This is a genomic window from Hymenobacter telluris (assembly GCF_017313265.1).
GTDB classification, from domain to species: domain Bacteria; phylum Bacteroidota; class Bacteroidia; order Cytophagales; family Hymenobacteraceae; genus Hymenobacter; species Hymenobacter telluris.
Window position 1 is genome coordinate 1 of the sequence record NZ_JAFLQZ010000019.1, and the last position, 112858, is coordinate 112858.

The 112858-nt window shown below is 62.1% G+C and carries 112 protein-coding genes and 1 pseudogene (1 of these 113 cut by a window edge); 68 read left to right on the top strand and 45 right to left on the bottom strand.

The features are described from left to right. Positions 1-310 precede the first annotated feature (310 nt). The 6 genes from J0X19_RS20715 to J0X19_RS20740 all read left to right on the top strand — a co-directional run bounded on the left by J0X19_RS20715 (position 311) and on the right by J0X19_RS20740 (position 7202). Positions 311-1426, top strand: a complete 1116-nt coding sequence (locus J0X19_RS20715; protein WP_022821627.1) for a sensor histidine kinase — start codon at positions 311-313, stop codon at positions 1424-1426. After that, positions 1423-2205 (top strand): LytR/AlgR family response regulator transcription factor, encoded by a 783-nt coding sequence (locus J0X19_RS20720; RefSeq protein ID WP_022821626.1) that lies wholly within the window; start codon positions 1423-1425, stop codon positions 2203-2205. The genes J0X19_RS20715 and J0X19_RS20720 overlap by 4 nt, the downstream gene beginning before the upstream one ends. A 129-nt stretch (positions 2206-2334) precedes the next feature. After that, positions 2335-2778 carry a DUF305 domain-containing protein gene (locus J0X19_RS20725; protein ID WP_051166806.1) on the top strand — a complete coding sequence of 148 codons (444 nt, stop codon included), beginning with the start codon at positions 2335-2337 and terminating at the stop codon, positions 2776-2778. A 96-nt stretch (positions 2779-2874) separates the two neighbouring features. Next, positions 2875-4281 carry a YncE family protein gene (locus J0X19_RS20730; protein WP_073112401.1) on the top strand — a complete coding sequence of 469 codons (1407 nt, stop codon included), beginning with the start codon at positions 2875-2877 and terminating at the stop codon, positions 4279-4281. Positions 4282-4392: 111 nt separating this feature from the next. Further along, positions 4393-5622 (top strand): hypothetical protein, encoded by a 1230-nt coding sequence (locus J0X19_RS20735; RefSeq protein WP_206986348.1) that lies wholly within the window; start codon positions 4393-4395, stop codon positions 5620-5622. Positions 5623-5729: 107 nt separating this feature from the next. After that, positions 5730-7202, top strand: a complete 1473-nt coding sequence (locus tag J0X19_RS20740) for a YVTN family beta-propeller repeat protein (protein WP_022821622.1) — start codon at positions 5730-5732, stop codon at positions 7200-7202. 102 nt (positions 7203-7304) lie between these two features. On the opposite strand, the gene J0X19_RS20745 is transcribed toward J0X19_RS20740, so the two are convergent. From J0X19_RS20745 to J0X19_RS20805, 13 genes are all read right to left on the bottom strand, one after another. After that, a complete protein-coding gene (locus J0X19_RS20745; RefSeq protein WP_022821621.1) occupies positions 7305-7586 on the bottom strand; it encodes a YidH family protein in 282 nt (93 codons plus the stop codon). 9 nt (positions 7587-7595) lie between these two features. After that, entirely contained in the window at positions 7596-8258 is a 663-nt protein-coding gene (locus J0X19_RS20750; protein WP_022821620.1) for an MBL fold metallo-hydrolase, read from the bottom strand. Positions 8259-8346: 88 nt separating this feature from the next. Next, complete coding sequence (locus tag J0X19_RS20755; protein WP_022821619.1) at positions 8347-8820, bottom strand: hypothetical protein; 474 nt, start codon at positions 8818-8820, stop codon at positions 8347-8349. An 83-nt stretch (positions 8821-8903) separates the two neighbouring features. Next, a complete protein-coding gene (locus J0X19_RS20760; protein ID WP_019949216.1) occupies positions 8904-9554 on the bottom strand; it encodes a TMEM175 family protein in 651 nt (216 codons plus the stop codon). Between the two features lie 3 nt (positions 9555-9557). Continuing rightward, positions 9558-9845 (bottom strand): hypothetical protein, encoded by a 288-nt coding sequence (locus J0X19_RS20765; protein WP_019949217.1) that lies wholly within the window; start codon positions 9843-9845, stop codon positions 9558-9560. Between the two features lie 65 nt (positions 9846-9910). Next, positions 9911-10117 (bottom strand): hypothetical protein, encoded by a 207-nt coding sequence (locus J0X19_RS20770; RefSeq protein WP_073112413.1) that lies wholly within the window; start codon positions 10115-10117, stop codon positions 9911-9913. Between the two features lie 116 nt (positions 10118-10233). Beyond that, on the bottom strand, positions 10234-10950 hold the full coding sequence (locus J0X19_RS20775) for a substrate-binding domain-containing protein (protein ID WP_019949219.1): 717 nt from the start codon (positions 10948-10950) through the stop codon (positions 10234-10236). A gap of 61 nt (positions 10951-11011) precedes the next feature. Then, on the bottom strand, positions 11012-11968 hold the full coding sequence (locus J0X19_RS20780) for a molybdate ABC transporter substrate-binding protein (RefSeq protein ID WP_019949220.1): 957 nt from the start codon (positions 11966-11968) through the stop codon (positions 11012-11014). A gap of 53 nt (positions 11969-12021) precedes the next feature. Next, on the bottom strand, positions 12022-12516 hold the full coding sequence (locus tag J0X19_RS20785) for a DsrE family protein (protein ID WP_019949221.1): 495 nt from the start codon (positions 12514-12516) through the stop codon (positions 12022-12024). A gap of 74 nt (positions 12517-12590) precedes the next feature. After that, complete coding sequence (locus J0X19_RS20790; RefSeq protein ID WP_206986349.1) at positions 12591-13721, bottom strand: c-type cytochrome; 1131 nt, start codon at positions 13719-13721, stop codon at positions 12591-12593. 140 nt (positions 13722-13861) lie between these two features. After that, positions 13862-14932: a YeiH family protein gene (locus tag J0X19_RS20795; protein WP_019949223.1), complete on the bottom strand. Its 1071-nt coding sequence runs from the start codon at positions 14930-14932 to the stop codon at positions 13862-13864. A gap of 227 nt (positions 14933-15159) precedes the next feature. Beyond that, positions 15160-15561, bottom strand: coding sequence for a hypothetical protein (locus tag J0X19_RS20800; protein WP_019949224.1), 402 nt, complete (start codon positions 15559-15561; stop codon positions 15160-15162). 126 nt (positions 15562-15687) lie between these two features. Continuing rightward, entirely contained in the window at positions 15688-16599 is a 912-nt protein-coding gene (locus J0X19_RS20805) for a LysR substrate-binding domain-containing protein (protein WP_022821614.1), read from the bottom strand. A gap of 104 nt (positions 16600-16703) precedes the next feature. Between J0X19_RS20805 and J0X19_RS25255 the strand changes: the two are divergent. Beyond that, positions 16704-17039: pseudogene (locus J0X19_RS25255) on the top strand (recombinase family protein). A gap of 211 nt (positions 17040-17250) precedes the next feature. On the opposite strand, the gene J0X19_RS20820 reads toward J0X19_RS25255, so the two are convergent. Further along, positions 17251-17439, bottom strand: a complete 189-nt coding sequence (locus J0X19_RS20820; RefSeq protein ID WP_206986350.1) for a recombinase family protein — start codon at positions 17437-17439, stop codon at positions 17251-17253. Between the two features lie 138 nt (positions 17440-17577). Between J0X19_RS20820 and J0X19_RS20825 the strand changes: the two genes are divergently transcribed. After that, complete coding sequence (locus J0X19_RS20825) at positions 17578-20667, top strand: Tn3 family transposase (protein ID WP_206986351.1); 3090 nt, start codon at positions 17578-17580, stop codon at positions 20665-20667. A 25-nt stretch (positions 20668-20692) separates the two neighbouring features. After that, on the top strand, positions 20693-21331 hold the full coding sequence (locus J0X19_RS20830) for a DUF305 domain-containing protein (RefSeq protein ID WP_206986352.1): 639 nt from the start codon (positions 20693-20695) through the stop codon (positions 21329-21331). 28 nt (positions 21332-21359) lie between these two features. On the opposite strand, the gene J0X19_RS20835 is transcribed toward J0X19_RS20830, so the two are convergent. Then, positions 21360-21620: a hypothetical protein gene (locus tag J0X19_RS20835; protein WP_206986353.1), complete on the bottom strand. Its 261-nt coding sequence runs from the start codon at positions 21618-21620 to the stop codon at positions 21360-21362. A 196-nt stretch (positions 21621-21816) separates the two neighbouring features. After that, entirely contained in the window at positions 21817-22074 is a 258-nt protein-coding gene (locus J0X19_RS20840) for a hypothetical protein (protein ID WP_206986354.1), read from the bottom strand. Between the two features lie 988 nt (positions 22075-23062). Here J0X19_RS20840 and J0X19_RS20845 point away from each other — a divergent pair. Beyond that, a complete protein-coding gene (locus J0X19_RS20845; RefSeq protein WP_206986355.1) occupies positions 23063-23428 on the top strand; it encodes a hypothetical protein in 366 nt (121 codons plus the stop codon). On the opposite strand, the gene J0X19_RS20850 is transcribed toward J0X19_RS20845, so the two are convergent. After that, entirely contained in the window at positions 23425-24180 is a 756-nt protein-coding gene (locus tag J0X19_RS20850) for a DUF3626 domain-containing protein (RefSeq protein WP_206986356.1), read from the bottom strand. The two genes, J0X19_RS20845 and J0X19_RS20850, sit on opposite strands and share 4 nt — an antisense overlap. A 772-nt stretch (positions 24181-24952) precedes the next feature. Here J0X19_RS20850 and J0X19_RS20855 point away from each other — a divergent pair. The 6 genes from J0X19_RS20855 to J0X19_RS20880 all read left to right on the top strand — a co-directional run bounded on the left by J0X19_RS20855 (position 24953) and on the right by J0X19_RS20880 (position 28888). Then, the gene (locus J0X19_RS20855; RefSeq protein ID WP_206986357.1) at positions 24953-25303 is read left to right on the top strand and encodes an ArsR/SmtB family transcription factor; all 351 of its coding nucleotides are present in this window, start codon (positions 24953-24955) and stop codon (positions 25301-25303) included. A 40-nt stretch (positions 25304-25343) separates the two neighbouring features. Next, positions 25344-25802: a DUF6428 family protein gene (locus J0X19_RS20860; RefSeq protein ID WP_206986358.1), complete on the top strand. Its 459-nt coding sequence runs from the start codon at positions 25344-25346 to the stop codon at positions 25800-25802. A gap of 78 nt (positions 25803-25880) precedes the next feature. Beyond that, entirely contained in the window at positions 25881-26654 is a 774-nt protein-coding gene (locus J0X19_RS20865) for a metallophosphoesterase family protein (protein ID WP_206986359.1), read from the top strand. A gap of 12 nt (positions 26655-26666) precedes the next feature. Further along, the gene (locus tag J0X19_RS20870) at positions 26667-27161 is read left to right on the top strand and encodes a GNAT family N-acetyltransferase (protein ID WP_206986360.1); all 495 of its coding nucleotides are present in this window, start codon (positions 26667-26669) and stop codon (positions 27159-27161) included. Positions 27162-27173: 12 nt separating this feature from the next. Then, positions 27174-28283 (top strand): ACR3 family arsenite efflux transporter, encoded by a 1110-nt coding sequence (arsB, locus tag J0X19_RS20875; RefSeq protein ID WP_206986361.1) that lies wholly within the window; start codon positions 27174-27176, stop codon positions 28281-28283. Positions 28284-28405: 122 nt separating this feature from the next. Further along, positions 28406-28888 carry a DUF5990 family protein gene (locus tag J0X19_RS20880; RefSeq protein ID WP_206986362.1) on the top strand — a complete coding sequence of 161 codons (483 nt, stop codon included), beginning with the start codon at positions 28406-28408 and terminating at the stop codon, positions 28886-28888. Between the two features lie 81 nt (positions 28889-28969). Here J0X19_RS20880 and J0X19_RS20885 read toward each other — a convergent pair whose 3' ends face one another. The 11 genes from J0X19_RS20885 to J0X19_RS20935 form a co-directional block, all read right to left on the bottom strand. Further along, positions 28970-29182, bottom strand: coding sequence for a hypothetical protein (locus tag J0X19_RS20885; protein WP_206986363.1), 213 nt, complete (start codon positions 29180-29182; stop codon positions 28970-28972). 40 nt (positions 29183-29222) lie between these two features. Continuing rightward, positions 29223-29471, bottom strand: coding sequence for a GDCCVxC domain-containing (seleno)protein (locus tag J0X19_RS20890; RefSeq protein ID WP_206986364.1), 249 nt, complete (start codon positions 29469-29471; stop codon positions 29223-29225). An 11-nt stretch (positions 29472-29482) separates the two neighbouring features. Further along, positions 29483-30112, bottom strand: a complete 630-nt coding sequence (gene merTP / locus J0X19_RS20895; RefSeq protein ID WP_206986365.1) for a mercuric transport protein MerTP — start codon at positions 30110-30112, stop codon at positions 29483-29485. After that, positions 30109-30480: an ArsR/SmtB family transcription factor gene (locus J0X19_RS20900; RefSeq protein WP_206986366.1), complete on the bottom strand. Its 372-nt coding sequence runs from the start codon at positions 30478-30480 to the stop codon at positions 30109-30111. Before J0X19_RS20900 ends, merTP begins: the two co-directional genes overlap by 4 nt. Before the next feature lie 259 nt (positions 30481-30739). Continuing rightward, positions 30740-31318, bottom strand: a complete 579-nt coding sequence (locus tag J0X19_RS20905; protein ID WP_206986367.1) for a sigma-70 family RNA polymerase sigma factor — start codon at positions 31316-31318, stop codon at positions 30740-30742. Positions 31319-31384: 66 nt separating this feature from the next. After that, entirely contained in the window at positions 31385-31582 is a 198-nt protein-coding gene (locus J0X19_RS20910) for a hypothetical protein (protein ID WP_206986368.1), read from the bottom strand. Positions 31583-31703: 121 nt separating this feature from the next. Next, a complete protein-coding gene (locus J0X19_RS20915) occupies positions 31704-33047 on the bottom strand; it encodes a Fic/DOC family protein (RefSeq protein WP_219167848.1) in 1344 nt (447 codons plus the stop codon). A 103-nt stretch (positions 33048-33150) separates the two neighbouring features. Then, positions 33151-33408 carry a hypothetical protein gene (locus J0X19_RS20920; protein ID WP_073288696.1) on the bottom strand — a complete coding sequence of 86 codons (258 nt, stop codon included), beginning with the start codon at positions 33406-33408 and terminating at the stop codon, positions 33151-33153. 76 nt (positions 33409-33484) lie between these two features. Next, entirely contained in the window at positions 33485-35623 is a 2139-nt protein-coding gene (locus J0X19_RS20925) for a type IV secretory system conjugative DNA transfer family protein (protein WP_206986370.1), read from the bottom strand. A 40-nt stretch (positions 35624-35663) separates the two neighbouring features. After that, a complete protein-coding gene (locus J0X19_RS20930; RefSeq protein WP_206986371.1) occupies positions 35664-36689 on the bottom strand; it encodes a DUF5712 family protein in 1026 nt (341 codons plus the stop codon). Positions 36690-36704: 15 nt separating this feature from the next. After that, positions 36705-37181, bottom strand: coding sequence for a hypothetical protein (locus J0X19_RS20935; protein WP_206986372.1), 477 nt, complete (start codon positions 37179-37181; stop codon positions 36705-36707). A gap of 715 nt (positions 37182-37896) precedes the next feature. Between J0X19_RS20935 and J0X19_RS20940 the strand changes: the two genes are divergently transcribed. The 3 genes from J0X19_RS20940 to J0X19_RS20950 are packed head-to-tail and all read left to right on the top strand — an operon-like array spanning position 37897 to position 40145. Further along, entirely contained in the window at positions 37897-38625 is a 729-nt protein-coding gene (locus tag J0X19_RS20940) for a ParA family protein (protein WP_125440562.1), read from the top strand. Further along, positions 38625-39104: a hypothetical protein gene (locus tag J0X19_RS20945; protein WP_206986373.1), complete on the top strand. Its 480-nt coding sequence runs from the start codon at positions 38625-38627 to the stop codon at positions 39102-39104. Before J0X19_RS20940 ends, J0X19_RS20945 begins: the two co-directional genes overlap by 1 nt. Positions 39105-39134: 30 nt before the next feature. Further along, positions 39135-40145, top strand: coding sequence for a hypothetical protein (locus J0X19_RS20950; protein ID WP_206986374.1), 1011 nt, complete (start codon positions 39135-39137; stop codon positions 40143-40145). On the opposite strand, the gene J0X19_RS20955 is transcribed toward J0X19_RS20950, so the two are convergent. From J0X19_RS20955 to J0X19_RS20980, 6 genes are all read right to left on the bottom strand, one after another. Then, positions 40135-40395 (bottom strand): hypothetical protein, encoded by a 261-nt coding sequence (locus J0X19_RS20955; protein WP_206986375.1) that lies wholly within the window; start codon positions 40393-40395, stop codon positions 40135-40137. The two genes, J0X19_RS20950 and J0X19_RS20955, sit on opposite strands and share 11 nt — an antisense overlap. 137 nt (positions 40396-40532) lie before the next feature. After that, positions 40533-41840: an ArdC family protein gene (locus tag J0X19_RS20960; protein WP_206986376.1), complete on the bottom strand. Its 1308-nt coding sequence runs from the start codon at positions 41838-41840 to the stop codon at positions 40533-40535. Between the two features lie 251 nt (positions 41841-42091). After that, a complete protein-coding gene (locus J0X19_RS20965) occupies positions 42092-42352 on the bottom strand; it encodes a hypothetical protein (RefSeq protein WP_206986377.1) in 261 nt (86 codons plus the stop codon). A 369-nt stretch (positions 42353-42721) separates the two neighbouring features. After that, complete coding sequence (locus tag J0X19_RS20970) at positions 42722-44986, bottom strand: toprim domain-containing protein (RefSeq protein ID WP_206986378.1); 2265 nt, start codon at positions 44984-44986, stop codon at positions 42722-42724. An 84-nt stretch (positions 44987-45070) separates the two neighbouring features. After that, positions 45071-45466, bottom strand: a complete 396-nt coding sequence (locus tag J0X19_RS20975) for a hypothetical protein (protein ID WP_206986379.1) — start codon at positions 45464-45466, stop codon at positions 45071-45073. Positions 45467-45511: 45 nt separating this feature from the next. Next, positions 45512-45928: a hypothetical protein gene (locus J0X19_RS20980; protein ID WP_206986380.1), complete on the bottom strand. Its 417-nt coding sequence runs from the start codon at positions 45926-45928 to the stop codon at positions 45512-45514. 219 nt (positions 45929-46147) lie between these two features. Between J0X19_RS20980 and J0X19_RS20985 the strand changes: the two genes are divergently transcribed. From J0X19_RS20985 to J0X19_RS21030, 10 genes are all read left to right on the top strand, one after another. Beyond that, positions 46148-46615 carry a hypothetical protein gene (locus J0X19_RS20985; protein WP_206986381.1) on the top strand — a complete coding sequence of 156 codons (468 nt, stop codon included), beginning with the start codon at positions 46148-46150 and terminating at the stop codon, positions 46613-46615. Positions 46616-46669: 54 nt separating this feature from the next. Further along, positions 46670-47089 (top strand): hypothetical protein, encoded by a 420-nt coding sequence (locus J0X19_RS20990; RefSeq protein ID WP_125440581.1) that lies wholly within the window; start codon positions 46670-46672, stop codon positions 47087-47089. A 12-nt stretch (positions 47090-47101) separates the two neighbouring features. Further along, positions 47102-47449, top strand: coding sequence for a hypothetical protein (locus J0X19_RS20995; protein ID WP_206986382.1), 348 nt, complete (start codon positions 47102-47104; stop codon positions 47447-47449). Continuing rightward, positions 47430-50081 carry a VirB4 family type IV secretion system protein gene (locus J0X19_RS21000; RefSeq protein ID WP_206986383.1) on the top strand — a complete coding sequence of 884 codons (2652 nt, stop codon included), beginning with the start codon at positions 47430-47432 and terminating at the stop codon, positions 50079-50081. The genes J0X19_RS20995 and J0X19_RS21000 overlap by 20 nt, the downstream gene beginning before the upstream one ends. Then, positions 50078-51178 (top strand): conjugal transfer protein TraG N-terminal domain-containing protein, encoded by a 1101-nt coding sequence (locus J0X19_RS21005; RefSeq protein WP_206986384.1) that lies wholly within the window; start codon positions 50078-50080, stop codon positions 51176-51178. Before J0X19_RS21000 ends, J0X19_RS21005 begins: the two co-directional genes overlap by 4 nt. A 12-nt stretch (positions 51179-51190) precedes the next feature. Next, the gene (locus tag J0X19_RS21010; RefSeq protein ID WP_206986385.1) at positions 51191-51868 is read left to right on the top strand and encodes a hypothetical protein; all 678 of its coding nucleotides are present in this window, start codon (positions 51191-51193) and stop codon (positions 51866-51868) included. Positions 51869-51938: 70 nt separating this feature from the next. Continuing rightward, positions 51939-52679 (top strand): conjugal transfer protein TraK, encoded by a 741-nt coding sequence (locus tag J0X19_RS21015; protein ID WP_206986386.1) that lies wholly within the window; start codon positions 51939-51941, stop codon positions 52677-52679. Between the two features lie 19 nt (positions 52680-52698). Continuing rightward, complete coding sequence (locus J0X19_RS21020; RefSeq protein ID WP_206986387.1) at positions 52699-53622, top strand: DUF4138 domain-containing protein; 924 nt, start codon at positions 52699-52701, stop codon at positions 53620-53622. A gap of 13 nt (positions 53623-53635) precedes the next feature. Next, a complete protein-coding gene (traM, locus tag J0X19_RS21025) occupies positions 53636-55045 on the top strand; it encodes a conjugative transposon protein TraM (RefSeq protein WP_206986388.1) in 1410 nt (469 codons plus the stop codon). 22 nt (positions 55046-55067) lie between these two features. Then, positions 55068-55946, top strand: a complete 879-nt coding sequence (locus tag J0X19_RS21030) for a hypothetical protein (RefSeq protein WP_206986389.1) — start codon at positions 55068-55070, stop codon at positions 55944-55946. A 30-nt stretch (positions 55947-55976) separates the two neighbouring features. On the opposite strand, the gene J0X19_RS21035 is transcribed toward J0X19_RS21030, so the two are convergent. The 8 genes from J0X19_RS21035 to J0X19_RS21070 form a co-directional block, all read right to left on the bottom strand. Further along, positions 55977-57749 (bottom strand): hypothetical protein, encoded by a 1773-nt coding sequence (locus tag J0X19_RS21035; protein WP_206986390.1) that lies wholly within the window; start codon positions 57747-57749, stop codon positions 55977-55979. An 89-nt stretch (positions 57750-57838) separates the two neighbouring features. Beyond that, positions 57839-59089, bottom strand: a complete 1251-nt coding sequence (locus J0X19_RS21040; RefSeq protein ID WP_206986391.1) for a hypothetical protein — start codon at positions 59087-59089, stop codon at positions 57839-57841. Between the two features lie 95 nt (positions 59090-59184). Beyond that, a complete protein-coding gene (locus J0X19_RS21045; RefSeq protein ID WP_242583120.1) occupies positions 59185-60201 on the bottom strand; it encodes a DUF4396 domain-containing protein in 1017 nt (338 codons plus the stop codon). 52 nt (positions 60202-60253) lie between these two features. Further along, positions 60254-60568 carry a DUF6122 family protein gene (locus J0X19_RS21050; RefSeq protein ID WP_206986393.1) on the bottom strand — a complete coding sequence of 105 codons (315 nt, stop codon included), beginning with the start codon at positions 60566-60568 and terminating at the stop codon, positions 60254-60256. Positions 60569-60646: 78 nt separating this feature from the next. Further along, positions 60647-61276: a DUF305 domain-containing protein gene (locus J0X19_RS21055; protein ID WP_206986394.1), complete on the bottom strand. Its 630-nt coding sequence runs from the start codon at positions 61274-61276 to the stop codon at positions 60647-60649. Positions 61277-61389: 113 nt separating this feature from the next. Beyond that, positions 61390-62016 carry a helix-turn-helix domain-containing protein gene (locus tag J0X19_RS21060; protein WP_206986395.1) on the bottom strand — a complete coding sequence of 209 codons (627 nt, stop codon included), beginning with the start codon at positions 62014-62016 and terminating at the stop codon, positions 61390-61392. 5 nt (positions 62017-62021) lie between these two features. After that, on the bottom strand, positions 62022-62399 hold the full coding sequence (locus J0X19_RS21065; RefSeq protein ID WP_125440592.1) for a cupredoxin domain-containing protein: 378 nt from the start codon (positions 62397-62399) through the stop codon (positions 62022-62024). 36 nt (positions 62400-62435) lie between these two features. Continuing rightward, complete coding sequence (locus tag J0X19_RS21070; protein ID WP_206986396.1) at positions 62436-64781, bottom strand: heavy metal translocating P-type ATPase; 2346 nt, start codon at positions 64779-64781, stop codon at positions 62436-62438. Positions 64782-65149: 368 nt separating this feature from the next. Here J0X19_RS21070 and J0X19_RS21075 point away from each other — a divergent pair, with 368 nt between their 5' ends. The 26 genes from J0X19_RS21075 (at position 65150) to J0X19_RS21195 (ending at position 91149) form a co-directional block, all read left to right on the top strand. After that, positions 65150-65683: a hypothetical protein gene (locus tag J0X19_RS21075; protein WP_206986397.1), complete on the top strand. Its 534-nt coding sequence runs from the start codon at positions 65150-65152 to the stop codon at positions 65681-65683. A gap of 130 nt (positions 65684-65813) precedes the next feature. Next, the gene (locus J0X19_RS25035; protein WP_257573402.1) at positions 65814-65945 is read left to right on the top strand and encodes a hypothetical protein; all 132 of its coding nucleotides are present in this window, start codon (positions 65814-65816) and stop codon (positions 65943-65945) included. Positions 65946-66001: 56 nt separating this feature from the next. Then, the gene (locus tag J0X19_RS21080; protein ID WP_206986398.1) at positions 66002-66961 is read left to right on the top strand and encodes a heavy metal-binding domain-containing protein; all 960 of its coding nucleotides are present in this window, start codon (positions 66002-66004) and stop codon (positions 66959-66961) included. 56 nt (positions 66962-67017) lie between these two features. Then, positions 67018-67740 (top strand): DUF305 domain-containing protein, encoded by a 723-nt coding sequence (locus J0X19_RS21085; RefSeq protein ID WP_206986399.1) that lies wholly within the window; start codon positions 67018-67020, stop codon positions 67738-67740. Positions 67741-67825: 85 nt separating this feature from the next. Then, positions 67826-68383 (top strand): heavy metal-binding domain-containing protein, encoded by a 558-nt coding sequence (locus J0X19_RS21090; RefSeq protein WP_206986400.1) that lies wholly within the window; start codon positions 67826-67828, stop codon positions 68381-68383. A gap of 106 nt (positions 68384-68489) precedes the next feature. Continuing rightward, positions 68490-69734, top strand: a complete 1245-nt coding sequence (locus J0X19_RS21095; RefSeq protein ID WP_206986401.1) for a TolC family protein — start codon at positions 68490-68492, stop codon at positions 69732-69734. A 1-nt stretch (position 69735) separates the two neighbouring features. Further along, positions 69736-70359, top strand: a complete 624-nt coding sequence (locus tag J0X19_RS21100; RefSeq protein WP_206986402.1) for a hypothetical protein — start codon at positions 69736-69738, stop codon at positions 70357-70359. Positions 70360-70371: 12 nt separating this feature from the next. After that, positions 70372-71517 carry an efflux RND transporter periplasmic adaptor subunit gene (locus tag J0X19_RS21105; protein ID WP_206986403.1) on the top strand — a complete coding sequence of 382 codons (1146 nt, stop codon included), beginning with the start codon at positions 70372-70374 and terminating at the stop codon, positions 71515-71517. Between the two features lie 19 nt (positions 71518-71536). Then, the gene (locus tag J0X19_RS21110) at positions 71537-72040 is read left to right on the top strand and encodes a YybH family protein (RefSeq protein ID WP_206986404.1); all 504 of its coding nucleotides are present in this window, start codon (positions 71537-71539) and stop codon (positions 72038-72040) included. A gap of 85 nt (positions 72041-72125) precedes the next feature. Continuing rightward, the gene (locus J0X19_RS21115; RefSeq protein WP_206986405.1) at positions 72126-75347 is read left to right on the top strand and encodes an efflux RND transporter permease subunit; all 3222 of its coding nucleotides are present in this window, start codon (positions 72126-72128) and stop codon (positions 75345-75347) included. Positions 75348-75357: 10 nt separating this feature from the next. Then, a complete protein-coding gene (locus tag J0X19_RS21120; RefSeq protein ID WP_206986406.1) occupies positions 75358-75933 on the top strand; it encodes a helix-turn-helix transcriptional regulator in 576 nt (191 codons plus the stop codon). A gap of 89 nt (positions 75934-76022) precedes the next feature. Further along, positions 76023-76418, top strand: a complete 396-nt coding sequence (locus tag J0X19_RS21125; RefSeq protein WP_206986407.1) for an HYC_CC_PP family protein — start codon at positions 76023-76025, stop codon at positions 76416-76418. Between the two features lie 162 nt (positions 76419-76580). Continuing rightward, entirely contained in the window at positions 76581-77936 is a 1356-nt protein-coding gene (locus J0X19_RS25040; protein ID WP_257573403.1) for an efflux RND transporter permease subunit, read from the top strand. Then, positions 77929-79821, top strand: coding sequence for an efflux RND transporter permease subunit (locus J0X19_RS25045; RefSeq protein WP_206986408.1), 1893 nt, complete (start codon positions 77929-77931; stop codon positions 79819-79821). Before J0X19_RS25040 ends, J0X19_RS25045 begins: the two co-directional genes overlap by 8 nt. Before the next feature lie 13 nt (positions 79822-79834). Further along, positions 79835-81091 (top strand): TolC family protein, encoded by a 1257-nt coding sequence (locus J0X19_RS21140; protein ID WP_206986409.1) that lies wholly within the window; start codon positions 79835-79837, stop codon positions 81089-81091. After that, the gene (locus tag J0X19_RS21145) at positions 81069-82472 is read left to right on the top strand and encodes an efflux RND transporter periplasmic adaptor subunit (RefSeq protein ID WP_206986410.1); all 1404 of its coding nucleotides are present in this window, start codon (positions 81069-81071) and stop codon (positions 82470-82472) included. Before J0X19_RS21140 ends, J0X19_RS21145 begins: the two co-directional genes overlap by 23 nt. Next, entirely contained in the window at positions 82465-83859 is a 1395-nt protein-coding gene (locus J0X19_RS21150; protein ID WP_206986411.1) for an efflux RND transporter periplasmic adaptor subunit, read from the top strand. Before J0X19_RS21145 ends, J0X19_RS21150 begins: the two co-directional genes overlap by 8 nt. A gap of 72 nt (positions 83860-83931) precedes the next feature. After that, positions 83932-84189 (top strand): heavy metal-binding domain-containing protein, encoded by a 258-nt coding sequence (locus tag J0X19_RS21155; RefSeq protein ID WP_206986443.1) that lies wholly within the window; start codon positions 83932-83934, stop codon positions 84187-84189. A gap of 222 nt (positions 84190-84411) precedes the next feature. Further along, complete coding sequence (locus tag J0X19_RS21160) at positions 84412-84753, top strand: four-helix bundle copper-binding protein (RefSeq protein WP_206986412.1); 342 nt, start codon at positions 84412-84414, stop codon at positions 84751-84753. Between the two features lie 160 nt (positions 84754-84913). Then, positions 84914-85540, top strand: a complete 627-nt coding sequence (locus tag J0X19_RS21165) for a hypothetical protein (protein ID WP_206986413.1) — start codon at positions 84914-84916, stop codon at positions 85538-85540. Between the two features lie 127 nt (positions 85541-85667). Beyond that, positions 85668-85877, top strand: a complete 210-nt coding sequence (locus J0X19_RS21170) for a heavy-metal-associated domain-containing protein (protein WP_206986414.1) — start codon at positions 85668-85670, stop codon at positions 85875-85877. Positions 85878-86164: 287 nt separating this feature from the next. Further along, the gene (locus J0X19_RS21175) at positions 86165-87313 is read left to right on the top strand and encodes a DUF2231 domain-containing protein (RefSeq protein ID WP_206986415.1); all 1149 of its coding nucleotides are present in this window, start codon (positions 86165-86167) and stop codon (positions 87311-87313) included. After that, positions 87300-89813, top strand: coding sequence for a multicopper oxidase domain-containing protein (locus J0X19_RS21180; protein ID WP_206986416.1), 2514 nt, complete (start codon positions 87300-87302; stop codon positions 89811-89813). Before J0X19_RS21175 ends, J0X19_RS21180 begins: the two co-directional genes overlap by 14 nt. Before the next feature lie 42 nt (positions 89814-89855). Further along, entirely contained in the window at positions 89856-90095 is a 240-nt protein-coding gene (locus J0X19_RS21185) for a copper chaperone (RefSeq protein ID WP_206986417.1), read from the top strand. A 152-nt stretch (positions 90096-90247) separates the two neighbouring features. Then, positions 90248-90718 (top strand): DUF305 domain-containing protein, encoded by a 471-nt coding sequence (locus J0X19_RS21190; RefSeq protein WP_206986418.1) that lies wholly within the window; start codon positions 90248-90250, stop codon positions 90716-90718. 209 nt (positions 90719-90927) lie between these two features. Further along, on the top strand, positions 90928-91149 hold the full coding sequence (locus tag J0X19_RS21195) for a hypothetical protein (RefSeq protein WP_206986419.1): 222 nt from the start codon (positions 90928-90930) through the stop codon (positions 91147-91149). Positions 91150-91178: 29 nt separating this feature from the next. On the opposite strand, the gene J0X19_RS21200 is transcribed toward J0X19_RS21195, so the two are convergent. From J0X19_RS21200 to J0X19_RS21210, 3 genes are all read right to left on the bottom strand, one after another. Next, positions 91179-92105 carry a toxin-antitoxin system YwqK family antitoxin gene (locus J0X19_RS21200; RefSeq protein ID WP_206986420.1) on the bottom strand — a complete coding sequence of 309 codons (927 nt, stop codon included), beginning with the start codon at positions 92103-92105 and terminating at the stop codon, positions 91179-91181. Between the two features lie 139 nt (positions 92106-92244). Next, positions 92245-94521: a TonB-dependent receptor family protein gene (locus J0X19_RS21205; RefSeq protein WP_206986421.1), complete on the bottom strand. Its 2277-nt coding sequence runs from the start codon at positions 94519-94521 to the stop codon at positions 92245-92247. Between the two features lie 129 nt (positions 94522-94650). Then, entirely contained in the window at positions 94651-95370 is a 720-nt protein-coding gene (locus J0X19_RS21210) for a DUF6122 family protein (protein WP_206986422.1), read from the bottom strand. A 279-nt stretch (positions 95371-95649) separates the two neighbouring features. Between J0X19_RS21210 and J0X19_RS21215 the strand changes: the two genes are divergently transcribed. The 13 genes from J0X19_RS21215 to J0X19_RS21275 form a co-directional block, all read left to right on the top strand. Beyond that, positions 95650-96030: a hypothetical protein gene (locus tag J0X19_RS21215; RefSeq protein WP_206986423.1), complete on the top strand. Its 381-nt coding sequence runs from the start codon at positions 95650-95652 to the stop codon at positions 96028-96030. Positions 96031-96234: 204 nt separating this feature from the next. Beyond that, entirely contained in the window at positions 96235-97194 is a 960-nt protein-coding gene (locus tag J0X19_RS21220; protein WP_206986424.1) for a site-specific integrase, read from the top strand. 93 nt (positions 97195-97287) lie between these two features. Beyond that, a complete protein-coding gene (locus tag J0X19_RS21225; RefSeq protein ID WP_206986425.1) occupies positions 97288-98208 on the top strand; it encodes an ABC-three component system protein in 921 nt (306 codons plus the stop codon). Continuing rightward, positions 98205-98444 carry an ABC-three component system middle component 6 gene (locus tag J0X19_RS21230; RefSeq protein ID WP_206986426.1) on the top strand — a complete coding sequence of 80 codons (240 nt, stop codon included), beginning with the start codon at positions 98205-98207 and terminating at the stop codon, positions 98442-98444. Before J0X19_RS21225 ends, J0X19_RS21230 begins: the two co-directional genes overlap by 4 nt. Next, positions 98441-100195 (top strand): ABC-three component system protein, encoded by a 1755-nt coding sequence (locus J0X19_RS21235; protein WP_206986427.1) that lies wholly within the window; start codon positions 98441-98443, stop codon positions 100193-100195. The genes J0X19_RS21230 and J0X19_RS21235 overlap by 4 nt, the downstream gene beginning before the upstream one ends. A gap of 38 nt (positions 100196-100233) precedes the next feature. Then, positions 100234-101151: a hypothetical protein gene (locus J0X19_RS21240; RefSeq protein ID WP_206986428.1), complete on the top strand. Its 918-nt coding sequence runs from the start codon at positions 100234-100236 to the stop codon at positions 101149-101151. 23 nt (positions 101152-101174) lie between these two features. Continuing rightward, positions 101175-104228 (top strand): DEAD/DEAH box helicase, encoded by a 3054-nt coding sequence (locus J0X19_RS21245; protein WP_206986429.1) that lies wholly within the window; start codon positions 101175-101177, stop codon positions 104226-104228. A 118-nt stretch (positions 104229-104346) separates the two neighbouring features. Continuing rightward, entirely contained in the window at positions 104347-105261 is a 915-nt protein-coding gene (locus tag J0X19_RS21250) for an exonuclease domain-containing protein (RefSeq protein ID WP_206986430.1), read from the top strand. A gap of 35 nt (positions 105262-105296) precedes the next feature. Continuing rightward, entirely contained in the window at positions 105297-105869 is a 573-nt protein-coding gene (locus tag J0X19_RS21255; RefSeq protein WP_206986431.1) for a hypothetical protein, read from the top strand. Between the two features lie 918 nt (positions 105870-106787). Continuing rightward, positions 106788-107717 carry a replication initiation protein gene (locus J0X19_RS21260; RefSeq protein WP_125440528.1) on the top strand — a complete coding sequence of 310 codons (930 nt, stop codon included), beginning with the start codon at positions 106788-106790 and terminating at the stop codon, positions 107715-107717. A 116-nt stretch (positions 107718-107833) separates the two neighbouring features. Then, a complete protein-coding gene (locus tag J0X19_RS21265) occupies positions 107834-108136 on the top strand; it encodes a 4-fold beta flower protein (RefSeq protein WP_206986432.1) in 303 nt (100 codons plus the stop codon). Between the two features lie 128 nt (positions 108137-108264). Then, positions 108265-108594, top strand: coding sequence for a DUF6660 family protein (locus tag J0X19_RS21270; RefSeq protein ID WP_206986433.1), 330 nt, complete (start codon positions 108265-108267; stop codon positions 108592-108594). A gap of 191 nt (positions 108595-108785) precedes the next feature. Beyond that, positions 108786-112858 carry the 5' portion of a CusA/CzcA family heavy metal efflux RND transporter gene (locus J0X19_RS21275; protein WP_206986434.1) on the top strand. Its footprint extends 346 nt past the window's final position, so the window shows 4073 of its 4419 coding nt (coding positions 1-4073); it begins with the start codon at positions 108786-108788; its stop codon lies off the right edge, out of view.

Genomic DNA, 112858 nt, shown 5'->3' on the forward strand with positions numbered 1-112858 from the left:
CCAGCACTTCGCGCAGCGAGCGGCCCAGCCGGGAGAGCTCGGAGACGATGACCGTATCGCCGGCAGCAACCTTGGCCTTGGTTAAAAGTTTGGTACAAAGGTTAAACAGGCTAGTGAGAATTGTCTGACTCTCGGTGGGAGGCCCGCGCCTGCTACGGCTAACCTTTTTCACAAACTTCCCGTGCGCTTAGCCCCGGCGGGGTAATCGAGCTCGCCCAATACCGGCCCGAAGGCCCATTGGCCCGCCAAAAAGGCCATTCTGAATGCCAGGACGGCGCGGTGGCGGTGGGTTTCGCTACCTTTAAAGCGCATGAGCACGACCGCAGGGCCCTTGAAAACGCCGCAGAAGACCCCGCCCCTGGTGAGCGGCGCCACCATTGCCCTGGCGTGGCTGCTGTTCAGCGGGTTCATGGTGCTGCTGATTTTCGTGCAGAACCTCTCGGCCGGTACGCCCACCGACTGGCGCGAGGCCCTGGGCGGGCGCCTGCTGCACGGCCTGATTTGGGGGCTGCTCACGCCGGTGGTGTTTGCCCTGGCGGCCCGCTTCAACCTCCTCGAGAGCCGCCACCGGCTGCGGCACCTGCTGGCCCACGCGGCGGCCAGCTACGTCCTCACGCTTGCTTACCGCCTCGTGTACGCCGCCGTGATGCACGGCAGCGGGGCCGTGCCGGGCCGGGTTTCCCTCGCCGAGGTCGTGGCCAACGCCAACAGCTGGGTGCCCATTTACTGGATGCTGCTCTGCATCGCCTACGCCGTGCAGTACCGCGAGCGGTACCGCGAAGGCCGGGTGCGGGCCGCCCAGCTCGAAACCCAGCTGGTGCAGGCCCAGCTGCAGGCTCTGAAAATGCAGCTCCAGCCGCACTTTCTCTTCAATTCCATGAACGCCGTCTCGGCCCTGATGAGCCAGGACGTGAAGGCCGCCCGGCGCATGCTGGCCCAGCTCAGCCAGTTTCTGCGGCTGGTGCTGGAAGGTACCGACGAGCAGGAAGTGACCCTGGAACAGGAGCTGCGCCTCACCCGGCTCTACTTGGAAATCGAGCAAACCCGCTTCCCTGACCGGCTGGCCGTGCGCTACAATATTGCCCCCGATACCGAAGGGGCGCTGCTGCCCGCCCTGCTACTGCAGCCAGTGGTGGAAAACGCCGTGCGCCACGGCCTGGCGCCCCGCGCCGGGGCCGGCGAGCTGGCCGTGCGGGCCGAAAAACAGGGCGACCGGCTGCTGCTGCAAGTGCAGGACAACGGCCGGGGCGCGGCCGACACCGCCGCGCGGGGCATCGGCCTGCGCAACCTGGAAAGCCGGCTGGCCACGCTCTACGGCCCGGACTATGCCCTGGCGGTGGAGTCGGCCCCGGCGTGCGGCTACTGCCTGCGCTTGTCCATCCCGTTCCGGCGGGCGGTGGCCGGCGTTACCCCAGAGCCCGCATGAGCCCCATCCGCACGCTGCTGGTCGACGACGAGCCCCTGGCGCGCAGCCTGCTGCGCGAACTGTTGGCCGATTTTCCGGCGCTGGCCGTAACGGGCGAAGCCGCCAACGGCACCGAGGCCCTCACCGCCCTGCACACCGGCGCATACGACGTCGTTTTCCTTGATGTGCAGCTGCCTGACCTTGATGGCGTGCAGGTGCTGCGGCGGCTGCAGGCGGCCGGCCAGCCGCTCCCGCTGGTGGTGTTCGTGACGGCCTACGACCAGTACGCGGTGCAGGCCTTCGCCCTGCACGCCGTCGATTACCTGCTCAAACCGCTGGACCCCGACCGGTTTGCCGACTGCGTGGGCCGGCTGCCGCCGCAGTTGCTGCTGCGCCAAAGCCCGGCCCCCGGCCCCGCGCTGGCGGCCCTGCTGCACAGCTGGACCGCCCCGCCTGTGCCCGACTATCAGGACCAGTTTCTGGTGAAGCTGCCCGAGCGCAGCTTCTTCGTGCCGGCCGCCGAGGTGTGCTACTTCGAAGCCACCGGCAACGGCGTGCTGCTGCACGCGGCCGGCAGGCACTACCCGCTGCGCACGGCCCTGGGCCAGCTGGCCGAGCGGCTCGACCCGGCCGTGTTCCTGCGCATTCACCGCTCGTGCATCGTCAACCCGGCCCACATCGTGGATTTTAAGCATTGGTCGCACGGCGAGTACCTGTTTCGCATGGCCAACGGGCAGCACGTCACCTCCTCGCGCAGCTACAGCGCCGGGGTGCAGCAGCTGCTCAAGCGCTTCGCCTGAGCCGGGCCGGGCCGCAAAAGGCCGGTTCACCCCGGAATAGGTCCAGTTGGCCCGTGTCGGGCGTTCATCTTCTGGAGTTGCCCGTTAGCGCACCAGCCCCCCGCTCATGAGGTGGCAACGGCGCACGACATGACCAAACCCTTCCTCTTTTTACTAGCACTCACCTTCATCGGAGCCCTGACAGCCCACGCCCAACATAACCCGGCGGGCACGAAACCGATGCCGGGCATGGCCGGGATGGCCGGCATGCACATGAACCACGGCATGGCCGCCCCGGGCACCCCGGTCGCCGCCTTCCAGCACGGCATGGATTCGGTGATGGTGGTGATGGACGAGGGCATGCGCCGCATGACCGGCGCCAACCCCAACGACATCGACGCCAGCTTCGCGGCCATGATGCTGCCCCACCACCAGGGTGCCGTGGACATGGCCCGCCTGCAACTGCTCTACGGCAAAGACCCGGCCCTGCGCCGCCTCGCCCAAAGCATCATCGCCGAGCAGCAGGTCGAGATTCAGCAGATGGCCGCCTGGCTGAAGCAGCATCCGGTGGCGAGCCAGAGTTCTGGCAAATAGCGCCCAATCAATCAGAACCGTCATGCTTCGACTACGGCTGCGCTCCTGGCTTGATGCGCCACATGCTCAGCATGACGTTCTTTTTCCCAATCCCAAATGAAATTTTCCCTTCTCCCCGGTCTGTTGCTCATTACCAGCGCCGCCGCGGCCCAGGCCGTGAGCCACCGCGACCGGGTGTACACCGCCGACCAGATTTCCAACACCGTTTCGGTCATCGACCCCGTCGACAACAAGCTGCTGGGCCAGATTGTGCTGGGCAAGCCGCAGCCCGATTTGCTCTCGGCGCTCTACAAAGGGCAGGCGCTGGTGCACGGCCTGGGCGCTTCGCCCGACCACAAATTGCTGGCCGTGGTGTCGGTGGGCTCCAATAACGTCACTTTCATCGAAACGGCTACGAATGCCATCCGGGGCAGCGTGTACGTGGGCCGCGCCCCGCACGAGGCTACGTTCCGGCCCGACGGCAAGGAGGCCTGGATAACGGTGCGCGGCGAGGACTACCTCTCCGTCATCGACGTGGCCACGCTGCGCGAAACCCGCCGCGTGCCCGTGCCCAACGGCCCCGGCCAGATTGCCTTCAGCCCCGACGGCAAGCGCGCCTTCGTGTGCTCCAGCTTTTCGCCCGAGCTGGCGGTGGTGGACGTGGCCACCTACAAAGTCATCAAAAAAGTCCCCGTGGTGAGCCCCTTCTCGCCCAATATCTTCCCTACCCGGGACGGCCAGCAAATCTGGTTCACGCACAAGGACGTGGGCAAGGTGTCGGTGCTGGATACCAAGACGCTCACCATCAGCGGCGTGCTGACGACCGGCCCCATCTCCAACCACGTGGCCACGGTGGACGTGGCCGCCGGCAAGCTGGCCTACGTGACGGTGGGCGGCGAGGACGTGGTGAAGGTGTACAGCCGCGCCCCGGGTTTTAAGCAGCTGGCCACCATTCCGGTGGGGGCGCTGCCGCACGGCATCTGGCCCTCGGGCGATGGCAGCCGGGTGTACGTGGGTCTGGAAAACGGCGACTCGGCCGTGGCCATCAGCACCGCGAGCAATAAAGTGCTGGCCAAAATAAAAGTCGGCCAGGCCCCGATGGCCCTGATGTACGTGCCCAACGCCGTGCCGGCCGGCGCGGCCGGCGCCACCGGCTTGGGCCGGCAACTGGTGGACCAGCCCGCCATCGTCCGCACCTTGAAGCCACCTACGCCCGGCCCCGCCACCGGCACCATGACCCTGCGCTCGGAAGGGCTGGTGGATTTGGCCACTTTCGCCCTGCGCGGCCTGACGCCCAACACCGACTACGACATCTTCCTGACCAGCGGCACCAAGGCACCCTACCCCCGTGACTACGCCCTGACCACCGTGCGCACCGACGCCAAAGGCGGGGCCATGGGCCAGGCGCTAGGGCCGGTGCAGCGCATCGCGGGCGGGGATTTGAATCCATCCGGCAAAACGTTTTCGCGGGTAATCGTGGCGCCCAAAGCCGCTGACAGCGAACCCGTTTTGGTGGCCGAATAGTCCGCCTTTGGACGCCCACCCAAAGGCCATTAATGGCCGCCGGGACAACCATTCCTGCTGCAATGCCGAGCTAATCTAAACTGAATTCACTTGTAACCACAACCCTACAACATGCAATCCATTTTCAATCAACACACTGGCATCAGCTCGCGGGCGCAGTCGCTCAAACGGTTTCTGCTGCCGGTGGCGGCGTGTGCGCTGCTGCTCGGCGGCTGCAAGAAAGACAACGAGGCCATCGCCGACACCAGCGCGCCGCCGGTGCTCAACATCGTCTCGCCGGTGGAGGGCGCGACCATCATGCCCGGCGGGCGGCAGGGCAACGCCACCACGGCCGACTACAACGGCACGGGCTTCGCCATCAACCTGGAAATCGTGACCAAGGACACGGTCACCATCCCCACCAAGGAAAGCCTCAACATCCGCAACACTGCCGCCCTAGGCCAGCCCAACGTGAACCTGCCCGGCTTCGCGGCCAGCCTCGACGTGGACCTGATTAAGCCCGACGGCGGCACCATCCCGAAGGGTACCAACCTGGCCTCGCTCTTCAACATCGCCGGCACCGACGACACGCCCGGCCCCGGCGTGACTACCTGGGTGAGCTGGCACGTGCTGGAGTCGGTGGCGGCCGGTACTACCAGCTGCACGCTGACTACTTCGGTAACGGACCGCGCTGGCCGCAAGGTCACCGCCACCCGCTTGCTGAAAGTAGGCCCCGGACCCAACGGGGCCTTCAGCGGTGAGGCCCTGACGCCCGCCCCCAAACTCATCACCTACGGCACGGTGGACAACCCCGACGGCCCCACGGTGACCATGATTGCCCCGCGCACGCCCAGCAGCGTCAGCCCCGGCATCCAGACGGCGGGCGTGCTGCCGGCCCCGCCCACCAGCGGCGCGCTGTTTTTCATCCAGGTGTCGGCGCTCGATAAGTCGCGCAACGGCATCAACGTGGCCGAAAACGGGGACGGTGCCTTTGGCAAGCCCGCCGCTGACCGCGGCACGATTGAAGACAAGACGCAATCCAACGCCGGCGTGAACCGCTACGTGCCGGGCCTGAAAGTCACCTTCGACGTGCCCCTGCTCCAGCCCAACGGCAACGTGATTCCGGCCGGCGGCAACCTAGCCCCGGTCTTCAACACGGCCGGCAGCGAGCTGGACCCGAGCGGCTTCGTGCGCACCACCTTCGGCTGGAGCGTGGGAGGCACCCTGCAGCTGGGCGGCAAAACCAGCGTCACCATCAAAGCCGCCGTAACCGACGCGGCGGGCAAAACCGGCAGCACCACGCAAGTCGTGCAAATCAGCCCCGTGGCCAACGGCCAGCTGCTGACCCCGGCCCCGCGCTAAGGCACTGAATTTTAGGCCGTAGCCCCGCAACGGTCCGAAGGCTGGCTCGTTTCACGACGAGCCAGCCTTCGTTTTTTAGCGTCCCTTCCACTCCATTTTATTCTTCCATGCGCATTACTAACTTCTCCACTTTGGTCCTTGCGGCCACCCTGCTGCTCGGGGCTTGCTCGAAAAATAACGATGAGGACGCCCAGCCCGACATGGTAGTGCCGGCCGACCCCGGCCCTCAAGCGCCCAGCGCCAGCGACCGGGTGTACACGTCCGACCAGTCGTCGAACACGGTGTCGGTGCATGACCCGAACACCAACCGGCTGCTGGGCGTGATTCGCCTGGGTAAAGGGCGGCCCCAGTTCCTGAGCCCGCTCTACGACCGGGAAACCAACGTGCACGGCATGGGCGTCTCGCCCGACGGCAAGACGCTGGGCGTCATTGCTACCCTTACCAACGCGGTGGTGTTCATCGACCTGGCCACCAACGCCATTAAGAACACCGTGTATGTGGACCGTAATCCCCACGAGGGCTTTTTCACGCCCGACGGCAAGCAGTTTTGGGTGACGGTACGCGGGGCCGACTACGTAACGGTGATTGACGTGGAGAAAATGCAGGCCGTGAAAAACATCAAGACTGCGCCGGGCCCCGGCATGGTGGTGTTCCGGCCTGACGGCAAGGTGGCCTTCGTGGACCACTCCTTCACGGCCGAGCTGGATGTGGTGGATGTGAAAACCCGCGAAGTAATAGCGCGCGTACCGGTGGTGAGCAAGTTTTCCCCTAACCTGGCCGTAACGGCCGACGGCCAGCAGGTATGGCTTACGCACAAGGACGTGGGCAAGGTGACGGTGGTGAATGCCCAGACCTACGCCGTGGAGGGCGTGATTGACACCGGCCCTGGCACCAACCACGTGAACCTGGCCGGCCCCGGCGGTGGCACCCGCTTCAGCGGCGCGGCGGCCGGCGACTTCGCCTACGTAACCGTGGGCGGCGAAAACGCGGTGAAGGTATACACCCGCCAACGCCAGTTGGTGGCCACCATTCCGGTGGGCCCCAATCCGCACGGCGTGTGGCCCAATGGCGACGGCAGCAAGGTGTACGTAGGCCTGGAATACGGTGACGCGCTGGTGAGCATCGATACCAAAACCAATACCAAGCTGAGCGAAACTCCCAGTGGCCAAGACCCGAACGCCATCATTTACGTGGTGAAGGCCGGCGGTGGCAGTCCCGGCACCGGCAACCTGGAAGCCTTTGTGCCAGTCGCGCCCGTTAACCTGCGCCTGGTACCCGTCGGTACGCAGCCGGTACCCGGGGTAGGCGGCGTGGCCGTTATCCGGCCGGTAGAAGACGTGGACGAGTTGATTCTGGCTCTCAAGCGGCTGGCCCCGAACACGAACTACACCTTATACTTATCGGACAATAAAACCGCGCTGGTGGCCCCGGAGCCGGTTATCGCCTTCAAAACCGATGCCGAGGGCGCGGTCGAAGTCAACGCCTACTACCAGATTCGGCTGCGGCTGGCGGGGCGCTTTGCCGTGGTGGTGCTCGGCGACAAGAACCCGGCCGGCGCGGTCACGCTCACGCAGCCGTAAGCCGGCTGCTGACCAAAAAGGCCCCTGGTGCATGACGCATTAGGGGCCTTTTTTATGGGTGCAAACGCTTTTGCCTCGGGTAGCACCGGGGGTGTTTGTTGCTCAACTACCGCCGCCAGCCGGGAGCTGGCAGGTCGCCAGCTCCCGGCGGTGCGCCCGAAAGCGCAGCAGCCCTACCGCCAGCACCAATCCCGCCACGGCCAGCGCGGAGTACCCCAACCGGCCGCCCCGCTCGGGGTGAAATTGAAGGAGCGCCAACCCGAAGCCCACCAGTGCCAGGCTGGTGCGCACGTAGGTGAGCAAGGTCCGCTCATTGGCCAGCCGGGTCCGTTGCAGGGCCAGCCGGTCCGACAGGGTGAGGGGGTTGGTGGGGGTAAGCGGCATGGGGGTGGGCTACGTGAGGGTAATGGCCGCGCCCGGTTCGGCCAGCCGGTGAAACGTGATGCCGTGCTTCTCAAAGTACGGCCCGTAGTTCTCGTAGCGCTGCTGCACGAAGAAGGGCTTGATGTAGCCGTCGTGCACTGGCAGAATCTGCTGCGGTCGCATTTTCAGGGCGAAATCGGCCACCACGAGCTCCGTGAGAAAAGGCGCGGTGATGGGCAGAATGAGCAGCTCCACGCCCGCGAAGGGGAGCAGATTATGGGCAAAAGAGTCGGCCGGGTTCAGCACCTTGCCATTCACCAGCCAGGCTGTCATCTGTGGCAAGGGGCTGTCGAGAATGGCCTCGTGCTGCACCGGCAGGGCGTGCAGCTGAAACGCGCCCAACTCCAGGGGGCCTTCCTCGTGGATTTGCACGGCCAGGCCGTGCTTTTTCAATTCGGCCGCCACTTCACGATTGGAAATGATGACGGCCTGGTGCAGGGCCACGATTTTCTTTAGCGCCACCACATCAAGGTGGTCGGGGTGGTCGTGGGTAATGAGGACGACCGAGACGTCCTTAAAAACCTCCGGTTGCACCAGGCCTTCGTTGAAGGAAAACTTGCCGGGGTCGAAGAGAATTTGTTGGCCATCCAGCTCAAACAGCAGGCAGGAATGGATGTACTTGGTGATTTTCATGACCAGACTTAAATAGTGGGGCAGGACGGAAATGCGCGCCGAGAAGAGCGGAAATTTAACTAGCAAACGCTTACGGAAACCAGCGCTGCTAGACCCCTGCCGCCTCCTGCTGCTGGCGCAGGTACGCATACAGCCCGCCCAGCACCAGCCCGAACACCGCGTTGGCAACAAAAAAGTACGCCATGCCGCCGGCCGTCAGCACGTGCCCGCCCGCCAAGCCCTGCCCCAGCAGCGGCAGCACCACGAAGCCGTTGAGGACCCAGGGCAGCAGCGAAAACAGGCCGCCTTTTACCCAGCCATTGTCCGGCAGCCGGGGTTCGAACACCAGCACGTACAGCCCCACCATGCCCAGCCCCGTGAGGTAATGAAACAGCAGCTTGAAGCCCTCGGGCAGCCCCCCGGCCGGCAACACCGGCGTGGTATGCAGCAGTACAAGCTTGAGCAGGCCACCGCTTTCGGCGTTGACGGCCATCAGCGGGGCCGCTTTCAGCCCCAGAGTATTGGCGGTGATGGCGACCACGCCGGCCAGCAGGCCCAGGTACAGGCGGGGGTGTTTTTTCATGGGAGGGAGCAGAAAGGAAATAGGACAGGCAATGGGGGAGTATACGGCCACCCACGCGGCACCATTTGGCCCCGATGGGTTCTTCAGTCGCCCAGCCAGCGGTCGGCCACCAGGCCCAACGCGTAGTTAAGCTGCACCAGCAGCAGCAGCCCCGCCCCGGCCGGCACGCTGAGCAAGCACAGGCCCGCCGCTGCCGCGTACTGCACCTGCATCAGGCCCAGGCGGCGCACCAGGGCCCGGCCCACGGCCGCGTGCTCGGGCCGCAGCAGTCCGTGGCGCTGGGCGTAGCGGTAGCTGCCCAGCAACGCCCCGCCCAGCAGCAGCAGGTTGGCCCAGTACACCAGCACGGCCCCGCGCAGGGGAAAATGGGTGGTGAGAAACGCCGTGGAAAAGGGCAGCAGCCCCACCACCAGCAGAAAGGCAATGTGCCACCAGGCCAGCCGGCGGTCGCTGCGCGCCAGGTAGGTGAACTGCGTGCTCTGGCACACCCAGAAAATGCCCAGCGAGAGAAACCCCAGCACGTAGCCCCCGATGCTGGGCAGCAGCGCCCGCAGGGCCGGTCCCACGTCGGCCTCGGTGCGCACGAGGGCGGCGGCCGGCACCCGCAGGTTGAGCACGAGCAGGGTCATGGCGATGGAAAACACGCCGTCGCTGAGTGACTCGATGCGGCGCAGGCTCTGGCCCGCTACTTCAGTGTAGGCCAGGGGCGGTGCGTGGGACGAAGACTGGGCCATCGGCTAGCGCGGCGAACCGCCCGCCCGCCGGGTTTTGCGCGGGGCGGGGGCCTGGCGATGGTCCAGCCGGTCTTCCTCCCGAACGAGCTTGGGCTCTTTGCTCAGGCTTTGGCCGTGGTTCACGCGGCCGTCGCGCATCATGCGGCGGTTTTCGCGCAGCAACTTGTCGTCGGTTTTGCCTTCTTTTTTGAGCATTTTGCCGCCTTCCTGGCCGTGACCCGGTGGGTTGATGGCGGTGAGCAGCAGGCCGGTCAGGGCGAGCAGGCCGGGGAGTTGAGCGAGACGGGTCATGGGGTTTGGATGATGGAGAAGCGGTTGCCGCAGGTACGGCGGCCCGTATTTTCAAACTTGCTTTGTTAGCCCAGCTGCAAGCGAAACAGCGTGGAAAGCGTGCCCGCCACCAGAGCCCAGGCCATGCCCGTAAGCAGGTACTGTTTGGCAATGGTCTTGGGGTCCTGGCTGAATACGTAGCGAAACAGCCAGTGCGGCGTTTCGTGGTCGGCCGGGGGGGCGGCGGGCAACGGGGTGCTAGGCACCGGCATCGGAAGCGAAGGAATAGCCATGCGAATGCGGGAAAGCAAGGTGGAATAGTGAAAACCAAGAGCCATTTGCCCGTCCTGCTGAGCGCAGCCGAAGCAGGACGTTCTTCGTGTTTGCTTTCCGGCCGCCAACGCCCGGCCTATTCCCAGCCGTTGCGGCGGAAAATGGCGTGCCCGTCGGCCGACTGCAGAAAGGCCACGAACTGCCGGGCCGCGGCGGCCTGCGTGGTGCGCTGGGTGAGGGCAATGGGCGTGCCCCGACTCACGCGCTGGTCGCGGGGCAGGCGCACGAGGGCCGAGCCGGGCAGGCGCGGCTGCCAGGAGGCATAGGTTATCCAGGCGTCGTAGTCCTGGGGCTTTTGCTGCCAGAGGTCCACGGCCTCGGCGCTGGTTTTGACCGACGTTTTGGTGTTGTGCTGCAGGTTGCTGATGAGGGCGCTGCTGCGGGCCATGTCCTCGGTCATGCCCATCTGGCCGGCCCCGTTCACGTCGAGCAGGCGCACGCCGGGCCGGGCCAGGTCTTCGAGCCGCTTGATGTGCAGCGGGTTGCCGGGGCGCACCAGCACCGCCGACTCCCGGGCGTAGAGGCTGGTGCGGCTGGCTTCGTCGATAAAGCCGGGGTGGGCCAGCGCCGTTTGGGTGAGCATGTACTCGGCCCCGCCGTACACCAGGTCGGCGTCCTGCTGCGCCTGGGCCAGCCACTTGGGCTCGGGGCCGGCCGTGACGGCCACGTCCAGGCCGGTTTGTTTGGTGAAGGCGGCGGCGCATTCCTTCATGGCCGTGGCCGGGCCGCCGGGGCCGTACACGTGCAGGGTTTGGGCGGCGGCCGGCGCGGCCGCGAGCAGAGCAGGAGACATGAGCAATAGAGCGAAGCGGCGGAGCCGGGTAAGCGGGGATGTTTTCATGGGTATTAGCGCGTTACTTAACGGGCGGCAAAAAGCCGTATTTCTGGTACACGGCCTGCCCGTCTGGGCTGTTAAGGAAGGCCACAAAGTCTTCGGCGGCCTTGGCGTGGGGCGCGGCTTTCATCACCCCGGCCACGTAGTTGGCCATGATGTTTTCCTTGGCCGGGATGGCCACGCTTTCCACCGGGTGGCCCAGCATTTTCTGATAAAAGGCCTCCGTGTACCACACCGGGGCCGCGTCGGACTGGTCGTAGAGCACCCGCAGGGGCGACTGGCGGTGGTGAATCTGGGTCAGGTAAGTGCTGCCGGCTTTCACTTTGGTCGTCATCACGGCCGTTTTCAAGGCCGCGCCCCCGGCCTTCTCGTACGATTCCTCGATGCGCTTGCCGATGCCTTCCCATTCGGGGTTAGGCATGCTCACGCGCACCTCGGGCCGGCCCAAATCGCGCAGGCTGGTCACCTTCTTGGGGTTGCCCTGGCGCACGAGGATGGCCAGCCGGTTCTGGGCGTAGCTGGTGGTGCGGGCAAACCACTCCGGCGTCATATCCATGCGGTTTTTGCCGGCCGCGTACACGTCGGGCTTCAGCTCGATGCGCAGGTTGCCTACTACCAGGCTGCCCTGCGTAATCTGCTTAGCCAGGATGCCGGGCGGCAGCGTTTCCACGAAAATGCGCACGTACTCGGGGTGGGCCTTGCGGAACTCCTTCAGCAAATCATCGAGCACCATGAACTGGTTGCCCCCGAAAAACACCACCAACTGCGGGTCCACCACGTCGCCGTAGAGGTCGGGCGCGTTGTCGATGCCCGGCACCGTGAAGGGCACTCCAGCCTGAAACGGCGCGTTCCAGGGCGGGTCAAAGCGGTGGGCCGGCTCGGGCGGCGTGGGCTTTTGGATAGGCATGGTCTGGGCGAAAAGGGCGGCCGGGGCGGCCAGTGCCAGCGCCAGCAGCAGGTGCGGAAGGGGTTTCATGGGGTTGGGTAAGGAAAGCGGAGAAAAGCACAAAAGCAGCGGAGAGCCCGGCGCTACGGATGCACCAGCGACCAGCCCTGGGCCTGCCGGATAATAAGCTCGCCGTTGCCGCTGGGCACGTAGGAAATCAGCGGCAGCAGCTCGTCCTTGCTCATTTTCCTTTCCTTCAGCGTGTTCAGGCACTGGGCCAGAATCACGCCTTTCTGCTTGAGGGCCGTGAGCTGGGCCTCGTAGGGCTGGTCCTTGCGGTAGAGCGTGGTGCCCCCGCCGAAGGCAATCAGCTCCACGGTGAGCTTGCCTTTAAGCCGGCTGTCCTCCAGCGCGTTGCCGATGTTACGCAGCGTCTGCTGGATGAGCTTGGGGTCGTCGCTGTCGAGCTGGTAGATGACATGGTACTGGGCCTGGTCGGCCGTGGCCCCTTGGAAGGCACCTTTTTGAAAAGCTTCGCGGTCATGCATGGCGGTGGCGTTGCGGGTGGCGGGCGTCTGGGCGCGGGCCGAGAGGGTGAGGCCGGCGAGCAGCGCGGCGGTCAGCAGCAGGTGTTTCATGGCAACTGGGGAAAGGGCACCACCGAAGCAGCGCGGTGAAAACGAAAGGGGTGAAACTGGAAATCGGTGCGGGGCTACTCGCCGCCCTTTTTGCCCGCTTCCATCGCCGCGTAGGGACCAAACTGGTGCTGGTGCTGCGTAAACCGGTCGGCGTAAGGCGGGTAAGGGCAGTCGGCGGGCTTCTTTTTCAGGTTGGGGTAGTCCTTTTCCAGGTGGGCCATGCGCGGGCGGGGCAGCGAGTTGATGTAGGCCGCCACGTCGTAGGCGGCGTCATCGGTGAGGATGCTGTGCTCGGCCGTGGCGCCGAAAGGCATGTTGGCCTTGATAAAGCGGGCCGCCGTTTGCAGGCGGTGCATGCCGGCCCCGTCGTTGTAGCTGTCGGGCCCCCACAGCGGCGGGTACTGGTAGCCATCGGCGGCCAGCGTGCCGTTGAGGCGGCCCTGGCCATTGGCTCCGTGGCAGCTGGTGCACTGCTGGGCGAAGACGATTTTGCCCTGCCCGAGATTCGCCTCGCGGTTGGGCATGGTGAACTTAACAAAACCCTGGCCCTTCACCTTCTCCCCCACTGGCACCTGGCGGCCCAGCCATTTCATGTAGGTGATGATGGCCTTCATCTCCTTGCCGTCCACCGGCAGGGGCCGGCCGTTGAGGCTGCGCGTCATGCACCCATTGATGCGGTCCTCCAGGGTGCTGATGGCATCCTCGCGCCCTTTGTAGGTGGGGTAAATGCCCCAGATGCCCACGTAGGGGGCCGAAAACGCCTTCTGGCCGGCCTGCAGGTGGCAGTTCTGGCAGGCCAGGTTGCTGCCGGCCAGCCGCAGGGCCGGGTTGGCCACTTGCGGGCCGAGGTAGTGGGCGGTGTGGGCAATCAGCTCGTGGCCGTAGCGGATGAGCTGGCCCTCCGGGTCGGGCTTCACGCTGTCGAGCACGAAGCGGGCGGGCTGGAAGAAGTTGGTTTTGCTCCCCACAGCCCCCCCGGCAACGTCAGGCAAGCCCGCCGCAGGCCCACTCGCAGCGGCGGCCGTCGTGGCCGGGGCATCGGCCAGCAGGTCGGGCGTTTTGGGGTTGAAGACGACGATGTAGGCCGTCACGGCTACTACCAGCACCATCAGGGCAATCACCCTGGTCAGCAGGCCAGCGATTTTGATGAAGGCCTGCTTGTCTTCCGGCTGCAGCCGAGGCGAGGGGTCGGGAGTGGTTTCCATGAGGCCAAGGAGAGAGGTGAAACAGGCGGCAATGGCCAGCCAGCGCGCAAAACAACTTGTTTTGCGGAATGCAGACAGTCAATTAGTTAAATCGGGCAAAGCAAGCGCTACCATTCGGCCGCTCTGCCCCGTTCAGGCGGCTAGACCGTGTGCAGAATCACGTAGAGCGAGCCGGTCGAAATCACTACCCAGAGCAGAATGCCCAGCACGTAGGGCTTTATTCCCACCGAGCGCACCACCTTGGCCGAGAGGCCCGCGCCGATAAAGAACAGCGTCACCGTGAGGCCGATTTTGGCCAGGTTCACCATCACCGGGCCCAGGGGCTTGGCGGCGGGAATAAAGGTGTTGACCAGCATGGCGGCGATGAAACCAAAGATGAAGTAGGGAATTTTCACCTTCACGCCCTTCTGCTTGAATAGCATGGCCGTGCCGATGGAAATTGGGATAATCCAGAGGGCGCGGGCCAGCTTCACGGTGGTGGCCACTTCCAGGGCCTGGTTGCCGTAGGCCGCCGCCGCCCCCACCACCGAAGAGGTGTCGTGGATGGCAATGGCGCACCACAGGCCGAACTGGTTCTGCGTCATGGCCAGGGCGTGGCCGATGGGCGGGAAGGCGAATAGGGCCACGGCATTGAGCACGAACACCGTGCCCAGCGCCACCGACATTTCCTCGTCCTTGGCCCGCAGCACCGGTCCGATGGCCGCGATGGCCGAGCCGCCGCAAATAGCGGTGCCGCACGAAATCAAATGCACCACGTGCTTGCCCAGCCCCAGCCACCGGCCCACCACCAGGCCCAGCAGCAGCGTGCCGAAGATGGACACCACCGTGAAAATGATGCCCTCCTTGCCGGCCTGCACCGCCGCGTGGGCATTCATGCCAAAGCCCAGCCCGATAACCGAGAACTGGAGCAGCTTGGCCGTGGCCTGCTTGGTTTGCGTGGTGAAGGGGTTGCCGATGGTTTGGGCCAGCAGCAGGCCCAGCGCCAGGGCAATGGGCGGCGAGGCCCAGGGCGTGAGGCAGAACACGAAGAACAGCACGAACACCACCTGCTTCAAGGTGAAGTCCTGCCCGAACACCACCCGGGGCGTGTGCAGGTGGCGGAAGAAGCCGGTGGTTTCGTTGAATTCGGGGGCGGCGGTTTCCCCGGCCGGGGCAGGGGCGGGCAGCGGGGTGGAAGCTTGAAGCGGCGTGGGCTGAACTGGGAGGGCCATGAGCGGGAGGGGTTTGTTTCTGAGGCAAATATACGGCGTTGCCCACCGATTGGATTATCCAATAGTATTATCCTGCATAACCAAAGGTTATTGATTGCCCGGGCCGAGCCAGGGTGGCGCGTCCGTTTTGCGTGGCCAAGCCGGCCGCCGCGAGGGCTGGAAACGCCAGCGGCCGGCTCGTGGTGTACGAGCCGGCCGCTGGACGGATGAACTACTGGCCTGAGGGCTTAGAAGCCGGTTTGCTCGTCCTTCAAATCGAATACGTCGCCGCCAGCGTAGCGCGGGTCGTCGAGGGCGTAGGCGGCGCGCTCTTCGGCGTCGCTGCCCCCCTCGGCTGCGGCAATGGCTTCGGGGTGCTGGTTTTGCTCGACGTGCCCGCGCTGCAAATTTGGGTCAGCAATAGCACCGGGTAGGCAGTATTGCTCGGTGGCTGAGGCATTTTTGCCGCGAAATTCGCTGAACTCGTCGGGGTTGTCGTTCGAGCCGTCGTTGGTCGGGGCCTGGTAGTGGCGGGGCGCGGTGGGGTCGGCGGGGTGGCCGAAGTCGCCGTAGTGCGGGGTGCCATCGTGGGCGGCCGGTTCGGCGGCGGGTTGCGCATCGGTTGGGGCGGGCTGCGGAGTGTTTTCCATGAGTATAAGTAAGTCGGGTGAAGATGGGCGAACCACCCGGTCCGCACTACGCTGCAATGGTACGTAAGCTGCTCATAAAGTGGTGCTTTCAGCGGATACCGAATAGTTATCCAGCATCACCATTTTTTATTTGCCCCCCTTCAGCTGCCCCTGCACGAAGCTCAGGAAGCGCTGCGCCGGCCGGGCCAGCACCTGTCCCTGCACCGATACCGCCTCGAACTGCCGGGCCAAGTGCAGCCCGGCAATGGGCACGATTTCGAGCAGCCCGGCCGCCAGCTCGCGGTCCAGGGCCCGGCGCGACACGAAGCCCAGGGCGGTGGGCGCGGCTTCGAGGTAGCGCTTGATGGCCTCCGTATTGTCCAGGTAAATGGCCACGGGCAGGGCGCTGAGCTTGATGTGCTGCGCCCGCAGGGCAAATTCGAGGATTTCCAGCGTGCCCGAGCCCCGCTCGCGCAGCACCAGCGGGTGGGCCAGCGCCTCGGCCAGGGGCAGCGGGGCGGCGGGCGGGCCGCCGGGTGTGGCGCGGCGCACGGCCACCAGCTCGTCGGGCAGCAGCAGCTCGTAGTGCAGGTCGTGGCTCTTGGTGCGGCCCTCCACGAAGCCTAGGTCCAGCTCGCCGCGCAGCAGGGCCTCGGCAATGCGCTCGGAGTTGGCGTTCAGAAACGAGAGCTGCACCTGCGGGTAGCGGGCCTGGAAGGCGGGCAGCAGGCCCGGCAGCACGTACTGGGCCAGCGTGGTGCTGGCCCCCAGGCGCAGGCGGCCGGCGGCCTCGTCGGGGTCGCGCAGGGCCAGCAGCTGGTCCTCCAGCTGCTGCTGAGCGGCGGCGGCGGCATCGGCGTGGGCGTGCAGCAGGCGGCCGGCCTCGGTGAGGGTCACGCGGTTGCCGCGCCGCTCCAGCAGGCGCTGGCCGTACTGTGCTTCCAGCTCCCGGATGTGCTTGGTAACGGCCGGCTGGCTCACAAACAGCTCCTGGCCGGCCTTGGTCAGGCTCAGGTGCCGGGCCACAGCGGCAAATACGCGCAGACGGAAATCGGACATGGCGGCAAAGTACGCAGATGTGACATTTTGATATGGACAACTAAAGGTCGCGGGCGTAGACCGCCTGATTTGGGAAAAAATCAGCGGCACGCTCACAGCGCCCGGTGCTCACCGAGCGGCTGGCCACGTTGCGTGCCGGGGACACGGTGACTTTAGCCCGCCTGAACCGGCTGGGCCGCAACAGCACCCACATCATGTAGGTGGTGGCCGCTCTGCACGCCCGGCAGGTCCGCTTCGTCGCTCTGGACCTAGGCATCGATACGGCCACCCCGGCCGGGCGGGCGGTCTTGGGCCTCTTCGCCGCGCTGGCTGGGTATGGCCGCGAGAGTATCCATGAGCGGGCGACGGCGGGCATGCGACCACCCACGCAAGCAGGCCCTTGCAAACGGCTGGTGCAGAACGTAATCGTCTGTTGGAATTGCCTTTGTCCCAACCAGTAGCTGCTTCATGCCCCGGCGGCCGAGCGCTAGTCCGTGGCAGATTGATGTACTGCCAGCTCACGGGCGAGCTGGCAGCACATCAATCTGAACGGCGAGTTCGATTTCTCGGACGACGCCCTAAAAGATTCACTCCCCTTCGATTTGGAGGCCCTTTTTGCCTTCGACTGGGAGTCTCCTGCGGCCCCGCCCGTTTAACCTTTGTACCAAACTTTTAACCAAGGCCAACCTTGGCCAGCAGCTCGGGCAGGCGGCGCTGCCCGGCGGTGCGGCGGGAAGACATTTCTACTTCAATCCACTCGTCGAGGGTCCAGCGGTGCTCGACCAGATAGCGGGCGATGAGGCTCTTCTGGCTCTCGGCCGATTGGGCGCTCGTGGAGACGCGGACGTAGCCAAATAGCATGGGCAAAACGGGCAGGTTAGCGATAAGGTAAATGCGCTTCGTAAAGGTACCGGTTTTCGATGCCTTTACATGGACGTTAACGCTATCATTGGTGGGTAGAAATAACGGTCGTTTACACCATCGCCTTTTGGGTAGCTTATGGCCACGCACCTGCGGATTCACCTGGGCAAGGAACGTGAGCTCTACGAGCAGCCCCCGCTGGTACCAGCGGCCGAGCAGGCCCGGGTCTTTGCCGTCCCGGATTGGGCGGATGTTCACTTGGCCCGGATGCTGGCGCCGGGCAACCGCGTCGGGTTTGTCTTGCAGCTGGGCTACTTCCAGATTAGCCAGCGCTTCTACGTGGCCACCCGCTACCACGCGGCCGATGTGGCGTACGTGGCCCAGCAGCTGGGCCTGGGGCCCGCCGACTTTGACCCGCTTCGCTACGCCGATGCCCGCTATTATGCCCACCAGCAGCTCTTGTGCGAGCAACTGGGTATTGCGCGGTTCGAGGCGGCCGCGGCGGACCGGCTGTACCAGGAGGCGGTCCGCCTAAGCAGCCAGCACCTGAAGCCGGCGTCGGTCTTCGATTACCTGGTGCTGTTTCTGCACGAGCACCGGCTGGAGCTGCCCACCTACAACACGCTGGCCGACCTCATCACGCGGGCCCTGCTCGCGTTCGAGAAACGGCTGCTCCACCGCTTGCAGCAGCACCTGCAGCCCGGCGAGCAGCGCTTGCTGGACCGGCTGCTGGCCGCCGACGACCCCGACGCCCGCGAAGCGGAGGCGGACCGGCGCTACCCGCTCACCTTTCTCAAGCGCATTCGCCAGGGCCTGCGCCCCGGGGAAATCCGCGAACGGGTGACGCACTTCGCGTCCCTGCGGCGGCTCTTCGAGCAGCTGCAGCCGCTCTGGCAGCGCCTGCGCCTCTCGGACCAAGCCATCACCTACTACGCCGAGTACGTGCTGCGGGCCCAGGCCGCGCAACTCTACCGCCGCGACGAGCGGCGCTACCTCTACCTGCTCAGCTTCGTGGTGCACCAGTACTACGAACTGGGCGACGCCCTGGTCGACACGCTGCTGCACACCACGACCAGCGCCGCGAATCAATGCCGCGAGCAGGTGAAGGAGACGCTTTATCAGCAGCGCGCCGCCACGCAGCAGCTGACCAGCCAGGTCACGGGCCGGGGTTACCGACACCTGCAGGCGCTGACCCAGATTCGTGCCCTGGTCGATGCCCCCGACGTGCCGGCCGAACAGAAGCTGGCCCGTATCGACGCGCTGCTGCAGCGCCACCAGGTCACGGCCGCGCAGCTGAGCGAAGACCACCAGCAGCTGGAGCAATTACGCCAAGCCACCGAGCAGCAGGCGGGCGAGGCGCTGTTTCACGAGGCGTTGGCCGGGGCGTCGCTGCGCCTGCAAACCAAGCTCGGGGCCCTGGTCAAAGCGCTGGTCGTCGACGAAGCGACCACCCGCGCCGACCTGTGGCGGGCCGTGCACTACTACCAGCAGCACGACGGGCACCTGGGCGCGCAGGTGCCGCTGGACTTTCTCTCGCTCACGCAACGGGCCTACATCCTCGATGCGCAAGGTCGGTTACGCACCTCCCTTTATAAAGCCCTCCTTTTTTTGGAGATGGCCACGGCCATCAAGTCCGGCCAACTCAACTTTACGTGCTGTTACCAGTACCGGGCGTTTGAGCACTACCTGCTGCCGGCCGCGCAGTGGGCCAAGCAGCACGAGGCCTTGCTGGAGCAGGCGGGCCTGAGTGCCTGGCGCGACTTTGCCACGGTCCAAACGACCCTACAGGCGCAGCTGCAGGCCCAGTTTGCCGCCACGAACGCCCACCTGAGCGGAGCTGACAACCCGCACGCGCACCGCACCCCGGCCGGGCGTTACCGCCTGACCACGCCCCGGCTGCCGGCCGAGCAGCCGCGCCTGCCGGCTCATCTATTTCCCCGCCACCGGGTGGTGCCCCTGCGCGAGGTGCTCACCAGCGTAGCCCGCCTGACGCAGTTTGACACGGCCTTCGGCTCGCTGCCCAGCAAACACGCCCGCACGCCTCCGCCCTTGTCGCAGCTGCTGGCCGCCCTGGTGGGGCTGGGCTGCAACCTGGGCCTGCGCCGCCTGGCACAAGTCGCGCCCCAAGTGGACGAGGCGGCCCTGCAGCGCCTGGCCAGCACCCATTTCTCGCTCGACAACCTGCGCCAGGCCAACGAATTGATTCTGGCCTTTACCCGCCAGCTGCGCCTGCGCGAGGCCTTTCGGCGCTCCCCCGACGTGCTGCACAGCAGCAGCGACGGGCAGAAGTACGACCTGGCTGTGGACTCGCTCGCCGGCAGCGCCTCGTTCAAGTACTTCGGCAACCGCCGCGGCCTGACGGCCTACTCCTACGTGGACGAAACGCTGCTCGTCTTCGACTCGACCGTGTTCAGCGCCGCCGACCGCGAGGCCACGCACCTGCTGGAGGGGCTGCTGCGCCACGCCGTGCGGCCCACCGACGTGCACAGCACCGACACGCACGGCTACACCGAAGTCATCTTCGCCGTGACTCGCATGCTGGGCATCGCCTACGAGCCGCGCATCCGCCAGCTCACCAACCAGCAGCTCTACAGCTGGGAGCCGGTGGCCACGCACCGGCAACTGGGGCAGACCCTGCTGCCCGACGCGCGCCTCGACCCCGAGCGCATCGCCCGGCACTGGGACGAGGTCCTGCGCCTGGTCGTCACCCTGAAGCTGCGCCACAGCGAGGCCTCCCGCCTGTTCGGCCGCCTCAACTCCTACGCCCGCCAGCACCCGCTCTACCGGGCCCTGAAAGAGCTGGGCCGGCTGGTTAAAACCGAGTTCCTGCTGCGCTACGTTGACCAGGTGGAACTGCGCCAGCGCATCCAGAAGCAGCTCAACAAGGGCGAGAGCGCCCACCGGCTGGCCCACGCCGTCTGGCACGGCCGCAACCAGGAGTTTCACGCCGCCACCCGCTCCGAGCAGCTGGTGGCCGAGACCTGCAAGCGCTTGTTGATGAACGCCATCATCTGCTGGAATTACCTGCACCTCTCCCAGCACCTGGCCCGGCTGCCGCCCGAGCAGCAAGCGGCTACGCTGGCCACGCTCTCGCCCTTCGCCGTGCTCTCCTACCGCCACCTGAACCTGCACGGCGAGTACGACTTCTCCGACCACCCCCTGCTGGCCGAAGCCCCGTTTGACATGGACCTGATTGCTACCTGGCAGCCGCCAAGCAAACCGGCGTAGGGCCGAGTCGGAGGTTTTACCCTATTTGTTTAACAACACCCAACCAGGCCCGCCGGCCACGATGATGGCGGCCCTGCACACCATGGCCGAGCATTCCAAAGCCCTCCCGCCAGGCACCAATCTGGACCTTTACTTTGCCCAGCTCATGCGCGAAAACCACCGCGCGGCCGTGTCCATGTCCGCCCTGGAGCTCCAGCAGGGCCACGACCCGGAGCTACTTCGCATTGCGCAAGACATTTACCATGCCCACCAGCAGCTCGTTTGGGGGCTGGACTCGGCCATTGAGCGGATTCAGGCGCAGCCACCCACTTACCACGACCACACCACTCAAAGCGAACGGCTCTCTCGATTGTTAGAAGCCGCCACCGCCGGCCTGCATCCGGCCGCCCACCGCAACATCGCCAAGGTAGAAGCCGGCCCCGACTCCCTCAACCACCACCACACCCCCAAGCAGGAGGATGGTGGTACCGGCAGCATCGACCATGACTACGCCGCCCTGCTCGTGCCCCACCACCAGAACTCCATCACCCTGGCCCGCGCCGAGCTGGAGTTGGGCCGCGACGAGCCCCTGCAGCGCGCCGCCTACTTCATCCTGCGGGACCAGCAGCGGGAAATAGAGCAGGTGCAGGTATGGCTCACCCAGCACCCACGTCAGGGCAAGTAGTGGTCTTCCCTGACCATTCGCCCGTTCGCTAGCCCACCTTGGTGACGGACCGGACCAACTGATACCCGCCGGCTTCCAGCGCAGCTTGGATGGCTTTCAGGTCCGGGCCGTTGGCGTGCGCGGTGGCCACTTCGGCCTCGCCCACGGCCACGCGGTCGACCACCAAGCCCAGGCCCACCAGCTGCTCGCGGACCCAAACGATGCAGTCCGGCGCGCACATGTTGTCAATGGTGAGCACGTAGCGCATGAGCTGCGTCATGCCAGCAGTATCGTCTTCGGGAAGGGACATTGCGAAGTAGTTGAAAAGTCAAAGTATACGGGTTACCGTCCAAATGCAACGCAATGGTCGGGGAGCGTGTTCGGCTCGCATGTGCCATCACCACAAGCCCGCCCTCAAACTCCAACGCTTCGGCATTTACCTCGCTGTCGGCTTTTTGGTACTGCTGAGCCAGTATTACATGCCGTAAGCTGGCCTTCGTACCCACCTACTTGCGGCGCCGTGAGGCCTGGTGGGTAGTGGTTGCCGGCGCGGGCGGCACCACCACTTCCTGGACAACTGAAAAGGAGTAGGTGATTACCCGTTTGCCTGGATTCGCAAACGGAGCCGCCGGGGCTGGGGCCACCACCGGCACCAGCGGCCGGGTCACTTCGTGGTAAAGCTGCACGCCTCGGTAGGCGACAATCAACCCAGCGGCCAGCAAGGCTAACAGGGCAGTGTAAAGGGCAATTTTCTTCGTGCTCATGCTACGGGTTTGTTAAAAGCCGGGCACTAGGCCCGGGGATACGAGGTGGGAAACAGGATTGGTGCGGGGCGGAGTTAATCCGCCCCAGCGAGACTAAGTAGCCCGCTTGCTGCATGGCCGGCAGTCCAAACGGGAGTAAAAGGCAAACTTTTTTTTGAAGCAGGGAAAAGGTGCTGCTGGCCAGCTGGACCCTAGCAAAGGTGAGCGCAGGCGGCGAACGATTTATCTGATGCTTTCAGAAAGCCAACTTTATTCAAGTCAGCATCTTACCAAAAATGCGCGCTCATTTACAGCCCACTTATGGGGGTTGGAAGCGTGGCTTAACAGGGGGAGCAGATATATCTCCATCACGGGGCGGCTGGCCGGCAGCCCGCAGGATGGTCAAAGCAAAAATTCGGAGCAGGTTCATCGCTGCAAACCTGCGACCGCCGGGCAACGAATCATAGGACACTAAATGCGTTTTCGTTACTTGCAATTGGTATTAACGCTAAACGCCCTTGTCCCTCCTCGACACCTCCCAGATTGCCTGCGAATACTGCCGGCGAAAGTTTGTTCCCAAGAAGCGGTGGGTGCAGAAATACTGTGGCAGTCCCTGCCGCGTGGCGGCCTGCAACCAGCGGTCCGGGCGGGCGCATCCGCTCGAAAGTCAATCCGCGGTCAAAGCCCGTCGCCGGAAGGAGCGGGGCCGCACGCCGTCAGCCATCGCAGAAAGGCAGCCCGGAGCCGGCCATGAGGCCATTCTGGCGGCCCTGGGGGAGCTCACAGAGCGCGTAGCAGCCATGGAGCAGGGGCAGCAACAACTTCTTGACCTCCTTCGCACCCGGTTTTGAGCAACCTGGCAGCAGATGCAAAAAAGCCGCCCCGATGAGGGACGGCTTAAGCGTTGCGTGGCAAGCAGAGGAATTATCGGGATTATTCTGTTGGGCCGGCGAAGTGCACTGCCCACTGACTAGTGCGTTCAAAACCTCGGATTTACGTTTAACTTCGCTTGACCGGTACCGGTCCTTTCAGGATGAAAGCATTGGGTTTTGACGATAGCCTTATTTCGCCCCTTCGCGTGGACCCCACGCATCCGCAGTACCAACTGGGCCTGGGGGAGGAAGTGGAGTGGTTCAAAGAGCCGGTGCTAATCGGCCATTTCACCACCGAGCCCGCAATTCCATTGCTGGCCCTGGGACTCAGCAATGCCATTCGCCCAGCGGCATTCGACGCCCTGGTTGTGCAGATTGCAGGTGAAGCCGGTTCGCTCATGCTATGGGCCAAACTGTTAAAATTCGGCCAGCCCTTTCCGTTCACAACGAACGAAACAGGACTGACCGAACTTCAACGGCGTTACCGGTTACAGCAGGGTTAAGACCCAAACTCGCGGACATCAATGCCCGCTGCCTGGCAAATTTCGAGAACCTCTGGCGGGACGTCTGGCAGGTGCTTTGTTAAGAGGCAATCAATGTCCGCCAAGCCGACGCCTCCGTGGTACTGAGCCTCTACGTAGTGGAACTCCAGTTCTTGCATGGTAGTGGCCGCCACCATTTTGCCCAAGAAGTACCGTGCGTAGCCCGACAGGTTTGGAATCAGCGCCGTGACCGGCAGGTTGGTGTAGGCTGCTGGAACCACGGCCCTATCGAGCGTGTCGGTGATGGACAGCGTCGTGCGGCTAAAAATGCTCGGCCGGAGACGCAAAGCAAACCGCCCGTAGCGCTCCACTGCAGCGGGTTCATACCCAACCGTCGTGAGGTAGCCGTAAACGGGGCGCAAGCGCGAGTCTAGTGCCACTTCGTAGCCGAACAGCTCCGATTCCAGTTCCGCCCGCACGTGCGGGGCATAGGCTCCACCCGAGGTTTGGGTTTCAAATTGGGTCTGCACGCGTTGAGCGTTAAAGATTTGCCGCAGCACTTGTTGCTGGTAAACCAAGGGGAAGTCTTTGCCGACGCGCAACTGTGGCTGGGCCATTGCCAGAATACGCCGGACGTTAGCCGCCGCCCGTACCAGGTCGTCTTCCAACGCCTGCGGGGTAATCAACGGCTTTAGCTTGCCCCGAACGGCAACGTCCCAGTGCTTGCCTTGCAGCTCCACATGGAGGCTGACATGCGGCAACAACTGCGACACCAACGTCGGTGCCGGGCTTGCATTCACATCCGCGACCGGAGTCGGGAGTATGGCTACGGTATCAGAAGGGCAACGCTGAACAGCTTCTGGATGGATTTCGCCCGTGTGGGCGGCGTTGTGTACTGGTGTTTCATGTTTGTTCTTCAATGAATGATGGTGGATTTTTTTGGTTGCCGCAGCGACGTATGGTTGTGTCGCGTTGGCGGGGTGGAACCGTGCGGTTCCGGTTATTGCCAACCCGGTGCGGTAAGGCAACGGGCCAGCTCGGGTTCGGACCCAGGTCCAAACAGGTTTCTACCTATGTATACGTAAAAACCGGCTCTGCTCGTAATCCAGCCAGAAAACGGCTGGAAGCACAACGGCTCGCAGGGGGCCGAATGAGAGGACATGGGGGCCCCCTTTGCCGCTGGCAGGGAGCCAGCTGGCGCGCGAGGCGGAGAATGTAGAAGCAAGTCTTCATGTAGGTTATATCAGTAAATAGGGCGGAGTTTGCCCATGCGACGGAAAAAAACCGGAATTTGATAATAACTCATTGATTTTCAGATTAATAAAGTTTTTTTCACGCTACTTGCGGCTCCTGGTTGAAAATTGCGTGGTTGTAGAATTTGTATGCTCCAATACCGACTGTGTCACCGAGCATTCGTCGGCTGCCTGAGCGGCCACCGGCTAAAAGCATCTAGCTGGCTTTGAAAAAAAGTTGAAAAAATATTTCATGTCGTAAACATGCGTCATATTATGACGTATATTTGCGACATACTTCATTGCCTTTCCGATGACCTACGCCAAAACCGCCGCATTCACCCAGGAGCAACAGCAGCTGGCCCGCGTGGCCAAAGCCCTGGCGCACCCGGCTCGGGTGGCCATCATCCAGTTTCTAGCATCCAAGCAGACCTGCATCTCCGGCGACATCGCCGCCGAGCTGCCGCTTTCGCGCACCACCGTCTCGCAGCACCTGCAGGAACTCAAGGCGCTGGATTTGATTCGGGGCGAGATTGACGGGCTCACGGTCTGCTACTGCCTCAACACCGAGCTACTCCACCGGGTGCACCAGCAATTCACGGCCTTCTTTCTGGAAGCAACCGCCGGGTCGGCCTGCGGCCCGGACGATGCTTGCGCCTGCTAAGCCCACCAAACAGTTATCACCTCATTTACCCAAGCAAGCCATGAAAATCTCTGAAATCAAGCAGGCCCTGGCCGAAGTAGAAGCAGTCAATTTCCGCCTGCCCACCGGCGAGTACCTGCCCGCGCACTTCCACGTGACCGAAGTGGGCCTGGTGAGCAAACACTTCATCGACTGCGGCGGCGTCGAGCGCCGGGAAACCGTGGCCAACTTCCAGCTTTGGGAAGCCGGCGACTACGACCACCGCCTGGCTCCGCAGAAATTCTTGCACATCCTGGACCTGTCGCAGCGCATTCTGGGCAGCGAAGACCTGGAGATTGAAGTGGAGTACCAGCAGGCCACCATCGGCAAGTTCGGGCTGACGCGCGACGGCAACGACTTCGTGCTGACCCAAAAGCAGACCGCCTGCCTGGCCCAGGATGCCTGCGGCATTCCGGACGCCGCCTTTGCCCTGCCCCAGCTGCAGATAGCGGGCTGCGCTCCCGGCGGCGGGTGCTGCTAAGCACCCAGCACGGCGCTACCCTCCCGGGTGGCGCCGTTTTGCTGGTTTCACCTTTCACTTCCTGACCTTCACTTTCCGATGACGATTGCCTTTTTCTCCGACGTGCACGGCAACCTGCCGGCGCTGGAAGCGGTGCTGGCCGATATGGAGCAGCGCCGGCCCGACATGATTTTCTGCCTGGGTGATTTGGTGGGCTACGCGCCCTGGCCCAACGAAGTCGTCAACGAGGTGCGGCGGCGGGGAATCCCGACGCTGGCCGGCAACTACGACCAAGGCATTGGGCTGGCCAGCGAGAATTGCGGCTGCGCTTACAAAACCGACACGGAAAAAGACCTGGGCGCGCAAAGTATCGCCTTCACCAACCAGGTGGTGGGCGATGAGGAGCGGCGCTACTTGCGTTACCTGCCCAAGCATATGCGCCTGGACTTTCAGGAAGAACCCTGCACGCTGAGCTTGCTGATGGTGCACGGCTCGCCCCGCAAAATCAACGAGTACCTGTTCGAGGACCGGCCGGAGGCCAGCTTTTTGCGCATCCTGCAGGAAGCGCAAGCCGATATTTTGCTGTTTGGCCACACCCACAAGCCGTATCACCGCACATTTGCCTACGAGCACGAGGGCGAAACCCGCTACCGGCACGCGCTCAACATTGGCTCGGTGGGCAAGCCAAAAGATGGGGACCCGCGGGCGGCCTATCAGCTGGTGCACCTCGACGAGAACACGAAGCTGAATGACCCGGCCAGTGTGCGCTCGGAGCTGGTGCGGGTGGCCTACGACGTGGAGAAAGCCGCGCAGGCGGTAGAGACCTCGCCGCTGCCCAACGAATACGCGGACATGCTGCGCAAGGCATATTAATGGGAGATAGCCATGACCATTCAACCACTTCTGAAAGCCCATTGGCCGGCAGTTAAGGCCATTTACGAAGCAGGTATTGCCACGGGCAATGCCACGTTTGAAACGCAGGCGCCCGCTTGGGAAACCTGGGATAAGGCCCACCTGAACCATAGCAGGCTGGTGGCCGTGGACGAGGCCGGCACGGTGCTGGGCTGGGCCGCCTTGTCGCCGGTATCGAGCCGCTGCGTGTACGGTGGCGTGGCCGAAATCAGCATTTACATCGCGGCGGAAGTGCGGGGCCAGGGCGTGGGCCGACAGCTGCTGCAGGCCCTGATTGCGGATTCGGAAGTCCACGGCATCTGGACGCTGCAGGCCGGCACGTTTGAAGAAAACACGGCCAGCATCGGCCTGCACACGCAAGCCGGGTTCCGCGTCATCGGGCACCGCGAGCGAATCGGCCAACACCACGGCATGTGGCGCAACACGGTGCAGATGGAACGGCGCAGCCCGACCGTCGGCGCCGCTTAACCTTACTTTTTTATGTCGACGTTGAATCAAGTGGTACCCGCCGCGCCGGATCCGGCCGCGCTGGCGGAAAAGAAACTCTCCGGCCTGGACCGCGGCCTGACCCTGTGGATATTCCTGGCCATGGCGCTGGGCGTGGGCCTGGGTTTCTTCGTGCCCGGCATCAATGGGGCTATTAACTACTTCTCGGTGGGCACGGTGAACGTGCCGCTGGCCATTGGCCTCATCCTGATGATGTACCCGCCGTTGGCGAAGGTGAAGTACGAGCAGCTGCCGACCGTGTTTAAGAACACGCGCATCATCGGGCTGTCCTTGTTTCTGAACTGGATTCTTGGGCCGCTGCTCATGTTCTTCTTGGCCATCTGGCTGCTGCCCGACAAGCCCGAGTACATGATGGGCCTGATTTTGATTGGCATAGCGCGCTGCATTGCCATGGTGCTGGTGTGGAACGACCTAGCCGACGGCTCGCGCGAATACGCGGCGGGGCTGGTGGCGCTGAATTCCATTTTTCAGGTGCTTTTCTACTCGGTGCTGGCTTGGCTGTTCATCACGGTGCTGCCGCCCTACTTCGGGCTGAAAGGGTACGCGGTAAACATCGGTATCTGGGACATTGCACAGAGCGTGCTCGTGTACCTCGGTATCCCGTTTGCGGCGGGGTTTCTCTCGCGTACCATCTTGCGCCGGCTCAAAGGCAACGACTGGTACGAGCAGGTTTATATCCCTGCCATCAGTCCCATTACGTTGGTGGCGCTGCTGCTTACCATCGTGGTCATGTTCAGCTTGAAGGGCGAAACCATCGTGCAAGTACCGCTGGACGTGCTGCGCATCGCCCTGCCGCTGGCCCTGTACTTCGGCATCATGTTCGTGCTCAGCTTTGCGGCGGGCAAGTACCTGGGGGCGGATTATGCGGAGAATGCCAGCATTGCGTTTACGGCGACGGGCAACAACTTCGAGCTGGCCATTGCGGTGGCCATCGGGGTATTCGGGCTCAACTCGGGGCAAGCGTTTGCGGGCGTGATTGGGCCGCTGATTGAGGTGCCGGCGCTGATTGCGCTGGTCAACCTGGCCTTCTGGTTCCGGCGCCGCTGGTACAGCGGCACCACAAACGCCCTGGCGGCCAAATAACGTCACGTGCTTCCGCGCAGTGCGCGAACAGCTACCTGTGCCCGCCGGCCGTTTCTCGCCCAACACCCGCCCGCCCCGAAGACGTCAGCCGTAAGATTACGCCGACCTCCTATTTTTCCGGTATGAAACAGCTGCTGCGTCTGCAACTGCATGTCTTTGATGCCCCTGCCGGCGTTACGCTGATGCTGCAACGCGGTGCCCACGAGCTGGTTCCGCCGGTCGCCCTCGCCGAGGGAATGTTGCTTTTTGAGGTGCTAGCCGCGGTATCTTATCCCAAGGGTGAGGAGGCGCCCCGGTTGGGTGGGCCCAGTGTCCACGGCCCGGTGCAGGGGCGCTTTCTCTACGTAAACGCCGGCACCTACGCCGGTCAGGCCGATTCCGGCTGGTCCCGCCGGGCCAAAGTGCCCCTGCCGGCGCTGACCCGGGAGCTGGTAGAACAGGCTCTGGCTCAGCCGGACCTGACGCTACAGGCCCGCATCCAGGGCAGGGCCGGGGACGGCGGACCGGCGTGCGCCAGTGTGAAGCTGCTGGGTGCGGGGTGGACGCTGGCTCCAGCCTGGCCGGTACCCGCAGCTTTGGCGGATTCAGACCTGAGAGGCAACTGATTCAAGAAAAAAGCGCCGGACTACGAGAGTCCGGCGCTTTTTCTCTTTTGATTAGCAGCTTGTTAGCCACCCAACGCGGGCTTACTTCTTCACGATTTCGGTAGCTGCCGGCGTCACCACGGCCGCGCTGGTCGGCTTCTTGGCGCAGCAGCTGGCGCCAGGCTTCTCGTCTTTTGCGCATTGCATGGTGGCTTCCTTGGCCGCTTTCTTGGACTTTTTGCCGGGTTTGCCGTCGTTGGCGGTAGCACTACCGATGGTGGCCAGCAGGGTCAGGGCAAGCAGGAGGTTTTTCATGAGTTGGGGAGGTAAAAAGTGAAGTGCAACAAGAGACTAACTAGCAGCAACCGCAGGCGCCTTTGCCCTGTTCCTGGATGGGCGGGCAGGGCACGGTGCCGTACGAGCAGTACACGCAGCAGTCGCCGGCCAGGGGCTTGAGCACGGTGTGGCAGCTGGTGCATTCGTAAAACCACTGGCAGGCATCGGTCGGCATCTGCTCGGCCTGCGCGTGCTGGCACACCGGACAGGTAAGCACGGACGTCAGCGTAACGGCGGACTGGGGGCTGGGAGGCGTTATCGGAATCATAGCAGGGACAATTAACGGGTAGCGGAAGGGTTCAGCACCGAATAGCCAGTGCCGTTGATGGCGGCCTCTACCTGGGCCACAGGCGTGACGGCGGCATTGAAGCGGACCTGAGCCGTGCCCTGCTCGTAGGAGACCTGCACGCGCTGCACGCCCGGCAGCTGCTGCACGTCGTGCTCCACGTGGCGGGCGCAGGCCTCACAGGTCATGCCGCCGATGCGGTAGGAACTGGTTTGCAGCACCGGGGCGGCGCTGGTAGCCACACCTGGCTTGGGAACTGCTGTCGGGTAGAATTGCGCTCCGTAGTAGGGAAAGGCCAGCAGCAGCGCGGCCAGCACGGTGACCGTGGCCAGAAAGCCCCGCGACTGCATCAGCGAGGGCTTGGCCGGCACGGGGCAGCCGCAGTCATCGGCTGCCGTTGGCGCGGGTCGCAGTTGCTGGTACCAGGCGAAGCCCAGGACGCCCACGGTCAGGGCTACCAGATAGGGACGCAAGGGTTCCAACCAGGCGAATGTGGAGGCTACGCCGCCCAGCCCCCCGACAATGGCCAGCAGGGGGGTAATGCAGCACAGTGAAGCGGCCAGCGCAGCCAGCAGGCCCGTACCGGCCAGAGTCTTGGTGGGTGTGGAAGCAGGTTGGTTCATACGGCAGCAGGCGTGAGGGAGATGGAAACGGACCCCAGCAACGGCTCTATCACGGGGCGCAGGGCGGGAGTCAGGGTGTAAAACACGGTCTGGCCCACTTTGCGCGCCTGCACCACGCCGCCGTCCTTGAGCTTGCGCAGGTGCTGCGAGATGGCCGACACGTTCATCTGCAGCACATCGGCCAGGTCACACACGCACAGCTGCTGCTGGTCGAGCAGCAGATACAGCATTTTCAGGCGCACGTCGTTGCCGGCCAGGGCCAGTACCGCCGCCACGGCTTCGAGGCCCGGCGCGGCCGCGGCCAGGCGCTGCTTGCTGTGTTCAATGTGCGCAGCGTCGGCAAAGACGCGAATACAGGAGGTGGCCATACTACTCGTTTTCGTAAAGGTACTGTTTTCTTATTTAAGCAAACGCTTAAATAAGAAACGAAAAAAAGAGCAGGCCCTCGCCTGCTCTTTTTTTGTGGCACTTCGGCTAGCTTAGCAGCAGCCCGAAGTATTGCCGTCGCAGCAGGTGCCGTCGCAGCAATCGGTGGGTTCGTGGTTCATGGCGAACGAGGGTGTAAAGTGAGGTAAGCCGCACCGCCTTGGTACACTTGATAGACGACGGCACTGAAAAAAGACGCAGCTAAGTGGCACAGCTTCTGGCTGCCGTGCAGCCGCACTGGTGGCGCGGCTGCGCTTCCAGAATGTTGCCGTAGCTATCGACTTTCATCCGGCAGCAGGCCGTGAACAGCTGGTGCAGCTGCTGCTTGGCCCGCTGCACCCGCGACTTGGCCCCGGAATAGGAGATGCCTAGCTCGGCTGCGTAGTCCTTCTGCGACAGCGCCCCAAGCTCAGTGCGTAGTAAAGCCTCCCGCGACGCGGCGGGCAGCTTGTCGACAAACGGCGTGATGCAGGGCGCAAAACCCGGGTTCAGCTCAGCGGGGTCGGCTACGTCGGGAATATCCCCATCCAGCTCAACCAGGCCCCGCTGGGCTTTCTGGTAGTCCAGAATGCGGTTGCGGGTAATCTGGTATACCCAGCTGGTGAGCTTGTCGGCGTAGGTGAGCGTAGGTAGCTTGAGATGAATCTTGACAAAGACGTCCTGTAGCAAGTCCTGGGCCGCGTCGGGGTCCGTAACGCGGCGCCGGATAAAAGCCAGCAGCTCGCGGTGGAAGTCGGCCCAGATGGTTTCGGTGGTGGCGGCGGCGGGGTTCATGGACATGGCAGTGGTTCTCTCCCAATAGACGACGCAACACCAAAAAGACGCATAATAGGGTGCCTCTAGGTGCTAATTCGGGATGTCCTGCTGTAGCCACAGGCGACGTGTGCCACAGGCGGTGCATTCCATCAAGAGTTCGGTAGCCTGCGCGTACCGCTCCAGCACCTCCACGTGGGCGTGCAGCGTTTCCTGCCGGCACGTGGCACAGGCCAGCAACTCGGTAGCTTCGAGCTGCTCCTGCAAAAACAGTAGCTCATCATCCCTCATAACAGGCAAGGTACTTACTAGCGTTGCGACTTCTGTATACCGCACAGTGCCTGTAGCTAAATATAATTGTCGACTAGGCAGATTGCTTGACATCAACCCATTGACCGGCCATGCTTATCCCTTACCGCTCGGGGCCTTCCGCAGCCCGGCTGGCTGGTTCGGTGGCTGGCCCCAACGTACGCTGGGCTTCCTGCAAGCTGCGGCCGGCACTTCGCAAGTTGGCAGCATCTTCAGCCAGCGCCGGTATCTTCTCGGCCCGTATCAGGGCCTCGGCTACCGCCTGGAGGTTAGCGCCACCCAGATAAGCAGATTTCTCCACGGCCTTAGCGGCCCGCAACAAGGAGTCGGCCGGCCCCGGGTAGCCCTGCTCTTCCAGCCCCTCGACTACCTGTTTGGCGGCTTGCACAAACGCAGCCGTGCCCGCGGGCTGTGGGCTGGTGGGATGCTGCGCTGTCACGGCCGCTACAACCTTTGCTGGTACCGGTGGCTGCATGGCCGTTAGCGCAGCCCCAAAACGTGCCGCCTCCCGCTGCGAGTCCGGGTCTTGAAAGCGTTTGTCCTGTTTTACTTCCTGCACCAGCTGCTGCAGCGCGGCGCCGTACTGCGCCAGGCCGCCCTGCGGGTCACGGTCAATATCGAGCACCTGGGTCATCAGGGCGTCGGCGCGCTGGTTGCGGCGGTAGTCGACGCCTGCTACTAACTGCTGCATGGCCGGGGCCGCGGCGACTAACTCGCGCAGCTGCTCTATATGCCGCACGGCGGGTGTGGGCCCATCCGTCAGCGGGCGGGCCTGGCCGGGGTGGCGGGCTGCTTCGGCATCGGGTCCGGGCAGCGGCGTGGTGTTGCGGGCAAACAACTCGCGCAGCGCCTGCAAGTCCCGGTCTTTGTGCCCGGCCCCGTGCAGGCCCACGATGCCTTGGTCCCGGGCGGGGTTGAGCTTTTCGTGCTCCTGGTTGAAGTCGACCTGATAACCGGCTTGATAGGCTATTTCGGCAAAGGTAGCCTGCAGGGTGCGGCCGTTGCCCTCGCGGAAGGCGTGCACGTGGTTGTAGTGGTCGAAGTAATAGGCGGCCCGCTCGGCGAAGGCCTCGGGCGTGGGCAAACCCTTGAGGTTGTTTTCCTGCTTAAGCTGCTCGCCCACCGCATTCAGCCGCTCGTCGATGCGCTCGAAGGGCGCAAAGTGCATGGGGCGCTCCATGCCGGGCAGGTCGGCGGCCTTGACGCCCTGAAACCCGGCTTCCCGGCGAGTTTGGCCAGCCCACTCGAACGTATCCTGAAACAGGTGGTGATGCACGGCCCGCAGCCGCTGGGCATCAAAGGTGTCGCCCTGGGGGCCATACCCGGCGGCCAGCTCCTGCAGCCGACGCAGCGACGCATCCTTGGTGGCCTGCTCCAGCTCCTGCGCATCGGTGATGCCAAGCTTGTTGTAGAAGACGCCGGTGTGGGGGTCGGTAAAATTATCCATCAAGGGTAAATACGAGCGCCACGCATCTCGCTGGAATCGGACCAAAAAATTAGCCCGACCTCAGGCCGGGCTAATGCAACTAAATACCTGAAAAGAAGCTGGATTAGGCCACGTGCGCCAAGGCGTGCTCGAAGTTGTGCGCCTGCACCTGGCGCAGGTGCTCGTCGTGGCGGGCGCCCATGGTGGCCAAGTCAATCTGGCCGGCCACGTACTGCGCGTGCAGCTCGGCCAGCCATTCGGGCTCCTGGTAGGCGCCCTGGCTGCGGGTGATGCCCAGCGACTGGTTTACGATAAACTGCCGCTGCTCGCGGGTTTGTTCGCGGGGACCAAACTGCGGGGTGTGAGAAGCTTGCGTGTTCATAAAAGACAGTACGTAAACGGCGAATGAGAGTACAAATTAAACAAAAAACCCGGCATTATGGTGCCCGGGGCAGCTCTTAAAGCATGGGCTCATTGTCGGGCATCTGACCCGGTTTGAGCGTGTTGGCATATTGCCCCACGATGCCGGCCACGTCTTCCCGAATGAGCTCAAAATTGGCTTGTATTACGGCTTGTAGCGCATTAACCGGGCCTGTCATCGGGCTGCTACCAGCTTGGCGAGCTGCGCGCCGCTGACTTAGCCAATCCTGCGGCGGCCCCTCCCCTGCCGGGGCCTCGGCCAGCACCGGCGACGGGCCGCCCTCGAAGGTGGCCAGCGGGTGCAGCGGGTACGAGCCGGGCGCCGCCTGGCGCTCCACCTTGCCCTGGAAAAAGGGCTGTTCGGTTTCCACAGTCTGCCCGATGAACTCGCCGGTTTCGAGCGTGATGGTATCCTGCAGGCGCACCAGGTTGCGCTCCTGCCAGCTCACGCTCTGGCTGGCGTTGCTGCCGGCGCCCCGGTTGCCGCCGCTCTGGCTGCGGCCCAGGCTGGCCGACACCATTTCCCGGTCTTCCTTGCCCACCAACTCCGAAACAAACTTGGCCGTTTCCAGCGAGTTGACCTTGCCGAAAAATTGGTTGTTGAGGTTGCTCACCATCACCTGCATCTTGTCGCGGCCGTAGGCGTCAATCATCTGGCTCAAATCCTGGGTCATGTAAATCATGGCCACCTTGTTACTGCGAGCCGTGGCTGGTATCACCTCCAGGTTGGGCACGTAGATGGTCGCCGCCTCGTCGAGGAACACGTAGCTCGGGTGCTTGTGCTGCTGATTCATGAGCTTCAGCGCCACGGCCACGATGCAGCTGATGACCGGCGAGAAAGTTTCTTTCAGCGTAGGGTCGTTGCCCACCACCAGCACCTTGGGCGCCTGTGGGTCATTCAGCTCCAGGCTGAACCCCTCCCCTCTTGCCTCGTCGGGGGTGAGCACCCAGGCAATTTCCGGGGAGTTGATGCGCGTAAGCACAATCTGCAGCGAAGCAATGACGCCGGCCACCTGCTTTTCGGCTCGCTGCTTCACGGCCGTGGTGATGGAGCGCACCATGTCGCCGCACTCGGGGTCGGTGTCGAGCATGCTCAGCACGTGGGTAAAGTCCGGGTGCAGGGCCGTGTTCACCACGTGGGGCAGCGTGCAGAAGGCGGGGAAGTTCTTCTTGTAAAACCAGATGATGGCCGTCAGAAATGCGTTGGCGCTGGTGTCGAAGAAGTCCATCTTTTTGATACTCTCCGGGTTCAGGTTGGCCATGATGGCGCGGGCGTACTCGTTGGCGTAGGCGACCACCGGCATCTTGTCGGCCCGCAGCGGATTGACCCGCTCGCTACGCTCCAGGTCCTTGAAGTTGATGATGTGCAGCTGCACCGCCGGGCGCCCCTCCCCTACTGCCGCAGCTTTGGCATCGGCCAGCACAAACGCTTTCTGCGCGGCCTCGGCCAGCACCGGAAACTTAAAGTCGTAGATGAGCCCGGCAAAGCCTTTCTCAGTGAACTGCTCAATCAGGGGCTCCCCAATCGAGTAGGATTTGCCGGCCCCGGCCCCGCCGAGCACTAGCGTACCGCGAAAGGGGTTGGGGATATTTATCCAGCCGCCGTCCGTGGTGGCCAGGCTAAAGCCGTGCTCCGAGACCTGCTGCCGGCGCTCGGTGCGCAGCCCAAACCGCTCGGTTTTGTGCAGGGCCCGTGCGATACCTGCCACTAGGCCCGCGCCCAGCACGAGCAGAGCGGCTACGGGGTATAGCCAGGCAATCGCGCCAGCCGAAAACGACGCCAGCGCCAGCAACAACGCTCCGCCCACCAGGCCCACGCCGGCGGCTCCCAACTGGATGCGCCGAAGCTGCAGCTGCGTGGGCTGCCAGCGGCGCTGGCCGGGCCGGGCGGGCGGCGCTTTGAGCAGCAGCGCTAGCATCCCTCCCGCTACCAGCACCGTCGCGCGTACGACCAGGCCAATGCGTTGGTAAAAGCTTACCATCCCTGCCAGCAGGCGGCTCGTAATGGAAGCGCCCAGGCCAGCGCCCGGCAGGCCCGGTGCTACTGCTTCGGCCCTGAATGCTGGATGGGACAGCAGGTAGTACTCGCCGGCGGCCAGCAATACCAACAGTAGGCCGAAGGCCAGATACAGGCCGGTCAGGCGGTGGGTAGCCGGCTGCCGGGGGGCGCTCATCATGCTCATGAGATAATGGAATGAAATGGTTCGCTAATCGGGGTTACAGCTCGGGTTCCCATTGGCGGCGCCCGCGCTGCTCGCCGATGTCCTGGGTGGCCACGCGGTCGGGGCCGCTGGTGGCGCGCAGGGCCTGCTGAAAGCTGTGCAGGGCTTGGCGCACCTGGTGGCCGGTTTGGTCACGGGCGGGCTCCTCGCGTCCGGTGGCCAGCAGGTGATAGGCATTGTCCAACGGCTGCCCCTGCCGCGCGCGTCCCTCCAGCCGGCGGAGCCGGTCATAGAAAATGCGGTCGTAGCCCCGCCCCTGCGCGATGCGCTGCACCCGTGCCACATCCAGCCGCTGGCTTGGGTCCGCCTGCCGGTTTAGCTGCTCAACGCGCTCGGCAATCCGGGCATTTCGTTGGGGGTTGGGTTCCGGGATGGCCGGGGCTGGCCTTCGGCTGGGAGCCGGGCCTTGGTACTGGAACTGGCGCTCGAATAGCACCCGTGCCTCTTCCTGCCAGTCACGCAGGCTGAACCGGCTAACCCGCCCGCCGGGGTTCAGGGTGACGCGCTGCGCTCTATCGCGGGCCGAAACAACCACGTGGATGTGGGCTTGCAGACCGGGCCGCGCCTGCCCCGGCCGGGCTTCCCCTGCTCGCACGGCCGCGTCAGTGCCGCGGTGGGTGCGCTCGTGGTGAATGATGGCTCCCCACACCAGGTCATCTTTCCCCACGGCCCCGCCGCCCTTCAGCCGAAAACCAGCAGCATACGCTGTCATTACATCCCGGGTATAGGCGCGCAGCTTCGCTTCGTCACCCCCGCCGATGTGGGCCAATTCTTCCGGGCTCGGGGAAAGCACCAAGGAGTAAAACTTGGCTTCTCCTGCCCGCAGTCCTTTCACGTTGCCATCCAGGGAAGCCAGCACTGCTTCTCGGTCCAGCAGGTCTTGCTCGCCATCAAAGAAGCGCGCATGTTCACCCTTCTGCTTGGCCTCGTGAGTCAGGTAATTCAATACCTGGGCTGCACTCCCCTGGTTATTGTAGGCCTTTTCACCGTTCGTTTTTGGATTAATAAGCTTGGCATGCATGGCAAAAACTCTGAATTAGCGCGTTTTCTTAAGCGCTTTAATGTCCAAAGCAGCTACCCCAGCAGCTACGGCTTCAGCAATGCGTGCTTGGTTTTTCTGCTGTATTTTGTGCAGAGACTCCCCGCCTTCCGGGGCCAATAAATTCTCTACGACGCGCAGCGTTTGCTCCTGCACTGCCTGCTGCCGCAGCTGAAAGCGCAGCATTTCCAGCAGTAGCCCCCGCTCCTGCTCCTGCAGGTAAGAAAAAACCCGGTCGCCAAGCCGCTTCACCTCGGCCATGATGAGCTGCCCTTCCCGAGCCTGTGACTCCACCGGGTTTAAGCCGCGTTCCGCGAAGTAGCGAATGGCCGCATCCGCGTACTCGGTGCGGGTTACACCTAACCGCGCGGACTCCGCGCCTACCATGCGGTGTGTCGGCCCACTCACCGTAAGGTGCTTCACGGCGGAGCTGTTGCTGGGCTGGGGTGATGTATTCTGTGGCTGGTCCTGCATACCACTGATTTTAATGTTCAACTATTGACAGTCAGCGCTTTAGCTTACCAGGTTAACAAATATCAACTCTGTTGATGCTTAACCACCATTTAGTCAGCGCGTTAGCGATGTTAAATGGTGGTCTTCTTGCTAACTACCCTAAGGCCCCCTGGCTAACTACCCTAAGGCCCCCTGGCTAACTACCCTAAGGCCCCCTGGCTAACTACCCTAAGGCCCCTGGCCCAGCAGCATCCCGCCACGAACGGTCTACCTACAGTGCCCCCCTTTGTCACCGCCTCATGGCACCAAGGCTTGAACGCCTACTGCATTCTACTTAGGGGAGTGTCAGCAGGGAAGGGAATACCTAGAGAGCATCAGGAAAGATTTTTTATTTCTTAGGAAACAAGTATCCTCAAAAAGCGGAACCCTGTATCCTGGCTGCTTTACGCCTCGTAATCCGCTTTGTTTCTTAGGATTTTAGGAAATAAGTTTCTTGAGAACTTTTGCAGAATGTTTACCGAGCAATTTGTTTCTAACTTTACTAAGCACATTTTATACTTATTTTCTAAGAAACAAGAAAAACAGGAAACAACAACTGCAATTTCCTAGTAATATACTTGCTTTATTTTCCAGGAAATAAAAAAATAAGTTTACAAGTAACTTTGAAAATCGAGAAACAAGTTGCTTATTTTGCAAGCTGCTTCTCCTGTGGCTTTCCCATTAGTTCCCCTGCCCTATGAAAATCATTTGCGTTGCCAACCAAAAGGGTGGCATTGGTAAGAGTACTCTTATCACTGTGCTAGCGGGTGCGCTGGCCGCCGACTACGGCTACCGCGTGCTGGTGGTCGACGCGGACTCGCAGCAGACGCTGGCGGGTGTGCGCCTCACCAACGACCAGCCGAGCGTTGAGTTGGAGCGTGAAGCCGGTACGTTGGCCGAGCCGGCCTTTCCCTATGCCCTGGAATCGGTCGGCATGGGCCAGGTGTATGACCGGCTCGACGAAATCAGCGATGACTACGACGTGGTGTTCATCGACGTGCCGGGCCGCTCGGACGACACGGCCATGATTGACGTGCTCAGCGGCGCCAACGTGGTGCTCGTGCCGGTAGGGGCATCAGATGCCGAACGGCTGGCTACGATTTCCTTTATGCAGCTGCTGCAGGAGATTTCCCGGCTCTCGCGGGAGCAGGGGCTGGACTTCCAGTTCTTCGGCGTGCATTCGCACCGTACCAATCTGAAGGAGGAAAAGGACATGGACGAATTCACCGATGCTCTGGGGCTGCCGCGCCTGCAGGCCTCCCTGCGCCAGCTGGGCTGCTACAAGCGTCTGTCCACCCGCTACAGCTACCTCAATCCGGCCTACCGCCGGGCGGTGGGGGCGGATGCTTCGGTGGAAGCCGAGGTAAGGGCCCTTTGTGATGAACTGATTGCCCGCGCTGGGCTCACCGCTGAACTCGTATCGTAATGGCCAAAATTCAACGCCTGAAAATCTCGACTGACGAGAAAATGTCCATGCTGCGCGGGCAGCCCGGGCACATGCCGGCCGCGCCCGTAGCAGCCGAGCCCGCCACGGGAACTGCACCAGCTCCTGAGCCCACGCCTGTACCATCACCTGAACCAGCCCCAGTAGCGCCGCCGGTGGTAGAGGCCGCGGCTCAAGCGCCGGTTGCTGCGGTAGCAACTCCTAAGCCAACTGCTCCAGCAACGCAGGCAGTAAAGCGGGGTAGGGGTAGACCGCCAAAAGTAGAATCACCTGCTACCGAAGCGGCTCCATCCGGGCTGCAGCCGTCGCTGATTCGCCTGGAAGGGGAGACGCAACGAGCCGCCTTGGCCTACATCCACGAGGAATTGATGCTACACAGCCGCCGCGTCTATCTAAAAGAACTGGTGGATGAAGCGGTAAACTATTACTTGCAGCACGGACCTCCGGCCAAGGGTAAATAGGGGAATCCATATTAAGCAATTCCATTTGCTATGCTAACAGCAATTCCCAACCCCGATGACTACAAAAATGTGGGCATTGAATGCTTAGTGCAAGCATACAAAAGCATCTTTTCCGTCGATAACGGTGAGATGCGCCATGGTGTAGAAAGAGGACAAATCTGGAAGTATAATGAAATCGTTCTAAGAACTTCAATTGTCCTAATACACCAGGGGATAGAATTGCTCCTTAAGTCAGAAGTAGCTAAAAAGTCACCACTACTTCTGATAGACCAGAGGAGGGGTGAGTGGAAAACGCTGCCTAACAGCGGAGATGAAAGCTTCACAGACCTCTATACAATCGGAGGAAACGACTTGCTTAGAACCTTCTATGCCTGTATTCCGGCCAATTCAATAAGTGAGGATTTCATAACCCATTTCGAAGACGTCAGGGTCAAAAGAAACAAAATCGTCCACAGCATTGGCGGAGAAGAAATCTCCCCGGAAGATGTGCTAAAGCTGATTTTATGGACCTTCACCTTTCTACTGGGCCCCGACAGCTTTTGGGAGTCTGTGCTTGATAAGTTCTATAATCATCCCGGTCATGAAGTAGGTGATGAAGAACTTGAGTTTGAAGAAATTCAACAATATATCCACTTAGTCTACTTAGAAGGCATACTCGGAAAAGGCGAGCTTAATAACCACTTCAAGGTCGACCTAAAAGCCAGAAGATACTACTGTCCAACTTGTACTGCTGGAGGAGGCGTTTTAGTCAAAGGGGATGATAGTGTAGAAGAATACCCTTCAGGAAAATGGGCATTCCTATCTCCAAATGCACCTGATTCAACTGGTCTGGAGTGTTTGGTGTGTCGGGAGAGTTTTGATATCGAAAGAAAAGACTGCAATCCAACAGAAGGCGAACCATGCAAAGGCAACGTAATCTATTTGGATGAACCAGGAGAGACCGACGAAGATACCGGCGAGGTGTACGAAGAGGACTCTTTCATATGCCTGACGTGTATGCGAGACCAGCACAAGGATAAGCACCAGGTTGCTATTGAATAGGACTCTGACTTACGCTGACCTTAACTGCCTGCACTTCAGCCAAAACCACAGCAAAGACATCTACAACAGGCTCGTCCAATAAATCTGCTACGCGCAGCATCTCAGCCACGGTAAGGGTGGACGGGTCGGCCTCGCGCTGCTTAATGGTTCGGTAAGTCATACGAAGGTGCTCCATCAATTCGCGCTCGGTAAACTGGTAGCGGCCGTTCCGAAGCAGGTCAGTGAATCGCCTTGGCGCGGATGGCTCCATAGGGCTATTGGGCGGTAGGGAAGGGGTATTAGGCATGATGGTGTTCCCTTTATATGAGAAAGTAATGAATGGTGGCGCGCGGGTACCCCACCGCCCCCGGCCCTGCTCGGTACTGAGCGGGGCAACAAGGCCATGGACTATTCGGGCACCTGTTCCAAAGCCGCGAAGTGCGGGTTCTGCCGTGCCTCCTCGGCCAAGGTGTGTTCCTCCCATTCCGCTATCTGTCGCATTATATTGGTCAGCCAGCGGCCTAGCCGGGCGGGGTCTGCCTCGGCCAGAATTCGGGCTGTAGCGGTGCGGCGTTGTTCGTCGGTGAAAGCGGGGTGCTCCATGAGCCGCGTAAGCTCGATGCGCTGCGTGGATACCACGACAGTCGTGAGCGTGGGCAGCGTTTCCTGTCCCAAAGCAACCAGGGGCAAGGAGGGTAGGGACGGACGGGGCAGCACGGCGCCGGTATTAACGGGCTGCGCAGTAGCGGGGGCATCTTCGGGCTCGTTGTTTACCTCCAAGGCCGCGGGGCTTGCGCTGGGCGGGGTTGGCTCCGGGGCGCTGGGCTCGTTATCATCGCCGCCCGCGGTGCCTAGGATAAACTCAGCGGCCCGCTGGGCACGGCTCGCGGCCTGCACCACCAGCTTTTTATCGCCGCGCAGCTGCTCCAGCCAAAACTGCAGGTAGGCCGCGGTATTTTCCAGCGTCGCACTAGGGTCCAGCCCCGCATGGCCACACAGGAAAGCGGCACCCATCTCGGCCGTCAGTTCCTCGCGGGCGTAGCCGGCCCGGCCGCTCGGGCGCAGAGCCTCGGCCAGGTCGGGCCGGTCCAGGCGGCTGGCGTGGCCGGTGGCGTGGGTCAGTTCGTGGAACAGGGTCGAATAATAGGCCTCGCCGCTGATAAAGGTTTCCGGGCGGGGAACATTCACAAAGTCGGGGCCGGGGGCGTAGTAGGCCTGCGCGCCGCCGTGCTCGATGCGGGGGCAGGTAGCCCAAGTCGATACCAGGGCTTCGGCGGCTGCCAAGGGCTCGTGGTTCCGGTCTTGGGGCTGCTCGGGCAGAACAATGTCCACCCCTTCGACGTCATCCACCGAAAAGACGGTGTAGTACTTAATAAAGGGGGTTTTCTCCTCTTCACCGGTTTGCTTGTCCGTACGGGTCGTGACGTTGTAGTAAATCACGGGCATGCCTTTGGCCCCTTTGCGGATGTTGCCGCCCAACTCCTTTGCCTGCCGAAACGTGAGAAAAAACGGCGTACCGCCTACCAGGTGCAGCAAAAAGGCATTGATGCCGGTATAGGCCCGCCCGCTGACGTAGTTGCGGGGCAAACCGTAGGCGGCGTGCCAGGGCTTGCGCCAGGCAATCTGGCCCGCTTCAAGGGCTGCAATCACCCGGTCGGTAACAATCTGGTACACGTCGGGGCGGGTGGTCGTTTGGGCGGCGGTGCTGGTTTGCATTTTCATCGCTAAGTAGAGGCTAAGTGGCTGTTTCTAAAACCGTTTCCTTACTTATTAAACGCAAATACAGGCGCTTTTGTTGCTAAAAAGACAACAAAAATCAGCTATTACGGCCATTATTTTGCTTTGCTAAACCATTTCTCCCCCACTGCCCCTGGCACTTGGTTCGCCTACCCACTCACCCAAAAAGGGGGTAACAAAAGTGCCCGACAGGTTTGCTGTCGGGCACTCTTACCGCATCGAATTGTAGCTTACTCGGACTGGCTGAGTTCCTGCTTCAGACATTTCTGCAGGCTCGCCCGGGAGGCTTCGCCGATTTGAATCAGGGGGGCTCCGTCGTTGAGGTAGAACAAGACCGGATTGGCCTTGGTGACGGCCTCGCTCCAGGATTCGTCCGAGAGGTCCACGGGCAGCTGCAGCAGCGGCTGGTACTCGTCTCGTATGAGTTGTAAAATCAGCCCTTGCATCGCGGGGCAAAAACTAGAAAAAGGCCGGTGACCGGTAGATATCATAACAGGGGTATGGCGTGGAAGAGAATGCAACAAGGGTTCCAGGCCTGGCGCATAGCAAGGCTCGGAAATAGACAGCCCGGCCCGTCGGCAAATAGCAAGCCGATGGCAGCCGCAGCGGTTGCGGCGGGGTGTTTACCAGAAAGTTGGATTAGCTTCGATGCGGACCCACGAACAGAGCCGGGCGCTCGGAAATCGGCAGCGGCCGTTGGGCAGCAGGTGCCAGGGTTCGGCCTGCTCGCGGCAGGACGGACGGCGCGTAAATAGATGTAAACCCTGTTTTCGCTAGCATGGTGAGCAGCTTGCTATGCCCGCAAAACTAAAGAATCAGACCATATTTCCCGGGAATTTCCTCGGCAAGCCGACTACCTGCTACCGCTCGGGCCCGGCCGTGCGCTCGGCTAGGGCATTGGCGCCTATGCCACTAGGCGCCAGACGGTGCCGCTCGGCGCGGTCGCCGGAATGTTCGTGCAACTGCGCGCCGGGCTGGCGGGCCACGTCGTCGAGTGCAGCATTCACCCGCGCCAGGTTCGGCTGGTCGAGGCGGTAGCTGACTTCTATCTCGCTGTGACGCTGGTGCGTGGCCGGGTCGGTAGAGCTACGCAACGAGCCGGTGTTCAGGCCGGACTCGCGCAGCTGCTCGGCTACGGCTTCGGCCTGGCCGGTGCTGCCCGGCCGGGGTTCGGGCTCGTCGATGCGAATAATGGCATTCTTCGTCACTCCCTGGGGCGGGGCGGCAGCGGCCAGCTCGCGGCGCTCGGCCTGCTCGCCGGCATCTTCGCGCAGGGTTACCAGGGGAGACTTATCCAGCGCGTCGAGCGTCTGGCTGAGTTGGCGCAGCCCGCCGGGCGTGGCGTTGGGATGGTAGCGTACGTCCAGCTCGCTGCGCAGCTGTCCACTGGTCGGGTCCGTTTCGGCTCGGAGCGCCACGTCGGCGCCGGCTTTGCGAAGCAGCTCGCGCATCTGCTGGGCCTGGCTGGGCGTTGCCTCGTCAGCGGGGCTCGGTTCGGTTACGGTCAGCTGCACGGCGCACTGCAGGGCCGGGTCCCCAGTGGCGACGGCCACCGACAGCGTCGCGGCCTGACGCTGCTGTTCCACCTCCCGGCGCTGGGCATCCGGGCTTTGTGTGGCGGCGCGCTGCTCGGCCTGCTGCCGCTCGGCTTGCTCCTGGCGGGCGCGCTCCTGGCGATGCTGCTCCTTGGCCTGCTCGTCGGCGCGGGCCTGCTGAGCCACTTGCTCCCGGGTGAGGCCCTGGCTCAACAGCTCCAGGTCCCGGTTGAAATCCTTGCTGATGGCGTACTCCGTGCGAATGAAGTTCTCGGGTTGCCGACCGGGCTCGGCGGGTTGTCGCTCCAGCTGCTCGCGCTGCATCTCCCGCTGGGCGTGCAGGCTACGCGCCAACGCTTCCAGCGCCTGGCTGTCGGCATTGGGCGCGACCAGGCGCACCACGGTTTCCTGCCGGCTGGCCCGCTGCACTTCCACGCTCAGGGCCTCGTCGGCGAAAGGACGCAGCTGCTGCACCTGCGTCGTGAGCTGGGTCAGGTGCTCGGTGCCCTCGGCGCGGGTAGCGTGGTGAAACTCCACGCGCAGGGCCGTATGGTACTTGCCGGCAGCCGTGGCGTGCCATTCCACCGGGCGGGGTGCCTCGTCGTAGGCCACTTGGCCGTCGGCCACTTCGCGGGCGCGGCGCGGGGCTTGGAGCTCGTTGAGGTAATTGATGTTGAAGCGCCGGCCGGCCGCGTCGTTGTCGTTGGCCAGCACTACTTCTTTAGGCTCTTGCTTGTCGATAAGCTTTTGAATCAACTCCACCTGCCGCTCGGTGACGGTGCCGCTGGTAGCCACGTACAGCGTATTAGGCTGCCCCTCGGCGCCACGGTGGTGCAGCTGATGGTAGCTCATGGCGTCCACCGGGCTTTCCGACACGACCAGGCGCTGCACGGGCGTATCCTTGCCCTCGGTGGGATGTGACACCCACACGCCCGTTTTGGGCAGCTGCAGCAGGTGCTTGTAATCGTCGTTGCGCTGCTCCACGGTGGCAATGCCGTGCTCGTTGTAGAGCGGAAAAGCCGTGTTGCGAAAATTTCCCTGCTGGCTGGTGAATACCCGTCCCTGAAAAGCCGGGCTGTCAATGGTATCATCCGACAGGTGCCGGTGGTGTAAATAGCTGCGGTCGGTCAGGGCGGCATGGGTACCCATGACCGCTGCCACCAAGCGGGCCCGCCGCTCCGCTTCGGTTTCCACTTCCGCCGGCTCACTGGGCTTGGGTGCGTAGGCAGCAGGGGCGGGCAGTGGGGGAGAAGTGGCCGCCTGCCAGCCTTGCTCAGGTTCACCCAGGTACTGGCGTAGGGTCTGCCGCACCTGGCCCAGGGTCTGGTTCTCGCGGGTTTTCACGAAGTCGATGATAGAGCCGGAGTCCCGGTCATCACCAGGGTTTAGGTACACCTGGTGGTCACCCTTGCGGGAGACGATGAGCATTTCCCCGTCCTTTTCGAGCTGGTGCCACTGCCCGCGGGGGCCGGCCTTTTTTACGTCGTAGCCGTGGCGCTGGGTGGCGTAGTCAACCAGGTCGATGGATTGCTTGAAGCGGTCGAGCTCCTGGGGGTCGTTTTCGCGGGGGGAAGAAGTTGAAGCGGGCATAAGCAGGAGTGGAAAGGGTATGCCGTAGCCGCACCCGCAGGAGTGGGCGTGGGGCGTAAATCAGGAAGTAGGAGGGAGGGAGCGCTAGCTGACCAGCTGCTCGTGGGCCGCCAGCTGCTCGCGCAGGGTGGCCAGCAGGGAGGCGTCGGCAAACAGGTAGTGCTCGCAGAGCTGGCCGTCCACGTATAGGCGCACCAGCTCGGTGTCGAAGCCGAACACGCGCAGGTGCTTTTGCACGAGGCGGTATTCCTCGCGCTGCAGGCTGCCCGTTTTCAGGCCCACGCTGGTCGTGTAGGGAAAGCCAAAGGCGGTACAGGTGGCCCGCAGGCCCCCGTGGGGCAGGCTGCGCAGCCGCAGCTGTACGTAGCGGCGGGCCTCGTCGTAGGTGATGGCCAGCGCGGGGTCAGGCAGCTGGGGGCGCAGGGCGGCCGGGGAGGTAATGGGTTTCGCCGGGCGGCGGGGAGCGACGGAAACAGGCATAGGGAAAAGTACAACGTGGAGCGGGCAGGCTCCAGGGCCTTTCCGCTAGGTAGTAGGGGAGGTGGGCGACGCCGGAGCGTCAAAAGGCGGGTTGTCGAACAGGTTCAGCTCGGCTTTAAAGCGGGCCAGATTTTCCAGCGAGGTGAACATGAAAAAGTGCCGGCGCGACTGGTGCACGATGATGCGCAGCAGCTCGGTGGGAAACTGGAAGTGAGCCATCAGGCGCTGAAGCAGCACGGCCTGGGTTTCTTCCTCCAGCTTCTTGATTTCAATCAGCCGGGCGTAGTTGAACTTGTGCTCCTGGGCCCAGGGCTTGAGCTGCCCGTGCAGTAGGGTGTTGAGGCGGTGGCGGATATAGCGCAGAACTGTGGCATAGGAAACGATAAGGGCGGGGTCTGGAAAGCCCGCATTAACCGGCTCAAGGGGGGTGGAAGCCGGGGGGGTGGGAATGGAGGTGGTCATGCAGCAGCAATTAGAGGGCGCGCAAGGTAACAAACCAGCCGGCCGTGTGCACTACTCAATTGCTGTCGGTACATAGCTAGTCCGGTCTTGACGTCAAACGACCCCAAAGCTTCGGCATAGCTGCTTCAAAACTTCTCTTAAAGCAGAACTTATACGGAAGTGCTCCGTATAGTTGCCGCAAATGCTCACAAAAAACTTCGACCCGCTTGCTTGAACTCGATGCTCTGGTTGCTGCTCTTTCTGCTGCTGTCGGCCCTGGGCGTGCTCTGGTGGCGCTTTGCAATGCCCACGGGCGCCGGTGCAGCGGTAGCACCGCCGGTGCTCAACGGCAACCACCCTTCGCTGCGCACCCGGCACTATCGCCTGGCTGATTTCTACCCAGCGCCTGTAGTGGTGCCACCGGCCCCTGAACCTACTCCCGACCCGGAGCAGCCCGCCCTCAGCCCGGAAGAGGCACCAGTAGCTGAAACTGCGCCGACCGAATCGGAGGACCCCTCCACCCAAGCGTCCGAAGCCGGGCAACTGCCAGAAGGCGCCCGGCACAACTACCTCACGGCGCCGGCCCCGACGGCCACCGACGAGCACAACCGTGGGGTAGAGCTCACCGCGGCCGAGCGCCGCGCCAAAATGCGCGCCCTGATGGGCACCGCCCTTGAAAACCGCCGCGCAGCGCCGGCCTCCGCTTAAAGAGTACGCTTTCTCTTATCTGCTTTCCCATTCCATTCACCCATTTCCTTTTCCATGCAAACTCCCTTGCTCACGCGCCTGCACCATGGCGCTGCCCAAGCGGCGGCCGGCGGGCTGCGCCTGCTCGCGGCGGGCCACACCTACCAACCTTCCCGCGCCGAACGCTTCGCCATGGCCCTGCTGCTGGCCACTTCCCCAGCCCTGGTTTTCGGCCAGTCCGGTGCCGGCGGCCGCGCCGTGGGCGCCCTGCGCAGCGTGCAGACCATTGTCATCAGCATCGTGCAGGTGCTTTTCATCATCGTGCTGGCCATCGGCTTGGTGCGGGTGGTGCAGAAGTTTATCAGCGGCGCGCCGGATGCGCTGGGCTCCCTGGGCTGGCTCATGGGCGGCGTCATCCTCTGGTTCGGCTTCAACTACTTCAAAGAAGACCTGGCCAGCGCCATGGGCGGGGGCGAAGGCGGAGTGACGCCTTAAGCGAACTGCCCTATGCGTTCCTATAAAAGCATCGAGCGCCCCGCCCAAGTGCTGGGCATGAACCTGCCGGACTTAGGGCTGGTGGTGGGCCTATTTCTGGCTGCCGTGCTGGCCATCGGCGTCGCGGGCTTGGTCGTCACTGTCCCGCGCTTTCTCTACCTGCTGATTCTGGTGGTGCTGGTTGTGCTGCTCTATGCCCTGCGCTACATGGCCAAGCACCGCCCGCCGGGCTTTCTACTCAGCTGGCTTTCCTTCCACCGGCGGCAGCCGCGCCGCATTGCCCTGGGCCGCGCCCGGTCGGGGCCTTCGGCTGGCGACGCCACCGCACTTCCCTCTTCGCATGAACATTCCCACCGCTAAGGCAACTGACCGCACCGCCGATTTTGCGGACCTGCACCCGGCCTACGCCTACCAGGACGACAAAGTCATCTTTCGGGATGGTCGCGTGGGCGTCGGCTTCGTGCTCGAATGCCCCGAAATGGAGAGCTGGCAGGCCGAAGAGTTTGCCAACCTCCAGTCGGCGCTGCTCGGGGCCCTGCGCACCCTGCCCGTGGGCACGGTGGTGCAGAAAACTGACATCTATTACGACCGGCCCTTTCAAGGAATCGGCGATGCCCGCCCCGGCTACTTCGAGGGCAAGATGAACGCGCACTTTTCCGACCGGCTGGTGCTCTTCCACCGGGCCTACCTGTTCGTCTCGTTTGCGCCTGCCGACGAAGCCAAGCCCGTGCGGCCCAACGCGCTAAGCGCCCTCGTGAACCGCGCCGGCGAGAAGCTGGCCAAGAACCCGTTTGCCGGCGTGGTGCAGACCCTGGACACGGCCGAGCGCATCGCCACCGAGCTGCTGCAGAGCCTGCGCGGCCTCGGGGGGCTGGACTACCGCCGCCTCAACCAGGCGCAGCTGCCACAGGTCTTCACCCAGTACTTCAACCTGGAATTTGACCAGCAGCCCGCCGGGCTCACCCGCGAAATCAGCAACGTGCCGGGGGCCTTCACCGTGGGCGAGAACCGCGTGAGCATCGTCTCGCTGGTAGGGCAGGGGAGTGAGGCCCATCCCGCCGTGCGCAATGGCTACGGGGTGACCTCGCCCATGCTCTACCCGCTCACGGCGTTTCTCTCCTGCCCGCACGTGCTCACCCAGGCCATGCTAATTCAGGACTCCCGCACCGAACTCAAAAGCCTCGACAACGACAAGAAAATCAACAACTCGCTTTCCTTCCTGGCCACGCAGGACAACCACCTGCGGGCTGCCGAGATTGACGAGTTCACCGCCGAAGTGCGCTCCGGCAGCAAGCAGGTCGTGGGCCTGCACCTGTCGGTGCTGCTCTGGGACGTGGACGACCAGGCCCGGCGCGAGCACGTGGAAAAGACCACGGCGGCCTTCCGGTCCATCTTCGGGGCCGAAGCCGTGGTGGAAAGCTTCCTGACCCTGCCGCTGTTCTTCGGCCTGGCACCCGGCAACGCCTACCAGGTGCCCGACCGCTGGCTGACCACCTCGGCCGACAGGGCCGCCTGCTACTACCACTGGACCACCACCTACCGGCCCGAGCCCACGGGAGAGTATCTGTGTGACCGGTTCCGCAACCTGGTCAAGGTAAACCTATTCAACACCGACCTCGACAACCAGAACGCGCTGGTCATCGGCCCCTCCGGCTCGGGCAAGAGCTACACCTTCGGCAACTTCATTGTGCAGCGCTACGAGCGCGGCGCCCGCCAGATTATCATCGACATCGGGGGCACCTACCGCAACGTGTTCCAGAGCCTGATGGGGCCGGACTTCGAGAACACCTACTTCGAGTACGACCCGCAGAACCCGATTGAGTTCAACCCCTTCCTGCTGCCGCGCGAGGGCGAAAACGGCCCCTGGCACTACTCCGACGAGAAGCTCAACTTCCACCTGGCCCTGCTGGCTGCACTCTGGAAAGGGGGCAAGGACCGCGCCCTGAGCAAGAGTGAGCGCACCATTCTTTCCCGCTTTCTGACCGGCTACTACCACGACCTGAACCAGCACGAGCGGCTGGGTCAGTCCGACGAGGAGTTTCCCGGAATGGAAAGCTTTTATAAGTACGTGCAGCGCTTCGACCAGTGGATGCGGGCCGAAACGCCGGCAGCAGAGGAGGGTGATGCCCCCGACGAAAGCACGGCCGTGCTGGCCCTGCAGCGGGCCCAGTATCAGACCGACATGAAGTACATCGACATGCACGAGTTCTTCCTCGTGCTGGGTGAGTTCGTGACGGGCGGGCGCTACGCCAAGGTGCTCAACTCCACCCGTGAGGCCCAGCTGAGCCAGTACCCGCTTATCTGCTTTGACCTGGCCCGGGTGAAAACCGACCCCACGCTCTACCCCGTGGTGGCCATGCTCATCACGGAGCTGAGCCTGGACCTGTTCCGGCAGTTTCCGGATGCCGTGAAGTACATCGCCCTCGACGAAGCCTGGGCGCTGCTCTCGGGCGTGCTGGAGGAGTTTATCGTGTCGATGTACCGGACCATCCGCAAAACCAATGGCTCCATCACCATCATCACCCAGGGCATTCAGGAAATCATCGACTCGCCCATCGGCTACACGCTGATTGACAACTCCAGCACCAAAATCATCCTGCGCCATTCCAACGAAGCCTCGCTCGTCCGCCTGCAGGCGCCGCTGGGCCTCACGGGCCACGAGATGGATTTGATTCGCTCGGTGCGCTCCACTGACTCGTTCCGGGAGTTCTTCATCAAGCAAGGTGCCCAGGCCAAGGTGTACGCGCTGGAGGCCTCGCCCCAGCTTGACGCGGTGTTGACCTCGCGGCCGGCCGAGCGCAACTATCTCAACCAGCTCGTGCGCCACTACCAGCGCCAGCGGCCGGTGGAAGTGCGCGACGCGCTAGGCAACCTGGTGCGCGACGCCGAAGGCCGGCCCACCTACACCACCGTCACCGAACAGCGGCTGGACTTCGCCGTCGACCAGTTCGTGGAAGAAAAGCAGAAGCGCAAGGGGGCGCTGCCGGCATGAGTGCGCCCCTGCTGCTGCTCGTCGGCATGGACCTCGACACCGACTTTATCACGGCGGCGGACGGGGCCCTGCGCAAGGTGCTGCAAGCCTGCCAGCTTTACCTGATTCCTCCGTTTCTCTCGGTGGCGCTGCTCTACACCGTGGGCCGGGGCTACCTGCAGGGCGGGCAGCTGCGCATGGACTTTTCGCCCCTGCTCAAGGCGCTGTTCGTGTACTTCATCCTGTTCTTCTACCGGGACTTCATGGACTTGATTGGCGGGGCCATCGGCGGGTTTTCCAGCCTGGTGGCGCCGGCCAAGCCCGGTTTCATTGCCGAGGCCCTGCAAAGCCTGACCAATCCGGCGGGGGCCGCCTCCATCGAGCCCGACAAGGCCACCAACACGGCCGGCTTTGTCAACGACCAGATTGGCGCTATCACCTCCTTCTGGGACAAGCTCACCAACTTCTCCCTGCTCAACCTGCTCACCGAGCTGTTCACGACCAGCACCGTGGTGCTCATTCGGCAGGTGCTGGTGATGGTGCGCCAGTACATCGTGGCCTTCCTGTACGTGAGCGGGCCCATTGCCATCTGCCTTTCCGCGCTGCCGCCCTTCGCGCAGCTGGGCAAGCAGTGGCTGCAGAATTTCATGGCTGTGCAGTTCTGGTCCCTGACCTACTCACTGCTCGACACCATTTACGCCAACTACGCCGGCACCCGGCCCGCAACGGGTAACGTGCTGCTGCCCACTGGCATGACCCCGGGCGATTACGCCAACGATGTAACCTACCTCATCAACTCCATCGGCTTCGTCATCCTCTACTGCATGGTGCCCTGGCTGACGAGCTTCCTCATCGGCTCCTCGGCGGTGCAGGGCTTCGTGGGCATGTTCGGCGGGGCCGTGGCTGGTGCTGCCGGGGCCGTGAGCAGCGTTGTGTTTCCCGGGGCCTACGGCGGTGGGGCCAGTGGCGCCCTAGGTCGCAAGCTAGGCTTCGGCCCTGACAAGGGCGGCAGCAGCTCCGGTGGCGGGGCCAGCAGCACGCCCTCAGGTTCAGCCTCGGCCGACCTGCCCACCATGTCTTCCGCCGACTCGGGCGCCCCCACGCGCCGCCGGCGCTAACCAATCACTGCTATGAAACAGCTTCTTTTAAGCCTGCTGGGTGCAGGCGTACTTCTCACCAGTTGCAAGAGCGACAACGAAGCCGCTGTTGAAAAGCTGCAGCAGGTAGCTGCTGCTGCCGCCAATTCCCCCGAAGCCAAAGCTCGGGCGGCTGCCTGGAGCCTTGCTACAACCAAACCGTCGCAATTGCCTGCCGATAAGCCGGTTGATTTGCGCCCGGCCCTGGAGCAGCTCCTGCCCAAGGACGGCTACCTGCAGCTGGTATCCGTTAAAGCGGCAGGTGCAGCGCAGCCCGCTATCCTGCAGCTACCCATTCTGTGGCGTCCCATCAAAGGGAATTACCCACCGGTGGCACCCGGCTACCGGCTGCCCTTCGAAGCCGTGCTCAAGTGGAAGCCGATGGGCTACGGCCCAGGCGAGAAAATACCCGCCGCCATGGCGCTGGACGGCCCGTGGACGCCCGATACCCTGAACACCTTCTCGCTCCGAGAGCCCGAGGTGACCGTACCCGGCCAAGCGGCTACCGCGCCCATGCTGCTAAAGCCCGGGCAGGCCGTAACCGTGCGCGGGGTGGCCTATGCCTATGCCACTTCGCCGGCCGCCGGCCAGGCGCCCCGCCTGGTGCTGTATCCCTACCAGAATCCGCTGGGGCCGCCCGAGGCGCGCAACATGGTCTACCTGCCGCTCTAGCTGCGGGCCGTGGGGCAAAAAGGCCCGGGTGGCTGAGCTCCTTCTCTTCTCCATCCACTTCAACTCACTCATGAACTCTGTCCAAGACTTAAATAAGACGTTTATCACCATGCGCACCATGGCGCTGTCCGCGCTGGCCCTGCTGGGGGTGGTGACGGTGGCCGCCGGGGCGCTGCTCTACCGGGCCTATGAATCCACGGGCCAGCGCGTGTACGTGGTCAGTGATACCGGCTCCTTCTCGGCCCAGGTGGGCCGCGGCACCGGCCACACGCCCTTCGAGGCCCGCAACCTGGTCAAGACCTTTCTGCTGACGATGTTCGGCCACGACCAATACAGCTTCAAGCACAACCTCGATGCAGGCCTGCCCCTGATTGAGGAACGCGGCGGGCGCTTTCTGTTCGAGAGCTTCCAGCGCGGGCAGGTGCTTCAGAATTACATCCGCTACGGTGCCCGGCAGGCCGTGACCGTGGACAGCATCCACCTGGACATGAACCACCGCCCCATCACCGGCCGCGCCTACATCAAGCAGACGGTGTTCATCGGCGACCAGCAAAGCCAGAGCAAGCCCCTGGGCGCCAAGTTCGCCCTCATTGAAACCGACCGCTCCGACGCCAACCCCTTCGGGCTGCTCATCACTGACTTCGATTTCATTCCCTACAACCCGCCCGTCACGCAGGAAGAGAAAGACCAATTGCGCGACCAGGAGCAGGCCCGGCAGCGCAAGCTGCGCGAAGAAGCCGAAGCCGCCGGCGTGCCCCTGACGCAACCGGCCCCCACGACGCCGGCTCCCGCGGCTCAACCTGCTCACTAAACTACCCTATCCTCTTCTTATGCGTTTCCCCTTCTCCTTTGCTTCCTGCGCGCTGCTGGCGCTTTTACCTGGCACGTTACAAGCGCAGACCTTAGCTTCGACTGCCACCCGTACCGCCAGTGTGCAGGTACCGCATCCGGCTAACGTGGCGCCGAAAATGCAGCTGGAAATAGCTGTTTCCGACTCTTCGACGACCTATCTGGTTTTCCCGGGGCCGGTGTCCCTGGTAGACGTAGGCCAGGCCCCGCACTACCTGGTCAAGATTGAGAGCAACGCCGTGTTCGTGCGGGCCAAGCGCCGCAACCCGCCGCCCACGCCTATCCTGGTGCGCTACGGCTCGCGCTATTGGATGGGGCACTTGGTATACACCGGCCGGCCGGTGCTGCAGCTCTACGACTTTCAGGATGGCGGGGCCTTGGGCGTCAGCGCTGGCGGCAATGCCCGCAACGGCGCCGGCGTCGATGATGCGCTGGCCCTGGACCAGGGCCACGGAAAGCGGGAACTGGCCGAGACGCGCCTGGCCAAGCTGGCCACCGCCAAACATGCTGATACCAGCGGGCTGCGCACGGCCGATAACGACTTAGTGCTTTCGCTGGCTAACGTGCGCAACGACAAGGACTTCACCTACCTGCGCCTGAAGCTGCGCAATACGACCACCATCGATTACGCCGTGGATTTCACCGACTTCGAGTTGGTGGAAAACTCGCGCAAGAAGTTCCTGGGCAAGAAGAAGAACGAAGCCCGGCGGCCCCTAGCGCCCGCCGGCGGGGCTGAAAGCCAAACCATCCCGGCCCGAGCCACCGGCTACCTGCTCTACGCCGTGCCGCTGTACGCGGCCACTGACCGGGGCCACTTGGAAATCACCCTGCGCGAGAAGTTCGGGGCCCGGGTACTGGTGCTGAAAGTGCCGAGCAAAGTCATCAACACGGCTGCCGCCATTTAATACCCTTCTCATCATGTCCGAGCACAACATGCAGCCGGTATATCCTGCCGTCGAGAACTCCACGACCGAATCGCAGCCCGCTTCCGGTCCTGCTTCTGTACCCACTCCGCCCGCAACGCCTCGCCCCGCGGTGGGAGAGCTGGCCCGCCGGCACTGGTTGCCGCTGCTGGTCGGCATCGGCCTGCTAACGGCGGTGACGCTGTTTTTCTACGCTCGCTCCCTTTCTCAGGAAGTAGCGCAGCAGGCTAGCCCCTTAGCAGCTACCTCCCAAAATCTGGAGCCCACGATTGCGCCAGCTACGCCCGAAGCGGCCCCGGCCCCCACGGATGTGCTGGAGCAAAAGCAGGCGGCCGCGCGGCAAGCCGGGGCGCAGCTACAGGGCACCGTTCCCTCGCCAGACCAACTGGCCGGTGGCATGGCTGTCGATACAGTAGGCCAGGCGGCCCTGCGGCGGCGCACAGCGCTGGCCGCAGCGGAGCGGCAGGCCCGGGCGGCCGCTAACCGCGCGGCCCTGCCACCGCCCGACTCTACGGAGGTAACAGCGGTTGATGCACAGACCGGCGCCTACCGGGCTGTGCGCATCCCGGCAGTGCAAACCGGGGGCCGTGGTGCCGGCTACGGCGCTGACCCGCGCCGGCATTTACGGGTTGGGGCCCGCCCGCGCACGGCCCCCGATGGGGTGCCCTACGAGCAGAATGACGACGTGCTGGACATGCTCGACGCGGCTTCCCCGGCCTCGCGAACTTCATACGAGCAGATGACGGGGCGGCGCTACTTTGACCGGCGGGCCGCGTTGCGAGCCGGCGGTGCGGCTGCACCGGGGAGCAATGGTGCTATGGCCTATGATGCCTTTGGCACCATCAAGGCGGGCTCTTACCGCTATGCTGCCGATAATGGGCAGACGCAGCCGCTGCCCGATATTTTCTATAAAGCTGTGGTGAACGGAGAGCAGAAGATTCGCACGGGTTCTGTCGTATTGCTGCGCCTGGTCGAGGACGCCGTTATCAGTGGGCAGACCTTTCCCAAAAACCTGGTGTTTGCCGGCGTGGCCAGCGTCGAGACAAACCACGTGGCCATCCACATCAGCCGGCTGGGCCCTACGCGGGTTGCCGCTGACATCTACAACTACCACTACTTGCCTGGGCTCATGATTGACCCGCAGAAGCGCCAGCCGCTGCCGGCCGCCGACAACCCCCTCAACGATGCCCGCGCCATCGGCGCTCAGGAAGTAGGCCTGGCCATTGACCGCTCGGCTTCAGCAGCCAACTCCGTAGTCGGTGTGGGCGGCCGGGTAGCGGCGGCCATGGTGGGCCGGGCCTCCACGCCACGCCAGAAGCTGCGCGACGTACGCCTGCCCGACGGCTACCCTGTGCTAATCACCACGGGCGCAACCGATGCGGGCGCGCCCACGGCTAACAACTAAGTATCACATCACTGTCCAAGCCATGAAAAGGATTGCCTTTGCCCTCGCGCTGGCTGTCGGGGCCAGCACCGTTCCGCACCTCGTTTCTGCCCAGATGGTCGTCAACGACCCCGTGCATATGGGCGTGCACATCGGTCAATTCGCCAAGCAGCTCAAGCAGTGGACCGAGACCATTAAGAACTACCAAGTCATCAAGGACGCCCGCCAGATTGCCGGCGTCACCCGCGACATCACCGGCCAGGTGAAGGAGCTTACCTACGAGGGGCTGGAGCTGCAGCGCCAGATTCAGGCCGACCTGCGCAAAGTGGCATCGGTGAAGGATTTGCGCTACGCCAATCCGTTGGAGCTGTTCGGCCGGGCCATGGCCATGAACACCAACTCCCAGCCCGACTACATGCCTCCGGTGAACAAGGCCCGGCGCCTGCGCCAGGCGCTGCAGGGCCGCACCGAGCAGGATGTGGAAACGGTGTACCAGGCCTTCTCGGGATTGGATATTGGCCGCAATGGGGCCCAGTCCTTTACCTACCGCGACTACAAGAACATGCGCCAGGAAGCCTTTGCGTCGGCCTATTCCTACGAGGAAGTGCTTAAGAAGAAAAACGTCGAAACGGCATTCAACTACCAGAAGATTGCCGACGAGATGACGGCGCAGAGCGTCGAGCTCATGGCCACGCTGAAGAACCCCGGCCGGTATTCTATGACCGAAGCCGAACGGCTACGAGCCATGGGGCAGGCCAACGACAACATGGTGAAAGCCCTGCAGCTGCGGCAGGAAGCCGACCGCCTCATTCACGAAGCGGGCCGGCCTGGCCCCGCGCGGCAGGCCGTGGAAGGGGCTTACCGGGACCAGCTGCTGCAGAATCTGCTGCTAAAGAGCATCAGCCGCTCGGGAAGATTTTAGGCTGCAACACCACGGCAGGGCACTGCCGCTCTACTCTTCGGGCGCCCCTTTATTGATGATAGGCAGCAGGCCATACAGGCTTTGCTTTGGAAGCGGAGACATACCTCTTTCGCCCGCGTAATTTTCCAAGAACAGAGCAAAGGGATGGGCCTGCTGCATAATCAGCTTTTCGACTTCGGCATCACTTTTCGCCCTGCTGAGGTCGGGATGCAGGTAGCCGAAATATTCCTCCAATACATCTTCAAAGACAAGCTGCTGGTCACGAAAATGCTCGTGAAACGCTAAAACCGTGTCAACATCTACCATCACCACTGGGCGCACATTACGCACCACCAGCCCTTTCTCGGCGAGCAGCGCCATTTGCTGCTGAAACCAGTCGTTAACCAATACGTTCAGGCCGGGCACGTTATAGAGACGGTCGTGCAGCACCAACACCGGGTAGATAATCAGCTCTGCTTTATCATAGTCTGTGTCGAGCGGAAACTGTTTTTCAAGAAGGCGAACCACGTTGCGCAGCAATTGCCGCACGGCCTTGTCTACCCGCTTGCCTTTCTTATCCGTTTCGTAGTCGAAGCGCTTGCGAACCGCCTCAAAGTAAGCGGTGAAGTCGGTGCCGGCCTTGGCATCCTTTGGAACCAAGACATCCTTGGACTCGAACAGGACAGCGCGCTGTCCGTTGCGGAAATAGTAATCTGGCTCGCCCTGGCCCTTTAAAGTCTTACTTTCTTTGATAACCGTGCCGCTGAGGGCCAACCCACGGCCCTGAAAAGAAGCATCGAGTAAAGCATTGAGCAGGTACTGCTCCGAGAAAAAGTCGCAATAAACCGAGCGCCAGTCGCTGACCTGCTCCGCTGCGGGAAGCGCCTTATTAAGCTTGTTGAATTGGAAATAGAGCCCCTTATGCAACATTTCTACCACCAGCACGGGGTAAATCAGCACAAAGCATCCCGGCTCTTCCTCGTACAGGGGCGTTTCGCGCAGGCTCGTAAAATCCTCTCTGTCCAGCTCCTGCCCGGGCGTTAAGGCAAAGTGGGCAAGAAATGCCCGGCTAGCCTCAAATTCTGCATCTGGCGCAACAACCACGCTGATTCGCCCCGGCTGGTCAGCATAGATTACTGGTTTTACCAGCCCGGCGATTTGGCGGGTATAATCCTGCCAGGTAGCGCAGTCGTAATGTGCCAGAAAAGCTTGAAGCAAGGGCTTGAACCGGCTTTCCGACTCCAGGAACTCGAAGAAGCGGGTCGACTTAATAAGCTGCGCCCACAATACCTGCACCGGTTGCTGGTTTATCAGCTCGAAGTCTGAAAACATGCTGGTGAGCGCAAAGCGCGGCACCGTCGGGGTGGGCAAAAGCTTTTCTGCCGCCGTACTGGCTGCACTTTGCTGGTCAATGTAAGGCGTATTGACGAATAAGCAGGCTAGAAAAAGGCTAGCTTCCAGTTCTTCGTCGCTCAGTGTGTGGGGCTCATCCGGTCGCTCAAAGCCATACTCAAACAACTGCAGCAAAGGCTTCGGATGAAGTAGATTTAATGCATCCTTGCCAAACTGCTGCCCAAAACTGGTTATATGGGCATAGGCTCGCTTAGCAAAAGGCTTTTCCACCAATCCGCGCTCCCCAAAAATGCGCTCCATATCCATTTTCAGTGTGCGCTCGGCAGCAGGCACTTGGTTTTGATATCCAAGTAGCTGCGTGACACAGCGCAGAAGCCAAAACCGGCTGACACCAGAAAGCAAGCTCGCTAAGGTGGGAGGGGTAGAGCTGTCGAAAAGGTCCTTGAATCCTACGAGAAGTCTTCTGGTCATTGAGCTTAGGAATTCTTGTTGCCTAGGTAAGTACCGACAACAACGTCTACCCTCTCTAACAGTTCATTAAACCTCGGCGTTAAAATACGCTAAGCAACCGCCTTCGCAATCTTGCGCATGGCCGCGGGCGAGTCGCCGAACTTGCACAGCGCTTCGCAGTGCTGGCGCAGCTCCGAGAACAGGATGTAGTGAATCGTGGCGCCGGCGGCCCGGATGGCGGGGCGCGAAAGCTGGGCCTGCACCTCCTTCTCGCGGGCATCGGGCACCACCAGGTAAAGCGCCGTTTCGTGCTCGGGCATGGAGAAAGCCAGGTCCGTAAGGCGCAGAATGCCCGAGTAGATGCTGGTGCTCTTCTCCACCTCGAAGGCGGCCACGACGCGGTTGGTGCCGGGCGCAAACCAGACGATGTCGATGAGGCGGATGGTGCTGGCTACGTCGGCGGGCACCGGCAGTTCCGGGTGCTGATCGAGGCAGAGGAAGGAGAGCTTCTGGCCGCCGCAGAGGCGGTTGCGGTCGTTGATGGCCGTCGTCACGTCGCAGCCCAGCGCCTTACCGATGCGCAGCAGGTGGTGCTGCATCTCGGTGTGCTGGTTTTCTTCCTGGGCTTCGCTCTGCACCTCCTTGTGGCGCTTCTGGGCCTGCTGCTGGTACTTGTCGCGGTCTTCGTCGGTGGCAAACTGCTGGTCGCCGGCAATCATCTTCTTCACCCCCACGTCGAAGAGCAGCCCGCTGAGTGCGCCGTAGTCGAGGCTCAGGTGCTGGCGGTGCTCCTGATTGAGGTCGCGCAATCGGTCGCGCATGCGCAGGTACTCGGACCAGGAGCCGAGCTTGATTTTCTCCCCAAACAAGGCATTGAAGCCGTTGACGATGGCCGTGTTGCAGGGCGGCATCAGGGTCGGGTGCAGGAAGTAGAGGATGCTGGCCACGGCCGGCCCCAGGCCCTTGATTTTGCGGCGGTCCAGAATGTCGATTTCGCGTAGCAGCTGCTGCTCGGTGGTAGCGGCCAAGCAGCTTTCCAGGAATTGGCCGAAGGCGCGCTTGTTGTCCTCGTGCTCGTAGATGTCGGGGATGCGCAGCTTGGGCTTCCAGTAGAAGGGGTGGGCCGCGCCCTGAAACACCTGCTTCTGCTCGCTGATGACGCTGAGCACGAATTCGAGCGAGGTGCCCTTAAAGTCGTTGCCGAAGCTCCCGGCCTTGATGTCCTTGACCACCTGCTGCACCCCGCGCCGGATGGAGCGAAACGCCTTCAGGCGCTCCTCGTTGTTGATGAACCAGGTGTTGTAAACGGACTCGGAATCGGCTTTGTATTGCTGAATAAGAGGCGGCAGGGAAGCAGACATAAAAGGCGCAGGGCTAATAAAGCAGCTAAGTTGCACAGAATTGGCGCCCGAATCACCATGCCCGGGATTGCGGCCGAGACGTGGCCGCAGCCAGCCTACATCCGATGGCCCGGCATCGCCATGCCGGGCATGTCCGTCATGGGCGCGCCCGGCCGCATGGACAGGTCGCCGTAGCGCGCCGCCAGCCAATAGCCCACGGCCAGCATGAGGAGGGTGAGCACCGTAACCACGGCTTTGCGCAGCCCCGATACCGGGGTGCCGCTGCTCATATCCATGCCCGGCATTTCCTGGGGCGCCGCCGCCATCCGGTGCCCGGCATGAGCAGGCATGGGGGCCGCTACGGGCAGGCCGTGGCTCATTCCGGCCATATGGGGCATGGCGGCCAGGCCATGGCCGGCGTGGGCAGGGGCGGCTACCGCTTCCTGGGGTGCCCCGCCTTTGCCCAGAGCCCGCTCGGTGCCCATGCCGTGCTTGAGCCGGTTCTTGACCAGCCAGTAGTTCACCGGGTACGATACCACCACGCCCACCAGCGTCGCAGCCGACATGGCCGCCCAGAACCAGGGCGAAGTGGCTTCCATGGCCCGCATGTCGCGGCTCATCAGAATCACCATGGTGGGCAGCATGCCGGCCATCATGGCGTTCATCGACATCCATTCCGGCAGAAACGAGCTGCGCAACGCCTCGCCGTAGCTCATGCCCATCATGTCCTTCATGAACAGGGCCTGAAAGATGAACAGCCCGAAGGCAAAGCCGGCCGCGTACTCCAGCCAGATGTCCACGCCCATGCGCAGGCCGAAGTAGCCGGTGATGGCGGCCGCCACGATGATGCCCGTCGCGTCGCCAGCGGCGCAGTGAATGGTGGAGCCCACGGCCTGTTTCCAGAGCGGGGCCACGAACTGCTCGTGGGTGCCCGGCGAAGGCTCGCGGCAGGAAAACCAGTACACCAGCAGCCCCACCGGCCCGGTGTAGAGCGTCACCAGCACCCAGCCCCACTTCATCACCTTCATTTCCGGGGTGCTGGTAAACAGGTCCCAGGCCACGTAGGCCGCGGACAGGGCCGTGAGGGCAAACCACCCCCACAACAGGTACTCGGGAAACAGCGGCGGATTCATCGGGTGCATGGTGCAGAGTCAATAAAGGGTTAGAGAAGAAAGGCCGGCTGGCTTAGCGCGGCAGCACGACGCCCAACTGCAGGCATTCGGCATAATCCAGGGCCATATGAAGCAAAAAGCCCACGGCCCACACCCGCGTCAGGGGCGGCAGCAGCATGAAGGCGTAGTTGCCCATGGCCCAGTAGGTGTGCAGCGGATGGAAATTGATGCTGCACCGGGTGGGGTCAAACATCGGGGTCGCCCAGAGGTGGTCCACGTCGAGCAGCAGGGCGGCGGCCAGTATCAGCCAGGCCCGCCGCCAGCGTGGGCGGTAGAACAGCAACGCCACCACGCCGGGCACCAAAAGGTGGAGTAAGGCATGCACCATAGGGTAGGGGCAGGAGCTAGTGAAAAGCAAAAGAGCAGCCCAAGGGGGCCGCTCTTGTTGAAGTGAACCAGCGGATGCCTAATACTTTTTATTGGCCAGCAGCCAGTCCTGCAGCATCTTGATTTCCATTTTCTGGTCCGTGATGATTTGCTGGGCCAGCGCCTTGGTCGTGTTCTCGCGCCCGTACTTGAGCAGCGCGTCCGAGTTCTCGATGGCGGCCTGGTGGTGGTCAATCATGAGCTGCGCGAAGTCAAAGTCCGGGTCGCCCGTCAGGGGGCGCAAATCCACGGCCTTCATCATCTGCATCATGTTCATCATTTGCAGGGCGTTGAACTCGGGCACGGCCGGGGCGTGGGCGGGGTGGCCCGACAGGAAGGCGTTGAACTGGGCAATTTCCGCCTGCTGCTTGTCGATAATCGACTGGGCCATGGCTTTCATCTCGGCGTTTTTACCGCTTTTGAGCTCCTCCTGGCTGTTTTTGATGGCCACCTGGTGGTGCATTATCATCATGGAAGAGTAGTCGTTGTCGGGGTCCTGGGTTTTGGGCATGGCTTCCATTATGGCCATGGACTCGTGCATGTTGCGCATGTACACGCTGTCGTCGTGGGCAATGGTCATCAGGCCATCGGCGTCGTCCTTTTTACAGGAAGTCAGGGCACCGAAGGCCAGCAGGGTAGCCAGCAAGGGGAGGCGGAGGGAACGTAGCATTGGAAAGGGGATTAGTAGTCGGAATGATGGAGGAAATACTCCTGCTTCTTAACGGACTAAGCCCCACCCTGTATGCGCACAATTCGCCCTGTGGCGTTGTAAAGTTTCCAGCTTTAGCCCAGATTATGCAGGCTTAGCCGGCCCGCGCTGCCGGGGCCCAGGGCCTGAAAGTCGGACGGCGACATGCCCGTCACCTGCCGGAACTGGTTGGTCAGGTGCGCCGCGCTGCTGTAGCCCAGCAGGCGGGCCACTTCGGCCACCTTGGCGTCCTGATAGCTGAGCAGCTCCTTGGCGCGCTCCACCCGCTGGCGGATGATGTACTTCTCCAGCGTGAGGCCCTCGCGCAGCGAGAACTGGTGCGAGAGGTAGGCGTAGGAGCGGCCCAGCCGCTCGCTGATGAAGTGCGAGTAGGTCTGGTAGGGCTGCTGCTCGGCCGGGGTGTAGTGAATGAGCTCCACCACCAGGGCTTTGACTTGCTCCACCAGCTGGTCGCGGGGGTCCTCCACGAGCGCGAACCCGAATGCCTGCAGCGCGGCCTCCACCGCCGGCAGGTCCACCGGGCTGCCGTCGGCCGTGCGCACGTTGGCGGCGCCCAGGGCCACGTTGTCCACCACCAGCCCGGCCTTTTCCAGCTCGCGCTGCACCACCCGCAGGCAGCGGGGGCACACCATGTTGCGAATGGAGAGGCGGGTGGCGCCGGCCGCGGGGGCCGGCAACACCGAGGTGGCGGATTGCAGCATGACGCTTATTTAACGACGAGGCTCCCCCGCAGCATGTGCATGCCGCAGGTGAACTCAAAGGTACCGGCTTGCTTGGGCAAAAACTCGATGGCCGTGGTTTTAAATGGCGCCAGGTCCCGCCGGATGTTAAAGTCGGGCAGCAGCAGCTCCTCCGAGCAGGTGCCTTCCTCGTCGCGGTAGAAGTTGAGCTGCACGGGCTTGCCGTGCTCCACCTCGATGACGTTGGGCGAGTAGCCGCCCTTCACCACGATATCCACCTGCTGCACGCCCGCCGAAGAGGACACGGCCGCCGCCACCCGGTGCGGGGCCAGAAAGAAAAACCAGCCGACAAACGCCAGCAGGCCCACGCCCACCAGGGTCACAATTATCTGAGCAGTATCCATAAGAACGAGAACAAAAAGGAGAGAAATAGCCCGCCGTTAGGCCTTGGCCTGGTAGCCGCGCAGGCGCAGCGAGTTGGTGAGCACCGACACCGAGCTCAGGGCCATGGCCGCGGCCGCCAGCATGGGCGAGAGCAGCCAGCCGGTGAACGGATACAGCAGCCCCGCCGCGATGGGAATGCCCAAGGTGTTGTAGATAAAGGCAAAAAACAGATTCTGCTTGATGGTGCGCATGGTCTGGCGCGACAGGTCGATGGCCGTGACCACGCCCTGCAGGTCGGAGCGCATGAGCGTAATACCGGCCGCTTCCATGGCCACGTCGGTGCCGCCGCCCATGGCCAGGCCAATGTCGGCCTGGGCCAGCGCCGGCGCGTCGTTGATGCCGTCGCCCACCATGGCCACCACCCGCCCTTCGGCCTGCAGCTCCTTCACCTTGCCGGCTTTGTCAGCCGGCAACACCTCGGCAAAGAAGCGCTTGATGCCCACCTGCTCGGCCACCTTGGCAGCGGTCTGCTGGTTATCGCCGGTCATCATCACCACCTCGATGCCGTCCGCCTGCAGGGCCTGAATAGCCGCCCGGCTGGACTCGCGCACCGTGTCGGCCACCCCAATCAGGGCCGCCACGTGCCCGCCGATGGCGGCGTACAGTACCGTTTTAGCCTCGCTCAGCAGTTGGGCGGCGGCCTGCTCGGTGTCGGTGGAAAGCACCACGTTATTTTCGCTGAGCAGGCGCCGGTTGCCGAGCAGAATCACCTGCCCGTCGACGGTGGCGCCGGCCCCCCGGCCCTCGTAGGCCTGGAAGGCGGTGGCCGTTAGCGCGGCGCTGCCGGAAGCTACTCCTTGGGCGTCGGCGTAGCGCACCACGGCCTCAGCCAGGGGGTGCTCACTCTGCCGCTCCACGGCCGCCAGTAGGGGCAGCAGGTGAGCGGGCGTGTCGCCGTTGGTGGGCACAAAATCCGTCACGGCGGGCTCGCCCCGGGTGATGGTGCCGGTTTTATCCAGCAGCACGGTGGTCACCTTCTCGGCTTTCTCCAGGGCCTCGGCGTTGCGAATCAGCACGCCGTGCTCGGCGCCCTTGCCGGTGCCCACCATGATGGCCGTGGGCGTGGCCAGCCCCAAGGCGCAGGGGCAGGCAATGATGAGCACGGCCACGAAGCCCACCAGCGCCAGCGGCACGCGGCTGGCTTCGGGCGCCAAGTCAAACCAGAGCACGAACGTGGCAATGGCAATCATAATGACCACCGGCACGAACACGGCGCTGACCTTGTCGGCCAGCTGCTGAATGGGGGCGCGGCTGCCCTGCGCTTCCTCGACCAGCTTCACAATCTGGGCCAGCATCGTTTCGGCGCCCACCTTGCTCACGCGGAAGCGAAAAGAACCCGTCTTGTTGAGGGTAGCGCCGAAGACGTTGTCGCCCTCCTTCTTCTCCACGGGCAGGCTCTCGCCGGTCAGCATGCTCTCGTCCACAGCCGAGTGGCCGGTGAGAATCGTGCCGTCGGTGGCCACCTTCTCGCCCGGGCGCACCACCACTTCGTCGCCCACGAGCACCTGCTCGATGGGCACGTCGACTTCCTGGCCATTCCTGACCACGCGGGCCGTTTTGGCCTGCAAGCCCATTAGCGCCTTGATGGCGGCCGAGGTCTTGGACTTGGCCCGGCTCTCCAGCACCTTGCCGAGCAGAATCAGGGCAATGATGGTGGCCGTGGTATCGTAGTACACCTCCGGCATGAGGCCGTGCTGCATAAACCAGTGCGGAATCAGCGTGGCCGCCAGGCTGTAGAGAAAGGCCGCCCCGGTGCCCACGGCAATCAGGGTGTCCATGCTGGCGGTGCGGTGCCGCAGGCCGTTCCAAGCCGACACGTAGAACTCCCGGCCGCTGTAGAGCAGCACGGGCAGCGTCAGGGCCAGCAGCACGTAGTTGAGCAGGGGCGTCGAGATGCGGCTCATCATGGCGGGCCACAGCATGAGCATGCTCAGGGGCATGATGACGACGGCTAGCCCCACGGCCAGCTGAAAGCGGCGCTTCAGGTTCTGGTAAGCGGCGGCCTTGCGAGCATCCAGCTCCTCGTCGGAAGCCAGCACGTTGGCCGCCACGGCCGGGCTGGCCTCGTGCACGCCGTAGCCGGCCTGCTCCACGGCGGCTTTGAGGCCGGCGCGGTCAATCTGGCCCGGCAGGTACTCGATGGTGGCCTTTTCGCTGGCCAGGTTCACGGTGGCGCGCTGCACGCCGGGCGTGCGGCTCAGGGCCTTTTCCACGAAATTGGAACAGGAGGCGCAGGTCATGCCCTCGATGTTGAGGGTCGCCGTTTCGGTGCCGGCCGCTGGCGCCGGGGGCGGGCCGGCGGGCACCGGAGGCGCCGGGTGGTGATGATGAGAGGTTTCCATAAGAAGAATATGTCAGGGGAAGCGGCGCAAATAGCGGCCTGCAAAACAACATCTTCTAAACTCCTTTCGGTTGGCTAAGGATGTGTAGAATTGAGCTTAGCGCTTGCAACATTCGTGGCACCGGCCAGAAGCCCCATGCGGTTGTACATGATTAGGCCGCTGGACTTGTAAAATTTCCAGCATCGGAGTTGGTTGTCCTAAACCAGCGGGGTTGTGTTGAAAGGAAGCCAGGGCGGTTTTACGAGCTAAAACCTAGATTTTCAACGGATAATAGGACAGGCAACGCTGCTACCTGCTGACGCACGGGCGGGCCATCGGCCCGCAGACCTTTCAAACCTTTCGAATAATTTTGTCGTTGCTTCGTACCAATGTTCCGACTCAAGACCCATTCCAGACGCACGATGGCGGCCTCCTTGCTGGTGGTCTTCCTCAACGTGTTCTTTGGGCAGGTCGTCTGCGCGCTGGCCATGCCGGCCACGCCGGCCGTCGGACATCAGCATAAGCACCCGGCCGGTACGCCGGCCCATGAGCATAAGCAAGGGCACGAGCACAAGGCACCGCACTCCCACGGGGCAGCTCATTCCCACGGGAAGCAGCACGACGGTGCCACGGCCAAGCACGAGCACCACGACAGCGAAACCCCGGCGCCGCACAAGCACGGCTCCAAGGGCGCCTGCTGCCAGGACGATGCCGCCGCCGTGTGGGCCTCGCTGGCGCACCCGCCGAAAGCCGGCATCGAGAAGATGACGTTTATGCCGGTGGCTCTGCCCCCGGCCCCGCTGGCCCTGGTGGTCCGCTTTCAACAATGGGACCGCACGCGGCCCGTGCTGCTGGTGGCTCGCCGGCAGCTGAAACCCAAAATACCCGACATCCGCATTTTCATCCAGTCGCTGACTGTCTGATTAATCCGCCGCGCTAAGGCTCGCGCCGGCACAGCTATGCTGTGTCCGGGGCGGGCCTTTTCGTTTGCCCGTCGCGCCGCTTAGCCGGCATTTCCTCCCCCTTCACTTTCCGGGTTTTCCCTGCTCCGCAATGAAAGATTGTTGCGAACCGGCCGCCGGCCCGCCACCCCGCGGGCCGCTGCGCCGCCTGCTCGCGGGCCTGCTCTACGCCGTGCTGGCCGCCGCCCTGGGCTTCGTGCTCTGGCAGCAGTGGCAGGCCTAAGCCCGCCACTGGGCCGCTGCTGCCGGCATTCCATTTACTCACCCTTACCTCATTTTATGTTCCGCTTACCCGTTTCCCTACTGGCCGTGGCCAGCCTGTTAACCGTGGCCAGCTGCTCGTCCGATTCCGCGTCGAGCAGCGCCACCAACACCGTGACCACCCCCACGGAAGGACCGGTCGAAGGCACTGCCGACCACGCCAGCGGCCACACCTACGCCTGCCCCATGCACCCCGAGGTGACCAGCACCAAGGAAGGAGAGACCTGCCCCAAGTGCGGTATGAAGCTCGAACACAACGATAAGGTGGCCAACGGCAAGTCCTATGCCATGAAGTTCGAGCCGCAGCCCATGCAGCTCACGACCGGCCAGCCCTCGCAGCTGGTCTTCACGCCGCAGGAAGTGGGCAACGAGGCCGCGCCCGTGCCGCTGGCGGTGGTGCACGAGAAGAAGATTCACCTCATCATCGTGAGCAAGGACCTGGGCCAGTTCTATCACGAGCACCCCGAATACACCGCGCAGGGCAACTACAAGGCCGCCTACACCTTCCCCAAGGGCGGCGACTACGTGCTGTTTCAGGACTACACCCCCACGGGCTCGGGCCACCAGCTGGGCCGCCAGCCCATCTCGGTGAAGGGCCCGGCCTACTCGCCGGTCAAGTTCAAGAACGATGACATGCAGTGGACGCAGGATGGCTACTCGGCCACCCTGGCGTTTGACAAGCCCCTGAGCACCGGCCAGCTGCTGGGCATGAAAATCACCATCAGCAAGGACGGTAAGCCCGTGACCGACCTCGACAACTACCTCGGCGCGCTGGGCCACGTGGTGGTCATCAGCGAGGACACCGAGCGCTACCTGCACGTGCACCCCAACGACCAGGCCGACAAGGGCCCCGCCATTGGCTTCAACACCAACTTCGAAGCCCCCGGCCTCTACCGCGTTTTCCTGCAGTTCAACCACGGCGGCAAGATTCACACCGGCGACTTCACCATCAACGTCAAGGGCCCAGCCGCCAGCTAAGCCTACTTCCCATTTACCAGTTCCTTTTTTTCCAACCCTCAACCAATCCAAAACCCATGAAAAAGTCCGCTTTTTTCCTCGCCGCCCTCTGTTCGGGCTCCCTGCTGGTGGCCTCGTGTAACAGCGACAAAACCGCTGATACCACGGCCACGACCACCGAAACGACCACCCCCGACGCCGCGGCTTCGGGCGACATGGCCGGCATGGACCATTCCAAAATGGCCGAGGGCGGCACGGCCGGCGACTCGCCCCTGATGGCGTCCATGAACGACATGATGGCCAAGATGAACGCCATGAAGCCCAAGGGCAACACCGACCACGACTTTGCCCACATGATGATGGAGCACCACCGCGGCGCCGTGGCCATGTCCGACATCGAGCTGCGCGACGGCAAGGACGCCACCATGCGCCAGATGGCCGAGAAGATTAAGGCCGACCAGCAAAAGGAAATCGGGGAGCTGGAGCCCATTGCTGAGCGCCTCGACAGCGCGCCGACCAACTACAAGCCCCAGGACGCCAACGACCCTTTCACGGCCCAGATGAAGGCCTCGATGGACAACATGATGAAAAACATGCCCCCCATGGTCGCCAACCCGGACATGAACTTCAACATGATGATGACGGTGCACCACCAGAGCGCCATGGACATGGCCAAGGCCGAATTAACCCACGGCAAAGACACCAAGCTGAAGGAAATGGCCCAGAAGATGGTCGACACCCAGCAAAAAGAGATTTCCGCCTTCAAAACCTGGCACGCCCAGAACGCCGACAAGATGTAAACCGGGCAGCCGGTGACGCTGCCCACAGCGGGCCGCTGCCGGCCCCCTTATTCTCCCCCACAGCCCCCATAATCCCCCTTCTCTGATGAAGCTTTTTGGAATTTCCCTGGCCACGGCCGCCCTCTTTGCCCTCGCTCCCCTGGCCTCGCAGGCCCAGCATGCCCACGCCGACGGCAAGGCGGAAGCGCACATGGCCCCCGGCGAAACCCACGCCCACGTGGCCCCGCACGGCGGCGTGGTGCGCTCGGCCAGCCCCTACCACATGGAGCTGGTGCAGCAGGGCGGCGAGCTGCACATCTACCTGCTGGCGGCCAAAATGGCGCCCGTGCCCAATAAGTCGCTCTCGGGCAAGGTGATGGTGCAAACCGCCGACAACAAGACCACCTCGGTGACGCTGGTGGCCGGGGGCGATGACCACCTGGTGGCCAAGCTGCCGGCCGGGGCCAAGGTGCGCACGGCCATCGTCAGCCTCACGGCCGACGGCAAAGCCATCAACACCCGCTTCGACAAGCTCGACGCGGCCGCCCCGGGCAGCAAGGCCGTGGACGCCGCCTACGAGTGCCCCATGAAGTGCGAAGGCAGCGCCAGCGCCAAGCCGGGCAGCTGCCCGAAGTGCGGCATGGCCCTCGTGAAAAAGGCGTAGACGGAGCCTGTTTTTCGGACGCCGTGCGTCCGGACCCTCTCCTCCGTCTCGGGTCGTCCGCCGCTGCAACGGTGGGCGGCCCCTAGCCGGACTCTAATCGGATAACATGAAGTACCTCAAAATGAACTATGCGGCGCAAGGGCTGCTGGTGCTGGCGCTGCTGCTCGGGCTGCTGCCGGAAACCGCGCGGGCCCAAACCGCCATCAGCCTGGACAGCGCCGAAGCCCTGACCCTCCGCCGCCACCCGCGGCTGCGCCAGTCAGACCGCGAAATTGAGGAGCAGCGGGCCCTGAAGCGGGGCTCGTTTGCGCCCGCCAACCCGGACTTTCTGTTCTCGGCTCCCACGGGCGAGATGTGGGCGCCGGGCGTGGTGCAGACCATCGACCTGCCCAACGTGTACCGGCGCCAGCGCCAGGTGGCCGAAGCGGGCATCACCCTGGCCGAGCGCAACCGCGAGGTGAGTCGCGCCAGCGTACTGCGCGACACCCGCCTGGCTTACCTGACCCTGCAGTTTGCCGAAGCCCAGGTGCGCCAGCTTACTTACCAGGACAGCCTGTTCCGCGCCCTGCGCGTGGCCACCGAGCGCCTGTTCGCGGCCGGCGAAGTCACCTCGCTGCAGCGCATCAGCACCGACGCCGAAGCCCGGCAGGTGAGCGTGCAGCTGCAGCAGGCCTCCGCCGACCGGCAGGCCGCCCAGCGCCGCCTGGGCCTGCTGCTGGGCCAGCCCACGGCCGCCTTGACCACCAGCACCGACCTGCGCCGCAGCGGCCCCGAGCTGGTGCAGACCGGCGGGGCACTGCTCGCGGGCCTGCCCGCCGAAGACAGCACGGCCCTGGTGCGCAGCCCCATGCTGGCCGCCGCCACCCAGAACGTGGCTCTGAGCCAGTCGGGCATCAGCCTAGTGCGGGCCCGGCGGACGCCGGCCCTCACGGTGGGCTATCAGAATCAGGCCTTTGAAAACTCGGCCCTCAAGTACCGCTTCCAGTTTGGCGTGTCGGTGCCCATCTGGTTCTGGACCTACCGCTCGCAGCTGCAGGCGGCCACGGCCCGCTCGCAGGCCGCCGGCTACCAGCTGCAAACCCAGCGCCTGGAGCTGAGCACCCTCTACCAGCAGTCGCTGGCCGACACGCGCAAGTTCTCGGCGTCGCTGGGCTACTACGAGCAGACCGGCGTGCCGCAGTCGCGGGCCATCATCAGCCAATCCCAACGACTTTTCAAGGCCGGCGAAATCAGCTACCTCGTGCTGATTCAGAGCCTCAACCAGGCCTTTACCATTCAGAATACCTACCTGACCACCATTCGCGACTACCGTCAGGCCCTCATCGAACTTAACTACCTGCGGGGTGAATAACATGAAACAACTCCTGATTTTGCTGCTGGGCCTGCTGCTGCTGAGCGGCGGGGCCTCCGCCCACGGGGGCGAAGACCACGGCGCCCCCAAGGCCTCGACCCCGGCCGGCGCCACGTCCTTTTCGGTGGCGGCGCTCTCGGAACAGTTCGAGGTACTGCTGCGCTACGAGCCACTGGAAGGGGGCAAGCCCGCCGACCTACGATTGTTTCTCTCGGACTACGCCACCAACGCCCCCATCAAAGGCGCCAAGCTCACGCTCACCAACCCCGAGAATGCGAATCTAAAGTGGGCGGTGACGGAAAAAGGGCCGGGGGAGTACCTGGTGGAAGGCCAGTTTCCGGCCAACAAGGCCTACAGCTTCGCGGCCAACATCGTGGCCGGCGACAAGGCCGACTTGCTGCTGCTCGAAGGCATCAAAGTAGGGGAGAAGCTGCCTGTAGCCGCTGAAGCCGCCCACGCCGACGGCTCGCTTTTCTCTTCCTGGAAAACCATTCTGGCGCTGGTCGGCGCCTTCGTGCTCGGCATTGTGCTGACGGCCCTGCTCATGCGCCGTCGGCGCCCTGAGCCCGTGCTGCACACCTCGGAGCAGGCCCTGACCGCCAGCCGCCGCACCCCCTTTCCCTAAAGCTCAACTGACATGAAAACCACTCATAAATTTCTGGCCGCCGCGGCCGCGGCCAGCTTGGTCCTCACCGTGCTGCTGCCTCCCCCGGCCCTGGTGCAGGCGCACGGGGGCGAAGACCACGGCGGCACGGCCAAAGCCAGCACCGGCGTGGCCCTCACCGACGAGGTGCTGCTGCCCAAGGAAAGCCAGTTCCTGTTTCAGGTGCAGACGACCCTGGCCGCTTTCTCCACTACCTACAGCCGGGCCACGCTGTACGGCACGGTGTCGGCCGCCGCGGGCGGCGAGGGCCGCATCGTGGTGCCGCAAGGGGGCCGCATTGTAAGTCTGGCCGCGAAGGTTGGCCAACCCGTGCGGGCCGGGCAGACGCTGGCCGTCATCGAGCAAACCCTCGACGCCACCCAGCAGATTGGGCTCAGCACCGAGCGGGCCAACGCCCAGGCCGAGCTGCGCGCCGCCCAGCAGGACTACGCCCGCCTGCAGAGCATCGCCGACATCGCCGCCCGCAAGGACGTGGTGGCCGCCGAGCTGCGCCTGCGCCAGGCCCGGCAGAACGCCGGCATCCAGAACGGGCAGGCCAGTCAGCGCCGCGTCAGCATCACCTCGCCGGTGAGCGGCACAGTGGACGTGTTTAACTTGGCCGTGGGCCAGCAGGTGAGCCAGGGCGACGAGCTGTTCCGGGTCATCAACCCCGGCAAGCTGCGCGTGGAAGCCCAGGTGTTCGCCCAGGACCTGGCCAAAGTGACGCCTGGCGCCGTGTTCCGGGTGGAAGGCCTGCAGGGGCAGCCCGGCGTACCCGCCCGGCTCGTGGTGTTCAGCAACGTGGTGAACCCCGTGAACCAGGCCCGCCAACTGGTGCTGGAGCTCGACGCCCAGGAGGGCAGCGCCTACCGCGCCGGCCAGGCCGTGAACGTGCAGGTGGTGGGCCAGACCGGGGGCGGCAAGCCCCAGCTGACCGTGCCCACCTCGGCCATTACCGACTTGAATGGCAAGCCCGTGGTGTTTGTGCACACCGAGCCTGAGCACTTTAAGATTCGCTACGTGCAGCCCGGCGCCGCCAGCGGCGAGCAAACCGTGCTGGTGCAGGGCCAGGTCAACGAAAACGACCGGGTGGTGACCACCGGCACCTACCAGCTCAAGTCGATTTACCTCAATCAGTAACTGCTTTTCCCTTCCCGCTATGCGTCGTTTCCTCCTGGCTTTGCTCGCCGTGCCCGCGTTGGCCGCCCCGGCCCTGGCCCAAACCCCGCCGCCTGCTGCCGCCACCGCCCCCGCCGTTTCGGCCGATGAAGCCGCCGTGCGCGCCGTGCTGAAACAGTACCAGCAGGCCGTGCAAAAGCTCGATACCACCGGCACCACCCGGCTGTTCGTGGCCAACTCCGTGGTGCTGGAGTCGGGCAGTCGGGAAGGAACCTACGCCCACTACCGGGACCACCACCTGGGCCCCGAGCTCAAGGAATTCAGCTCCTTCACTTACAGCGACTACAAGGCCGACGTGACGGTGGACGGCCCCTACGCCTTTGCCACCGAAAGTTACACCTACACCATCGGGCTGAAGAAAGGCCCCAAGGATACCGCGGTGCCCGCGCCCATCAAGCGGCGCGGGGTGGCCACCAGCGTGCTGCGCAAGAACGCGGCCGGCCAGTGGCAGTTCGTGAGCAACCACAACTCGGCGCGCAAGTAGCGCCAGACCCTCGCCCCCTTGCCGGGAGCCCCTCCTAACCTGACCAGCCGCGGCCTTGCGCCCGGCCGGACTTTGCTTTTTGACGATGCTTGACAAGATAATTCGCTTTGCCCTGCAGAACCGCCTGCTGATGCTGGCCTTTGCCGTGGGCCTCCTTATTGCCGGCACCTACACGGCCCGCCAGCTGCCGGTGGACGTGCTGCCCGACCTGGACCGCCCCCGCGTGACCGTGTTCCTGGAAGCGCCCGGCATGGCGCCCGAAGAGGTAGAAGCCCTGGTGACGCTGCCCGTGGAAACGGCCCTGAACGGGGCCACCGGCGTGTCAGCCGTGCGCTCCAACTCGGCCATTGGCCTCGGGATGGTGTTCGTGGAATTCGACTACGGCACCGACATCTTCACCGCCCGCCAGATTGTGAGCGAGAAGCTGCAAACCACCGGCGAGCAACTGCCTACGGGCATTACGCCGGTGCTGGGACCCATCTCCTCGGTGATGGGCCAGATAATGCTGGTAGGGCTTTCGGGGGGAAAACAGACCAATGCTGCCGATTTGCGCACGCTCGCCAACTACACCGTGCGCCAGCGCCTGCTCAGCATCCCCGGCGTGGCCCAGGTCATTCCCATCGGCGGCGACAACCTGCAGTACCAGGTGCTGCTGGACATGCCCCGGCTCAATGCCACGGGCCTCACGGTAAACCAGGTGGAGGAGGCCCTGCGCAAGTCCAACCTGAACACCACCGGCAACTTCTTCGACCGCAACGGCTCCGAGGTGCTCATCCGCAACCTGGGCCGGCTGCGCTCGGTAGCCGACATCGAGAACATCATCGTGGGCTACCGCGAGCAGTCGCCCATCCGGGTGGCCGACATTGCCAAAGTGGAGTTCGGGGCCCGCTTCAAGCGCGGCGACGGCAGCGTCAATGGGAAGCCGGCCGTCATCCTGAGCATTGAAAAGCAGCCCGGTGCTGCCACCGTGGGTTTGACCGAAGCCGTCGAAAAAGCCCTGGTGGAGCTCAAGCCCTCGCTGCCCAAGGACGTGCAGGTGAACACGCGCCTGTTTAAGCAGTCCGAGTTCATCGAGTCCTCGATTACCAACGTGGAGGAAGCCCTGCGCGACGGCGCCATTCTGGTGGTCATCGTGCTGTTTGCCTTCCTGCTGAACGTGCGCACCACCTTTATCTCGCTGGTGGCCATTCCGCTGTCGCTGCTGGTCACGGCGCTGGTGTTTCGCTTTGCGGGCATCAGCATCAACACCATGACCTTGGGGGGCTTGGCCATTGCCATTGGCGAGCTGGTCGATGATGCCATCGTGGACGTGGAGAACGTGTACCGGCGGCTGCGCGAAAACAAGCAAAAGGCGAACCCGCAGCCGGTGCTTAAGGTCATCTATGCCGCCTCATCGGAGGTACGTAACTCCATCGTGTACGCCACCATTATCGTGGTGCTGGTGTTCCTGCCGCTGTTTGCCCTGGAGGGCATGGAGGGCCGCATTTTCGCCCCGCTGGGCATTGCCTACATCACGAGCATCGTGGCTTCGCTGTTTGTGTCGCTCACGGTAACGCCGGTGCTCTGCTACTACCTGCTGCCCAAGATGAAGCAGATGGACCACCCCGAAACGGACGGGGGCCTGGTACGCTGGCTCAAGAAAAAGGACACCCGCCTGCTGGGCTGGGGACTGCAGCACCCTAAAGCAATACTTGGGGTAACTGGAGCACTGTTCGTGGCGGCCATGGCGCTGATTCCTTTCTTCGGCACCGAATTCCTGCCGCCCTTCAACGAAGGCTCGCTCACGGTTAACTTCTCGGCGCCCGCCGGCACCTCGCTCACCGAGTCTAACCGCCTGGGCAGCCTCGGCGAGCAGCAGATGCTCAAGATTCCGGAAGTGGCCTACACCGCCCGCCGCACCGGCCGCGCCGAGCTCGACGAACACGCCGAGTCGGTGAACAACTCGGAAATCGAGGTGGCTTTCAAAACCGAAGCCGAGCTGGAAAAGGAGGGCAAAACCATGCGCAGCCGGGACGAAATCCTGGCCGACATGCGCGACAAGCTCAGCCTGATTACGGGCGTGAACGTCAACATCGGCCAACCCATTTCCCACCGCCTCGACCACCTGCTGAGCGGCGTGCGGGCCCAGGTAGCCATCAAAGTCTTCGGCAACGACTTGCTGGAGTTGCGCCGCTACGCCAACGAGGTGCGGGCGGCTGCCAGCACGGTGCCCGGGGTGGTGGATTTGCAGGTCGAAAAGCAGGTGCAGATTCCCCAGCTACTCATCCGCCCCCGCGACGAGGCCCTGCGCGCCTACGGCATGGAGCGCGGCGAAGTGGTGCGCGACCTGGAAACGCTGTTTCAAGGGGCCGTGGTTTCGCAGATGCTCGACGGGCAGAAGCGCTTTGACCTGGTGGTAAAGCTGCCCGAAGCGCAGCGCAACGACATCGCCACCATCGGCCAGACCCGTATCGAGACGCCCACCGGCGCCATGATACCCGTGAGCCAGGTGGCCGAAATCCTCTACGAGCCGGGCCCCAACACCGTTAACCACGAGAATACGCAACGGCGCATTACCATCTCCCTGAACGTGGCCGAGCGCGACCTGGGCTCCACGGTCAAGGAGATTCAGGCCAAAGTAAACGCGCAGGTAAAGCTGCCGCCGGGCTACTACCTCACCTACGGCGGGCAGTTCGAAAGCCAGCAGTCGGCTTCGCAGAAGATTCTCTGGCTGAGCCTTTTTTCCTTGGCCGGCATCTTCCTGGTGCTGTTCTCGCACTTCAAGTCCAGCTACATGGTGGGGCAAATCATGCTCAACATTCCGCTGGCGCTCATCGGCTCGGTGGTGGCGGTGCTGCTCACCGGCGGCACGTTCAGCATTGCCTCGCTGGTGGGCTTTATCACGCTCACCGGCATTGCCTCGCGCAACGGCATCATGATGATTTCGCACTACATCCACCTCGTCGAGCACGAAGGGGAGAAGTTTGGCATGCCGATGATTATTCGCGGCTCGCTGGAGCGTCTGGTGCCCGTGCTCATGACGGCTCTGGTGGCCGCGCTGGCGCTGGTGCCGCTCACGCTGGCCAAGGACGCGCCGGGCAAGGAAATTCTCTACCCCGTGGCCACCGTCATCCTCGGCGGCCTGCTGAGCTCCACCTTCCTCGACATCATCGTCACGCCCGTGGTTTTCTGGCTGGTAGGGGAGAAGGCCCTGGCCCAGTACTTCGCTTCCCACCAGGAAGTGGGCCTCGATGACCACCCGCAGGAACTGGACGCGCAACCGCTGACGCCGCCCGCCGACCAGAACGACTTATCCCCGGCCTTGTAATCCCCGTTCCATGGCCTCCACGCTCCTTTACATCCGGCACATGGTCTGCGTTAAGTGCATCCTGGTGGTGCGCGAACAGCTCGTGGAGCTCGGGCTGGTGCCGCTGCGCGTGGAGCTGGGGGAGGTGGAGCTGCGCGACGACGCCACGACCATTGACTGGCCCCGGCTGCGGCAGTGCCTGGAAGCGGAAGGCTTTGAGATTCTGGACCAGCTTTCTCCCCAGCAGCGGCTGGTAACCCAAATCAAGGAAATCATTGCTACCCTGCTGGCCACTGACCCGGCGGCGCTGCGCAGCGGGCACTTTTCGCGGCAGCTCAGCCAGCAGCTGAGCCGCCGCTTTGCCTACCTAAGCGACGTGTTTTCGGCCACTGAAGGCCTGTGTCTGGAACAGTACGTCATCCGGCAGCGCGTGGAAGCGGCCCGGCGCCTCTTGCGCGAGGGCACGCTGCCCGTGGGGCGGGTGGCCCGGGAGCTGGGCTACAGCAACCTGGGGCACCTGTCGCGGCAGTTTCAGCGTGAAACGGGCGCTTCGCCCAGCGAGTATCGGCGCCAGTGTCTATCAAGTGCTCAACTAACTGAACAATAGCCTCTCTTATTGACAGTCGGCACCATGGTCCAACAACTCCCTCATTGCCGACTGCGTACTCCCAAACACCCGTCTTACTTCTGTCAGCCTTGAAACGCTACGTTAGCCTGTTTTTGCTCTTTAGCTACCTGCTGTCCAGCCCCGGGCTGGTGTACAGCATGCACTTCTGTGGGCAGGCTCTTACGGCGGTAACCGTGACGACGGATTCGGACAAGAACTGCTGCTGCCAGAACACCGGCAAGCCGGACTGCGGCTGCTGCCACGATAAGAAGGTGAGCAGCGCCCTCAAGGACATCAAGCTTTCGGCCGACCACTTCAAGCTGCCGGTTCCCGACGCGGTTCCTGCCCCGGCCGTATTGCGCCTCGTGTGGCAGCTGGCGCAAGTTGCTTACCCGGCCGATGAGCCGGCCGCTCAGCTGCTCGCCCACGCGGCCCCGCCGCCCGAATGCCCGGCCTACGTGCGCGGGCATGCCTTTCTAGTCTAGCCTTACGGGTTGCTCTGCCCCCCACGCCGACCGGCGCTGGGGCTTTGGTGCGTCCGGTCCCGCGTGGTCGGACGGCCCCCGCGTCCGGGCTTTTATGCCCGCCGATGTCCCTGCCTGGGTTTCCGGTTCGCTGACGCTTCTCCTTAAAGTGCTGTATTCACTATGATAGAGCAACTCATTTCCTTTTCCCTGCGGAATCGGGTGCTGGTGCTGCTGGTCGCCGCCGGGCTCCTCGTCTGGGGCGCGCTGTCGGTGCGGGCCAGCAAGATTGACGCCATTCCCGACCTGTCCGAAAACCAGGTAATCGTCTTCACCGAGTGGATGGGCCGCAGCCCGCAGATTATCGAAGACCAGGTCACCTACCCGCTGGTGACCAACCTGCAGGGCCTCGCCCAGGTGCGGGCCGTGCGCGCCGCCTCCATGTTCGGCATGAGCTTCGTGTACGTCATCTTTAACGACAATACCGACATCTACTGGGCCCGCGAGCGGGTGCTGGAGCGCCTCAACTACGCGCAGCGCCTGCTGCCGGCCGGCATCACGCCCACCCTCGGGCCCGACGGCACGGGCGTGGGCCATGTGCTCTGGTACACGCTCAACGCCCCCAAGCTCGACTTGGGCGAGCAGCGGGCTTTGCAGGACTGGTACGTGAAGTTTGGCCTGCAAACCGTGGCCGGGGTGAGCGAGGTGGCCAGCTTCGGCGGCTTCCAGCCCGAGTACCAGGTGACAGTGGACCCCACCAAGCTCACCTACTACAACGTGACCCTGCCGCAGGTGCTGGCCGCCGTGCGCAGCAACAACAACGAGGCCGGCGGGCGCAAGTTTGAGCAGGCGGGCACGGGCTACATCATCAAAACCTCGGGCTACATTCAGGACGTGGCCACGCTCGAAAACGTGCCGGTGCTTACCCGCGCCGGCGGGGTGCCGCTGCGCCTCAAGGACCTGGGCACGGTGCAGATGACGGGCGAAAGCCGCCTGGGCATCTTCGACCACAACGGCGAGGGCGAAGTGGTGGGCGGCATCGTGGTGATGCGCTACGGCGAGAATGCCGACGACGTGATAACCCGCGTCAAAGCCAAAATGACGGAAGTGGCCAAGGGCCTGCCGGCGGGCGTGTCGTTCAACATCGTCTACGACCGCAGCGGCCTGATTGAGGAGTCGGTGGCCAACATTCAGCACACGCTGCTGGAGGAAATGGCCGTGGTGTCGCTGGTGGTGCTGGTGTTCCTGTTTCACTGGCGCAGCGCCCTGAGCATCCTGCTGCAAATCCCGATTACCATCGCCGCGAGCTTCATTCTGCTCAACGCCTTCGGCATTTCTTCCAACATCATGTCGCTCACCGGCATCGCCCTGGCCATCGGGGTGATTGTGGACAACGGCATCGTGATGGCCGAAAACGCCTACCGCAACCTGGCCCTGCACCAGGCCGCTGAAGACGCCGCCGTGTCAGGTGCACCGCCCGGTTCAGCGCCCGCTGCCGCCGCTCCCATTTCCACCCCTGAACCCGTCCGCCATGACTAACGACGAGCGCCTCGCCATCATCGAGAAGTCCAGCCAGCAGGTGTCGCGGGGCATCTTCTTCTCCACCATCATCATCGTGGCGTCCTTTCTGCCGGTGTTTCTGCTCACCGGGCAGGAGGGCAAGCTGTTTCACCCGCTGGCCTACACCAAGACCTTTATCCTGCTCATCGACGCGGTGCTGGCCGTGACGCTGGCACCGGTGCTGCTGTCCTTTTTCATGAAGGGCAAATTCAAAACCGAGGAGCAGAATCCCATCAACCGGGGGCTGGAGCGGGTGTACGCGCCGCTCATCAACTGGTGCCTCACGTGGCGCAAAACCACCATCGGCATCAACCTGGCGCTGCTGGCCGTCAGCATCCCGCTGCTGCTGAGTCTGGGCACCGAGTTCATGCCGCCGCTCGACGAGGGCTCGATTCTGTTCATGCCCATCGCGCAGCCCGACGTGTCGAACACGGAAGTAAAGCGCATCCTGCAGGTGCAGGACAAGATTATCGCGCAGGTGCCCGAAGTAAAAGGGGTGCTCGGCAAGGCCGGCCGCGCCAGCACGGCCACCGACAACGCCCCGCTGAGCATGATTGAAACCATCATCCAGCTCAAGCCCCGCAGCGAGTGGCGGGCGGGCATGACCAAGGCCAAGCTCATTGCCGAGCTCAACGAGAAGCTGCAGATTCCGGGAGTGGTCAACGGCTGGACGCAGCCCATCATCAACCGCATCAACATGCTGAGCACCGGCGTGCGCACCGACGTGGGCGTGAAGGTCTACGGGCAGCAGCTCGACACCATCTACCAGGTCTCGCAAAAAGTAAGGGCGGCGCTCACCGGCGTGCCCGGCGTGCAGGATTTGTACGTGGACCCCATCACCGGCGGCAAGTACCTGCAAATCGACCTCCGGCGCGACCAGCTGGCCCGCTACGGCCTGAGCGTAGACCAGGTGAACGAGGTGGTGGAAACGGCCATCGGCGGCGCGCCCGTGGCCACCACCGTGGAGGGCCGCCGGCGCTTCAGCATCAACGTGCGCCTGGCCGAGGACTTCCGCAACAGCGTGGCCGCCCTGGGCCGCATCCCCATCCAAACCACGGCCTACGGTCCGGTACCGCTCTCGGCGGTGGCCACGCTGCGCTTCACGGGCGGCCCGCCCATGATTAACTCCGAAAACGCGCAGCTGCGCGGGGCGGTGCTCTTCAACGTGCGTGACCGGGACCTGGGCGGCACCGTGAAGGAAGCCATGCAGCGGGTGCAAAGCCTGCAGGGTAAGCTGCCCGCCGGCTACTACCTGGAGTGGAGCGGGCAGTACGAAAACCTGATTAGCTCGCAGCGCACGCTGCTTTTCATCCTGCCCATCGTGCTTTTGGTAATATTCGGCTGCCTGTACTTCGCGTTTCACTCGGTGCGCGAGGCGCTGCTGAGTCTGGTCACTATTCCGTTTGCGCTCATTGGCGGGGCCTACATGGTGTACTTCTACGGCGTGCACCTCTCGGTGGCGGTGGCCGTGGGATTCATCGCCCTGTTCGGGCTGGCCGTGGAAACGGGCGTCATCATGGTCATCTACCTCAACGACGCCATGCAGCAGCTGGTGGCCGCCAAGGGCAATTCGAGCGAAACCATCACGAAGCAGGACTTGCGCGACGCCGTGTTTCACGGGGCCGCCAAGCGACTGCGACCCAAGCTGATGACGGTGTCGGTGGCCCTGTTCGGCCTCGTGCCGGTGCTCTGGGCCTCGGGCACGGGCTCCGACGTAATGCTGCCCATCGTGCTGCCCATGATTGGCGGGGTGTTCACCTCCTCCACCCACATTCTGCTGGTGACGCCCCTGATTTTTCTGATGACCAAGGAGTACGAGCTCCGCAAGTTCGGCAAACTGGACGTGCTGGCCGTGAAGCATTAACCCCGTGAATGCCATGAAAGCTTTTCTTAAACATAGCCTCCTGCTGGTCCTGCTCTTGCTGGTCACGCGGCCGCTTTGGGCGCAATCGGTTCTGCCGCTGGACTCGGTGCTGCGGGCCGTGGAGCGCCGCAACCCGGCCCTGCGCCAATACGGCTACCGCGCCCAGGCCAAGCAGGCCGCCGTGGCTGGCGCCAGCAGCTGGGAAGCGCCCAAGGTGAGCGCCGGCTACTGGATGACGCCCTACAACCAGCGCCCCATCAAGGAGGTGAACAACGGCCGGGGCGAAGGCATGCAAATGGTGTCCGTGGAGCAGATGCTCCCCAACCCGGCCAAGCAGCGCGCCAAGCGGGAGTACCTGGCCGGGCAGGTTGCCGTGGAGCAGGCCGACCAAACGGCCATGTTCAACCAGCTGCGGGCGCAGGCCCGCAGCCTCTACTACGGCCGGGTTATCCTGGAAAAGAAGCTAAAGGTGCTCGACGAAAGCGAGGAGCTGCTGGCCTTTCTGCTGAAAGTGGCGCAGGCCCGCTACCCCTACAACCAGAGCACGCTGGCCAGCATCTACCAGGCGCAGGCGCGGGTGGCCATGCACGGCAACGACCACGAGCAGCTCTACGGGCAGCTGCGCCAAAACACCATTGCCCTGAACACGCTCATGGCCCGCGACCCGGAAGGCGAGTTTGCGGTGGATACGCTGCTGCCCACCACGTTTGCCGGCCCGTACCCGGACACGGCGGCGCTAGCCCGCCGGCGCAGCGACGTGCGCAGCCTCGACCGCTCGCTGGCCGTGGTGCGGCTCAACCAGAACGTGGAAGCCAACCGCCGCCGGCCCGACTTCGGGGTGCGCTACGACCACATGAACGGCATTGGCGTCACGCCCAACCAGTTTTCCGTGATGGGCATGGTGTCCATCCCCATTGCCCCCTGGGCGGCCCGCGAGTACAAGGCCAACACGGCCGCGCTGGGCTACGAGGCGCAGGCCGTGCAGCAGCAGCGCGCCAGCCTGCTCACCGAAGCGGCCGGCCGCATCACCACCCTGCAGTCGGACTTGCGCACCAAGCGCCAGCAGGTGGAAAACTTTGAAAAAGGCATCCTGCCCGCCCTGCGCAAGCAGTACCAGGTGACGCTGCTGGCCTACCAGCAGAACACGGCCCAGCTGCCAGCGGTAGTCGAAGCCCTGGAAACCTGGCTGCAAACCCGCCTGCAGTACCTCGACACCCAAACCGAAGTCCTAAACTTACACGTGCGCTATGACCAGGAACTGGAGCAATAAGCTACGAGCCGGCGCGCAGCTGGTGCTGGTGCTCACGCTGCTGGCCGGCTGCAAAGGCAAGGCCCACGGCCCGGCCGCGCAGGCCCCCGCGCAGCCGGTGGCTACGGCTGCCGCGCAGCTCTACACCTGCTCGATGCACCCGCAAATCGTGCGCGACGCCCCCGGCCAGTGCCCCATCTGCGGCATGGACCTGGTGCCCAAAGCCAGCGGGGAAAACGCAGTCGCCGCCGACACGGCCGGCGCGGGCCTGAACCATCTGGTCGCCTCGCCCAACGCTTCGGTGGTGTCGGCCATCGCCACGGTGCGGCCCAATGCCGGGGCCGTTGGCGATACGCTCACCCTGCCCGGGGTGGTCGACTACGACCCGCGCCGGAGCCGGGCGGTGGCCGCGCGCGTGGGCGGGCGCATCGAGCGCCTGCTGGTGCGCTTCAACTACCAGCCCGTGCGCCGCGGCCAGCCGCTGCTAGAAATCTACAGCCCCGAGCTGGTGACGGCCGAGCAGGAGTACATCTTCCTACTCGGCAACGACGCGGACAATACGGCATTGGTGAACGGCGCCCGGCAGAAGCTGCGGCTGCTGGGCCTGAGCGAAAGCCAGCTGCGTGCCCTGGCCCGCACCCGCCGCCCCGACTACCGGGTGGCCGTGTTCAGCCCCTACGATGGCTACGTAGTCGAAAACTCCGTGGCTGCGGCGGCACTCGTGCCACCGTCCCCTTCTGGCATGGCCGACACCGGTGCACCGGCCGGCGGCATGGGCGGCACTTCGGGCATGGGCGCCGGCGCGGAAGCCGCAACGGCAGCGACTCCAACTGCCGCCCCCACCCCGGCGCTCACCCTACAGGAAGGCGGCTACGTCAGCACCGGGCAAACCCTGTTTCAAGTCGTGAACACCGCGCAGGTGTGGGGCCTGTTTCAGCCCGGGCCCGGCGACGTGACACAGCTGCGCCCCGGTCAGACGCTGCAGGTGTTTGTAAACGGAGACGCCGCTAACCAGCAGCTCACCGCCCGCGTGGAGCTGGTGGAGCCCACCTACCGTGCCGGCGCCAGCACGCCGGCCGTGCGCGTGTCGCTGCCCAACGCCAAGGGCTTGCTGCGGCGCGGCACCCGGCTTACCGCCCGGGTAACCAGTTCTATGGGTAATGGCTTATGGCTGCCCCGCGCCGCCGTCGTGGACCTGGGCACTCGTCAGGTGGCCTTTGTGCGGCGCGGCCGCACGTTCGTGCCGGTGACGGTGCAGGTCGGCCAGCGCACGGCCACGCAGGTGCAAATCCGCCAGGGCCTGACCGGCACCGAAGACGTGGCCGCCAATGGGCAATACCTGGTCGACAGCGAAAGCTTCCTGCAGACCTCATCCACTTCAATTCTCCCTTCCCATGACTAGCCCCCGACTCGTTGCGCGTTTGGCCGTGCGTTGGCTGCTGGTGTTGTTGGTGGCGCTGAGTTCTGCGGCCTGCCAGAAAACCAAACCCGCCGACCAGGGGGCGGCAGGGAAAAAGGTGTATTACACCTGCTCCATGCACCCGCAGATTCACGAAGACGCCCCCGGCAAATGCCCCATCTGCAGCATGGACCTGATTCTGGTAAAAACCGCCCCGGCGACCCCAAAGCCCGGCGCCGATGCCGCCGTCTATACCTGTCCGATGCACCCGCAGGTGCACCAGGCCAAACCCGGCCTCTGCCCCATCTGCGGCATGGACCTGGTGAAACAGGCTGTTCGTTCGACTGCGGCGGGCAAGGCGTCGGGCGGTAGCGCCGACCTGACGCTCACCGCGCAGCAGGTCACGCTCGGCAACATTCGCGCGCAGGTCATCGGCCCGGATACTGGCCGGGCAAAGGTGTTGGCGCCCACCGTGCTCACCGGCACTATTACCGCCGATGCCCTGCAAACCGAGGGCGTCAGCAGCCGGGTGGCCGGGCGCATCGAGCAGCTGTACGTGCGCCAGACCGGCCAAATCTTGCAGCGGGGCGCGCCCCTGTTTTCCGTGTACAGCGAGCAGCTGCAGGCCCTGCAGCAGGAGTACTTGCTGGCCCTGGCCCAAAGCCGTGAGCAGGGCGGTCCTTACCGGCAATTCGCCGAAGCCACGGCCCAAAAGCTACGCCTGCTGGGCCTGAGTGCCACTCAGCTCCGGCAGCTGGCTGCCCGGGGCCGGCCCAACCCGGTGGTGACCTACTACAGCCCGACGACCGGCACCGTGCAGACCCTCGACGTAGTGCAGGGGCAATACGTGAGCGAGGGCACGCCCCTGGTCACGCTCACCAACCTGGCCACCGTGTGGGTGGAAGCGCAGCTTAATCCGCAGGACGTGGCCAAGCTGCCACTGGGCAAAACCGTCACCATGCAAGTGGCCGGAGAGTCCGGCTCGCTTCGGGGCAAAGTAGTCTTTCTCAGCCCCGAGCTGAGCGGCAGCAGCCAGGTCGCGCTGGCCCGCATCCAACTAGCCAACCCCGGCGGCCGCCTATTGCCCGGCGCACAGGCCAACGTGCTGCTCGATGCCCCCGCAACGGCTGCCACTGCCCAAACCGCGCTGCGCGTGCCCACGGAAGCCCTGATTCGGGAGGGGGACGCCAGCTACCTCTGGACGCAAACCGGCGAGCGGCAGTACCGCCGCGTGCGGGTGAGCACCGGCGAGGGCTCGGCCAGCAGCGTGCCCGTCACGTCGGGTCTGCCGCCCGGGACTAGGGTCGTCGTCTCCGGCGCCTACCTGCTGCAAAGCGAATACGCCCTGCGTCAGGGTGCCACCGATAGCATGAACGGCATGAGCATGTAAGCCCTCCGTCATCACCGCAAGCCGTTGGGTGCCGCGGTCCGGCCCCGTTTTTAATCACCCCATTCATACCCCATGAAAAAGCTTCTGTTCCTCGGCCTGGTGCTCACCGGCCTCTCCGCCGCCACCACGGCCTGCTCTGACAACAAGGGCAGCACCGAAACCACTACGGCCACCACGGCCACCGCCTCGGCAGATAGCACCGCCAAGCCGGCCGGCAACCCCGGGCCCGGCGTGGCCGCCGAGACCTATACCTGTTCCATGCACCCCGAAGTCATTGCCAACGAGCCCGGCAAGTGCCCCAAGTGCGGCATGGACCTGGTCAAGAAGTAATAGCCAGGGTAGCCGCGGCCTTAGCGGCTCCGACTAGCGTTGCTTCCGGTCAGTCTACGGACCCGCCCCGCCTCGGAGCGGACCTCCCCAGCAGAAGTCACGCCGGCGACGACCACCGACTGCCACAACAAATTATGCAGGCCTTCTGCCCCAATCGTGCACAACAACTCGTCATGGGGCTAGTACATACTGAAAACCATTCTTCACTAAACCCCAAGTTCCATGCATTCTCAAAACCAAAGCCTCCTCGCCGCTCTCTACGCCTGCGTTAACTCCTGCGAACACTGTGCTACCGCTTGCCTGAGCGAGCAGGATGTCAAAATGATGGCCCGCTGTATTCAGCTGGACCGCGACTGCGCCGACATCTGCGCCCTGACGGCCCGCTTCGTGGCCCGCGGCTCCGAGCACGCGCAGCACCTGCTCCGCGAGTGCGCTGAAATCTGCAAGGCCTGCGGCGACGAGTGCGAAAAGCACGCCGCCCACATGGAGCACTGCCGCGAGTGTGCCGAAGCCTGCCGCCGCTGCGAGCAGGCCTGCCGCCAGGGCATGAGCGTAACGGCTTAACCCGTTATTTCTTGCAAAAGCCAGCCCGTTTCGCGCGGGCTGGCTTTTTTGCTTTCCGGGCCGAGCAAATCTTGTAAGTAGGCGGCGCAATCCTGTACCGCGGCCACCGGGCCGGCCGGTACTTTTGCGTCGTGATTTTACCTGGCTAACCCTCCGCGCGATGACCTTCCCTGCCCCTGTTCGCAAACTCATGCTCACGGCTCACATCACCTTCTCGGTGGGGTGGCTGGGGGCGGTGGCCGTGTTCCTGGCGCTGGCCATAACGGGCCTGACCAGCCACGACGCGCCGCTGGTGCGAGCCGCCTACCTGGCCATGGGCCTGAGCGGCTGGTTTGTGATTGTGCCCTCCAGTTTCGCGGCGCTGCTCACGGGCGTGGTGCAGGCCGTGGGCACTCCCTGGGGCTTGTTCAAGCACTACTGGGTGGTCGTAAAACTGCTGCTGACCGTGGCGGCCACCGTGCTGCTGCTCGTGCACATGCAGCCCATTAGCTACCTGGCGGAAGTCGCCGCCAAAGCCGACCTGTCCTCGACGGAGCTGCGCGGCATGCGCATGCGGCTGATTGCCGACGCCGTGGCCGCCTTTGTGGTGCTTCTCGCAGCCACGACTATCTCGGTATACAAGCCTTGGGGACGGATTGGCAACTGGCTGCAGCAACGCCGGCACCCCGGCGCGGTGGCGGCCACGCCCACTTCCTGGGGCCAGTATGTGCTGCTTGGCCTGCTCGGCCTAGTGGTGGTGGTGTTCATCATCGCGCACCTGCTCGGCGGTGGGCTCGGGCACCACTAGGATTGGTAGCCTACGAATCCTGTAAGATGCCAGCACAATCCTGTACCCCCAATGGCGCACCTGGCGCTACTTTTTCGCGTTACTTATTTGAAACCGATTCGCTCGGCTCACCCTAAATTCGCTTCCCATGAAAACCCTTCAGTTCAAAACCAATATCAACTGCGGCGGCTGCATCAAGGCCGTGACGCCCACCCTCAACCAGGAAGCCGGCGCCGGCAACTGGCAGGTAGACACCTCCAATCCGGAAAAAATTCTGACCGTCACCTCCGACAAGCTCACGCCTGAGCAAGTAGTAGCGGCCGTGAAGAACGCCGGCTTCGAGATTCAGGCGGCCTAAGTACCCTCACCGCACTTCATCGTAAAAACGCCCGGCTGGTCCGGGCGTTTTTCATTTCGGGCCTTGACCAGGCGCGAAAGCCTAAAACATGGAAATTATGTAGCTCCGGCGCGTAATAGCAGCAAACATTAGCCAGGGCCTTCGGCGTAATGTGGACGAGGCGGCTCGTCCCTGCTGGTTCCTATTGCGTTACCCTTCAAGCTCAGCGGCTAGGTTGGGCAACAGGGCGGGGCAACTGATGCCGCTGCGGCCCACGCCAATATCCGTGACGCTTTTAACCTGCGCCTATGTTTGAAGATTTTCCCAACCTGCACCCTTTGGTGGTGCATTTACCTATTGTCCTGCTGATGCTCAGTTCCGGCCTGCAGGCGCTGAACGTGTACAAAGAGTGGCCGCCGGTGAAGTGGATTACGATGGGGGTGATGGCCGGCGGCTTTCTAGGCGCCCTGGCGGCCAGCACCATCTTCCACGCCATGCCCACGGGTTTGGCGCCCCGGGCGGCGGCGGTGTTCGAGGCCCACGAAAAGTTCGCCGGCTACACGATGTGGCTTTCCGGCATCACCGTGCTGCTGGCCGGGGTCGGCACGTTTTTCAAGATTCAGCGGCGGGCTTACGAAGTGCTGGTGCTGGTTTCGGCCGTGGCCACGGCCGGGGTCTTATCGGTGGCCGGGCACCGCGGGGCGCAGCTGGTCTACGTGGAGGGCGTGGGGCCCCAAGGCCGCCTGCTCGATAAAAGCCACGGCCACGGGGGCGGGGAGGCCATGCCCGGCATGGAAATGGAAGCCGATACCCACGACGAGGCGGCAAAGGCCGACGACCACACCAAGGACCAGGCGCCCGCTTCGCCCCACCAAGACGCTGCCCCGGGCTCCGCTGCTATGCCCGGCATGGATATGAGCGCGCCTGCTTCCGGCGAAAAGGGCAGCCGCACTTCCCCAGGTACAATGGACAACATGGACTTGCCGGCTAGCCAGCCGGCGGGCCAGAGCCGGCCGACTGCCCCGAAAAGCGCTATGAAGGGCATGCCCGGCATGAAGATGCCCGCCTCACAAAGCACGCAACCCATGCCCGCGGGCATGGATATGAGCCGCCCCACCCAGCAAAAGCCCATGCGTGACATGCCCGGAATGGCGGACATGCCCGGCATGAGCCAACCGCCGACAGGCGCAAAAAAGCCGGCAAAAGCCAAATCGGGTAATACCGGCATGTCAGGCATGGGCAACATGGCCGATATGCCCGGCATGCCGGCTCCGGCGCCCAACCAAGCCATGCCATCCATGGGCAACATGAAAGACATGCCCGGCATGGAAAAAGGCCAAAAGATGCCCGCCATGAGCACCATGCCCGGCATGAGCATGCCCGCCAACCCCATGGACAAGTTCCGCTTCGAGGACAACAACCCCGCCCGGAACAAACCAAAGAATGCTAAACAATAGCGACCTGATGAGATTATTAGCCCTTCTATTCTTCTTGCTTGGCGCGCTGCCCCTGGCCGCCCAAATGCCCCAGCACCAGGCCATGCCCAAAGGCCAGGCCGCCAACGGCCCGGCCACGCCGCCCCCGGACGCCGACCTGCGGGGCCACGTGGTGACGCCCCGCGCCAACCACGCCGGCCACCGCGTCGAATACGACCTGTACGTGGACGAGCGCCAGGTAAATTACACTGGCAAAACCCGCCTGGCCATTGCCATCAACGGGCAGATTCCGGCGCCCACGCTCCGCTTTACGGAGGGCGACACGGCCATCATTCGAGTGCACAACCAGATGAGCGTCGAAACCAGCATCCACTGGCACGGCATCCTGCTGCCTAACCAATACGACGGCGTGCCCTACCTCAACACGGCCCCCATCGAGCCAGGCGGCACGCACACGTTTACGTTTCCGTTGATTCAGAGCGGCACCTACTGGTACCACTCCCATACCATGCTGCAGGAGCAGTCCGGGCTATACGGTTCCATCGTCATCCAGCCCCGGGAAGTGAAGTACGAGCTCAAGGAGTACGTGCTGCTGCTCTCCGACTGGACCGACCACCCGCCCAAGGAAGTGCTGCGCTACCTCAAGCGGGCCGGCGAGTGGTTTGCCGTGCAGAAAGGCGCCACCCAGAGCTACGGCGAGGCCATTGCCGCCGGCTACTTCAAGGACAAAGTCCGGCAGGAGTGGGGGCGCATGCCGGCCATGGACCTGACCGACATCTACTACAACAAGTTCCTCACCAACGGCCGCGAAAAGAGCTACTACCCCGACGCCAAGCCCGGAGAGGTGGTGCGCCTGCGCGTCATTAACGGCAGCGCCTCCTCGTACTTCTACCTGCAGTACTCCGGCGGCCCCATGCAGGTCATCGCCGCCGATGGCATCAACGTGGAGCCCTTCCCGGTGTCCAAGCTCGAAATTGCCACGGCCGAAACCTACGACCTGCTGGTGACCATCCCGCCCGCGGGCGCGGCCGAGCTGCGGGCCACCGCCAACGACATCACCGGCTACTCGTCCAGCTACTTCGGGGCCGGCGAGCCGATGAAAGCGCCCGATTTGCCACGCATTAACTACTTCCAGATGATGCGCGAGATGGGCAGCATGGGCAATATGACCGGCATGGACATGGGCGGCAACGGGGAGATGGACCCCAACGGCAGCGGTATGAAGGGGATGAACATGAAGGGGGGCAGTGGGGACATGAAAGGCATGGACAGGGGCAAAAAGAAGAAGGGCAACGAAACGTCAGGCATGAACATGGGCGACACCCCGGCCATGAAAGGCATGTACATGCAGAACGGCACCATGCCCGCCAGCACCGCCCCTTCGCCCCAAAATCGGCCCATGAATGAGCAGGAAAAAAGCGGCAAGAGCATGGGCACCATGCAGGATAAGGGCGGTAGCATGGCCGGCATGGACATGAGCGGCGGCATGGCTGGCAAGAGCATGGGCGGCGCGGGCGGCGACTTCAATTACAACCAGTTGCGGGCCCTGAACCCCACCACGCTGGACTCCACCCGGCAGTGGCGCGACATCAAGCTCACGCTCACCGGCAACATGCTGCGCTACGTGTGGTCGTTCGACAACAAGACCTTGTCAAAAGCCGATAAAATCCCCATCCGCCGGGGCGAGAACGTGCGCATGACCTTCACCAACCTGACCATGATGCGCCACCCGCTGCACCTGCACGGGCACTTTTTCCGCATGGTCAACGCCCAGGGCGCCTATTCGCCCATGAAGCACACCTTCGACATCCCGGCCATGGGCACGGTGACCATCGAGTTCGAGGCCAACGAGGAGCAGGACTGGTTTTTCCACTGCCACATCCTCTACCACATGATGGCCGGCATGGCCCGCATCATCAGCTACGACGCCAGCCCCCAGAACGAGTTTGCCAAAACCAACTACAAGTACCTCAAGCGCGAAGACAACGCGGTGTACCCGTGGTTTGACTTGTCGGTGCATTCACAAGCCGCGTACCTGGAAGGCACCCTCTCCAACAACCGCAACGCGCTGGAATTCGAGGGCCGCGTGAACTACGAGGGCAACTACGAAACCGAAACCCACCTGCTGCGCTACCTCGACAAGCGGCAATTGTGGGCCGGCTTTGTCGGCTATGACTTCCGCGACAACAAAACGCTGCGCTCGGAAGCAGATGCCGAGGGCGGCAACCGCCGCACGGTGGAAAACAACCGCAACTTCCGCCGGCAGGCCGAAGTGGGCGTGTACTACCTGCTGCCGATGCTGGTGCGGGCCGAGCTGCGCACGGACCTGACCGGGCAGCTGCGCCTACGCCTGGAGCGCCGCGACCTGCCGCTGAGCAACAACGTATTCATGGACATCAGCGGCAACACCGACAAGGAATTCACCCTGGGCTTCCGCTACATGGTCAGCAAATACGCCTCGCTGAGCACCAACTACGACAACCAGTACGGCTGGGGCGCGGGCCTCACCTTTCACTACTAGCAGGCAAACGCGTGCCATGCGTCGCCCTTAAATGAAGAATCTATGGAACTGCTAAAATTCAAAACCACCGTCACAACCGTGGAAGAGGTAGCCCGCGTTGCTCCGTTCTTAAACCAGCTACCCGCAGTGGAGAAGTGGGACATCGCCCCCGAAACGGAGCACCACGTGTTAAGCATTTCGGGCCACAACCTGGACCCGCAGCAGATAGAGAACGGGCTGCGGGAAGCCGGCTTCCGGGCCGAGCTGCTCCGGGTGCTGGGGGTAGGAGGAGACGACTTGTAGGCAGAGCCGTCCGCGCCCCGCTAGGAGCAGAGACGCAGAGCCTCGCTACGAACACGATTTCCTGAACCGACATCAATACTTCCTAGCTGATTTTCCTTACCGGTGCACCGGCCGGCCTGACCAAGCACCCTCACCCCACTTCCCTTGTCTTTATGGAACACAAGAACCCCTATCCCCGCTTCTTCCTGATGCTGGCCGCCTCGCTGGTGGCCATGTACGTGGTCATGTACCTGAACGTGTATGAGTGGGACCACGTGTACTTCAGCCTGACGCGGTTGTATATGGCCTTACTTATGCTGGTGCCCATGACCCTGATTATGATGGGCTTTATGTGGAGCATGTATCCCGACAAGCGCCGCAATGCGCTGATTATGGCCGGCAGCCTGGTGCTGTTTGCGGTGGTTACCTTCATGGTGCGCACCCAGGTGTTCGTCAATGACCAATTGTGGATGAAAGCCATGATTCCGCACCACTCCATTGCCATTTTGGTCAGCAAGCGGGCCACCATCAAAGACCCCGAAGTACGCACCCTGGCCGACAGCATCATCAGCGCCCAGCAGCGGGAGATTGGCCAGATGAAGCGCATGCTCCAGCGCCTAGAGCAAGAGAAAAAAGCCGATTAGAAGGATTATCGACGCTTTTGCGTTGCGCTACTAGCACAGGTCGCGTGGTTCCATCCCAAGAGTGCATCCGGGCCGCATGTACACCATCGCGGGATTTGCTTACATAGTTTATTGACAGGCAACCCTTTACCCGCTGCCGTGCGATTTAGAATATAGTTAACAACTGCATTCCATCTAACCCACTTCTCATTAGGCTTTTACCCGACTTGATGCACTTACAGGAATTTGAGCAGTGGTGCCGCCACCTGGCCCTGCAAGAGGCTCCGGTAGTGGCAGCCGAACTAGCGGCCGGCTGGCAGCAACTGGCCCGCCGTCTGGACCAGCTCCCCCTCAACGGACAGCGTAGTGCCTCGCTAAGTTACCGTTGCATAGACCTGCCCGGTCCGCACGGTGGCTTGGGGCAGGAAGCGTCGGACCGGCCACAAAGCTGATTGTTCGCGTTGTTCTTGTGGGAGTGGGGCTACTGGCAGCTTTGCACCAGGGCGCTTACACTGAGCGTGGCCGTCGCGTCGGTGGTGTAGTTGTCGTTGTTCACGCACACGAACAGGCGCCGGGTGCCGGCGGGCAAAGTAATGGGGCGCGTTTCCTGGGGCGTGTTGAGCGCCGCCCGCAGGCAGACTTTGTCCTTGCCGATGGTACCCTTGGTATCCATAAATTGCTGAGCGGCGTCCTCGTCGGGCGTGATGTACCAGTGACACTTGGTGCTGACGGTGGGCGGGGCGTTGTTGCCCTGCTTCACCAGGGCGGAAGCGGCCGTTCCCAACAACGCCGGCGCGGCGGCCCCACCGCTCCCGGCCACAGCGGCCACGGCCAAGGCCGTCGACCACGACACCGGGGGCTGGCCTTCGTCCCGCACGTCGAGCTTGTAGACGATGCCCACGGTGCCGTCCGGAATATCGACCACAAACACCTTGCGGCTGGAGTGCATGCAGTTGCTACAATGAATGGTGGCATTGCTCAAGGGCAGGGCCTCGACCATTTTGGATGAACACTTGATTTCCCGGCCGTCGGCGCGCCAGCTGCGATAATCGGCCTGCTGCACCCCGTTCACATAGGTTCCGCGGAAGCTCACCTGGCCGTTCTCGTGCCAGCCGCAGCAGAGCCCGGTGGGCTTGTCGGGCGCTTCGCTGGCCATTTTGCCTTCCCACTGCTTTTTCCACGAAGGGTAAAAGTAGTCGCGCACGGTGCCCACCGTTTTGCCCGCGGCATCATGGCGGGCAATCCGGGCGTAACTGACTTCCTCAAGCGTCTCGGTACGCTCCCAGTCGCGGTCGAAATACACGGTGTCGGCCGGCGGCAAGCTGACGGCCGCCGGCTTGGGCCGCTGGGCCAGCGCGGGCAAACCAATCAAGAGAAACAGGGCGTGCAGAAAGTAGCGTTTTGCCATACAGGAATAAGTGGTAGAAAAAGACGGAATGCGGTGGGTAAATATACCGGGCTGCCGCGCATTCGCTGAACTGACTCCCGCAAAAAGGGGCCGCTCAATTGAGTAGCCCCCTTTTTCTCAGCGCTAACAACTCGCTTGATTACAGCATCAGGCCCAGCCCCGCGAACCAGGTGCGGCCGTCGGCGGGCAGAATGCCTGGACCAGGGTAGCCGCCCGAGCGCCGGGTGAAGTAGCGTGCGTCGAACACGTTGTTCACGCCCCCGCTGAGGCGGTAGCGGCTGTCGCGGCCCAGCTTCCAGGTAGCGGAAAGGTCCGCCACCTGATAGGCGGGAATGGCGCCGGTCTGCGCATTGGCCGGGGCAGCTTCCGTGTTGCTGGCATCGGCATAGACCTTGGCCACGTGGCTGAACTGCCCGGTGACGGACAAGCCTTTGTGGGCAAAAGTGAGGCCCGTGCGCAGGGTCTGACGCGGGGCATTCTCGACGAAGTTGCCGTCCAAATTGGTTTCCACAATTTGGGTGCCGGGGCCCGTGCCGGTGAGCGTGGTCACGGGCAGGTTGCCGTAGCGGGCATCGAGCAGGCTCAGGGCCGCGAACAGGTCGAGGTGGGGCAGGTTGAAGTTGCCGGTAATTGAGTGAATCAAGTCCAGCTCGGCGTAGGCTTCCAGCCCGTGGGTTTGGGTGCGGCCCAGGTTGGTGCGGTACTGCTGGGTCTGGCCGGTGGTGCCGCCGGGCACGGGCCGGCGGATGGTGCCGATGCGGTCCTCGTAGTTGAGGAAAAAGTAGCCCACGTCGAAGCGCAGCCAGCTGTTGAAACTGCCGCGGTAGCCTACCTCGGCCGTGTAGCCGCGGGCGTCCTTCAGGTTGGGGTCGATGACATCCGAGGTCGCCGGCGGCACCAGGTCACCGAACAGCACGGGGCGGAAGGCGCGGGAGTAGTTGGCGTACAGGTTGGTCGTGGGCGACACCTGAAACTCGCTGCCCAGGCCGTAGAGCAGCACGTTGCGGCGGCTGGCTTGGTTGGGTATACGGTTCTCCGTCCCGTTGGCGGCCCGGCCCAGATAGCCGCTGCCGGTGTTGCTCAGGTAGTCGTAGCGCAGGCCCGGTGTGAAGCTTAGCCGGGTGCCGGCGTGCAGGAGCAGCTCGGCAAATGCCGCGGCGTTGTTGGTCGTGAAGTCGAACTCGTTGGTGTAGCGGCCATCGCCGGTCAACGTCAAATCGAAGTCCGACCCGGTGGTGCCGGTGCCGCGCTGGTGCCGGGAAGTGGTGGCGCGGTAGGCCCGCAGGCCGGTGGCCAGCGTGTGGGTGCGGCCCAGGAAGTCAACATCCTGGGTAAGCCGCAGCTCTGCGCCGAGGTTGCGGTATTCGTCGCGGTCCACCTGGCGGGCGGCAAATTGCCGGGTGCGGCGGTTCACGGTATCGGGCGCGGGCAGGCCGGCCACGAAGCCCACGCTGCTGCGGGAAGCCACCAGGCCGAAGGTTTTCAAGCTCAGGCGCGTACGCTCACCGGCCTTATAATCCAGCGTCAGGGCCGGAATCAGCCAGGGCGTGCTGAGCCAGTTGCGGCTGCGGGTGCTCTGGCGGCTGTCCTGGGCAAACTGCGCGTCGGTCAGGCCGCCCGGCTGCTGGAGCTTGTCGGTCAAATAGCTCACTTCTGCGCCCAGCGTTAGGCGCTCGGTCAGGGCCACGTGCACGTTGCCGTGCAGGTCATCGACGGTGAACTGATTGTACGGGCGCCAGCCATCGCCCTGGCGGTGGCGGTAGTAAGCGTAGTAGTTCACCTTGCCCACCGTGCCGCCCACGGCGTTGTAGGAGTTGAACAGGCCGTTGGAACCGGCCGTGTTGCTGGTTTCAATCTCGACCTTCTTGTCGCGCGACCCGCGTTTGAGCTCGTAGTTGAGCAGGCCGCCAAACTGGGGCCCGAACTGCAGGCCCGCCCCGCCGCGCAGCAGCTGAATGCGCTCCACGGCTTCCATGGGCGGATTGTAATAGGCTTCGGGGTAGCCGAAGGCGTCGGCGCTCATGTCGTAGCCGTTCTGGCGGGTGTTGAACTCCCAGCTGCGGTTAGGGCTCAGGCCCCGGGTGGCAATGTTGATTTGCTGGCCCGAGCCGTCATTCTCCCAAACCATCAGGCCGGGAATGCGGGCCAGCACCTGGCGCACGTTGTTCTGGGCCAGGTTGGCATTCACGTCGCGGGGCTTAATGAGCTCGTTGCGCCGGCCGGCCGTGAGGGTGGTGCCGTCGACGGGCGCGGCAAAGTGGGTAGCGGCGCCGGTAACGGTCACTTCGCTCAGATTCTGGTGACGGGTGGTGTCGGGGGCAGCAGGCAGCCGCTGGGCTAACCCGGGCTGGCAAACGGTAGAAAAGGCAACACTGGCGAGAAGGCCAGCAGCAGTACGGTAAGAAAAACAGCTCATCAGAGGGCCTTTGCGTGAAACAACGGCACAAAGGTATCTTTATTTAGAATGATTATAAATAACACGAATCACCCTTATTGCTTACATAATTTCCAGTTACGCTTTCCGACTTCAAACCAACGGCGGTACTCATTCCACCCCCTCACGGCCCAGTAGCTTCCGTACCCAGTTGCGCAAGGCATAAATACGGGAGCTGAGGTAGCACTCTTGGCAGTGACTGAAATTCCACAGGCAATCCACCGTATCCGTGAACAGATGGAACAGCAGGCCCACGGCGACAATTTGCGTCGCCGGCAGCAGCAGCAGCAGCGCATATATCGGGACGGCGTAAAAAGAGTGCAGCGGGTGATACCCTATGCTACAGCGCAACGGGTCGAAGATGGGCTTGGCTAGCAGGTGGTCCAAGTCCATGAGCATCGTGGCCAACATAATCAGGTAGGCGGTTTGCCACATCAAGGGGAAAAACACCAGCGCCAGCACGGCCGGGAACAGAAAGTGCAGGCTGTAATGCACCAGCGTTTGGGCGCTGAATAGTTTCGTTGGGAACTGCCGGCGGAGCCCGCGCGGGGGCGTCGGCTGGATTGGGTTGCGCGCGGTATCCCCGGGCGCTGCCTGAGCATACCTCCTGCCTGCTTTGCCCATCGGCATTGTTTGCTCCCTGGGCGCGTTAGACTTTTGGGCCGCAGCCTGATTACGCACTTCCGCTGTACTGCGCCGCTGCGGGGTGGTGGGGTGCTCGGGGGCAGGTACGACCGTCGCCGTATCCTGGCGCGGTGCCCGTAGCGGGGGGCGGTACCCGGCGGCAGCGGGAAAGGCGGGGACAATAGCGGCGGTTCGGCATCCAGTCAATGCCAATCCAGCGGCTAGGCAGAGGCAGGGGAAGTGGCAGATAACAGGTAGTGGACGGCTAACAAACATTTCCATGAAGAAGCCTACTGGTAGCCCACGAGCCAACTTAAAAGTCGAGCTTACGCAGTTTGCTGGTGCATCGTGCGCCCGATTTGCTTGCAAAATTTCCAGGGGTCGCATTGCCCTGGGGTCAAGGAAGACTGGTTGTGTTCTACCACGTGAGCGCCCTATTTCAACTTGTTTAGCTTATCCTTGTCGTTGTATAAAAACCCGTCACTGATGAGCCTCACGCTGCATAGCGTCACCAACGCTTCTACTCCCGCCGCTGAAGGCGTTTGGCTTCGCGCCTCCGCCCCGGTAAGCACTCTCGGTTATGCCGTTGTGGACCGCACGTTCAACCCAGATGGTACTCCGTCCAACGAGTTTCGCCATATCTACCTGTTCGGCGACGTGGCCATTGCCAAGGACGAATGGATACGCCTCGTAACCGGCCCAGGCAAGTACCGCAAAGCCCCGGCGGACAAGGACGGTCATGTGGTTCACTACTTTTATTGGGGTTCCGGTAACTGCGTCTGGAATGATGCGGGCGGCGACACCGCGGCCCTGATTCGCTATACGACCGTGAATACAAAGCCTGTACCTCCGGTGGTCAAGCCGTGAGCTCAACTGTGAGCACCTATTAAGGAATAGGCCCGGTCTGGAGCACCACTACAATTCTCTTTCTGGCTTTCATGAAAAAGCCACCGAATGGATGGCTCTTTTCTTTGGCCGGATAGGTATCGATTAGTAAGTCTTATCACTACCTATTCGCTATCTTGCCGGTCCAACCAAAAATCGGGTGACTATACCTTATATATAGGCTGCATGGAAAACTCCGCCGCACTGACCGTAAATCCTGTGGGCCACGGGCTGGCGCACCACACAGGAGCAGCTGCTCGCTATGTCGAGGCCGGACTGACCGGGGCACCTAATACCGCCCGGGCGTATGCTGCGCACCTAAAGCGCTTCAGCGCTTGGTGCACTGAGCATGGCTTCTCGCCATTGCCGGCGCCAGTCGATGCGCTGGTTGGGTTTTGCACCCACCTGGCCGAAGCGGGCAAAAAGGTCGGCACCTTGGAGCAACACTGCGCGGCCATCAGCAAGGCCCATGCGGTGCGCGGGGTCGATTCACCAACAGACGACAAGCAGTTTAAGATTTTCATGGACGGCGTGCGCCGGGTACACGGCGTGCGCCAGAAACAGGCGCCGGCGTTTTCGCTGATGCAGCTCAAGCAGCTCGTGCGCAGCCTGGATGTGCAGACGGCAACGGGGCTACGCGACCGCGCTATCCTGCTGCTGGGTTTCACGGGGGCCTTTCGTCGCTCTGAGTTGACTGCGCTCAATGTGCAGGACTTGCGCTTTACAGAGGATTGCCTGGTAGTCTCGTTGGGCAAGAGCAAAACCAACCAGCTGGGAGACTATGAGGAAAAGGCCATTTTCTACTCCCCTGAGCCAGCCGTCTGCCCTATTCGCTCCTTAAAAGCTTGGCTGGAGCAACTGGAACGCAGTGAAGGTCCCGTATTCGTGATGTTGCGCAAGGGCAACCGGCTTACTGCCAACCGCCTCTCAGACCAGACTATCAATACGCTGGTGCAGCGTTACCTGGGACCCGGCTATACGGCCCACTCCTTACGCGCCTCCTTTGTTACGGTGGCCAAGCTCAACGGGGCCGATGACAGCAAAATCATGAACCAGACCAAGCACAAGACCAGTGCGATGATTCGCCGCTACACTCGCTTGGACAATGTGCAGCAGCACAATGCGGCGAAGGAACTAGGCTTATAAAATCCAGACAAATTCAAATTACTCATACAGGCATCGTAGCTTGCGAGAAGGCCACTTCGGACTCGCTAAACCACTATACAACCTCTTTACCTAATGCATCCAGAAACGCGAGAAATGTATGAAATGAGGTTTAAACTTCGCGTTTACGAAAGCAAGGGCGACGTATACCAAACGCTGTTTTCAGATGTAATGCAGCGGGCCCATCCAGAAGACTTCATGAAAACGCGGCCATGGGGCAATCTCGGTGACAAAAAAAATGATGGTTTTTTGAAATCGGAGCGTCATCTGTACCAAGTTTATGCTCCAAATGAGATGTCTGCGGCGCAAGCCATCAAGAAAATTGAAGAGGACTTTTTGGGTGCTCTCCCCCATTGGGGCTCTGATTTCGACAAGTGGTCCTTTGTGCACAACGCATTTGATGGGCTAGGTCCTCATATACAGCAGACAATACTTGCTTTAGAAAAGCAGCACAACCCTATAAAGCTTACTCCTTTCAGCCCAATTGACCTCTCCAAGAAGCTGTTTAGCCTTGATGAGGATGATATTATGGCGGTTCTGGGGCTGCCTTACAAACCGATAAGGCCTTCACAAATAACCTTTGATGAGATTAAGCATGTTTTAGAACAACTTGCTCACTCACTTCCTGAGCAACCAGCTCATATACAAGAAGTACCTCCAGGAAAACTCAATGCAAACAGTTTGAGCTCAAACAGTCGAAACTTAGTTCGCATGGGTATGGGGCTTGCCCCACGTGTTGGCGATTTCTTTGGCACCCATCGATTCGACCCTGAGCTTGGTAACCGAGTCGCTCAAGTTCTTAGAAAAGAGTACATCCGATTAAAAGAATCTCGCATTGGCCCTGATGCTATTTACAGTGCCCTATTCAACTTGATTAGGCAACATCAGCATTCCTCCGAGGCAGCAGCTTTGGCGATTTTAGCCTATTTCTTTGAGCGTTGTGACATTTTCGAGCCTCTTAGCAGCACACCATCTTTGCAGGAGGCAGAGGTATGATTCTACCTACTAAACATCTTCCTACCGAGCGTGCCTTGCTTACTGTTGGTGCGCAACTGCTGACGCATCTGCAAGAACCCAAATCTGTTTCACGGCTTTGGTCAGATATCAAGCATGACCCTTCTCAGGATAACTCTATTTCCTTCGACTGGTTCGTGCTCGCTCTTGACCTTTTATCCGCAATGGGCATTATTCATTTCGCAAACGAGCGCATTGCCCGGACAACCTCTGCATGATTTATTCTATTTTCAGCTCGTTGCCTAGTTTTAAGTCTTACGCCTTCCGCTCAGGCTTGAATATAATTATTGCCGACAAAGGCGAAGCTTCAGGAGCTGGCCAAACACGCAATAAGGCGGGTAAATCAAGCATTGTGTTACTAATCCATTTTGCGCTTGGTAAAGAAGGAGACCCTAGTTCTCTGTTCCGCAAACCCGAATTGAAGGACCATAATTTTGGGATAGAATTTGACCTGCGTGGAGTACGCATCCGCGCAACCCGTTCAGGTGCAACTTTCGGCAAGGTGCATTTAACACAAGTTGACGCATCTAAAGCTGTCAAAGATTGGGCCGTTGATGCGTTAGATGGTGATTGGGAGGCAACTGTTTCTAGTGCAAAGTGGGAGTCCGATTTAGGGAGAATTATATTTCAACTCCCTGAAAAATCTGAGAAGTTTGGGCCCAAGTTTGGCATGCTCTTCAATTATTTCGCTCGCCGAGCAAGCAGTGGAGCCTTTCTTAATCCACAGCAGCAATCAAGCAAGCAAAGCCCAGCAGACACTCGGGTAGCGCTATCCTATCTACTGGGATTGGATTGGCGCATCAGTACGGAGCGGGAGCAGCTTAGACAATCTGCGGAGAACACTAAAAAACTGCAAAAAGCTGCACAAGACGGTCTTTTAGAAGGGCTCACGGGTGACCCCAAGCAATTGCTGACGCAATCTGTGCTCGTTCAAGAAGATGTCAATAGAATGACGGAGGCTGTTCGCAGTTTTCGAATGCTCCCCGATTATGCGGAGCGGGAGAAAGAAGCAAATAATCTCACCCGCGAGATAAATAGATTAGCGGACGAGAATGCACAAGACGGTTTGTACATCCACGATTTGGAAGTCTCGTTGAGTTCTGAGTCGGCCCCACAGCTTGATGACGTGCAACGAATGTACTCCGAGGCTGGGGTGTCTTTGCCGGGAATAGCATTGCAGCGGTTCGAAGAGGTGCGCAAATTTCACGAATCGGTAGTGCGGAACCGAAAAATGTACTTAGAAGAAGAGTTGACGCAGGCTCGCTTAAACGTTGAAAATAGGCAACGAAAAATGACTCAACTCGACGATAGGCGAACTGAGGTCATGACACTTTTGAAGACACATGGCGCCTTACAGCATTACTCGAAGTTGCAGAGCGAATTGAGTAGAGCAGAAGCTCGGGCTGAACAGATAAAGCAACAGCAGTCTATTTTACACGAAGTTGCAGAGCGTGTTGCTCAGTTCAAGATTGACCAACAACGCCTTTACTTACGACTACAGCGCGACTTTATCGAAAACGAACAGTTGCTAAAAGACGCGATTTTAGCATTTGAGGAAGCTTCACGAGCTTTATATGAAAATGCAGGTAATCTCAATATATACCCGAGTGAAACGGGGCCCAACTTTGAGGTGACTATTCAAGGAATGAAAAGCCAAGGGGTTAACAACGCACAGATATTTTGCTTTGACATGATGCTTATGCGAATGGCTACGAGGCGCGGAATTTCTCCTGGATTTTTGATACACGACAGCAGCTTATTTGACCCTATTGACGAACGTCAGAAAGAGAGGGCTTTAGAATATGGAGCCAAGCTGGCTGAGCAAATTGGCTTCCAATACATAGTAACTCTGAACTCGGACCAAATTCCAAAAGAAAGGGTCACTACCTTTCCCTTAGAAGATTATATAATTCCTCCTAGGTTGACTGACGAACCTGGCGGCGGTCTGTTCGGGTTCGAGTTTAACTAAGTACAAGTAATTTATACACCTTATTCACTGACTCTCTAATGAATTCATCACTGCTTATTGAGAAGATGGATTTGTATAGAGACTGGCTAAAAATTGCAAAGCATCGCCTAACAGCTTGCGGTTTCGATATCAGTCAGCTTGTCCACGACGAGGAGGTGTCACTGGAATACTTTAATGTGCTACTGCACCTTACCATTCCTATACAACCTCGTCAAGTATTCTATGCGGATGCATTCAGTTGTCCTCCTGAGCTTCAGGCGGGATTGCTAGCATTCATCGAAAGGATTGAGTCTGGGCGAAATCTGCGGCCGCACATGAGTCGAGGAGTAAAAAAAGTGGCTAACCGGGATGCGCTACGGTACGACTGGGGCATTCATCACTTTCATCTTGGCGCTACCCTAGCCCCTGACGGTTTCGTTACTCGGACCGAACCAATTCTATTTGCTTGGGTCGCTCACAATGCCGTATACATGCTCGGACTCTACCCACATGGAGCCTGGAGCCAACAAGAAGTACTCCAAGTGCTTTATCGCAACTGGCCTGCCCTGCTCTCTCCTTATACCATTAAGGGTGCTAGTCTAACGCACATTTTAACCGACCAAGAAGTTGCACTAGCGCGTAAGGCAGGCGTAACGGTGGCCTTTCAAGTAGCTGAAGGTGTAGCCGTCGTGCCTCCTGGGGGTGGCATGCCCACGTCCAAGCATAGCTTTCGTGCAGTCAGAGATAGTGATAAGCTTCACGACAACTTGGACAGCATGATGGAGCAGTTGCGAGACCCTACCTCAGCCTTTATGCAGGAGTATGAAAGGAAAGGAGTTTTCAAAAAGCGAACTCTCTCATTTTCTTTAGTAGAGCACAGCGATGGGTACAGTCTTGTCGAAAAGCACAACAATCTCTATTTTAAGGTGGGCGGAATTCCTTCCTTGCCGTTGCCTACTATGGTGGTAAACCACTAAATAAACCTCGACAACGACAGCTTATGGCCGCCCGATTTCTTTCTGGATTCATTGGCGTCAACCGCCATTCTGACCCGGACATTACTGACCTAAGCTGTGCTCGTAGGGATGCCACGGCCTTGTGGTCACTCTGGCAAGACACTCTTCCTGACGCCACCCCGGTGCTGCTTGTGGATGAAGAGGCTACTCGGTCCCGTATCGATGAGCTGCTAGCTCAGACACTAGATGCTGCTACGGACGATGATGTAGTGCTGCTAACCTTTTCTGGTCACGGCACCCACAACCACCGTTTAGTAGCCCATGATACCAACTTAGAGGACTTGGCGGGGACAACTATATCCATGGCAGACCTAGCCACACGGTTTCGCCAAAGTAAGGCTCGCCATATTTTGCTGGTTCTCGACTGCTGTTTCAGTGGAGGGGCGCCGGCCAAAGTGATTGAGGATGGCTTACAGCCACGGGGCAGTGGCTTTTCCTTGGAATCGGCTTTTTCAGGACGTGGGCGTATGCTCTTAGCTGCAGCTAATGTTGATGAAGAAGCTTGGGAGGCTGCGGGCCATGGTCTACTAACTTCGGCCTTGACTGCGGCCTTACGGGCTGCTACTGGTCCGGTAGAAGTAGGAGGTCTGATGGCAGATGTTGCCGGGCGGGTACGCGCCGAAGCGCAACGTCTGGGCCTCACCCAAACCCCCAAATGGGTAGGAGATATAGATGGGGGCTTTACCATTCCCCCACTACAGGCCGGACAGCATTATTACCAAGCCTTTCCTGAACAGACCGGCCTGAAGGTGTCGGAAAACATCCGGGAATTAATGGGCTTCGGCTTACCGGAAGAGGTTATTGAGCTCTGGGCCCAACAGTTCTCCCAAGGGCTCAACGAGCTGCAACTGGCTGCGGTCAACGACTATCGGATACTGGACGGTGAATCCTTACTAGTTGTAGCCCCGACCAGTAGCGGCAAGACCTTTATTGGAGAACTAGCCGCTGTAAAGGCTGCTGTTAGTACCCAGCGCGCTGTTTTTCTGGTGCCTTACAAGGCGTTGGCCAACGAGAAGTATGAGCAGTTTACTGACTTGTACGGCACGCGGTTGGGCCTACGGGTGATTCGATGCACTGGCGACTACCAAGACGCTACCAATGCCTTTGTGCGGGGTAAGTATGACATTGCGCTGCTTACCTATGAGATGTTTCTGAACCTGGTGGTAAAAAACCAGGGCACACTGAGCCGCATCGGGGTGGTAGTCGTGGACGAGGCGCAGTTTATCACTGACCCCGGCCGAGGCATCAGCGTCGAGCTGTTGCTGACCTACATTCTGTCTGCTCGCGAACGGGGCATCACTCCACAGTTGGTAGCGCTATCGGCAGTCATCGGCAACACCAACGGCTTTGAGCATTGGCTGCGCTGCCAGGCACTGATTACCACCCGGCGGCCCGTACCCTTAGAGGAAGGTGTTATTGACCGCTCGGGCGTTTTTGAGTACCTAGACCCCGACACCGGGCTTCAACAGAAACGGCAGCTACTACCCGCTCATGCTGTGCGGATACGCCGTGATAAAGCCAGTACGCAGGACGTGATAGTGCCCCTAGCGCAGGCACTGCTTGCGCAGCAGCCGACGGCTAAGCTTATTGTGTTCCGCAACGTCCGCGGTAAAGCCGAAGGCGTGGCGGGTTACCTGGCCAAGGATTTAGGGTTGCCCAGTGCGGATGCGGCCATAGCGGCATTGCCGGCCCATGACCGCTCCTCTACTTCCACTAGGTTGCGCGACTGCCTGCGGGGAGGTACAGCCTTTCACAACAGTAACCTGTCTCGGGAAGAGCGGGAGGTTGTCGAACGTGCTTTTCGTGACCAGCAGGGCCCCGTACGGGTGCTGGGGGCCACGACTACTGTCGCAGCCGGCATCAATACGCCTGCTTCGGCAGTAATTCTAGGCGAAACGGAATTCCTCGGAGAGGACCAGAAGCCTTTCACCATTGCCGAATACAAAAACATGGTAGGTCGGGCTGGCCGACTGGGCTACAATGAGCGTGGCCAGTCATTCATTATCGCCAACACCCCCATGGAGCGTCGTCAGCTGTTCCAGCACTACGTTCTTGGTCAGCCAGAAGCCATGCGCTCTTCCTTTGCCACTGGCAATCTGTCCACCTGGGTGTTGCGTCTGCTGGCCCAGATTCCGCGGGTTGGCCGCCGGGAGGTGGCCACCTTATTGGCCAATACCTACGGGGGGTACGTGGAGGGCCGCAACAATCCAAACTGGCGGCCCCAGATGGATGCGCAGGTGGAAACTATAATCATCTCCCTGATTCGGGCGGGCATCGCGGAGCAGGAAGGTCCTATGCTCCAGTTAACCCTAGTAGGGTTTGCCTGCGCCAATTCGTCGCTCTCCTTTGACTCTATCCTGCGCCTGCTGCACTTGCTGCAGTTGTTGAATCCCGCCACCATCACGCTGGAGCGGCTGCTGGCCCTGACGCAAGCGCTGCCGGAACTAGACGAAACCTACACGCCCCTCTTTAAAAACGGGAACAAGGAGAAGACTTGGCCCTATCATGCGGCTCAAAAAGTGGGCAACGACCTGGTGCAGCTCTACCAGCGTTCCCTCCCCGACCAGATAGCCTATCTACGCCGAGCCAAACGGGCATTATTGGTAGAGGCTTGGCTAGAAGGCGATTCTTTGGAAAGTTTGGAGCAGGCGTATACCAACTCCTCCTTTGTGCCGGTCAGCTACGGGGATGTACGTCGGATTGCGGACGCAACGCGCTACCATTTCCGCTCAGTGGTGCCCATTGTCCAAGCGCTACACCCCATGTTACTCTTGGAAGATGAGGCCCTGAATTTGTTAACCACCCGTCTCGAGGTTGGCTTGCCGGCCTCGGCTCTCCCATTGCTGAATGTACCTATCCTGAATCGTGGGGAAATACTGTTGCTGGCGCGTCACGGCATTGTGGAACCGTCGCTTTCATGGGCCGCTATTGAACCAACTGCCATCGAGTTGTTTGGTCTAGACAGAAGCCAAGTGATAGGACCTATTTGGGAGAAACAACATCTCACCAGCTTGGCCAAGGTAGCGCCGGCATCCTAGCCGTGTGGGCAGGGGAAATTTGAGCCTGTCTTAGTTGCGATAGTAAAGGTTAACCCCCCATATTCACCTTGAGTTTGCTTCACTTCCCACTCCTTACCCTTGCTATCCGAGTCTGCTTATGAAGTTCATTGCTATTGATTTTGAGACTGCTACGGCCGACCGCGACAGTGCGTGCGAAATAGGCTTGGCTTTCGTAGAAGACGGGCGGGTGACTGGCACCAAGTCGTGGTTGATTAAGCCCCCTTCCTATCCTTACTTCGACTCATTTAACATCTCTATTCACGGCATTCATCCTGCCGACGTAGCCAACCAGCCTACCTGGGCCGAACTTTGGCCCGAATTGCAGCCCCTACTGGAAGGACAATTGCTGGTGGCACACAATGCAGGCTTCGATTTCAGCGTGTTGCGCCGGACGTTGGAATCATATGAGCTGCCTTTTCCCTCGTTGCAGTATATCTGTAGCTATATTTTCTCCAAGAAAGTATGGACAGGGTTGCCTGCCTATGACCTGCATACGCTCTGTAAATTCCACAGCATTCCCCTGCTGCACCACCGCGCGGCGAGTGATGCCCAAGCTTGCGCGCAGCTGGCGTTGAAAACCTTTGCCCATGCCGGCGTCACCTGCCAGGAGGACTTTGCCGAGAAACTGCTAACGAACATCGGACAGCTGCGTCCAGACGGCTACGACCCTTGCATAACGCGGCGTATTTACGCTTCTAAAGACCTAAGCCTAATAAAGGGTGACCCAGCCAAGCATAAACCCGACAGCCTCTTCTATGGTCGTAGCGTGGTGTTTACAGGTACGCTCTCATCCATGCAGCGTGCTATGGCGCAGCAGCTAGTTGCCGATATAGGTGGTATTAACAGCGGCGGCGTCACCAAAGAAACCTCCTTTCTAGTAGTTGGACAGCAAGATTATCGAATCGTTGGCGACGACGGGATGAGCGGCAAACAGGAGAAAGCTATTAAGATGATTGAGAAGGGTGCAGGGTTGGAAATCCTCTCTGAGGTGGATTTCCTTCGCAATCTGTAATCGACTAATCAATGGCACCGGTAGTTTTCCAGTAGATGAAAGAGTCAACTGATTTTTCTCCCTCGTGGATTCGCCTTGCTGCTTTGCCAGAGGAGCGGACAATGTGGGATTTTGACGCGTACTACCAACGCGTTCATCCACTTGTGCCCAATGTCCCTGAGCCTGTATTAGAGCAGTGGATTCATGGACTCCAGGACGAGTACGTTACCCGCCGAAACTATGCCTGGTTGGATTATGACCACCTTGACTTTAGCTTGGAGCAGTGGTCGACACAAGACCTTCTGAACCTGTATGTGGTCGAAGCGTACCGGGATTGCGTCGAGACCCGGGAACGCTGCCAAGCCTTCGATGAGTTTTGCTGCACCAAAAGAGACTTGGCTCATTGGAAAGAGCAAGGCACCTGGCGGACCCCGCCAGTTGTTTTGGATGTGACGTCACTAGGCACATTGCCTCTTGAAAAGGAGTTGGTGGCGCCACACCAATTAATTGAAGGCCACAACCGGCTTGGTTATTTGCACGCCATGGCTGGCATGGTCCAGCAGGGAAGGGCGGAACTGGCGGCCAAACATGGGGTGTGGGTGCTGCGACAACCAAGTCCTTCTAAATAAGATGGCTGCTTCTGTGTATAGACGGTTGTCTAAGGTTTATTAGCTTATAAAATCTATTACTTCATTAACTGTCAAGCTCGACCATACCCGGCATGAGAGGCTAGGAAATAGGTTTTACAAGCACTTATGCGCTTTGTAGAATGGTAGCTGGTGCTTTTAGTAGCCGGATTGGCTACTTTTGAGATGCTGTTTTAGGAGTTCAGAGCTTTTGCTGAGGCTTATAAAAACTATTAATAAGCCTTCTGGTTGCTCTGGAGGCTGGTTAGAGAAGTCCATCATAGTAGAAAAAGGTAAAAAATTCTTTAAAAAGTGCAATTCGGTTTTGTGCTTGTTTAGACTCCCCTTTTTGTTGTTTTCGTTCGGGTTCTGCCCTAAACCACCACTTTATAAGCTTTTGTACTGCAGCTTCAACAAGCTTGTGAGTATTTTAAGTATTTAAGGTATTTGCAGGGCTCACAACTTTTTGTACTTCAGCCACTTAAGCGGCTTTAGTAATAGGTTTCATAAGCGGGCTAATAGGTTTTATAAGCCAAGTAATAGGTCTTATAAGCTGGGTAATAGGTTTTATAAGCGTAAGTAATAGCTTTCATAAGCTTATTAATAGCACTCGCACGGCCATCTATTAATTCGTCATTGTGGGGTAACTAATAGATTTTATAAGTCACTCTGGCTGCTAGCGAAGCCTCAGACTGCTACCAGCCGCACTGAATTAATAGGTTTTATAAGTCTAACTAATAGCTTTTATAAGTCTCACAGAAACCTCGCGCTTGGCTAACTAATAGGTTTCATAAGTCTAACTAATAGCTTTTATAAGCCGGGTAACCCATCAACCTACCCCAAGTTGATAGAGACAGAATTTCGCTCTATTACTTTCCGGTTTAAGCCGTATGTTTGTTCTGTATCCCTTACAGAGTAGCTATGGCAGCGCCCGAGTCCACCGTACCGATTGAAATTCGGCAGCACAACGCGCTGACGACGGCCCGCTACGAGATGAGCGCCTGCGAGATGGACATCGTCTTTTCGCTGCTCTCCAAACTCACCAAGCAGGACAAGGCCGGTACCATCTACGAAATCCGGGTGCAGGAGCTCATGGAGATGACCGGCCGCACCTGGAACTACAAGCAGCTGCTCGAATCCACCGAGAACCTCAACAGCCGCGTCTACCACATCGAGAACGGCAAGACCCTGCTGCAGGTGAGTCTGCTCGCCTCAGCGCTGTACCGCAAGGGCGAGGGCACCATTGAGCTGGAGATATCCGAGCGCATGCGGCCCTTCCTGATTGACCTGAAGAGCAACTTCACCTCCTACCGCCTGCAGGCCGCGTTCAGCTTGTCGAGCAAGTACGCCAAGCGCATCTACCAGCTGGCCTCGCAGTGGAAGGACATCGGGGAAACCAAGACTTACTCGCTGGATGAGTTCAAGGGGATGCTCAAGCTCAAGGACCCCAAGGGCCAGGAGCCCGAGCAGTACGCCCAGATTTCGGCCCTGCAGAAGTACGTGCTCGACGTGGCCACCAACCAAATCAACGAGCATACCGACCTGCGCATCAAGTACGAGCTGCTCAAGAAGGGCCGCTCCTACCAAAGCATCAAGTTCTACGTCAACACTCAGGTCCCACAGCAGCTGCCCATCCCCTTCGAGCTGGAGGCCGACGATGCCAAGGTCCAGCTGGCGCGCAAGCACCTAGACACGCTAGGCATTGCCGAACCCAAACTGGTGCAGGAAATTCTGCAGTCCGCGAAGCACGTGGATGCCCTGTTTGCTTTCGTTTACAAGCTCAAGACCGACAAAATCAAGGCGACCAAGAACCCCGGCGGCTTGTTTTTAAAGATGCAGGGGCTACGTTAAACACCGAAGCCTGTGCCTTAAGGCATATGTCGACACAGCGTCAAAACGCCGACATGAACTGATTTTAAGCTGCCCACATTGCGCATTGCCAAGACTTACGGCACAAAATCGACTGTATGAAAACGAAAGTATATCGGTGGAATGGCCAGTACTTTGGCTTCATCTACAATGACCGGCTGTTCGACAAAAATTCAAAGTACCTAGGCTGGATAGATGGCGGCGAAGTGTGGCAAAAGAATGGCCACTACTTGGGCGAGATTGTTGATGAGTGCTACATATTGCGCCGGGTGAACATGGCCGCCCGCGCAGTACGCGCGGTGCGTGCTACCCCTGCTGTTCCGGCTGTTCCGGCAGCTCCAGCAGCCAGAGCAGCACGTGCTGCTCGCGCAAGTACAGTCGATGCGTTAGACCAATACTAATTCCTGCTTGTAGCTAAATCCCTGCGGTTACTGCGAGACTTGCCTGCTGAACGGTAAGTGAACCTTTGTCCGCTTCTACTGGTACAAGCGGTAGCCGGCATTTTCCCAATGCTGTTACCTTTGCCCCGATGCGCTTTCTGGCTCTGTTTTTTGCCTTCTACTTCGCTTGCCTCTCGACGCTGACTTGCGCCGATGGCGAAGTCGTGTGCAAAGACGCCACGCAGACCACTGTGGCCGCGGCCGCGCACACCGACTGCGACGCCGGCGCCCTGGGCGACTGGTGCTCCCCGCTGTGTCAGTGCCACTGCTGCGGCGGGGCCGTGGTGCCGCTGGCGCCCCTGCCGACCCTAACGGCAGCCCCGGCCGTGACCTGGGCCACCGCCCTGCGCCACGCCCGCTTGCGGGTGGGCGCCCCCACCCGGGCCTCCGGCGCCGTGTGGCAGCCACCCCAGGCCTAACCCTTCCTTTTTCCTGCTGACTCCCCCGCTGGGGTAGCCTGGGTGCCTTGTTGTGCGTCCGGGCTGCTGGCCGCTAGCTGTTGCAACAGACTATCCGCCAACGAGTATGCCACGCTCCCGCCTTCTAAGGCCTGGAGCCGTGGGCCGGCAGGGTTTACCCGAAGCGTTAGACCTAACCCCCACAGCAACGGATGTTTGACCGGCTGATTCATTTTTCCATTCACAACAAGCTCATCATCGGGCTGCTGACCCTGGCCCTGGTGGCCTGGGGCGGCTACTCGCTGAGTCGGCTCCCGGTCGACGCGGTGCCCGACATCACCACCAACCAGGTCGTCGTCTACACCGTGGCCCCGTCGCTGGCCGCCGGCGACATCGAGCGGCTCGTCTCCTTTCCCGTCGAGCAGAGCCTGGCCACCATCCCCGGCCGCGAGGAAGTGCGCTCGTTTTCGCGCTTCGGCCTCTCGGTGGTCACCATCGTCTTCGAGGATAAGATTGACATCTACTGGGCCCGCCAGCAGGTGGCCGAGCGCCTGCGCGAAGCCGAAAGCCAGATTCCCCAGGGCATCGGCCGGCCGGAAATGGCGCCGGTGAGCACCGGCCTGGGCGAAGTGTACCAGTACCTGGTGCGCGCCAAGCCCGGCTACGAGAAGAAGTACGACGCCCGCGAGCTGCGCACGATTCAGGACTGGATTGTGCGGCGGCAGCTGCTGGGCACGCCCGGCGTGGCAGACGTGAGCAGCTTCGGCGGACTGCTCAAGCAGTACGAAATCCGGCTGGACCCCACGCGGCTGCGCTCGTTGAACGTGACCACCGAGCAGGTGTACCAGGCCGTGTCGCGCAACAACCAGAACGCCGGCGGGGCTTACCTCGACCAGAAGCCCACGGCCTACTTCATCCGCACCGAAGGCCTGGCCGAGAATGCGGCCGACTTGGGCAACATCGTGGTGCGCAACACCCGGGGCGGGCTGCCCGTGCTGGTGCGCGACGTGGCCGACGTGCGCCTGGGCTCGGCCGTGCGCTACGGGGCCATGACTCGCAACGCCGAGGGCGAAGTCACCGGCGGCATCGTGCTCATGCTCAAGGGGGCCAACGCCAACGAAGTTATCAAAGCCGTCAAAGAGAGGATGGTGACGGTGGAAAAGTCCCTGCCTGAGGGCGTGACCATCGACGTGTACCTGGACCGCTCCGACCTAGTGGGCCGCGCCATCCACACGGTGAGCAAAAACCTGCTCGAAGGAGCCCTCATCGTGATTTTCGTGCTGGTGCTCTTTCTGGGCAACCTGCGCGCGGGCCTGGTGGTGGCCTCGGTCATTCCGCTGGCCATGCTCTTTGCCATCAGCATGATGCGTCTGTTCGGTGTGTCGGGCAACCTGCTCTCGCTCGGGGCCATTGACTTCGGCCTGGTGGTGGACGGGGCCGTGATTATTGTCGAAGCCATCGTGCACCGCCTGCAGCACCACGTGGGCACGGCCTCGCACCCCGACGAGGCCGGGGGCCGGCTGAGCCCTGGCCAGATGAACGAGGCCACCTACGAGGCAGCTTCCAAAATCCGCTCCTCGGCCGCTTTCGGGGAAATCATCATCCTGATTGTGTACCTGCCCCTGCTGGCCCTGGCCGGCATCGAGGGCAAGATGTTCCGCCCGATGGCCGAAACCGTGGCCTTTGCCATCGTGGGTGCCTTCATTTTGAGCCTGACCTACGTGCCGATGATGTCGGCGCTGGGCCTGAGCCGCGACACGGAGCACAAGCGCAACTTCTCGGACCGCATGATGAGCTGGCTCGAAGCCCGCTACCGGCCCGTGCTGGAATGGGCCCTGCGCCGCCGGGCCCTGGTGCTGGGCACGGCCGTGGGCTTGTTTGCCGGCGCCGTGCTGCTGTTCCGCACCCTGGGCGGGGAGTTTATTCCGCAGCTGGCGGAAGGCGACTTTGCCGTGGAGATGCGCACGCTTACCGGCTCCTCGCTGAGCTACACGGTAGACAAAAGCCAGCAGGCGGCGGCGATTCTGACCAAGCAGTTTCCGGAAGTCAAGGAAGTCGTGGCCAAGATTGGCGCGGCCGAAATCCCCACCGACCCCATGCCGGTGGAAGCCGCGGACGTGATGGTGCTGCTGGAAAAGGACCAAAGCAAGTGGACCTCGGCCCGCACCCAGGAAGAGCTGGCCGACAAGATGGCCAAGGCCCTGAGCGTGATTCCCGGCGTGACGTTCGGCTTTCAGCAGCCCATTCAGATGCGCTTCAACGAGCTCATCAGCGGCGCCAAGCAGGACGTGGTGCTCAAAATCTACGGCGAGGACCTCGACCGGCTGGCCTCCTACGCCGACCAGGCGGCCCGCCTGGTGCGGCAGGTGGAAGGGGCCGAAGACGTGTACGTGGAGCAGGTCACCGGCCTGCCCCAAATCGTGGTCAAGCTCGACCGAAACCGCATGGCCCGCTTCGGCCTGAACGCCGAAGACGTGAACCGCACCGTACAGACGGCCTTCGCCGGGCAGAGCGCCGGGCAGCTCTTCGAGCAGGAGCGCCGCTTTGACGTGGTGCTGCGCCTGGCCCCGGAGCTGCGCCAGGACATCAGCCAGGTGCGCCAGCTGCTGGTGGCCACGCCCGCCGGCGAGCAGGTGCCCCTAGAGCAGGTGGCCACCGTGGGCCTGCAGGAAGGGCCCAACCAGATTCAGCGCGACGACGCCAAGCGCCGCATCACCGTGGCCTTCAACGTGCGGGGCCGCGACGTGGAAAGCATCGTGCAGGAGCTGCAGGGCAAGATGGACCGACAGCTCAAGTTCGCGCCCGGCTACTACGCCACCTACGGCGGGCAGTTCGAGAACCTGCGCGAAGCGACCCAGCGCCTGAGCATTGCCGTGCCCGTGGCCCTGCTGCTGATTTTCGTGCTGCTGTTTTTCACCTTCCGCTCGCTGAAGCAGTCGGTCATGATTTTCACCGCCATTCCGCTCTCGGCCATCGGCGGCGTGCTGGCCCTGTGGCTGCGGGGCATGCCCTTCAGCATCTCGGCCGGGGTGGGCTTCATTGCCCTCTTCGGCGTGGCCGTACTCAACGGCATCGTGCTCATCGGCTACTTCAACCAGCTCAAAGAAGAGGGCCGCACGGACCTCTACCAGCGCATTCTGGAAGGCACGCAGGTGCGCCTGCGGCCGGTGCTGATGACGGCCACCGTGGCCTCGCTGGGCTTTCTGCCCATGGCCCTGTCTACGTCGGCCGGCGCGGAAGTGCAGCGCCCCCTGGCCACGGTGGTCATCGGCGGGCTGGTCACGGCGACGCTGCTGACTTTGCTGGTGCTGCCGGTACTCTACGCCCTGTCCGAACGCAACCCCAAACCGGAGCAAAAGCCGCAAACGACCCCGGCCCTGCCGGTTTCGGTGGTGCTGGTCCTCCTCCTGCTCGGCGGCTTGCTGGTTAGCAGTCCGGTTCGCGCGCAAGGCCCGCTGACGGCAAACCAAGCCGTCAGCCAGGCCCTGCAGGCCAACGGCACGGTGCAGGCCGCCCAACGCTCCCTGGAAGCCCAGCAGGCCCTGCGTCGCACGGCCTTCGACATGGGCCGCACCACCGTGACGGGCACCTACGGGCAGGTCAACTCCCCGCTTTCCGACAACGTGCTCAGCATCGGCCAGACGCTGGCCCTGCCGGGCTACTACCGGGCCCAGGCGGGGCTGAGCCAGGCCCAGATTAGCGCCCGTGAGCAGCAGCTGGCCCAGGTGCAGGCCGAGCTGCGCCGCCAGGTGCGCCTGAGCTACGAGCAGGCCGTTTACGCCCGCCACCGCCTGCGCACCCTGCGCGGGCAGGACAGCATCTACGCCGAGTTTCTGCGCGCGGCCCAGCTGCGCTTCAAGACCGGGGAAGTCAACCGCCTGGAGCCCGCCAACGCCATCATCCAGCAGGGCGAAACGCAGAACCAGCTGGCCCGGGCCCAGGCCGACTACGCCATTGCCCGCCGGCAGCTGCAGGCCCTGCTGCAAGCCCCCGCGCTGGTGGCCGTGGCCGACAGCGCCCTGCGCCTGCTGCCCGTGCCCGCCGCGGCCACTGACACGGCCCTGCTGGCCCAGACGCCCGAAGCCCGGGTGCTGCGCCAGCAGCTGGCCGAGCGGCAGGCCGAAACCCGGCTGGAGCAGGCCCAGGGCCTGCCGCAGGTGAACGTGGGCTACACCAACCAGTCTTTGCGCGGCACCTACGAGGTGGACGGGCGGGCACAGACCTACGGCACCGGCGACCGGTTTCAGAGCGTGCAGGCCGGCGTGGCCATTCCCTTGGTGCGCGG

Coding starts and splice junctions, on each gene's coding strand:
- J0X19_RS21035 (WP_206986390.1), bottom strand. CDS start 57,749: ATGACCAGAAGACTTCTCGTAGGATTCAAGGACCTTTTCGACAGCTCT.
- J0X19_RS21200 (WP_206986420.1), bottom strand. CDS start 92,105: ATGGCAAAACGCTACTTTCTGCACGCCCTGTTTCTCTTGATTGGTTTG.
- J0X19_RS21105 (WP_206986403.1), top strand. CDS start 70,372: ATGAAAACCACTCATAAATTTCTGGCCGCCGCGGCCGCGGCCAGCTTG.
- J0X19_RS20840 (WP_206986354.1), bottom strand. CDS start 22,074: ATGAGCACGAAGAAAATTGCCCTTTACACTGCCCTGTTAGCCTTGCTG.
- J0X19_RS21045 (WP_242583120.1), bottom strand. CDS start 60,201: ATGAATCCGCCGCTGTTTCCCGAGTACCTGTTGTGGGGGTGGTTTGCC.
- J0X19_RS20785 (WP_019949221.1), bottom strand. CDS start 12,516: ATGAAACACCTGCTGCTGACCGCCGCGCTGCTCGCCGGCCTCACCCTC.
- J0X19_RS20885 (WP_206986363.1), bottom strand. CDS start 29,182: ATGAAAAACCTCCTGCTTGCCCTGACCCTGCTGGCCACCATCGGTAGT.
- arsB (WP_206986361.1), top strand. CDS start 27,174: ATGTCGACGTTGAATCAAGTGGTACCCGCCGCGCCGGATCCGGCCGCG.
- J0X19_RS21145 (WP_206986410.1), top strand. CDS start 81,069: ATGACCAGGAACTGGAGCAATAAGCTACGAGCCGGCGCGCAGCTGGTG.
- J0X19_RS20730 (WP_073112401.1), top strand. CDS start 2,875: ATGAAATTTTCCCTTCTCCCCGGTCTGTTGCTCATTACCAGCGCCGCC.
- J0X19_RS20945 (WP_206986373.1), top strand. CDS start 38,625: ATGGCCAAAATTCAACGCCTGAAAATCTCGACTGACGAGAAAATGTCC.
- J0X19_RS21075 (WP_206986397.1), top strand. CDS start 65,150: ATGTTCCGACTCAAGACCCATTCCAGACGCACGATGGCGGCCTCCTTG.
- J0X19_RS20995 (WP_206986382.1), top strand. CDS start 47,102: ATGCGTTCCTATAAAAGCATCGAGCGCCCCGCCCAAGTGCTGGGCATG.
- J0X19_RS21150 (WP_206986411.1), top strand. CDS start 82,465: ATGACTAGCCCCCGACTCGTTGCGCGTTTGGCCGTGCGTTGGCTGCTG.
- J0X19_RS20920 (WP_073288696.1), bottom strand. CDS start 33,408: ATGAACACGCAAGCTTCTCACACCCCGCAGTTTGGTCCCCGCGAACAA.
- J0X19_RS20970 (WP_206986378.1), bottom strand. CDS start 44,986: ATGCCCGCTTCAACTTCTTCCCCCCGCGAAAACGACCCCCAGGAGCTC.
- traM (WP_206986388.1), top strand. CDS start 53,636: ATGTCCGAGCACAACATGCAGCCGGTATATCCTGCCGTCGAGAACTCC.
- merTP (WP_206986365.1), bottom strand. CDS start 30,112: ATGAACCAACCTGCTTCCACACCCACCAAGACTCTGGCCGGTACGGGC.
- J0X19_RS20860 (WP_206986358.1), top strand. CDS start 25,344: ATGAAAATCTCTGAAATCAAGCAGGCCCTGGCCGAAGTAGAAGCAGTC.
- J0X19_RS21235 (WP_206986427.1), top strand. CDS start 98,441: ATGATTTATTCTATTTTCAGCTCGTTGCCTAGTTTTAAGTCTTACGCC.
- J0X19_RS20825 (WP_206986351.1), top strand. CDS start 17,578: ATGGCCACGCACCTGCGGATTCACCTGGGCAAGGAACGTGAGCTCTAC.
- J0X19_RS21030 (WP_206986389.1), top strand. CDS start 55,068: ATGAAAAGGATTGCCTTTGCCCTCGCGCTGGCTGTCGGGGCCAGCACC.
- J0X19_RS21180 (WP_206986416.1), top strand. CDS start 87,300: ATGCTAAACAATAGCGACCTGATGAGATTATTAGCCCTTCTATTCTTC.
- J0X19_RS20880 (WP_206986362.1), top strand. CDS start 28,406: ATGAAACAGCTGCTGCGTCTGCAACTGCATGTCTTTGATGCCCCTGCC.
- J0X19_RS20930 (WP_206986371.1), bottom strand. CDS start 36,689: ATGCATGCCAAGCTTATTAATCCAAAAACGAACGGTGAAAAGGCCTAC.
- J0X19_RS21110 (WP_206986404.1), top strand. CDS start 71,537: ATGCGTCGTTTCCTCCTGGCTTTGCTCGCCGTGCCCGCGTTGGCCGCC.
- J0X19_RS21255 (WP_206986431.1), top strand. CDS start 105,297: ATGAAAGAGTCAACTGATTTTTCTCCCTCGTGGATTCGCCTTGCTGCT.
- J0X19_RS25045 (WP_206986408.1), top strand. CDS start 77,929: ATGACTAACGACGAGCGCCTCGCCATCATCGAGAAGTCCAGCCAGCAG.
- J0X19_RS21020 (WP_206986387.1), top strand. CDS start 52,699: ATGCGTTTCCCCTTCTCCTTTGCTTCCTGCGCGCTGCTGGCGCTTTTA.
- J0X19_RS20770 (WP_073112413.1), bottom strand. CDS start 10,117: ATGGCTATTCCTTCGCTTCCGATGCCGGTGCCTAGCACCCCGTTGCCC.
- J0X19_RS21170 (WP_206986414.1), top strand. CDS start 85,668: ATGAAAACCCTTCAGTTCAAAACCAATATCAACTGCGGCGGCTGCATC.
- J0X19_RS20985 (WP_206986381.1), top strand. CDS start 46,148: ATGCTCTGGTTGCTGCTCTTTCTGCTGCTGTCGGCCCTGGGCGTGCTC.
- J0X19_RS20800 (WP_019949224.1), bottom strand. CDS start 15,561: ATGGAAAACACTCCGCAGCCCGCCCCAACCGATGCGCAACCCGCCGCC.
- J0X19_RS21015 (WP_206986386.1), top strand. CDS start 51,939: ATGAACTCTGTCCAAGACTTAAATAAGACGTTTATCACCATGCGCACC.
- J0X19_RS21080 (WP_206986398.1), top strand. CDS start 66,002: ATGTTCCGCTTACCCGTTTCCCTACTGGCCGTGGCCAGCCTGTTAACC.
- J0X19_RS21000 (WP_206986383.1), top strand. CDS start 47,430: ATGAACATTCCCACCGCTAAGGCAACTGACCGCACCGCCGATTTTGCG.
- J0X19_RS21245 (WP_206986429.1), top strand. CDS start 101,175: ATGGCCGCCCGATTTCTTTCTGGATTCATTGGCGTCAACCGCCATTCT.
- J0X19_RS20740 (WP_022821622.1), top strand. CDS start 5,730: ATGCGCATTACTAACTTCTCCACTTTGGTCCTTGCGGCCACCCTGCTG.
- J0X19_RS21270 (WP_206986433.1), top strand. CDS start 108,265: ATGCGCTTTCTGGCTCTGTTTTTTGCCTTCTACTTCGCTTGCCTCTCG.
- J0X19_RS20865 (WP_206986359.1), top strand. CDS start 25,881: ATGACGATTGCCTTTTTCTCCGACGTGCACGGCAACCTGCCGGCGCTG.
- J0X19_RS21230 (WP_206986426.1), top strand. CDS start 98,205: ATGATTCTACCTACTAAACATCTTCCTACCGAGCGTGCCTTGCTTACT.
- J0X19_RS25040 (WP_257573403.1), top strand. CDS start 76,581: ATGATAGAGCAACTCATTTCCTTTTCCCTGCGGAATCGGGTGCTGGTG.
- J0X19_RS21005 (WP_206986384.1), top strand. CDS start 50,078: ATGAGTGCGCCCCTGCTGCTGCTCGTCGGCATGGACCTCGACACCGAC.
- J0X19_RS20925 (WP_206986370.1), bottom strand. CDS start 35,623: ATGATGAGCGCCCCCCGGCAGCCGGCTACCCACCGCCTGACCGGCCTG.
- J0X19_RS20935 (WP_206986372.1), bottom strand. CDS start 37,181: ATGCAGGACCAGCCACAGAATACATCACCCCAGCCCAGCAACAGCTCC.
- J0X19_RS20965 (WP_206986377.1), bottom strand. CDS start 42,352: ATGATATCTACCGGTCACCGGCCTTTTTCTAGTTTTTGCCCCGCGATG.
- J0X19_RS20805 (WP_022821614.1), bottom strand. CDS start 16,599: ATGTCCGATTTCCGTCTGCGCGTATTTGCCGCTGTGGCCCGGCACCTG.
- J0X19_RS21205 (WP_206986421.1), bottom strand. CDS start 94,521: ATGAGCTGTTTTTCTTACCGTACTGCTGCTGGCCTTCTCGCCAGTGTT.
- J0X19_RS21090 (WP_206986400.1), top strand. CDS start 67,826: ATGAAGCTTTTTGGAATTTCCCTGGCCACGGCCGCCCTCTTTGCCCTC.
- J0X19_RS20890 (WP_206986364.1), bottom strand. CDS start 29,471: ATGATTCCGATAACGCCTCCCAGCCCCCAGTCCGCCGTTACGCTGACG.
- J0X19_RS20795 (WP_019949223.1), bottom strand. CDS start 14,932: ATGGCCCTCCCAGTTCAGCCCACGCCGCTTCAAGCTTCCACCCCGCTG.
- J0X19_RS21060 (WP_206986395.1), bottom strand. CDS start 62,016: ATGCTGCAATCCGCCACCTCGGTGTTGCCGGCCCCCGCGGCCGGCGCC.
- J0X19_RS21010 (WP_206986385.1), top strand. CDS start 51,191: ATGAAACAGCTTCTTTTAAGCCTGCTGGGTGCAGGCGTACTTCTCACC.
- J0X19_RS20940 (WP_125440562.1), top strand. CDS start 37,897: ATGAAAATCATTTGCGTTGCCAACCAAAAGGGTGGCATTGGTAAGAGT.
- J0X19_RS21085 (WP_206986399.1), top strand. CDS start 67,018: ATGAAAAAGTCCGCTTTTTTCCTCGCCGCCCTCTGTTCGGGCTCCCTG.
- J0X19_RS20900 (WP_206986366.1), bottom strand. CDS start 30,480: ATGGCCACCTCCTGTATTCGCGTCTTTGCCGACGCTGCGCACATTGAA.
- J0X19_RS20980 (WP_206986380.1), bottom strand. CDS start 45,928: ATGACCACCTCCATTCCCACCCCCCCGGCTTCCACCCCCCTTGAGCCG.
- J0X19_RS20755 (WP_022821619.1), bottom strand. CDS start 8,820: ATGAAAAAACACCCCCGCCTGTACCTGGGCCTGCTGGCCGGCGTGGTC.
- J0X19_RS21215 (WP_206986423.1), top strand. CDS start 95,650: ATGAGCCTCACGCTGCATAGCGTCACCAACGCTTCTACTCCCGCCGCT.
- J0X19_RS20855 (WP_206986357.1), top strand. CDS start 24,953: ATGACCTACGCCAAAACCGCCGCATTCACCCAGGAGCAACAGCAGCTG.
- J0X19_RS20905 (WP_206986367.1), bottom strand. CDS start 31,318: ATGTCCATGAACCCCGCCGCCGCCACCACCGAAACCATCTGGGCCGAC.
- J0X19_RS21240 (WP_206986428.1), top strand. CDS start 100,234: ATGAATTCATCACTGCTTATTGAGAAGATGGATTTGTATAGAGACTGG.
- J0X19_RS21155 (WP_206986443.1), top strand. CDS start 83,932: ATGAAAAAGCTTCTGTTCCTCGGCCTGGTGCTCACCGGCCTCTCCGCC.
- J0X19_RS20975 (WP_206986379.1), bottom strand. CDS start 45,466: ATGCCTGTTTCCGTCGCTCCCCGCCGCCCGGCGAAACCCATTACCTCC.
- J0X19_RS21195 (WP_206986419.1), top strand. CDS start 90,928: ATGCACTTACAGGAATTTGAGCAGTGGTGCCGCCACCTGGCCCTGCAA.
- J0X19_RS20760 (WP_019949216.1), bottom strand. CDS start 9,554: ATGGCCCAGTCTTCGTCCCACGCACCGCCCCTGGCCTACACTGAAGTA.
- J0X19_RS21220 (WP_206986424.1), top strand. CDS start 96,235: ATGGAAAACTCCGCCGCACTGACCGTAAATCCTGTGGGCCACGGGCTG.
- J0X19_RS21070 (WP_206986396.1), bottom strand. CDS start 64,781: ATGGAAACCTCTCATCATCACCACCCGGCGCCTCCGGTGCCCGCCGGC.
- J0X19_RS21100 (WP_206986402.1), top strand. CDS start 69,736: ATGAAACAACTCCTGATTTTGCTGCTGGGCCTGCTGCTGCTGAGCGGC.
- J0X19_RS20990 (WP_125440581.1), top strand. CDS start 46,670: ATGCAAACTCCCTTGCTCACGCGCCTGCACCATGGCGCTGCCCAAGCG.
- J0X19_RS20790 (WP_206986349.1), bottom strand. CDS start 13,721: ATGGAAACCACTCCCGACCCCTCGCCTCGGCTGCAGCCGGAAGACAAG.
- J0X19_RS20745 (WP_022821621.1), bottom strand. CDS start 7,586: ATGCCGCTTACCCCCACCAACCCCCTCACCCTGTCGGACCGGCTGGCC.
- J0X19_RS20750 (WP_022821620.1), bottom strand. CDS start 8,258: ATGAAAATCACCAAGTACATCCATTCCTGCCTGCTGTTTGAGCTGGAT.
- J0X19_RS20715 (WP_022821627.1), top strand. CDS start 311: ATGAGCACGACCGCAGGGCCCTTGAAAACGCCGCAGAAGACCCCGCCC.
- J0X19_RS20775 (WP_019949219.1), bottom strand. CDS start 10,950: ATGTCTCCTGCTCTGCTCGCGGCCGCGCCGGCCGCCGCCCAAACCCTG.
- J0X19_RS21055 (WP_206986394.1), bottom strand. CDS start 61,276: ATGCTACGTTCCCTCCGCCTCCCCTTGCTGGCTACCCTGCTGGCCTTC.
- J0X19_RS21115 (WP_206986405.1), top strand. CDS start 72,126: ATGCTTGACAAGATAATTCGCTTTGCCCTGCAGAACCGCCTGCTGATG.
- J0X19_RS20835 (WP_206986353.1), bottom strand. CDS start 21,620: ATGTCCCTTCCCGAAGACGATACTGCTGGCATGACGCAGCTCATGCGC.
- J0X19_RS20915 (WP_219167848.1), bottom strand. CDS start 33,047: ATGGATAATTTTACCGACCCCCACACCGGCGTCTTCTACAACAAGCTT.
- J0X19_RS21190 (WP_206986418.1), top strand. CDS start 90,248: ATGGAACACAAGAACCCCTATCCCCGCTTCTTCCTGATGCTGGCCGCC.
- J0X19_RS21265 (WP_206986432.1), top strand. CDS start 107,834: ATGAAAACGAAAGTATATCGGTGGAATGGCCAGTACTTTGGCTTCATC.
- J0X19_RS21225 (WP_206986425.1), top strand. CDS start 97,288: ATGCATCCAGAAACGCGAGAAATGTATGAAATGAGGTTTAAACTTCGC.
- J0X19_RS20870 (WP_206986360.1), top strand. CDS start 26,667: ATGACCATTCAACCACTTCTGAAAGCCCATTGGCCGGCAGTTAAGGCC.
- J0X19_RS20950 (WP_206986374.1), top strand. CDS start 39,135: ATGCTAACAGCAATTCCCAACCCCGATGACTACAAAAATGTGGGCATT.
- J0X19_RS20735 (WP_206986348.1), top strand. CDS start 4,393: ATGCAATCCATTTTCAATCAACACACTGGCATCAGCTCGCGGGCGCAG.
- J0X19_RS21185 (WP_206986417.1), top strand. CDS start 89,856: ATGGAACTGCTAAAATTCAAAACCACCGTCACAACCGTGGAAGAGGTA.
- J0X19_RS20725 (WP_051166806.1), top strand. CDS start 2,335: ATGACCAAACCCTTCCTCTTTTTACTAGCACTCACCTTCATCGGAGCC.
- J0X19_RS21175 (WP_206986415.1), top strand. CDS start 86,165: ATGTTTGAAGATTTTCCCAACCTGCACCCTTTGGTGGTGCATTTACCT.
- J0X19_RS21065 (WP_125440592.1), bottom strand. CDS start 62,399: ATGGATACTGCTCAGATAATTGTGACCCTGGTGGGCGTGGGCCTGCTG.
- J0X19_RS21050 (WP_206986393.1), bottom strand. CDS start 60,568: ATGGTGCATGCCTTACTCCACCTTTTGGTGCCCGGCGTGGTGGCGTTG.
- J0X19_RS20820 (WP_206986350.1), bottom strand. CDS start 17,439: ATGCTATTTGGCTACGTCCGCGTCTCCACGAGCGCCCAATCGGCCGAG.
- J0X19_RS20720 (WP_022821626.1), top strand. CDS start 1,423: ATGAGCCCCATCCGCACGCTGCTGGTCGACGACGAGCCCCTGGCGCGC.
- J0X19_RS20955 (WP_206986375.1), bottom strand. CDS start 40,395: ATGGAGCCATCCGCGCCAAGGCGATTCACTGACCTGCTTCGGAACGGC.
- J0X19_RS21260 (WP_125440528.1), top strand. CDS start 106,788: ATGGCAGCGCCCGAGTCCACCGTACCGATTGAAATTCGGCAGCACAAC.
- J0X19_RS25035 (WP_257573402.1), top strand. CDS start 65,814: ATGAAAGATTGTTGCGAACCGGCCGCCGGCCCGCCACCCCGCGGGCCG.
- J0X19_RS21120 (WP_206986406.1), top strand. CDS start 75,358: ATGGCCTCCACGCTCCTTTACATCCGGCACATGGTCTGCGTTAAGTGC.
- J0X19_RS21140 (WP_206986409.1), top strand. CDS start 79,835: ATGAAAGCTTTTCTTAAACATAGCCTCCTGCTGGTCCTGCTCTTGCTG.
- J0X19_RS21165 (WP_206986413.1), top strand. CDS start 84,914: ATGACCTTCCCTGCCCCTGTTCGCAAACTCATGCTCACGGCTCACATC.
- J0X19_RS20910 (WP_206986368.1), bottom strand. CDS start 31,582: ATGAGGGATGATGAGCTACTGTTTTTGCAGGAGCAGCTCGAAGCTACC.
- J0X19_RS20960 (WP_206986376.1), bottom strand. CDS start 41,840: ATGCAAACCAGCACCGCCGCCCAAACGACCACCCGCCCCGACGTGTAC.
- J0X19_RS21095 (WP_206986401.1), top strand. CDS start 68,490: ATGAAGTACCTCAAAATGAACTATGCGGCGCAAGGGCTGCTGGTGCTG.
- J0X19_RS21160 (WP_206986412.1), top strand. CDS start 84,412: ATGCATTCTCAAAACCAAAGCCTCCTCGCCGCTCTCTACGCCTGCGTT.
- J0X19_RS20780 (WP_019949220.1), bottom strand. CDS start 11,968: ATGAAACCCCTTCCGCACCTGCTGCTGGCGCTGGCACTGGCCGCCCCG.
- J0X19_RS21250 (WP_206986430.1), top strand. CDS start 104,347: ATGAAGTTCATTGCTATTGATTTTGAGACTGCTACGGCCGACCGCGAC.
- J0X19_RS20765 (WP_019949217.1), bottom strand. CDS start 9,845: ATGACCCGTCTCGCTCAACTCCCCGGCCTGCTCGCCCTGACCGGCCTG.
- J0X19_RS21040 (WP_206986391.1), bottom strand. CDS start 59,089: ATGTCTGCTTCCCTGCCGCCTCTTATTCAGCAATACAAAGCCGATTCC.